The sequence below is a fragment of the Idiomarina sp. H2 genome (assembly GCF_004364275.1).
Lineage (GTDB): Bacteria > Pseudomonadota > Gammaproteobacteria > Enterobacterales > Alteromonadaceae > Idiomarina > Idiomarina loihiensis.
Map to the genome: position 1 here is coordinate 1 of NZ_SNZY01000002.1, position 114,091 is coordinate 114,091.

A 114,091-nucleotide genomic window follows, 5' to 3' on the forward strand; every position below is an offset into this window, starting at 1 on the left:
TCTGAATCGGGTTGCCCGCTTAATGGCCGTCAATGGCGTTCAGGGCTGGCCTCGTAAGAAAGGACGAGGCCGAAAGCGACAGGCCGCCAGGCCCGCTGGCCTTAAAAATCATCTGGCACGTGACTTCACAGCGGCAGAGCCTGAAACTAAATGGGTCACCGATATTACCGAAGTGACAACCACCGAAGGCAAGTTGTTTCTGTGCGTTGTGCTCGACTTGTACAGCAAGCTGATAGTGGGCTGGTCCATGCATCACCGTCAGGATCGGTACATGGTCATTCGCGCAGCGGAAATGGCCGTCTGGCAACGAACAGGCAATCAGCCCGTGATTTTACATTCAGATCGCGGGTCTCAATTTACCAGTGGTGATTATCAGCGTGCTCTCAAATTTAATAACCTGATCAGCAGTATGAGCGCAGTCGGTCATTGCAGCGACAACGCTGCCTGTGAAGGATTTTTTGGAATACTGAAGCGTGAAAGAGTGAATTACCGCCGCTATCGAACAAGAGATGAAGCACGTTCAGACATCTTTGATTATATTGAACGGTTTCATAATCCAAGAATGCGTCGTAGACTGGCAAAACAAGATCAGCAGTTTAGTGCGATTTTAAACCGTCCGTGATAAAGGGGTAGAACCCTACGCTCCAAAAGCTACCAGAATTTACCAACGGAATTCTGCTAGATAGTCAGTTTGCAGTTTACTGCACTACCCTGGCCCCAAAGAGCTAAGGGGATGTCACGAACTATCACTACTTTTAAACCCAAGTTCAAAGCTTGGCTTTTGTATTTAGAGAGCCATCCTACTGGCCTAGCCGTTTAGGGAGGGAGGTAGAAATGGATAACATGCTTGAGCAATTTCTCTCGGGGCTAATCCCAGTTGCGATTCTTACTGCTTTTGTTATATATGCCATTTATGTGTTTAAGACAAAAGTGCAGTCAGACAGTGAAAAAAATCAGAATAAGAGCAGGTCAGAAAATGGACAAAAAAACTAAGAGTGCAAAGCTCAAAACAGCAGGCCAAACCACAAAACTAAACAAAGAAGCCTGGGAAAGGTTGAACAAAATCATCAATGAACCGCCACAGCCAACAGAAGCCCTTAAAGACTTGATGAAGAGCAGCTAATTATTGCTTTGACCGGTAGCGTAGGTACTGCGGACGGTTTATGTTTACGAAACCGAAGTCAAAAACTAAAAAGCCCCCGTTCGGAGGCTAAGTCATTGCATCTTGGTCACCGTCGCATTGACTTGAAGTGAATAACGACAGATCTAAATCCCAAGTGCCTACCGCGGTAATCTTATTGAAAGCAATTAGAATTAGCAACCATAAAGTTTAAACATACCCGCTTGGTCAAGCGGGCTTTCTCAAATGCCGGGTTCTAACCCGTCATCACGGACAGGTTCAATCACAACACAACGACCTTCTACTTTTACGTCAACGGTATCGTTAACATCTAGATTTACCGCATCGGAAAAAATCAGGAATAACTATAAATCGGTGTGGATTCAAAGCTAAGAAGTTCAAATACCGCCCAAGGTATCAGAGTTCTCTGATTGATATTTTACTTTGAGATAAATTTCCTTCACTATCTCGCCAACGGACAGAGTATCTAAATCAGAATCAAGCTTAAAGATCATAGACACTGCACTATCAAACCCACAATCACTTTTAAATTCAAAGTCTACGTTATTTAGAGACTTTACTTCATCATGTGTCTGCGACTCTTCAAACAAATTACTCAAAGCTGAAAAGAAGTACCTTCCTTTAACCAAGTTAGAAACCCCTGGTTTTCTAATAAAATATCGACACTTTCCGGCAGCAAGACATGATAGCTGAGTAGCTCTTTCAATCGACAAACGCTGAGCTAGCCGCTTCATCATTAAATCAGAGCCGGCTAAGTAATTCACAGGAATATTATATTCGACACCAACTGACTTAACCATCTCCAGTAATGTTTTAGCTCTAGCATCAATTAACATACACTCTAATTCGGTTAATGTTTCTATACTAAACGCACACTCCTGAATTAGCATTTGGCAATGCTCGATACACACGTTTACGACTTCCGAGCCCATGAAATCCTTTACCGGATTTATCCGGTATCCCTCACTAATTTCTCTTATGCCCATTTTACTTAAAGACAGCGCACAATTTACTCCTAGCGTGTTGGGTTTCTTACCTTCCGGGTAGTAATTCCTTAAGAATTCCATAGACTGAATAATATCAACTGGGAAAGGAACTTTTTCATCCAGATGAAAAATATAACCTTTTCTAACTAGTTCCGGTAACAAGCTTTGGCTATATTGACGAAGAGCCTTATTTTCTTCATAGTCCTCATCCATATTAATACTGCAGGTAGTCGGTCCTACCTCTAGGTAAATTGCCAGCATTTTCAGTAAGTCTAGGAATGAGGCATCAAATAGACTCCATTTCGGCTGCTCAAGGTACTCTTCTTCATCAAAAAAGAAGACATTGCTTGAGTGTTCTAGTATTTGCTGTTCTAAGCACGCCTGATGCTCTTGTGACTTACAAAAGTTCACTTTGGAAAGTTTACTTTCTAATAGCTTTACCAAGCTGTTTCTAGAGGAAAACACTATGGGTTTGTCGCATATAGGACAAGTTAGATCTTCAGAGTTGCATGATACAAAATGCTTTTTTGTTATTTCCTTAACCGCATGCTCTCCCCACTTATCAACCACTTCTCGAACCGAGTATTTAAATCGAGGAGGCGATACACTGGTCATTTCCCAGTAGTCTTTCAGAGCTTGCTGATAAAAATAGGTTCTATTAACATTCCCCCCACTTGAGGTATCAAAACGAAAGTTAATAAAGCCGTTAACCATAGGTGCCCTCAAATTTTGTCGTCATAACCTAAACTTTCTAGATAGATCTCCGATGATTATGACCGACTTCTCTATGCTTAGGAAAGTAGAAGTAAAATGCATTTATTTTTGTGTGAATTCTAAAAGCATTTTATCTATTATCTCGAGCTGCTCATCACTCAGAGCATATAATCTCAAAGCTCTTTCAGCCTCTTCATCGGAGTCGCAAAAAAAATAGTAGGCCGGCACCTTCAGCTCATCCGCGAGCAGCTTAATGATTGAAAAATCAGGGGTATGTCTTCCTTTCTCATAATGATTCATACGGCTACTGGATGAACCTGGCTCCAGCCCAATTCTTATACCTAGCTCTTTTTGGCTTATTTTTCGCATTTTGCGAAGAGTGTGTAAGCGATACGGAAACGGGTGTTTATATGCCAACTTTTAATCATCATTATTAACTATAGATAATTAGATTGTGTAAGGATTCACAACTCACATATACTTAGGATTACTAAGCACCGTGTTGCGCCAAGCTGGCTCTATAACGGGAGTCTTGAAATTCCATAAAATTGCAATGCATGAAGAACCTTAACGGAAGGGGGCTATAAACGGTGGAGCTTAATAAACTAAATGAGCAAAAAATGAGAATAGTCGAGATTGTAACTAGTCCACCTAGTGTATCTTTTTCCAACACCGCATTCGAAGACGGAGGAGAATTATATAAAATTGAGGGCGGTATGATTTGGGTGAAGCAGATGCCACTCCTACGCTCACCTTTCGGTAAGTTCGAGGCCAAGTGGAAGTCAGTGGTTTCAGAGGAGGAGGCTGACAAAATCTTGATAAAAACTTACTACGGTAATGAAATATTGTCCGAATATTCGCTTAAAGTAAATACATCAGTGATGAACAGGCGACAGTACTGAATCTCAGAAATGAGCAAAGACACAAAGCCTCGTAAAAAGGCAGCCAAAAAAGCAATAAAAATCGCCCAAAAGTATGGGAAAAATTAAATAGAATTATTGATAAATCAACTCACCCAACTCTTGCTTTGAGGGCGTTAATGAAGAAGAATTAGTAGCTCGGTTCAATGTGACTCCCCCGAGCAAGAGCTATTAGCTAACTATTAATTCATCTAAGTTTTGTCATAACAGATATGAACTATTTTCCATTTATTTTCACTCTTTGGCCCTTTAACCGTTACCTCATCTCCTACACATTTTCCCAATAACGCCCTAGCCATAGGTGAGTTAATAGAGATAACTGAGGTTGTATCATAAATTTCATCGGGTCCAACTATCCGAAATTCCCTTTTTTCTAGAGTCAAGCTTTCGACCACCACCCACGCACCAAAATAGACTTTTCCTTCTTGTTGTGGGGAGTAATCAACAATTCTTACAGTATCTAACCTTTTGCGGAGGTGGCGAATTTTTGAGTCTATTTGCCGCAGTAGACTCTTATTTTCTTTATAATCTGCATTATCAGACCTATCCCCCAAACTTGCTGCCCACGCAACTTTCTCTGTAATCTTAGGGCGGTAATCCTTCCATAAATAGTCTAATTCTTTTTCCAACTGTTCGTAGCCGAGACGAGTGATTAAATTAGCTTTCATTAAAATCCCTTCGAGCTAGAGTTCGATTGAGCTGAGTTCTAAACTTTATTCAATATCTACAACGAACGTAAAGCCTTTCTTATCGCATCTAAAGTTCCCGACCTAAAAATCACTCCACCCTTTTCATCAACATATTCGCCAAACTCATTCTCCGTAAATCCCCATTTCTTCTTAAAAGTAAAAGATGTTACATACTCAAGAGCTTTCCTCTCAACTTGAGTTAATACCTCTCTCTCGTCTATGGGTGCCCCGGCATTGTCATAGATATAAATTTCAGAGGATGGAGTCTTTAATTCTTCAATAGTCTTTTTTGCTTCTTTCAGTTCAGCCTCCATTTGTCTTGTCAGTAGCTTCTGAGATGGATTATTAATCTGCTCAATCCAGTCATCGGCCGATCGTTTGCTGCTTTTCTCTTGAACTGTTTCAGCAAATGCATCTATTAAAACGCGATATAATTCACCAGATTTGTTATGGAGTGATTGCTTAGATGGAACCCCAAGTCCTTGGCCAACCTTAGCAATATGTGCATACGAGAAATTAGTTGCTCCAGCCTCAATTTGAGATTTACAGACCTCATAAATCGCGTCCAATGTCTTCTGGGTTCGTGTTGTGGTTTTCGACTTAAGCTTATCTAACATCATTTCAGGAGACATTTTTCAATCAACCTCTTTGAGTCTTGGCATTTCAGTGCCTTGCATAACAAGCTCCAGCTCAGATGAAATTAGTTTCCCCGAATCCTTAAAAATATCCCGAAATGATATTTCACGTTTAACAAGTCTATCCACGTTTTCCATACCCCCCAGTCGACTCTTTAATAAGTTAACAACCTGCGTTCCTAAGTTTAGCTGCTCGTCAATACTATATTGATAGAGCTTTAATTGAAGTCCATTAAAGTCCGCCATTTTATCTAATAATTGACTTCTAGGGGCTACCGCACCCTCAGCGGAGGACGATTCAAAAATCTGAGCATTTTCACATACTTCATGTAGTTGTAAAAAAGCTGAAACCTCTTCCAATTCAATTTTGAGTTCAGCATCGGGTTGCTTAATGAGTTTAAGAGAATCCTTCTCAAAATCGCCTTCTGACACACATGCTAGGGATTGTTTGATGAGCTTGTAGGCTGACTGCAGATCAGTAAGGTACATATCAAGCTTCATAGCTGAACGCTCAACCTCCGACTCTAGTTTACGTAACCTTCTTTCAACCTTATATATTTCTGTTCTATTAAAGTCCTTGCCAGTTTTCGAGGCAATATAAGACTCTCTATCGAGCTCGACCTGCTTTGCTTCTTGATCAGCGAGTTCTCCTTGAAGCTTTTTATAATGATTAGACTGCTCATTTGCATGAAAAGAAACTTCGTTTGACAACGCCTGAAGCCCTGCAATAAACGCGGGACCAGTAATAAAGTGTCGACACCTTAAGCAATTCTGAAAACCTAGATAGCCGTTCGGAACAGGGCTTCTCGCTTGAGTCCGGCCTATTAGCTGTCCCCCGTCTTCGCAGCGGGACGCTGCGAATGGGCAAATGCCATAGTCTCTAAAAATAAAGTTGCCTCTCGGAGTATTTGACATAATAGAGGCAAGAACTTCAGGGCTTGAGGCTATTAGTTGATTATCCAATGACTCTAACTTACCTTCCTCAACCTGCCGTTGGAGAGCATCAGCCTTTTCTTTCAAAGCTCGTTTATCAACCTCCTCAAGCTTTTCCCTTATATCTTCACCTTTGATTTTTACATAATAGATCGACATCAATATGCTCGAGTGACCGACGATCTTCATAACCATTTCTATCGGCATTCCAAAGTCCACCACATAAGCGGTGATTAAGCTTACTCGAAGGGAATGTGGAGTAAATCTAGATTTGTAATTGACTAATGTTTCTTTCGGACCTAAGAGCTCTGCTAAAGGCAATTCTTCGGGTTGTATATTATATAAGCCTGCAGCCACTCGGTGAACTAAAGCTGTTGATACTTCGGCAGGCTCTTCACCCCCAAACTCTCTAAAAAGAAAGCAATTTTTCCCCAGGTGCTTTCGTTGGGCTATATTATAGTTCGTACGTTTACAATCAACCCATAGCGTTGGGCTATCAATCGGATTATATTTTTGCTGCCACTTTCTTAACCTTACCAACCACTTCCCTAAGTCTTCAGGTAACCAAGGGATAGTGTACCCTCCCTGATTTGTTTTTGTTTTATTAGTAGTTGTATATAAACCAAGTTTCTCATCAGGAAGTTTTGTAATAAACCCCTGTCTTTTAGTAGTACCTCGAAGGGGCCCCTTATTCTTCTTCCAAGCAAGCTGGCCACAGCAATCAATATCGGCTATGTAATCATCGCCTTCACCACTATCATTATAAGCGAGCTGACGCCCCCTTAAAGGAACTTTCGTTAAAGCGTATGTATGGATCCAACTGATCGGTGACCAGAGAAAGTACTTACCATCAATAGTTTTAAATACGCAATCTGGATCTCTTATATCAATCTTCGACTTGTCTACTTCAAACCAGTCGGCACTGTATTGTTGAAGATGCCTCAGATCACTGAAGTCTTTTGCTTTGGGAGGAATGATCCAATCTTGAAGTTTTCGCACAAAATGGTATTGCAAACACGCTTTTGTGGACTCACTAGCCATGTTGCTCTGAGAAAGGTCATTAAACTTCAAATAATCAAGGGGGTTTTTGGCTTCTAATATACTCAGAGACTCGTTACCAGAGCCATCATCCTCTAATGTCAGATACTCATCAATAATATAGTCAAAAAACTCTCGAGTAACTCTCAAAAGTTTTCTCTGGTGTTGCTCACTAAGACTTTCCAGCTCCTGTCGTAGAGCCTGTAAGTTATGTCTGTTGACTTGCACAAACTCTATCGGACATTTTATTTTTTCGTGCTTTTCAATGTAAAGTCTCACGAACCTACATAAGTGAGGTTTCTTGCTTACTCCTCCCTTAGTTAACTCCAAAAACTCGATAATAGCAGCTCGCCACTTTATGTACTCATCATCAATATTTTCCGGGGTTAATGGTCTCACCTTGCCAAGAAAGACATACCAACTTACCCAAGAGTCTTTGTATACTTCATCAGGTGAGTATGGCAATTGCTTATCTTGTGATTCAATTATGAACTTTTTATATTCCGTGGCTGACCTAAGTTTTTTAGGGCGAATTATCTCAAGAGCCTCGTTGTAGCTATAGAATGAAAGAGAGTCAAAGAAATGTCTATATGATATCCACTGATCCTTAAAAACTCTCTCCGGATGCGCTGGGAGCCCGTTAATCTTTTTGTATCGCGCTCGATATTCGGTACTGTTGGTTATTCCATATTCTTTGCAAATTAACTTTACGTCTTCCAATGTCCTCGCTTCAGTCACTTTCATTCCCCAGTTCTACTTTAGTAAGTTCAGCTCTCAATTCATCTACAGTAGGCTGTATGTAGACCAAACATGAGTTCGGGCTTCTATGATGCATGGCCTTTTGCACCTCTACCTGACTTAGACCCGCTTTGCGACAGCGATAGCCATAAGCGTGCCTGTGGCCGTGCTCAGTAGTCCCTTGTGACTTATGAGCTGTTAGTCCTATTCTTTCGACTGCTTGTTTATGTATAAGTTGAAACCTAGAAATAGTCTCAGGATTTCCTTTCGAGTTAGTAAAAGCAAATGGATGAAAGTTTTTCGAACTCGGGTCAACCCGCTGATATTTAAGGTATAGAGCCCAGACTTTTAGAAACTCTTGTGCCATATGAGGAGGGTTAAAAATCACTTCAAAGAATCCCCTCCTGTCAGTTAAGAGGGCACCTTTCCAACCGCTACGTAACTTTTCACTAGGTAAATATCGATTACGAGGCTTATAAGAGGAAGTTGCCAATAAGTATTCTGCTCTATTCCTGTAATTTGAGTCGGGGGAACCTCCAAATTCAGGATGATAAACACGGACTAACGGTTCGCCTGGCCTATTTGGGTGCAGGGTGATATCTGATGTATACAAGTGAAAAACCTCACTTTTTCTCAATCCTCCCGCATTAAGAAGCATCGTTATGGCAATGCTTTTATAGTCCAGCTCACCACTTTTTAACTTAAAACCACGTTTGTACAATTCACTTAAGTACTTCTCTGGGAACCTAGGCACATCATTTTGTTGTACCAAAAGATCCTTTCGTAATGTTACCTCTCGCACAAACTGAGGCTTTTCATACGGACGGCTGTATGGGCTTAAATGGTTTAGAAATAAACTTTTCTTTTTATTAAGATATGCACACCAATTCAGTCGCTCTTCGTAACTTGAAGCTCGCCGAAATGGATTAATATTAGATACTTCGTAACCATCTTGGCGTGCGATAAAATCTGTATACAAGTTAATATGGTTCAATATGTTGTTCGCATCACTAATCGCTCTAGGCGACCAAAATAGTCCTTTCGGATCATCCATTGATTTATAGTCGATAGTTCCAACCAAAACAGCTTCTGAAAAATCTCTAAACATCTTTCTTGCGTTCCTGGGAGGTCCGTAGGCATGCATATATTTGACTAATAACTTTAACGCAAAAGTAGAGCGCTCCTTCCAAGCTGAACTCCTCATATCATTTTCAGCTAAATAGCGTAAATGCGAGATCAACAAACCATGGTCGGTGAGCAAAGCCGGCAACTTCTTTACAAACCTGGACTGCTGACTTTTATAATTAACTAGAATTTTTAAAACATAAGCCACAAATGGAAGTTCTCAAGGCGGTGCATTAACATAGGAATACCAAGTACTTGCTCTCCTGTAAATAGTAGTTTTAGGTGAGGGTTATTATACAAATACAATAAGCAGAAACTGCGTAAAATTGATGGCCGCATTCGTTACTTAACCAAGCGTCTGGAGCAGGTGAAGGTGGTGTATTATTCGCCACAACAGGACGGTAAGGTGTTTTTTGGTGCCTGGGTGGAAATTGAGGACGAGGAAGAGAACGTTCGCGCCTTCCAAATTGTGGGACCGGATGAAATTTATGATCGCAAAGACGCGGTGTCTATTGATTCGCCCATGGCGCGTGCCCTGCTGAAAAAGCAGGTAGACGACGAGGCTGAAGTAACGACACAGCAGGGTACTAGGACCTGGTTTATTAATAAGATAAGTTACCAACAGCCCGCGTAGCCAATTCGTGATAGTATTCGTCCCCATTATTTGTCGTAAAGTTTCAAAACTAAGAGATGTACTATGAGCCAGATACCGCAATTACTTGCTAATGAACTGAAGGTTGATGAACGCCAGATTTCGTCTGTTATCCAGTTGCTGGATGAAGGCTCAACGGTGCCCTTTATTGCGCGCTACCGTAAGGAAGTGACTGGCGGCTTAGATGACACGCAATTGCGTCAGCTGCATCAGCGCCTGAACTACCTGCGCGAGCTGGATGACCGCCGCCAGGTGATACTCAAGTCCATTGACGAGCAAGGCAAACTGACCGACGAACTGACTCAGAGCATTAAAACAGCTGACTCGAAAACCGAGCTGGAAGATTTATACCTGCCTTACAAACCGAAGCGCCGCACCAAAGGCCAAATTGCCATTGAAGCTGGGCTTGAACCGCTGGCGGACTTGCTGTGGAAAGAACCAACGCAGGACCCGGAGCAGGCCGCGGCAGAATACATTGACGCGGACAAAGGCTTTGCCGATGCGAAAGCGGTACTCGACGGTGCCCGCGCTATTTTAATGGAGCGCTTTGCCGAGCAGGCCGAGTTACTAAAACGTTTGCGCTCGCACTTATGGCAGAACGCGCACCTAACCAGCACAGTTGCGGCGGGTAAAGAGAAAGAAGGCGCTAAGTTCCGCGACTACTTTGAGTTTTCTGAGCTGTTTAAAACCATCCCCTCGCACCGCACGCTGGCCTTACTGCGTGGCCGTAACGAAGGCTTTTTACAGCTTTCTATGGACGCTGACCCGGGCAGTGAAGATAAAACCGCCGGCTCACATTGCGAAGTGATTATTGCCGACTTCCTGAACTTTGAGCATAAAGGCCGCGCTGCCGACGACTGGTTGCGTCAGGTTATTCAATGGACCTGGCGGGTGAAATTGTCACTGCACATGGAAACCGAGCTAATGGCGCGAGTGCGTGAACGCGCTGAAGAAGCAGCCATTCAGGTATTTGCCAGCAACTTAAAAGACTTGTTGATGGCGGCACCTGCCGGCGCTAAAACCACTATGGGCTTAGACCCGGGTGTTCGCACCGGCGTTAAGGTTGCCGTGGTAGACGAAACCGGTAAAGCGGTTGCCACTAACACGGTATTCCCGTTCCAGCCGCAGAACCAAATGGATAAGGCCATGCGCACGCTGGCTACCTTGTGCAAGCAGTACAAAGTTGAGCTTATCAGCATTGGCAACGGCACCCACTCGCGCGAAACCGACAAAATGGTCGGCGATATGCTGAAACAACACAGCGAAATTAAAGCCACCAAAGTAATAGTAAGTGAAGCAGGCGCCTCGGTTTACTCAGCATCGGAACTTGCCGCGCAAGAATTTCCTGATATGGACGTGTCGCTACGTGGTGCAGTCTCTATTGCCCGCCGCTTGCAGGATCCACTAGCCGAGCTGGTGAAGATTGAACCTAAGTCTATTGGTGTCGGGCAGTACCAGCACGACGTGAGCCAGTCACAACTGGCGCAGAGTCTGGATGCAGTGGTTGAAGACTGCGTAAACGCAGTGGGTGTGGATGCCAATATGGCTTCTGCCGCGTTGCTGCAGCGCGTATCCGGCTTATCGAAAACTTTGGCGAAGAACTTAGTTGAGCACCGCGATGCTCACGGTGCGTTCCGTAACCGTAAGCAATTGCTGGATGTTGCGCGCATGGGACCAAAAGCCTTTGAACAGGCAGCCGGCTTCTTACGCATTAGTAACGGCGAGCAGCCACTGGATGCGTCTTCAGTGCACCCCGAGGCTTATACCGTGGTTGAACGCATTGCTAAAGAGAACTCACTACCGGTACAGGAACTTATTGGTAATCAGCAATTGATTAAAACCTTGAACGCTAAAGACTACACCGATGAGCGCTTTGGTCTGCCAACGGTTACCGACATTTTGTCCGAACTGGAAAAACCCGGCCGCGACCCGCGTCCTGAATTCAAAATGGCAGAGTTTAAAGAAGGCGTTGAGAAAGTCAGTGATCTGAAGCCCGGCATGTTGCTGGAAGGTGTGGTAACTAACGTGGCGAACTTTGGTGCCTTTATTGATGTTGGCGTGCATCAGGACGGTCTGGTGCACATTTCAGCACTGGCGGACAAGTTCGTCAGCGATCCGCGCGAAGTGGTTAAAGCCGGCGACATTGTGAAGGTAAAAGTGCTGGAAGTGGACATTGAGCGTAAACGTATTGGCTTAACCATGCGCCTGAGCGATGAAGCCCCAGCCAATACCGCAGGCAGCGACAAGCCTAAAGCGAAAACCGGAAGCGGACCTAAGAAAAAACCTTCAGGCAATGGTGGTCGTGCGCCACAGCCACAAAACTCAGCAATGGGCAGTGCATTAGCAGACGCCTTTGCAAAAGCGAAGAAAGATTAAACAGGAATAGTTAAGCGGTAGCGCTGAATGAGTCCACGGAAGGACGAACGCGCTTATCGTAAAATGAAGAAATCATTTCGCCACGTTCGGACGATGAAAGCGTTTTTCTACCTTCTTCGGCAGGTGTTACAGCACTTGATGACGCAGATTGACTATCGCCATCACCTTTGTTTTCACCTTCCAGACTTTTATTAAACGGCGCGTTAATACTGATATCGGGGTTTTGCTTCTCGCCTTCCTCACCGCTTTCGCTTGCCTCAACTTGCATTTGAGCTAATTCCGCCCGAGCCTGCGTGGCTTTATTAGCCGCTTCGGCAGCAATTGAACGGTCGGCAGCAGAAGGTTGTGCCGGCGCTAATGCCGCGCGACGTACCAACTGCATTTTTTGAATGGTCGCTTGCGGATCACCGTTAACCGGGCTGACATCTATTTGAACTTCGCCGCCCACAGCATAAGACTTACCGTCAGGCCCGCGTTCGTATTCATAGGAAGGCGAGCCAGCATGCTGGCCGCCAACTGCCGCGTGGGCTTGTTCGTGTACACGAACTTCCTGATCACGGCTTTTTAGCTCATCGACTTTTTCAACTTCTTCTTCACTGAGCTTCTGCTGATTCTTTTCAGCATTGTCAGTAACTTCTTTGCTAGCTTTGTCGGTGGCTTTTTTGCTGTCAGGCTTTCCATCCGCTTTCGCGTCGGGTTTTCTGTCAGCCTGGGTATCGGCTTTATTACTGGATTGATCAGATTTGGCAGGTTCGTTCACCAACGGCCGCTGCAAATTATCCCTGTTCATCGACTCCGCAGGTGGTGCCGACGTTACAGGAATAGGCGGTAACGCTGGTGAGATATTCATGTTAGAACATTAAGCGCTGGTATCAATCATTGTGCCCAACATCTCGTCGGCAGTTTCTACCGTACGGGTGTTTGACTCAAAGTTGGTCTGCCCTTGGTTTAATGAAACCAAAGAATCAGTTGTGTTGGCAGCCGTAACGCTTTGGCTGGTTTCTGACGCAGTTTCAGTTGCGGCCTGGGCACCATTTGCAACGGCATTACTTTGCTGCTGAACATCATTACGACCCGATGTTGAAGCAGACGCAATTTCCTGACTCGCTTGTGATACCTGCTGGTTTGCACGTTGCATACCCTGCAGGCCTGAGTTCATTGCTGCACCAATTTCCATCGTTTCCTCCCACACACTAGGGCGTGTTACTACGAATGTATTTGTCAGTATCGTTTATATTTTAAACATTTTCAAGTACTGACAAATGCCATTCGTCGCAATTTCAACCAATAATTACGCGTGCTGCTGAATTTGATTTAATAGCGCTTTCCAGGAGCGTTTTTGCATTTCCAGCGAAGCCTTCATTTCATCAACCTGACGCTTCAACGCATCAATATCGTGATGCACATGTTCTTTCAAGGCTTTAGCTTTAGTATCCAGAAGCTTTTTACGAGCCTGATAATATGCCTTCAACTGCTGGCCCATCTGGTCATAATGTTCCTGAGCCCTTTCAAACAAAGATTCCGGCGCTGCCTGAGCTTTCAGCTGAGCTCGTTTTAACTGCATTTGCAGTTTCGCCCGCTCGACCTGATACGGCGAGCTGCGCTTTAAGTTTTTCGCCAGACCCAGCCATTTACTGGCTACGATCAGCCATTTAGTTGGGTCGAACTGCCACCAGCGAATACCGTTACGATAATCCGCGGCAAAAATGTGGTGGTAATTATGGTAACCCTCGCCAAACGTCAGAAACGCCAGCACGCCATTGTCGCGCGCAGTGTTTTTGTCGGTATAAGGCTGTTTACCCCAAATATGCGCCAGCGAGTTAATAAAGAAAGTGGTGTGGTGGTTTAGCACCAGGCGCAACACGCCAATAACCAACAATCCTGCCCACACGTCTCCCAGCATGAAACCGGCGGCAATTGGCCAGCCAAAGTTCACAAACAGAGTTAGCGGCAAGTAATACTTGTGCTGCCACATAACAATTGGGTCTTTCTGCAGGTCTTTAACGTTATCGTAGTCAGTATAACGGCTCGCCTGATATTCACGGATCATCCAGCCAATATGCGAGTACCAGAAGCCTCGCTTAGCTGAATACGGGTCTTTGTCGTTGTCATCAACGTGCTTGTGGTGCTCACGGTGGTCAGAAGACCAGTGAAGCGCACTGTTCTGCAGCGCAACCGCACCGCCAATGGCAAAAATAAAACGAATTACGGGGTTTGCATCGTATGTACGATGCGCCCACAGGCGATGATAGCCCGCAGTAATAGATAAGCCGGCGAAACACGCCGTGCCCAACATAACCCACCAAAACGCGGCACCAATGCCAACGCTGTATGCGTATAAAGGTACACCAACAATGGCGACAATAAAGGTAATAGAGAACACCAGGGTGTTTAACCAGATAATGGGGGGCTTTTCAGAAATCTTTTGCATGCATATAACCTAAAACATTCAAATAAAGGCAGGCGTCTAATAGCGTACACCTGTACGCTGAATGTACGTGTTTCGTGTTCAAATTACAAGCGGTAAAAGTGTAAAAAGCTGTGTTATCATTCTTAATATACACGCAAAGATGACTATACGACTATGGCCGGAATTCGCGCAAAGCAGAAAGAGAAAACCCGACAGGCGTTAATTAACGCGGCAATGAACCAATTAAGCGCTGAAAACGGTTTCTCCAGTTTGAGCCTGCGTGAGGTTGCCCGTGAAGCCGGAATTGCCCCCACGTCATTCTACAGACACTTTCGTGACATGGATGAGTTAGGACTCACTTTGGTCGACGAATGCGGCCTGGCTTTACGCCAACTATTACGCCAGGCGCGTCAGCGCATTGAATCCGGCGGCTCAATTATTCGGGTATCTATAGAAACTTTTATGCAGTTTGTCGCAGACAACACCGCTACCTTCAGGTTGTTGTTGCAGGAGCGTTCAGGCCGCTCACGCAGTTTTCGTTTGGCGGTAGTGCGCGAAATAGATCACTTCAAGGCCGAACTGGAAGACTATTTAGTTAACGAACAGTCGTTTAGCCGCGAGTTGGCCGAGTTACAGTCGGACACTATTGCCAAAATTGTATTCAGCGCCGGTGCCGACTGCTTTGACGTAGACGAAGAAGAGCGCGAAATTATTACCGAAAAAACGATTCTGCAAGTTCGCTTAGTTGCCCGGGGCGCCGAAGCGACTCGCCGATTACTAAAACGAGAGTCATAAAAAACAATCTTAATCAGAACAAGAAACTGGAGAACATTATGCTTTTACGTGCTGTAGGCGGTATGGCATTAGCAGTCTTGGCGGCCGATATTGATGCCCGCGAGATGACGCTAATGGAAACCGTAACCACCAAAGCCATTCGTTCGGCTCAACTGTCGCCGGATGGTCAGTTCACTGCGGTTATCCGCTCAACACCCCGTACTCCGTACGAAGATGACGACGGCTCCAGCTACAGTGAGTTAGTGCTTATTAACGCTGAAGGCGAAGAAACGTCTTACCTGAGTAAAGACAAAAAGTTCGGCCGGGTCAGCTTTGGTCCGCAAAGCGAATACCTGTACTTTACTGCCAAAGAAGAAGGCGATGAGTATCAGGAGCTTTACCGCATGCCTGTGCACGGCGGCGGTATTCAGTCGGTGTTTGAATTTGACGGCAATATTGGCAGCTACGCGTTGAGTGATGACAGCGAGCAACTGGTCTTTTTGTCTTCAGGTGCGAAAGACAGCGATGAAGAAAAACTTGAAAAGAAAGGCTTTAAAGCCGAAGTCTACGAAGAAGACTTAACCTATACTCAGGTTTACCATGTTTCATTGGGGGAGGAAGACGCTGAGGCCAAAGCGGTTACCGCCGACGACCAGCACGCGCTTTCGGTTAGCTTCCACCCGAATAACGAACAGCTACTGGTTCGTACCGCACCAACTTCGCTTATCGATGACAATTACATGAGCAGCCAATATCAGCTTATTAGTCTGGACGGCGAAGTAGTCACTTCGTTTGAAAGTGAAGGCAAGCTTGGTCGTGCAGAATTTTCACCGGACGGTCGTTATTTGGCCATGATCCGCGCTGCTGACTACAACGATCCTTCTGCTGGTTCTTTATTTGTTTACGACACTCGCGAGCAAGAACACCGCAACGTGTTGCCTGACTACAAAGGCGCAGTAAAAGACTTTACCTGGCGTACCGATGAAGAAATTATCTGGCTGGGTCATCGTGGCACCGAAACCGAAGTTCAGGCATTAACGCTTAAGTTTTTAGAAAGCCGCAGCCTGCTAGACTTGGGGGAAGCTATTTTCACCAGCCTGGACGGCGAAGCCGGCAAATCTGAATTTGTTCTGACCGGTCACCGTCCTAGCCACCCGAGCGAAGCATTCAAATACAGCAATGGTCGTCTGGAGCGTTTAACCAACTCTAACCCCTGGCTGGCCGAGATCGATATGCCGCGTCAGGAAACCATGACTTATGAAGCACGCGACGGGCTTAAGCTGGAAGGTATTGTGGTTTACCCAACCAACTACGAAGAAGGCAAGACCTACCCGACCATGATGGTGATTCACGGTGGTCCTGAGTCGCATTACAGCAACGGCTGGTTAGATCGCTATGCGTCGCCAGTTAAACATGCTGCAGCCAAAGGTTATGCCCTGTTCTTCCCGAATTACCGTGGCAGTACCGGTCGTGGTGTTGAGTTCTCTAAGCTGGGTCAGAACGACTACGCCGGTAAAGAGTTTGACGACATTGTCGATGCCAAGAAACACTTGGTCGAAATCGGATTAGCCGATGAGTCGAGCGTGGGTATTACCGGCGGATCTTACGGTGGTTACGCGTCGGCCTGGGGCGCAACAGCACAGACCGAGCATTTCGCTGCCAGCGTTATGTTTGTAGGTATCAGCGACAACTTATCTAAGTTTGGTACCACCGACATTGCCAAAGAAATGCACGCTGTGCATGCCCGTAGCTATCCGTGGGACAAGTGGGAATGGTACTTAGAGCGCAGCCCAATTTATCACGCAGAAAAAGCGCGCACGCCAATTCTTATTATGCATGGTAAAGAAGACACCCGCGTTCATCCATCACAGTCCATGGAATTGTACCGTTATCTGAAAACTCACGGCAAGGTGCCGGTTCGCTTAGTGTTGTACCCCGGCGAAGGCCACGGCAACCGCAAAGTAGCGGCACAGCTGGACTACAGCATGCGTTTTATGCGTTGGATGGATACCTTCCTGGTAGAAAAAGCTGAGGAAAAACCGTCGTTTGAGCTGCCACACGCTGAGCAGCTTAAATAAAGCCAGTTCCTAATAAAAAGCCGGGACACTTCATTTTGAAGCTCCCGGCTTTTTTGTCTCTGAAACTTTGTTATTTACCAGAAACGGCCTGCCAAATTTCCTTCCAGCCCGGTTCTTTTCCGTAATACTGAATACCCATAGCGAACAAGCGCCCCGCTACATTTCGCATCCAGTATACAAAGGCCGCCAGTAATACCAGGCTCAGCAACCATTCCCATACCGCGACATCAGTTTGCAACAAACGCGCCGGCATCATGGCAAAGGAGCTAATCGGCAGAATGCTCATTACGGTAGCTAAGGTCGAGTCAGGTGTACTTACCACACTAAAGCTCAGAAATATTGGCAACATCGGTACCAGCATCACCGTGCTTCGGGATGAGTGGTTAGGGTCATCGATGGTTGCGGAAAAACCCGCTAGTAAGGCGTTAATTAAGACTGTCCCCAATAAAACAAAGATAAGACTCAACAGACCTGTGCCAATGCCCCAGTCCAGACCTGAACCGCTCTTATCGGACAGTGCCGCAACGACCAGGCTTACGCCCAAAATCATTAAGCCGATAAAGAGCATTGATTTAAGGCTGTGCAAGGTAATACCAATAATTTTGCCATCCATCCACTGAGTCGGTGTCACGATAGTCAGCAACTGCTCGGTTACTCGCTGTTGTTTCTCGGCGGTTATGGACATCATCATCAAACCGAAACCAGTAAAAACCCCAACCATTATGATCACCAGTAGCGTACTGGCTGAACCGTCGTTAGCATCATCAATAGAAGCTTCTTCGCTTTCTTCAATAGAAAACGCAATTTCCGGCTTTTCATCAATAATCGCTTTTTCTTCCGGTGCCAGTGGTAACTGCTGAATGCGCAGATCCTGCAGTTGATCCTGTAATTCGCTGCGCAATTCCTGTTGCCAGGTCTGAGACTTCTTAACCCAGACTTTTGCGGTTAATTCCGGTGTTATGACAATTAATGTATCCAGGTCTTCCGGTAATTGTGCTTTCCACTTTTCTACTTCCATAGTGCCAGCACTGCGAAGGTTTAAGTCTTTTGGGGCCTCAAACTCCCAAGACTGGGGTTTGCCTTCTTCATAGAAAATAGCTCCGTGATATTCATCTGACAAAAGTTGGGCTATTGCGCCCCAGCCAGTGCTCACGGCAAAAATGCCGACCAAAATGACAATAGACAGAAGTTCCTGCTTCCACTTAAAGAAGCGCTTAAACTCCCACCATGAAATGGCTTTCAACTGCTTAAAATAACCCGGATTCGTCTGTTTCATGACTGCGCCTCCTCGCTGCTTCTCTCATCACTCGCTTGCCGACGAATCGTATCCAGATATAAATCATGTAACCCGGGCTGAATCGGCGCAAAGGCTTTAATCGATACCTGCTGTGCCAATTGTGGCCACAACTCGTCTATACCGGCATCGGTGCGAAAAGTTATCTCCACTTGTTCTTCACTCACCTTGCGAATGGACTCTATTTGCTCAACGCCCTGCCAGCTATCCAACGCAAGCTGAGCATTGGTTGTTACCCGGTAAACCGGCTTAGGCAGCAAGGTATTGCGAATTTCCTGCAAGCTGCCCTGAGCTACCGCCCGTCCTTTATTCATGAGCAACATGGTGTCGGCTAAGCGTTCAACCAGCTCCATTTGGTGTGCACTTAGTACCACAGTCTTGCCCCGTTCACGCAGTTCGTTCAATACCGTCAGCACGTGCTCCTGGTTTACCGGGTCCAATCCCGAAAAGGGTTCATCCAGAATAACCAGTTGAGGGTCGTGCAGGAGCGTGGCAATAAGTTGTACTTTTTGCTGGTTTCCCTTAGACATCTGACGCAAGGGCTCATCTTTGCGATCAGTCAGTTCGAACCGCTCCAGCCAATTATCAATATCGCTGCGTATATCGCTCAGCTTCAACCCGCGCAAACTGGCAATATAATTCAGGTTATCCAGTATGGTACGATCCTGATACAAACCGCGGTCTTCAGGCAGATAAGCGAAGTCGTGATAGGTCAGCTCTATACTCTCGCCGTTATTCTCAACGAGGATCTCACCTTCGTCGGGTTGGGTCAGGCCGACCAGCATACGAACCAGGGACGACTTACCGGCGCCGTTAGGACCGAGTAACGCCTGAATCTTGCCGGGCTGAATATCGAGGGAGATAGCGTCTACCGCCGTTACGGTGCGGTAACGCTTAGTGACATTATTAACTGAAAGGCGCATGTTATTTTTCTGTTATTTGCTTAAGAAGCGCCTATCTTAGAAAGACAAAGGGCCCGTAACAAGTGTTACGAGCCCTTTAATTTGTTTCAAACTATGAATTTACAGCTGAGGGCCTGCGGCAACCAGCGCTTTACCGTTATCGGTATCAGTAAATTTCTCAAAGTTTGCGACAAAACGTTCGGCTAAGTCTTTGGCGCGAACGTCCCACTCACCGTCATCTTCGTATGTTTTACGTGGGTCCAGAATGCTACTGTCTTCAACGCCGGCCAGCTCAGTTGGCATAGCCAGGTTAAAGTGAGGCAACTGCACAAATTCAGCATCTTCAATTGAACCATCTAAAATGGCGTCAATAATAGCGCGAGTCGCTTTAATAGAAATGCGCTTGCCGGTACCGTTCCAGCCAGTGTTAACCAGGTAGGCTTCTGCGCCAGCCGCTTCCATACGCTTCACTAATACTTCCGCGTACTGCGTTGGGTGCAGACTTAAGAACGCCGCGCCAAAACAGCTGGAGAAAGTAGGTGTAGGTTCGGTTACACCACGCTCAGTACCGGCTAATTTAGCAGTAAAGCCGGACAAGAAATGATACTGCGCCTGTTCTTTAGTCAGCTTAGAAACCGGAGGCAATACGCCAAAGGCATCGGCTGTCAGGAAAATAACTTTCTTTGCGTGCCCCGCTTTAGACACCGGCTTCACAATGTTTTCAATGTGATAAATGGGGTAAGACACGCGAGTGTTTTCAGTTTTCGAGTTGTCGTCAAAATCAACGATTCCGTTGTCATCGACAGCAACGTTTTCTAATAGTGCGTCACGGCGAATCGCGTTGTATATGTCAGGTTCCGCTTCTTTCGACAAGTTGATGGTTTTTGCGTAGCAGCCACCTTCAAAGTTGAATACGCCGTCGTCATCCCAACCGTGTTCGTCGTCACCAATGAGTGCGCGTTTCGGGTCAGTCGACAGGGTGGTTTTACCTGTGCCTGACAAGCCGAAGAAAACAGCCACGTCGCCTTCTTTACCAACGTTGGCAGAGCAATGCATAGAAGCAATGCCTTTTAGCGGCAGGAAGTAGTTCATCATTGAGAACATACCTTTTTTCATTTCGCCGCCGTACCAGGTGCCGCCAATTAGCTGAATTTTTTCAGTTAAGTTAAACGCAACAAAGTTTTCTGAATTCAGTTCCTGTTCCTGCCACTTAGGATTAATGCACTTGGCACCATTCATAACAACGAAGTCTGGCTCAAAGTTTTCCAGCTCTGCTTCGCTTGGGCGAATGAACATGTTTTTTACGAAATGCGCCTGCCATGCCACTTCGGTAATGAAGCGAACAGCAAGACGAGTGTCTTCGTTAGCACCGCAATAGGTATCCACTACAAACAAACGTTTGTGCGACAACTGCTCAGTGACCAAACCTTTCAGTTCATTCCAGGTTTCGGTCGACAGTGGTTTGTTGTCGTTTTTGCCTTGGTCAGCCCACCAGACGGTATCGCGAGTTGTGTCATCGCGGACAATGTATTTGTCTTTAGGGGAACGTCCGGTGAAAATTCCGGTATCGACAGCAACCGCACCCAGGTCCGTTACCGTTCCTTTTTCATAACCTTGCAGGTCGTCGCGAGTTTCCTCTTCGAATAGCAGGTCGTAGGACGGATTATGGACAATTTCTTCGACATCTGTGATGCCGTAGCGGCTCAGATCCAGATTAGGCATGACGTAAGGCTCCTGAGATTACGGTCGTTCGTTAACGTTAACAGCAGCAACACAGCGTAAAAAATCCTGTTTTACAGTTTGGTTACTGGCTCATTTTCAGGGCGCGAATATTAACCTGATTGTGTAAAAAAAGATAGAGCAAAATTTTGCCAGTTCGTTAGAATGCCCGCCTGACTTTTGTATGCAGCAGTGGGTTTCTGATCATTTATGCGTGACTCCTTTCACAGCCGAATTGGCTTTATATTAGCAGCCGCGGGCTCTGCCGTTGGCCTGGGAAATATTTGGGGCTTCCCTACTCAGGTTGCGAACCACGGCGGCGGCGCCTTCCTGCTGGTGTATCTTTGCGTAATCTTTATACTTGCCATACCCGCTTTATACAGCGAAATGCTGATAGGCCATAGTGCGCAGGCGAACCCGGTTCGCTCCTTAACGCAGCTGTCCGAAGGACGCGCCCGCCCTATTGGCCGCTTAATGGGTTACCTTAATGTGCTGGGCTCCTGCTTAATGCTCAGCTTTTATCATGTGGTGGCCGGCTGGATGCTAGTTCACGCTTTAGGCTTTCTGGCTCGTGGCTTTGGTATTGAAGTTGCTGCCGAATTTTTGCTGAACAGCTCACTAACCCGCGACTTAATTTTCACCGCTGTATTTTTACTCGCCACCGCTTACGTAGTGTTTCAGGGCGTGGAAAAGGGTATAGAGCGCTGGTCAAAGCGTCTGATGCCTACCTTAGTCGTTTTACTGGTAGCGCTTATTGCCTACATGCTGACCTTACCCGGCGCCGACGAAGGCCTGAAAAAATACCTTGTCCCCGACTTCAGCCTCATGACTGACACCAGCATTTTAGTGGCGGCTATGGGCCAGGCGTTCTTCTCGCTTTCCATTGGTTTGGGCGGCATGATGATATACGGTTCCTATCTGAAGCCCGGTGCTAACTTAGGTCGTTTAAGCTTGTCAGTGGCTGCACTGGATACTTTTATCGCTTTTCTGGCAGGGCTGTTAATTATTCCTGCTCTGTATGCGGGCATTCACCTGGGCGTTAATGTCGGCGAAGGCTCTAAACTCATTGGCGAAGGCCAGCTCATTTTTGCAGTACTGCCAGAGCTATTTAATAGCATGGGCGTTGCCGGACCTTTTGTGGCTTTTGCATTTTTTATGTTGCTGAGTATTGCCGCTCTAACCTCGACCATTGCTCAGGCCGAAGTACCGGTGTCTTACTGCATAGAAGAGCGCAAACTGAAACGGCCAGTAGCAACCGCCCTGTCACTAAGCGTTATTGCGGTGTTTTCGCTGCTACTAATACTGTTCTTTGAACCGCTGTTTGGCTGGGTTGTTACTGCGGTAACACAGTTCCAGCTGCCGCTGTCAGGGTTATTCTACTTGCTGGTGGTAGGCTGGTTATGGCACCGCAGCAATCACCTGAAAGCTATTGCTGCGGGTAGTGTCGGCTTAACCTTGTTACGCTGGCATATCCGTTATTTATGTCCGGTACTGATGAGCATCGTGTTTTATCACGTAGCCTTTGGTTAAGCTGGGTTAACTTTTACCCGGACGCTTACCGGAAAACTTCTGTTCCAGTGCTGACGCCACTCGCGCGTCAGTAAAACCGGATACGTCGCCGCCATGCAGCGCCACCTCTTTTACCAAAGAAGAAGAAATAAACGAGTTTTCCTCGGCCGGCGTCAAAAACACGCTTTCCAGATTCGGCGCCAAACGTCGGTTCATATTGGCTAGCTGAAATTCGTATTCAAAATCAGACACCGCGCGTAACCCGCGAATAAGCACTGTTGCTTCGTACTCTTTGGCAAAGTTCACTAACAGCCCGGAAAAGCCAACGACAGTGACATTATCGAGGTTTTCAGTCACTTGCTGCGCCAGCAAAACCCGCTCTTCCAGACTAAACAGCGGCTTTTTACTGGGGCTTTCTGCAATACCCACAACAATTTCACTGAACAAGTTGGCGGCCCGTTCAATTAAGTCGGCATGGCCATTTGTAATAGGATCAAAGGTTCCCGGATAAATTGCTCGGCGGTGCATAGAGTCTCCTAAACCGTTATTTGTGCAAGCACTTTATTTGCACGCTTTTCATTTGGCCTAAAGAGTACACGCAAGTGCACACTAAACAAAAGCCCGATATTCAAATTAAGGATGCGAGTTGCGACTAACATCAGTAAACTAGAGGGTAACTTACGTTTTCAAATAGTGGAGTAAAAAATGAGCTCAGCCTTTTATCAGCAACTGGCCGACCAACTGGCCGAAACCAAAGCCGAAGGCTTGTACAAGAAAGAACGTATTATCAGTTCGGACCAAAGCTCTGAAATTACGGTGAATAACCGCAAGGTACTCAACTTCTGCGCTAACAACTATCTGGGTCTGGCCAACCACCCAGACTTAATTAAAGCCGCTAAACAAGGCCTGGACGAACACGGTTTTGGTACGGCTTCAGTGCGTTTTATTTGTGGTACTCAGGATATTCACAAAACGCTGGAACAAAAACTGAGCGAGTTTTTAGGAACAGAAGACACCATTTTGTATTCGTCATGTTTTGACGCCAACGGCGGTTTGTTCGAAACCCTAATGGGCCCCGAAGACGCTATTATTAGTGACGAGCTCAACCACGCCAGCATTATTGACGGTATTCGTTTGAGCAAAGCGAAACGCTTCCGCTACAAAAACAACAATCTGGAAGACTTAGAGGCTCAGCTTAAGCAAGCTGACGCAGACGGTGCGCGCCATAAATTAATTGCTACCGACGGTGTTTTCTCAATGGACGGCGTTATTGCCAACTTAAAAGGTATTTGCGACCTGGCCGACAAATACGACGCACTGGTCATGATGGATGACTGTCACGCAACTGGTTTTCTGGGCGAAAACGGTAAAGGCACACATGAATACTGCGACGTTATTGGCCGTGTTGATATTATCACCGGTACCTTAGGTAAAGCGCTGGGTGGTGCTTCTGGTGGTTACACTTCAGGCAAGAAAGAAGTCATTGACTGGTTACGCCAGCGTTCACGCCCTTACCTGTTCTCTAACTCAGTAGCACCTGCCATTGTGCAGGCATCTATTCGTGTACTGGATATGCTTGCAGAAGGCGGCAAGTTGCGCAGCCAACTGTGGGAAAACGCCAGCTACTTCCGTGAGCAAATGACGAACGCAGGCTTTACTTTGAGCGGCGCAGACCACGCCATTATTCCTGTTATGGTCGGCGACGCCAAACTGGCCTCTGAAATGTCAGACCGCCTGTTGGAAGAAGATATTTATGTGATCGGCTTTTCCTTCCCTGTCGTTCCTAAAGGCAAAGCTCGTATCCGCACGCAGATGTCTGCGGCACACACACGTGAACAACTGGATCGCACCATTGAAGCCTTTACCCGTATTGGTAAAGAGCTGGGTGTGATTTAAGGAGTAAAGAATGAAAGCTTTATCAAAACTGCACGCAAAACCCGGCATTTGGATGACGGACGTTGAAAAGCCGGAATGCGGTTACAACGATTTGCTGATTAAAATTAAGAAAACCGCCATTTGCGGTACCGATGTTCACATTTATAAATGGGACGACTGGTCGCAGAAAACCATTCCGGTGCCTATGGTGGTCGGCCACGAGTACGTGGGTGAAGTTGCCGCTATGGGCGACGGTGTTCGTGGCTTTGAAATTGGCGACCGCGTTTCCGGAGAAGGTCACATTACCTGTGGTCACTGTCGTAACTGTCGCGCCGGCCGTCGTCACTTATGCCGCAATACCTATGGTGTGGGTGTGAATCGTCCGGGTGCTTTTGCAGAATACCTGGCACTGCCAGCTGAAAACGCTTTTAAACTTCCAGATGACGTTACTGATGAAATGGCAGCTGTATTTGACCCATTTGGTAATGCGGTTCACACCGCCCTGGCTTTTGACCTGGTGGGTGAAGACGTGCTGATTACCGGTGCGGGTCCTATTGGTATTATGGCAGCAGCCGTTGCCCGTCACGTTGGCGCACGCCACGTGGTTATTACCGACGTCAACGAATACCGCCTGGACTTAGCTCGTAAAATGGGCGTTACCCGCGCAGTGGACGTTAGCAAAGAGAAGCTGTCCGACGTAATGACTGAACTAGGCATGAAAGAAGGTTTTGATGTGGGTCTGGAAATGTCAGGTGTGCCATCAGCTTTCTCACAAATGCTGGAAACCATGAACCATGGCGGCAAAATTGCCATGCTGGGCATTCCGCCTGAAAATATCGCTATAGACTGGAACCAGGTTATTTTTAAAGGTCTGGTTATTAAAGGCATTTATGGCCGCGAGATGTTTGAAACCTGGTACAAAATGGCCAGCTTGCTGCAGTCCGGGCTGGATATTTCGCCTATTTTAACGCACGAAATGCCTATTGATGACTTTGAGAAAGGCTTTGAAACCATGATTTCAGGCCAGTCCGGCAAAGTCATACTGAACTGGGATTAATGCGTAAATGAGCAATTATCAGCTAATGGAATTACCCATCGCCGTCGAGCATTGGCAAAATGGCGATGCGGTTTTTGTTGATATCCGTGACCCGCAGTCCTTTGCTGCGGGCCACATTCCGGGCTCTCAACACCTGGATAACAGCAACCTGCCGCAGTTCCTGAGTTCGGTTGATAAAAACCAAAAAGTGATTGTGGTTTGCTACCATGGCATTAGCAGTCAGGGTGCTGCTGATTACATAGCAGGTAACGGCTTCACTGATGTACACAGCATGGATGGCGGTTACACGGCCTGGTCCATGTCTTTTCCTGAACATACTTCTCATAAAGAAACCGAAAGGGACTAAACCATGCGACGATTGCTCAGCAGCCGCGACTCAGACTGGATGCACAAGCTGTATCAGTATTTACGTCAGCAAGGCATGCCAGTCAGCGTTACTGAACGCGGTGAGCAATTGGAATTATGGTTACATCAGAGCAGTTATGAAGCTGCCGCTAAAACACTGATTCAACAGTTTAAAGATAACCCAGAGCTAGCCGCTGCGCCCGTTCAAGCAAAGCGAACTTCGGAACGAGGTTCATCATCACTGTCTTTTAGTTTGCTGCAGCAAAGCGGTTGGCTGACCCGAATTGTCGCGGTTCTGGCGTTGCTGGTGTTTGGGATGGTGCAAATGTACCCCGAAACCGTACTGGAGACACTGAGGATCAGCCAATATTTTTCGGCGCTTCCCTACGATCAGCCCTGGCGCTTTATTACGCCCGTACTGATGCACTTTACGCTGCTTCATCTGGTATTTAATATTTTCTGGTGGTGGTATCTGGGCGGTCGTATTGAACGTTCTCTGGGTATATCCTGGTTACTGGCTCTGCTGTTATTCTGCGGTATTACTGCAAACGTTATTCAGTACCTTTTCAATGGCCCTAACTTTGGTGGGCTGTCCGGTGTGGTCTATGGCTTGCTTGGTTTCTGCTGGATATACAGCTTCAATCGCCCAACGCCGCTGTATCTGCCACCGGGGCTGATTATCTTCATGCTGCTGTGGTTAGTAATTGGCTACACCGACATGCTATGGATAAATGTTGCTAACGAGGCTCATCTGGCCGGGCTGCTTTCCGGCTGTTTTGCAGGTTTTGTAGTGCGTTGGTTAAACCCTAAAATGCGGCCGCTTCACTGATAAATGTACTTGGTAAAAAGAACATCGCGGATAACTGGATTACCGGTTTCCTGCTGCATCAGTTCTTTTGCTCTTTCTATACATTTTAAACGAAGTTGATCGCGTCCCGTCATGGTTCGCACCTGACGTTCGGTCGCGGTACTTAAAATTGACACAAAGGCATTACGCAATAAAGGCGCGTGGTGTTCTACCACACTAACGTAACTGGGGTCCGGCACCATCACTTCAATAGCAACCCGAATGAAACCCAACCGGTAATCGTTTCCCTCTTTCAGGTAATTGGTGGTGATATCAGGCTCAAAGCCGTAGTACGAAACGTCGTCTGCCGACGCCACCGTTACACTGCTGAACCAAAGAAAAATACTGGCAAATACTGTTATCAGAAGTTTCATAGCCCTACCCGGCCCGATTGCTGTTCAATTAAGTTCTATCTGCTATCATAGCGACAGAGCTTAATAACGCCAACACAAATGACAACAGAGTTTTATGCTACCCCGGTTTTTCCAGTTAGCAAAGCACTGCAATGGATGCCGCCCGAACAACTTGAATTAACCTCCACACAAGCCGACTGGCTGCTTTACGAAGGTTCGCTTACAGAACGTCTGAAGCAGGTAGGCCAGCAGTTCTCCGTTAAGTTACTGGGCCAGCAATTGCTTGCCCCTAACACTGAAGAAAAGCAAAGGTTAAAAGGTAAAGACCAAGTCGTTATTCGGGAAGTTCTACTATACTGTAATGAAAAGCCTTGGGTTTTTGCGCGCAGTCTATTTTCACCCAGCGCCGAAAACGCCAATACACTGAATTTACAACAACTGGGGAATCAGTCATTGGGTGAGTCTCTATTTGCCCGTAGCGATTTATACTGCGGAGACATAGAAGTGGCAGAAGTTGCTCTGGAACACCCGGTTGCTCAGCTTAATCAGCAGTGGTTTGGGATAAACCAGAGGCTGCTCGGCAGACGCCGAATATTTTCAACGGGCGGTGAGCAACTGTTAGTCAGTGAAGTATTTCTGCAGCCCTCGCCACTTTACTCTTCGCCGAATAACAGGAGTTAGTATGCAAAAGTTAGTCGCTTTTTGGCAGTTAATGCGTGCGGACAGACCCATTGGTACCTATTTACTTGCCTGGCCGACCATCTGGGCACTCATGATAGCCGGAGCTGGCGAGCCGCCCCTGCGTATCGTCGTCATATTTTTGCTCGGTACTTTTGTCATGCGCTCTGCCGGTTGTGTTATTAACGACTTTGCCGACCGTAATTATGACGGTCACGTACGCCGCACGCGCCAGCGTCCTATTCCGGCGGGAAGAATATCGGCAACCGAAGCGATGATAGGTTTCATCGCCCTGTTAGCCATTGCCTTCGGGTTGGTTATGCAACTGAACACTGAAACGGTCATGCTCAGCTTTTTCGCCGCCGGCGTAGCGGCACTTTACCCGTTTTGTAAACGCTGGACGCATTTGCCACAAATAGTGCTGGGCATCGCCTTTAGCTTCGGCATTCTCATGGCCTTTACCGCACTGGAATCTGACCAATGGTTTATTGCTGGCTTACTATTTCTTGCCAATATTCTCTGGACGGTCGCCTACGATACCGAATATGCCATGGCAGACCGCGAAGACGACTTAAAAATAGGCCTGCAGAGCACGGCAATTTTGTTTGGTCGCTTCGACCGTCTGGCTATTGGCTTGATGCAACTCGCGACTCTGGCCTTATTGGGCTGGGTATTGCACTTAATTACCGTTGAACTTTGGGTGTGGCTAGCATTAGCGGCTATTTTTCTGTTGTTTGCTTACCAGCACTGGCTAATACGACACAGAGAGCCCGGAAAGTGCTTCCAGGCTTTTCTGCATAACCATTATATTGGCATGGTATTCGCTATTGGCTTAGCCGTGCATTACTGGTTCTGATTACTCTCAGTCGGCTTTTGCTCTTCTTTGGGTGCTTCTTTTTGTTCATGTTCGGCCTGCTCTTTCAACTGCTGAACGAACTGCTCAACCGACTGACGAATGGTTTGTAGCACAGGACCGTCAATGAGCTCATCGACCTGATCGCTGAGCTCGCCCACCGGCTCGGCAGCAATTTGCTGGCCGTCGTCATTAATTTCTACCAGACCTTGCTGTTTTAAACTGGCAATGAGCGTCGACATGACTTTCTTATCGTAAAATTCCGGCGCATCGATGCCGTGAATGGAACTTAAACGTTCGGCCAGGGTAATAGACTGCTTTTCGAGATCCGCGCGCATGATGGGCTGCGCCTGTTGCAGCAACTCAAGTACAATACAATAACGCTGCAAGGTTTCACTGGCACTGTTGGCCAATAACCGCAACCGATACCACTGCGCACTTTCCCGTTGCGCAATGGTGCAAATGCCATCTTCCAATGTAATTAACTGCTGGCGTGCCAACTCTTCGGCAAGAGCCTCTGTCCAGAGCGGTAGGTCTTCAACATTATGACTCAAATAAAGTTCAGCTTTTAACGACGGATAAATTGCCTGTGTCCGCGCCGCAATTTCAGCCACGCTCACTTTTTTCTTCGCCATGATAATTGACGCAACAATGCCGGGAACCACCATCAAGTGAAGAATATTATTCCGATAGTAAGTCATGGCTATGGCTGTCATGTGCTCCAGCGAGACGACTTCACCCATAGTATCGCTATTGACCGTAAATTTGTCAGTACGCAAAGCTTGCTGCCAAAGCTCTTCCGGTGTCTCGTCCGGCACGCTCATCATATTGCTGTAAGGTACTTCGCGCAGCACACCCAAATAAACGTCCAGCTGAGCAAGCAGCTCTTCTTTCATCAACGCATGGTGCTCTGAACTTAGCAAAGCTAATGCGGTAAGGTTAACGCTGTTAGCCGCCGCGGAATCGTTAATGCCCTGCATAACTTGCTCGGCTAAGCCACTCACCACCGGGTTCAACCAGCCTGGACGTTCCGGTTCCTGCGCCCCACGGGTGACCGACTCATGCCAGTTCGGCGCCACTTTGTCCAAATGGTGTTTTAAATTAATAGGCTGACCGAAAGTCACAAAACCCTGACCAAAGTTGCGCAGCTTGGCAACGGTTTTCAGAATTTGAAAAACCGACTCTTTTTCTTTGTCCTTACCTTTAAGCTCTTTCAGGTAAGTCGCTACTTCCATAATATGCTCGTAACCAAGGTAAACCGGCACCAGCGACACCGGCCGTTGCTGGTCACGCAACATGCCCTGCACGGTCATTGCCAGCATACCGGTTTTAGGCGGTAATAAGCGGCCAGTTCTGGAGCGGCCGCCTTCACTGAAGTATTCCACCGGGTAACCCTTTTGGAACAACCAGCACAAATATTCGCGAAAAACCGCTGAATACAGTTTATTGCCACGAAAACTGCGGCGAATAAAGAACGCACCACCACGGCGGAAAATACCGCCAACAGGGAAAAAGTTAAGATTCACGCCAGCCGCGATATGCGGCGGTACAAGGCCTTCTTTATAAATAACGTAGCTGAGCAGCAAGTAGTCCATATGACTGCGGTGACAAGGCACATAGATAACTTCGTGCCCTTGTTGCGCCAGTCGTCTAATCGTATCCCCGCCTTTTACATGGATGCCGTTGTAAATCCGGTTCCACATCCAGGTCATAAAACGATCTAACACCCGGATAAGTGTTGAATTATAGTTGGCGGCTATTTCATCGATATAAGATAAAGCGCGCTTGCGGGCGGCTTCTTCACTAATCTTTTTGCCTCTGACTTCATCCGATACAGCCTTTTTTAACGCCGGCGTATTAATGAGTGCTGACATCAGCTCTTTGCGCTGACTCAGTTTAGGGCCGGCAACGGCATGGCGCATACGTACGAAATGAACACGCGCTACCCGCGCTAATTTGTGCGCAATACGCATATCAGTGCCGTGGTCACGCGCCATAGTGCCCAGACTCACCGAACGAGAGAAACGCAGCAACACTTGTCGACCAGAAAAAATTACCAGCCAGAATTTACGCCAATGGCCCGGGTTATCTAAGTCACCGGTCATGGTGTTACCGGCATGCGCCTCTTCTCCTGCCTGGCGGCCCCAGAATACGCCCGCAGGTATCAGTTGCACATCCAGCTCCGGCTGGTCTTTATGCAGGGTTAATAACTGGTGAAATTCGGATACCGTTTGATCAGATACCTCGTTCGCCAGCTCTTCCAGGTACATGATTCGGTTATAGGTTTTACCATTAACCTCAAGAGGGTCGACAGGGTCTGGCAAACCGCGCTTCTGCGCCGCCCGCTGCAAAATGGATAGATCCGCTTTAGAGGTTGAACGCATTACATAGACAATTGGCTTGCCAACAGTTGCTGAATGCTCTTCTTCAGTACCATCCCAAATTTCCTGAAAGCGCGTTAACCAGCGTAACGGGTATTTAAAAATTGGGAAAAAGCGGCTTATTCCTTTCATATAGAGACCTCTGTTTTAAACAGAAATACAGGATACCAACTTCGTGTAAAAATGTCGTTCAAGAAATTACTTGCGAAATCAATTTACCTGTATATACTCACAGTATCACTGTACAAATAAACAGGTACATTATGCGCCCGTTAACACCAAGACAATCTGAAATTCTTGAGCTTATTAAGGATAATCTGCACGCAACCGGTATGCCGCCGACTCGTGCCGAAATTGCTCATAAGCTGGGTTTTCGCTCTGCCAACTCCGCAGAGGAGCACCTGAAAGCGCTGGCCCGTAAAGGCGTTATTGAAATACTACCCGGCATGTCTCGCGGCATTCGCCTTGTCGGCGATGACTACGATATCGCCGATGGTCTGCCGTTAATAGGCCAGGTTGCAGCGGGCGAACCTTTATTGGCTGAACAACATGTTGAAGGTCATTACAAAATTGACGAATCACTGTTTCATCCTGCCGCCAGTTTCTTACTAAAAGTAAACGGTATGAGCATGAGAGACATTGGAATTTTAGACGGTGACTTACTGGCTGTACATAAAACCGAACAAGCACGTAACGGACAAATAGTCGTTGCACGAGTTGAAGACGAAGTCACTGTAAAGCGTTTTGAACAGCGCGGAAAAACTATTTTGCTTCACCCCGAAAATAACGATTTCTCGACCATTACTGTCAATCTTGCAGAGCAAGTTTTTGCCATTGAAGGGCTTGCGGTGGGTGTGATCAGAAACGGAGCGACCTTATGAAAACTCAATATCAGCAAAAATTACATCATCCGGGTCTGTGGACTGCTGAAACGTCAGTATCACCCTTCCCTATGGATGCGAAAAGTAATCCGGATTCATTTGATGTTGATACCCTTTCTCCAGTTATACAGCGGGCTTTACAGCAAAAACCCAGCCAGTGGATAACGGTTATTGGCGGCGACAAAAACGTCATTCAACAGCTTATCGCTTGTGGCGTTGCTGAGTCTCAAATTCGCTGGTTACGGAGTCACTCGGTTGAGCGCTGTGAATGGGCGCTGGAGCAAGCTCTACTCGCTGGTACCAGCAGTATGGTTATCGGTTATCTTGATTCTGTTTCCAGTCGCACCTGGCAGCGTGCGAAAATGGCCAGTAAATTAAGCGAAACACAGTATTTTCTGTTTGATAAAAACACACTGACATCCCACCTGCACTAACCCCACCTTTGTTAGTGTGTTTTCTTCCCCAAGGCTGCTTTTGCAGCCTTTTTTTAACAGATCCGCTTATTTTTTGTTCGTTCGTGTGATTTGATCTGGATCTTTCGTTGTAAATTCGTTAATAAATGCAGTACCCGAATATAAAAATAATATAACAACGATAACTACAACAAAGAGTCAGTAGAGAAAGCGATTTCTGGGGAGAAGCTGTACCTTTTTCTGCTTACCTCTTTGTTCTTCTAATTCAGGCTAGCAAAACTTGCTTTGCTGTCTCATTGAAGAATAAGAGGAGAAGCCACGTGAAAATGAAGCCTTTGTGGGCACTATTGGCGCTAACGAGTCTACCGGCTGCTGCTCAGTCGCGTCTCAATATGACCCAAGGTGTCACTGAAGTGAGTAACCGGGTTTACGATCTCCACATGACGATTTTCTACATCTGCTGTGTGATTGGCGTGATTGTATTTGGTCTCATGTTTATTTCGATGATCCGACACCGGAAGTCGAAGAACCCAACCCCCTCCAATTTCCATGAAAACGTCAAAGTAGAAATAGCCTGGACTATAGTGCCGCTGCTGATACTTGCAGGTATGGCAGTGCCGGCGACCACGACACTAATTGCCATGGAAGACACTTCAGATGCAGATGTAACGGTGCAAGTCACCGGATCGCAATGGAAATGGCACTACAAATACTTTGAAAATGAGGTCGAATACTTCAGCCGTTTAGCCACTCAGCAAGAACAAATTGATAATCAGTTTGAGAAAGGCGAAAACTACCTGCTGGAAGTGGACCGTCCGTTAGTTATTCCAACCAATAAGAAAGTGCGTTTTCTGGTTACCTCAGATGATGTTATTCACAGCTGGTGGGTTCCTGACTTCGCCATTAAAAAAGACGCGAACCCCGGTTTTATTAATGAAACCTGGACTAGGGTAGATGAGCCCGGAATTTATCGTGGTCAATGTGCCGAGTTGTGTGGCAAAGACCATGGCTTCATGCCCATCGTTGTTATAGCGAAGGAGCCCGCCGAGTACGAAAAATGGATTACCGAGAAAGAAGAAGAGCAACGTAAAGCACGCGAACGTGAACAAGAGTTGCTTGCTATGGAAATGTCAGAAGACGAACTCATGGACCTCGGTGAGAAAGTATACAACAGTACTTGTGCAGCTTGTCACCAGGCTAACGGTCAAGGCGTAAACGGCGTGTTCCCGGCACTTGCTGGTTCAGGCGTTGCGGTAGATCCTGAAGCCATAGACAAACACATCGACACCGTTGTTAACGGCGTTACCGGCACGGCTATGCAAGCCTTTGGAAGTCAGCTTTCCATGCGCGAGTTAGCCGCAGTTATCACCTACGAGCGTAATGCCTGGGGTAACGATACCGGAGACCTGATTCAGGCCGCCGATATTAACGAAGTCATGAATCAATAAGGAGACGGTGATGAGCACTGTAGTGGAAGAGACACATCACGATACACACCACGATCATAAGCCGTCTGGTATTGGTCGCTGGCTATTTACAACGAACCATAAAGATATTGGTTCGATGTATTTATGGTTTAGCTTCACCATGTTCCTGGTGGGCGGCGCTATGGCAATGATCATTCGCGCGGAACTGTTCCAACCCGGATTACAACTTGTTGAACCCCAGTTTTTTAACCAAATGACCACGGTGCATGGTCTGGTTATGATTTTTGGTGCCGTTATGCCTGCTTTTACGGGCTTGGCTAACTGGATGATCCCCATGATGATTGGCGCACCAGATATGGCGCTGCCCCGGATGAATAACTGGAGCTTCTGGATTTTACCTTTTGCTTTCATGATTTTGCTGGGTTCTTTGTTTATGGAAGGTGGCGGCCCGGCATTTGGCTGGACAGCTTACGCACCGCTTTCCACAACTTACAGCTCGGATTCAACGGCATTGTTCGTATTTTCAGTACACATTATGGGTATTTCATCCATTATGGGCGCTATTAACGTCATCGTTACTATTATGAACATGCGCGCACCGGGCATGAATTACATGAAAATGCCATTGTTCGTCTGGACCTGGTTTATTACGGCTTTTCTGCTTATTGCCGTAATGCCAGTACTGGCGGGTGCCGTTACCATGTTGCTTACCGACAAATACTTCGGTACGAGTTTCTTTGACGCCGCTGGCGGTGGTGACCCAGTGATGTACCAGCATATATTCTGGTTCTTTGGGCATCCGGAAGTTTACATCATGATTTTACCGTCCTTCGGTATCATTTCAGCAATTATCCCGGCCTTTGCCCGCAAACGATTGTTCGGCTACTCCTCCATGGTATATGCCACGGCGGCCATTGCCTTACTGTCCTTCCTGGTCTGGGCTCACCATATGTTCACCACCGGTATGCCAGTGTTTGCTGAGCTGTTCTTTATGTACTGCACCATGCTCATTGCGGTTCCCACCGGGGTGAAGATCTTTAACTGGGTAGCCACTATGTGGCGCGGCTCCATGACCTTTGAAACACCCATGCTGTTTGCGCTGGCGTTTGTGATCCTGTTTACCATAGGTGGTTTCTCCGGCTTAATGCTGGCTATAACTCCCGCTGACTTCCAGTATCACGACACGTACTTCGTCGTCGCCCACTTCCACTATGTTTTGGTCACAGGTGCCATTTTCTCTATTATGGCAGCGGCTTATTACTGGCTACCTAAGTGGACCGGGCATATGTACGACAGTACGCTGGCGAAAACTCACTTCTGGACATCGCTTATTTCCGTAAACGTGCTGTTCTTCCCTATGCACTTTGCAGGACTTGCCGGTATGCCAAGACGTATTCCGGATTACGCCACGCAGTTTGCTGATATTAACCAGATAGCAAGTATCGGTGGTTTTGCCTTTGGGCTATCACAGCTTATTTTCCTTTGGGTGGCTATTAAGTGCGTTAAAGGCGGCGAAAAAGCAGCGGCTAAACCCTGGGAAGGCGCGGAAGGACTGGAGTGGACAGTTCCGTCACCAGCGCCTTATCACACCTTTGAAAAACCGCCCAAAGTGGAGTGATAAATCATGTCTGAACAGCGTCCCGACAACAGCATTCTGGTTAAGCGACTGTTACTGACAGTCGCTGGAATGTTCGCATTCGGCTTCGCCCTGGTACCACTTTACGACGTATTTTGTGAAGTGACCGGCTTTAACGGTCGTACCAGTAACGAAGCAGCGGTTTATCAACAGGTTGAAGTGGATGAATCACGCACGGTCACGGTGCAATTCCTGACACGTAATGCCAAAGGTATTCCGTGGAAGTTTGAGCCATCGATCAAGCAAGTCAAGATTCATCCAGGTGAAGTTAAAGTAGTTAATTTTTTAGCAGGAAACCCGACTTCCTCAAACATGATCGCTCAGGCTATTCCATCTGTAGCGCCTGCGGAAGCCTCTCTTTACCTGAACAAAGTAGAATGCTTTTGCTTTAACCAGCAACCGCTGGCCGCTGGCGCTGAAACAGAAATGCCAATGCAGTTTTATCTGGACCCGGACATTCCCGATCATATTACGACCTTTACCCTGTCATACACGCTGTACGATATGACAGCCAATACGTCGGCTGAAGCAATTGCTCAGCTGTTAAAAACAGAATAAGGAAACGACGTTATGGCAGAACAACAAAGTTATTATGTTCCTGCTTCCAGTCCCTGGCCAATTGTTGGTGCAGTTGGGCTAGGCTTAATTGCCTGGGGCGCTGGACACACTGTTATTGATATGAGCAAAGAGCAGGATGGTTATGGCAGTACTGTATTGACCATTGGCTTAGTCGTTATAGCCGTCATGCTCTTTGGTTGGTTTCGTGACCAAATCAACGAATCCATGAGCGGTAAATACAGTAACCAACTCGGCGACTCCTACAAACAAGGTATGAGCTGGTTTATTTTCTCCGAAGTCATGTTCTTTGCTGCTTTTTTTGGTGCCCTTTTCTACGCTCGCGTTATTGCCGTTCAGTGGCTGGGAGGAGACAGTAACAATGCTATGACCAATGAGGTTCTGTGGCCAGAGTTTGTTGCGCAATGGCCGTTGGTAAAAACACCAGGCGGCACTGAAACCCAGGCTATGGGTTGGTATGGTCTGCCGGCTATCAACACGCTTATTTTGTTGGCCAGTTCAGTGACCTGTCACTTTGCTCACACAGGCCTGGAACAAAATAAACGTAAACAGCTAACCGCAATGCTGGGCGTTACCATTATTCTGGGTTGCATTTTCCTCTATCTGCAAGGCGCTGAGTATGTGCATGCCTACCAAGATTTAAATCTAACGCTTGATTCCGGTGTTTATGGCAACACCTTTTATATGCTCACCGGGTTCCACGGTATGCACGTAACCTTAGGAACCGTGATGCTTATCATCATGTTCCTGAGGGTTTTGAAGGGGCATTTTACACCAGATAACCACTTCGCTTTTCAGGCGACCAGCTGGTACTGGCACTTTGTTGATGTCGTTTGGTTATGCCTGTTCGTCGTGGTTTACATACTCTAAAAAAACGCCCCGTCTAATAGGGGCGCGGGTTTAAAGGTAAAAAGCCACTAACCGTCGCCGCTATCAGTATCACAAGGATAACGGCGGCCACTCCCACCCGTTTCCCCAGATAATGGGACATGGGTGGTTTATTCGGGTCGTTGCGCAGCATACTGAATAATGCGCGGAACAGATTCACCACCATATAACCAAGCAGCAGTACAATAATGATTTTAAAAAAGACCAACATACGTTTTCCTCTTATCGCTACGTTAGTTACTCTGCTGGCAATTGCGGTGTTGGTCAAGCTAGGTTTTTGGCAACTAGAGCGCGCAGAAGAAAAACGTAAGCTATTTTCCGATTACGAACAGCAACAATCGAAAGGGGATGCAACGGCACTGTCTCAGCTAGGAACAATATCTTCTGAGTCTGATCGCTTTCTTTTTGCCAAAATGGAAGGCGAATTTGTTAAACAACCGGTCTTTTTTCTCGATAATAAAATGACCGATGGCATTGTCGGCTATCAGGTTATTGCCTTGTTTCGCCCTGACGCCAAACCCAATAATTACATTCCTGTTAATATGGGCTGGGTACCTGCTCCTGCATCCCGGCAAGAACTGCCCGAAATAAATGTTCCCGAGAGTAGACAGAATCTTACGGGCTACCTGTACTTTCCCTCGAACAACAAATTTGTCAGTAATACTTATGAAACCGAGTTAGCTGATGACCGAATACGAGTACAAGAGTTTCAGCCTAACGCCATTAGTAAAGAACTCGACATTCCATTAACCGACTACACCTTTTTATTGAAATCACCAGACACCCTGGGTTGGCAACGTAACTGGAAACCCCAGGTAATGTCGCCGCAAAAACATCAGGGTTACGCTGTTCAGTGGTTTTCGCTGGCCATTGCGTGCTTGGTGATTTTTGTATTTGCTGTTATAAAACTGAATAAACAACCAAAAAAAGAGGAGACCCGATGAGCTCCCTGAATCGCTCTCGCCGTTCCATGATTATTGTTTTCCTTGCTTTTATAGTCCCCGTTTTGGCCGCGTGGCTTTTTTTGTCTCAAAACTGGTATGAGGCGGGAACCAATAAAGGCATTTTATTGCAACCCACCATTACCTTAGAACAACAAGCCGAACAGCTACCAGAAGGTTGGCAAGTGGGATATATCGCCCCGCAGAACTGTGCAATCACCTGCGAAAATGCTTTATACGTTATGAACCAAATCGATGTCGCTATTGGCAAAGACACCGATAGGCTAACCCCTGTAGTGTTGCACCAAAGCGAAAGCCTTCAGGCTGGCTTTAATCATAGTGCCCCGCATATTACCCAGCTGGTAACGCCTGAACTGATCGAACAACTTTCAGCTCTGCCCGAAAACACCTTGTTTATTATCGACCCGATGCATAACGTCATGCTGTATTACCCCACCCATGAGGACAAAGAGCAAATGATAACGGAAGGTAAAAACGTGTTGGCGGATCTTCGTAAACTGCTTAAATTGTCCAGAATTGGGTAGGGAAATGACATGCGTTTACTGGTAAAAATTAGTGTTTTTTTTGCTTTTATCGTTATTGTTCTTGGCGCCTTTACCCGGCTCACTGAAGCAGGCCTGGGTTGTCCTGACTGGCCCGGCTGCTACGGTTTTTTGAAGGTACCGTCGCAGGAGGAGCACGTTCAGCAGGCGGAACTTAGGTTCCCGGATGCACCTGTGGAGCACGCCAAAGCCTGGAACGAAATGGTGCACCGCTACTTTGCTGGCACCCTGGGGTTATTAATATTGACCATTGCCATTATTTCCTGGGTTAAAAGCCGTCGCTACAGTCATTACCCGACTCCGGTTAAATTGCCCACTTTGCTTCTCGGGCTAGTAATATTTCAGGCGGCTCTGGGTATGTGGACAGTTACCATGAACCTGCAACCGCTCATAGTCATGGGGCATTTGCTGGGCGGCTTTTCGGTTATATCGCTGCTATATCTGCTCTCGCTGCGGCTGTCGTCATTTCGGCTGGCCGGTGGTGACCCGGAACTCAGGCGCTATCGAGGGCTGGCATTTTTTACGCTACTGGTGGTTATTGGTCAAATAGCCTTAGGTGGTTGGGTTGCTGCAAACTATGCCGCCGTAGCCTGCACTGAGCTACCTTTTTGCGAAGGTAACTGGACGGCGCAGCTGGACTTTGCCGGAGCCTTCAGCATACCCGAGGCTGACACCTATCAATACGGTGCTCATGACTACAACGACCGTATGACTATGCACGTAATGCACAGAGTGGGCGCTATTATTACTTTTTTAGTGATTTGTACTCTACTCTTTAAATGCTGGCGAAAAGCGAAGTCGCACTTTTTCCGGCGCTCATTAATTGTTATTGGCTTGTTATTATCTTTGCAAATTCTGCTGGGTATTAGTAACGTAGTCTTTCAATTACCGCTTTGGAATGCAGTGGCACATAATGCCGTAGGGGCTTTATTGTTGCTGTCGCTGGTCGCGTTGAACTACAACTTGTCCAGAAAAGCGTAGAGGAGTTGAAACTATGCAATCCGTTGCCACAAATAATATAACAAAAACGCGCAACGCTCATTGGCGGGACTACCTTGAACTGACCAAGCCCCGTGTCGTCGCCTTGCTGTTACTCACCGCCGTGGTTGGTATGTGTCTGGCCACTGAAGAACTGGTGTCGCTGAAAGTGCTAGTGCCGGCGCTGACCGGTATTGGACTCATGTCTGCCGCAGCAGCAGCCATTAACCACTTGGTTGACCGCCATATTGACGCGAAAATGGCGCGTACACTTCGCCGCCCGCTACCGCAGGGGAATTTGTCACCGACAAAAGTCACCGTTTTTGCCGCATCTATTGGTGCTATTGGTTTTGTCACCCTGTATGCCTGGGTTAATCCATTAACTGCCTGGTTAACCTTTGCCAGCATGGTGGGTTACGCTGTGGTTTATACCATGTTCTTAAAACGCGCTACGCCGCAGAACATTGTTATTGGTGGGTTAGCCGGTGCTGCACCACCATTACTGGGCTGGACTTCGGTGACCAACGAAATTAATGCGCCGGCGGTGCTGTTGGTGATGATTATTTTCACCTGGACTCCGCCCCACTTCTGGGCACTTGCGGTACACCGCGCTAAAGATTATGCCCGTGCCAAGGTGCCTATGCTGCCGGTAACCCACGGTATTGAATTCACCAAAACCTGTATTTTTCTGTATACCGTTTTGTTAACCGTGGTCTGCCTTATGCCGTTTTTAATTGGCATGACAGGCATGATTTATCTGATCGGCGTCAGTGTACTTAACGCTATTTTTCTGGCTTATGCCTGGAAGTTGAAATACGCGCCCAGCAAGAAAACAGCCTTTAACATGTTTGCCTTCTCTATCTGGCACCTCATGCTGCTGTTTGTGATTTTACTGGTCGATCACTACGTATAACTGGAGTAAGAAATGAGTCGTATCGTTACGCTGCTGGCGGCGCTTATCGCCCTTGCAGCCGGGTTCGCGGTTTACAACTTTTGGCCGGAAGAAAAGCCGGAAGCTTTAATATACGAGCCCCCTCGTGCCTTAAAATCGTTTAAGTTAAACAGCACAGCCGACGGCGCTATTGAAAACGATGCACTGAAAGGGCAGTGGACCTTGCTCTTTACCGGTTATACCTTCTGTCCCGATATCTGTCCAACCACCATGTCGGACTTAAAAGGTGTGCTTCCGGCGTTACAGGAAGAAACCTCCGATCCGGTTAAAGTCTGGATGATTTCGGTTGACCCTAAACGCGATGATATTGAACGTTTAACTCAATACGTTAACTATTTTGGTGATGACTTTGTTGGTGTACGCGCCGAACACAAAGAACTGTTCCCTTTCGTACGTGATTTAGGCTTAATGTACTCCATTCCCGATGAAGGTGAAGAAAATTATCTGGTGAACCACAGCGCCGCTATTATTCTGGTTAACCCCAACGGTCACCGTAAAGCCATTTTTAATGCCGACCACCAGCGCGGAGAAGTACCGGTAGTCGACATGGAACAACTGGCAAAAGATTTTGCCATTATCGCCGATTAGTCAGGCCAACTGCCTGACTCGTCCGGACGAATAAGGGCTACTGAGTACCAATAATAGCGCGACTCTGAGGCACTGGGCGCAGTACAGTTAATACGTGAACGCCCAATGTTAACGTCCTTTTCAAGCGTCACACTAAACTGAGTATCGCTTTCCCACTCAGGTTTTAAAACCGAACTACCGGCAAAGCATTGCAGTGCATCGGTACGCATATCATCTAGTGTATCGCCCGCTTCCAATGTCACACTAATAGTTGGGCGCTTATTTTCATGTGCGACTAAAGGCTCTTCCGGTTGATAACCACTTACCGGCATGGCTTTAGAATTCAACTTGGCTTTCAGCGTATTTAAGTTCGCATAGATACCCGAGGCCGGAAAGCGAGTAATAACCGTATCTTCGCTCCATTTGGACCATGGGCCTGAATGCTGAGCAAAAGCCAGAAAGCCCCATTCATCCAGTAAAGCCCGCAATTCGTTGTTATACTCACCGTAAGGGTAGGCAAAGTACTTCTGCTGTGCGCCTAAGTTCTCATCAATGGCTTCTTGTGCCGTAATAACGTCGTAACGCATACGCTCCTGCCACTCTTCATCGCTTTCGCCTTCCTGCTTGCGAATAAGGTGTGCGTGAGTCTGTCCATGATTAGCAATGGTAGCGCCGTTCTGCTGAATTTCTTTAAGCTCTTCCCAGCCCATGTAATGGCCGCTGTGCTTACGCATGAGTTCAGGGTTAACGAACACCGTATAAGGCATCTCAAACTCTTCCAGAACCTCTACAGCGTTCTCATAGACGTTTTGGTAGCCGTCGTCGAAGGTAATAACAACGGCTTTTTCAGGAAGTTCTTCGCCTTTTTCAATGGCATCGCGCGCGACGGTAATATCAATAACATTAAAGTTGTTATCCTGCAGGTATTGGAGATGCTCGCGAAACGTCTCCGGGTCAATTGACGTTACGGCTGGAGTTGAGTCACTGACGTGGTGGTACTGCAGCACCACCACGCTATCGGCGCTGCCGGCCTGAGCCAATGGTGAGCACCCCAGCAATAAGCCCGATGCGGCACTCAACGTCATTTTGTTCAACATCTTCATACTGACTCCTGATAAAGTATAAAAGCCGTTATTAACCGAGTTTACTTAAGGATAGTTATGCACAAGCTGTTTGGATTTTCATTGTCTGATCACAGCCGCGTTTTTGCGATTGCCCTGCCAATGATCATTTCCAATATTGCTGCGCCGCTTCTCGGTCTGGTCGATACTGCCATCATAGGTCATTTACCCGATGCTATCTACTTATCCGCCGTTGCCGTTGGTGCCATGGTGGTCAGTTTTATCTATCTGCTGGCGGTGTTCCTGCGCATGGCCACAACAGGTTACATAGCTCAATCGTACGGAGCCGATGACATACATGCTCAGCGCCAGCACTTTAATAACGGCATAATTATTGCGCTGGGTTTAGGTGTTTTAATAGCGGTTGCTAGTCCCTTAATTAACGATTTAGCCATGTGGGTTATCGCCCCTTCTGCCGAGCTCGAAGGCTACGCCCGCGATTACATTGAAATTCGCTTATGGTCGGCACCCGCTTCGTTGATTACGCTCGTCGCTCTGGGGGTATTATTAGGCCGACAAAATAGCCGCAAAGCCATGCTTCTGGTGATAATTACCAACGCCGTTAATGTGGTTATGGACGTCATACTGATACTGGGCTTTGGACTGAATGTAAAAGGCGCCGCCTGGGCGTCGCTTAGTGCTGAGTGGGTGACCGCTATTGTCGGCTTCTACTGGACCGCCCGCGCGCTGGGCTGGCACTTACGCCACTGGCAGCTGAAGTTTCAGCAGCTGCGTCAGTTTTTAGGCGTTAACGGTAATATTTTTATACGCAGTCTGATACTGCAGCTCTGTATGGCAACCATGACCGGCTACGCCACTCGCTACGGCAGTACCATGGTGGCGGTTAACGCCGTACTAATGCAATTTCTTATGTTGATATCGCTGGGCTTAGACGGCATTGCTTATTCTGTGGAAGCTTTAGCTGGCGAAGCTAAAGGTCAGAAGCGCTACGATAAAATCCGTTACTGGTGCAAAATTACTTTGCTCTGGTCATCACTCTTTGCTGTGGTTTATACGTTGGTTTTTGCCCTGGTCGGCAGTGCAATTATTCGCCTTATTACCGATATTCCTGAAATCATCCGGGTTGCCGAAAACTACCTGCCATGGATAGTGGTGTTGCCACTCATTGCTCACTGGAGCTATTGGTTTGACGGTGTTTTCATTGGTTTATCGTTCAGCCGTGGTATGCGTAATACGATGATATTAAGCGCTTTAATTGGCTTTCTGCCTTTATGGTGGGCGGGATTGCCGCTGGAGAACCACGGGTTGTGGTTAGCTCTCAGCGGCTTTTTATTCATGCGTGGTATTACCCAGGCAATTTGGCTTAAATACTTTAGTTCGCCAGGTCATCCATCAGGATAAGCTGCGGAGGTAAGCCGCCACTGGTTGCATCAACGGCAACTGCCGTGTAGATACCACCGCCTTCTAATGTCAGTAAAGGCGTCTGAATAGCAATGTCCTGCGTACCTGTTGCGGTTACAGTAACCACGTAGTCACCTGGTGTTAAAGCAACATTACCTGTGCTCACCAGACCTTCTGCGTCAAACGGAACATCGGTAAAGGCAGCGTCTGCGCCACTAATGTCGTCTGTTGCCGTTACGTAGATATCAACATTACCGGCACTGGGTGCAGCATGAACCAACTGTATTTTAGCTTCAGTCGCCACGCTGCGACGTTCTTCAGTCAACACTTGCAGACCAATAGTACTCAGTTCACCGACAGCATAAACTGAATAACTCATTGCGTTTTCTACTTCCAGAGGCAGGTCCTCAAGCACTACGGGAGAACCTCCGGCGGCAGCAACATCAACACTGTATTCAGCGGCTTCCAGGTTTAAGTAATCTGTCGCACTTAAAAATGCCAGATCTGCAATTTGAGGATCGGCGGCATCGTTTAATGTCACATCAACATTCGGTGCATCAGCTACGGCGTGCACGACGCGAACATCCGCACCAGCGTCTGCATCATTGATTAAGGTGGTTGTTTCACCGTCGCTCACTTGCAGAGTAACGGGTGAATTCGCAGAATTAGCAGCAACATTATTGGTTGCGGCAATAATATAATCACCACCGTCAGCCAGGCTCACGGTTCCTGAGTCGTAAATTACTGCATCGTCACCCGCACCGGTTAAACGAATGCGGTAGTCACCGGTTTCCACATCAACCTGACCACTGTCTTCGCCGTAAGCAAGCGTTAAAGTAGCTGAGGCACTGCTTAACTCAGCGTCCGGAGTTGTCAAATACACATCGACAGTCGGCGCACCATACGCAACATGTACCACCTGAATACGGCTTTCACCTGCCGCAACATCCGATACAGGGTTAGAAAGAACCAATGGCTCTAAAGACTCGTCACCCAGCTGACCGGCAGCAAAAACTTCGTAGCGAGTATCAGCAGCAAAAGTTAAGGACGCCGGACCAATAGCATCAACAGTACTTTCATCGGGTAAAATACCCTGAACCGTAATGTCATAGTCACCGGCATCAACTTCCAGAACGCCGGAAGATGTATGGTAAGGCACATTTTCTAATAATGCGGTTTCACCTGCTAAAACATTAACGTTGGGTGAATCGGCAGAGGTGTGGTGTACCCGTACAAAGCTTGATTCAGCTTCAGGAGGTGGTGTGTTAGTATCGTCATTGTCACTGTCGAACCAGTCACAACCTGTGATGAGAAAAAGCGATGTCGCTATGACACCCAGTTTTTTGATCCCTTGCATAATTTAAATCCTCGTATTGATTAGGCAAATATCGTTACGAGCATTATTTGTGCAAGGGATCACATTTTTATAACATTAAAAAATCGAAAGATACTAAGTTGTATAATCGAAAGGTCTAGTAGTAGGAGTGTTCTCCGGGCTCATGATCAGTGATATCACGCACGCCTTTCACTTCTTCCGGGAAACGCTCAAGCAACTCTTTTTCAATGCCGTTTTTCAGCGTTACGTCAATCATACTGCAACCATTACAGCCACCGCCGAATTGCAGAATAGCAACGCCGTCATCAGTAATTTCCGAAATCATTACCTGACCGCCATGGCTAGCCAATTGCGGGTTAATTTCAGCTTGTATAACGTACTCTACCCGCTCAATTAATGGGGCGTCATCGGCAACTTTACGCGCTTTGGCGTTAGGTGCTTTAAGGGTTAACTGAGAGCCCATTTCCTGCTCTTCAAAATCAATAGCGGCGTCTTCTAAAAAAGGCGCACTGCCTGAATCCACTACGGCGTCAAAACCATTAAACGGCAGACGCTCGTCGTCCGGCTCGACCGAATCTGGCGGGCAATAAGAAACACCACACTCTGCGTTTGCCATACCGGGGTTAACCACAAATACACGAATACACGTGCCATCGGGCTGATCGGCTAATAGCTTCTTAAAGTGGGACTGCGCTGCTTCTGAAATACGAATCATAAATACTGACCTCACGGCTTATACCTGAGTAAATTACTAGGGTATAGTGTAACCGAAACGCCCTGCAGTTTCTAGTCGTGCTGGTTATAGACAACCGCCCACGCATCCACCGCTCTAGCCCCTTTTTTGTAGAGCGCATCGGCTGCTGCCATCATAGTGGCGCCGGTACTCAGCACGTCGTCCACAACCGCTACCGTACAGCCACTAAAATCCTGTAAAGCGAGTTGGCTGCCCCGACTGTTCTCCCAGCGTAATGCCTTTGATGCCATATGCTGCATGGGCACGGCCCGTATTTTACGTAACCCGCCCGCAATGTAAGGTAACTCAAGAGCCACTGACACATGCCGCGCCAGTAACGCAGTCTGGTGGAAGCCTCTTTTACGCCAGGCTTGTTGCGTCATAGGCACCGCAACAACGCAGTCTGGCAGTGGCTGTTCGCGATAGCAAAGGCGTAAATGAGCCGCTAACTGGTTTGCCAGTAAAGGCGCCAGCTCGGCTTTATAGCGAAATTTAAACTGTGTAATAAGCTGTTGTACCTGCGGCTCCCAGCGCAATGCACCGTACCAGTAGCGGCACGGCTTCTGCTCCGCCACTAAATGCTGTTCAATATCGGACAAATGCTGACAACAACGCGGATACCAACGCGGCAGTGCTTCTTCGCAATAAGGGCAAAGGCTTGCAGCGGCCACCTTAGAATAACCGCAACTCCAGCATGTGCCCAACTCAAAAGCATTGGCGAAACGCTGTAAAAACGCTAGCATACCACCCCTTAATTAATAACTCGGACAGGTAGTATAGTGAGCCTTTCGGTAACGTGCTGTGGTACAGGAACCCCTATTGTTGTACTCCATGGCTGGGGAATGAATTCGAACATCTGGCAACCCGTGGTACCGGCATTAAGCGAGCACTTTCAGTTGTATTGCGTCGACCTGCCCGGTTTTGGCGACTCTGTCTGGTCATCAGAGAATGAGGTGTCACTGGAAAGTTTTATTGAACAAATTATGCCAGCCCTGCCGCCACGCTTTCACTTGCTGGGGTGGTCTTTAGGCGGGTTAATTGCGACACAAATTGCGCTGACGCATTCTGACCGGGTTATGTCCCTAACCACCGTTGCATCGTCACCGCACTTTGTGGAAAGCAACGACTGGGCTGGAATCAAACCTGACATTCTTGAGCAGTTTCAACAGCAACTGGACAGCAACTTTAAAAAGACCATTGAGCGTTTTTTAGCGATTCAGGCCATGGGCAGCGAGGACGCACGCGAACAGGTTAAGCAGGTAAAACAGCTGATATTTACCAAGCCTATGCCAGACCAGGGTGTGCTGAAACAGTCCTTAACCATTTTGCAAACCGCAGATTTACGCCAGCAACTACCCGGCATTGAAGTTCCCTTTCACCGTTTTTACGGACGCCTGGACAGCCTGGTTCCGGAGCGCGCTATCAACGATATTTCCGCACTGGCGCCGGAGTCAAAAGCTGTGGTATTCACCAAAAGCGCACACGCCCCATTTATTTCGGAACCGGAGCGCTTTGTCAGTGAATTGCTGAAGGTTGTTGAGAACTAAGAGTTAAAAACCAAACTAGCGCTGGCACTGGGTGCAGTACACGGTGCTGCGCTGACCCAGACGAATTTCTTTCAACCGGTTACTGCACACCATGCAAAGCTTACCGCCACGCCCGTAAACCTGAAGTTTTTGAGCGAAATAGCCCGGGTTACCGTCCACTTGAGTGAAATCTTTTAAGGTAGTGCCGCCCAGCTCTATAGCGCTTGCCAGGGTTTCTTTTATTATCGGCACCAGTTTCTGGTAGCGCACTTTACTGATTTTCCCGGCCGCTCGCTTTGGGTTTATACCCGCCTTAAACAAAGCTTCGTTCGCGTAAATATTACCGACACCCACCACAACTTTGTTATCCATAATAAAGGTTTTCACCGACTGCGAACGCCCGCGTGAGCGCTCAAATAAATAGTCGATATTAAACGCGTCGGTTAACGGTTCCGGACCAAGCTGGCTTAGCAGTTCATGCCCGCTCACATCACCGTCACTGTAAAGCAAAGCGCCAAAACGCCGTGGATCATTCAAACGCAGGGTTTGGCCGTTATCGAACTCAATATCAATATGGTCATGTTTGTAGTGAGTTGTTTCGGCTGGAACCACGCGCAGCTTACCCGACATACCCAGGTGCAATATCAGACAGCCGTTATCAGTCTGTAAGAGCAAATATTTTGAACGGCGGCTAACCGAACGCAGCACGTGTCCTTCGACCTGATGCACAGTTTCAGGGACCGGCCAGCGCAGGCGCTTATCGTGAACCTTAACCGACTTAATTGTGCGGTCTTCAATGTGTGGAGAAATGCCTAAACGGCTGACTTCAACTTCGGGTAACTCTGGCATAAACCTAAAACTTCCTTAATGACCCAGTAACTGACTGGCAGTAAATTCTATAACACGATAATTCTGTTGCTGATTTGGCAAACGGATCATCAACTCGGGCTCTGAATAAAGCTCAACACGTGCTTCTTCGCCCCCGACAAAACCAAAATAAATTTCCGTTATTAAATTTTCAGCTGGCTGTTCGGTTGGCGTCATGGTTAATGCCAACCAATTTTCAGCGACGCTGGCGGCCGCTTTTTCCGATAAACGACATGGAGCCTGACACTGCCATTGCCCGTCATTTAGCGCTAACTTCAGTTGGTCAATTTGTATTGTTCTCAAGTTTCCATCATTCGGTATTAAGCCTATGACTTCGCCCGATTCAGCCTCTTGCGCAATACCGTCATCAGCTTCCTCTTTAACCGGCGGAGCGACATACCAGAACACCACCATGATAATTAATATCACGTAAACCAAAACGTTGTTCCATGCCCTTCGGGTCATGGTCAGTCCAAATATTTTTCGCTTCTCATTCACTTTCATCGGCTTGCGCTCTTTGTGCTAAGGTTCGAATAATTCTCTTGTTGCCGTACTCCTTGTTACTGGAGACAGAATACCCTATATTCTCGCGCGACAACAAAGTACGGAGCTTTATTGCATTATGGTGCTATCTGATATTATCGACAAAGTTGCCGACCACGGCTACTGCATTATCGATGATTTTCTGCAGCCGCGGCGTTCGCAGGCTCTGTATCAATATGCTCTGCAATTACCCGCGCAATACTGGAACCTGGCAGGTATAGGCCGCCAGCAAAACCAGACCATTAATACCATGGTTCGTAACGACCGCATTTACTGGCTAACGTCCGAAGAGCCGCGTCATAAAGACTACCTAAGCATTATGGATGAGTTACGCCACGAATTTAACCGCGAGCTCTTTCTTGGCCTGTTCGATTACGAATGCCACCTGGCGCATTACCCTAAAGGCGCGTTTTATAAAAAACATCTGGATGCGTTTAAAGGCAGAAGCAACCGAGTGCTCACAACGGTATTTTATCTGAACCCCGAATGGCAGGAAACCGACGGTGGGCAATTGGTTATTTATGGCGACAAGGGACAGGTGCTGGAAACCGTACTGCCTAAACAAGGGCGTTTAGTGGTATTTTTAAGCGACCGCTTTGTGCATGAAGTACAGCGCTCGGAACGTGACCGCTTCAGCATTACCGGCTGGTTCCGAATTAATGCCAGCATCTCGGGCATTATTGACCCGCCACGATAAACTCAAACGCCACCCAATAAAAAACCCAGCCGAAGCTGGGTTTTTTGTAAGCCTTAAACCAATTACTTGATTTTAGCTTCTTTGAAGATCACGTGCTTACGAACCACTGGATCGAATTTTTTGATCTCCATTTTTTCTGGCATGGTGCGTTTGTTTTTGTCTGTGGTATAGAAGTAACCTGTACCAGCAGATGACACTAAACGAATCTTATCGCGCATAATTTAGTTCCTTAAACCTTAACACCACGGCCGCGGAGATCCGCTAATACCGTATCGATACCGTTTTTATCAATGATACGCATACCTTTAGTAGAAATGCGTAACTTAACCCAACGCTTCTCGCTTTCTACCCAAAAGCGGTGCGATTGAAGGTTCGGCAGGAAGCGACGTCTAGTCGCATTGCGTGCGTGCGAGCGGTTGTTACCGACTACCGGACGCTTACCTGTAACTTGGCATACTTGTGACATGTCTTTACTCCAAAATTGCTGCAAGCTCGCCTGTCGCCCAACGTGACCTTGCCTATAAATCCGAGGGCGCATTTTATACAGCAAACTGCCCTTCTAATCAAGCTTATACGACGGAAATTTGATCGTCATCGATCGTTCGGTGCGGATTTTACGTGATTTTTAACCAAACCGCCAGTACAAAACTACAACAATCCGCGCTCTGCAAAAGAAATTGGATCGCCGGCGCCCACGACGAAATGATCCAACAACGCTACATCAATTAAAGTCAGGGCTTTTTTAACTCGTTCGGTGACTCGCTGGTCAGCCTGGCTGGGTTCTGCAACGCCCGATGGATGATTATGTGCCAGAATAACCGCCGCCGCATTATACTGCATAACCAGCTTTATTACCTCACGTGGATACACTGGCGCGGCATTAATGGTGCCCTGAAACAGCTCTTCGTAACGTAACAGCCGGTGCTGGCTGTCCAGCAGTAAAATAGCAAAGACTTCGCGGCCCTGATGACGCAACTGTGAGGTTAAATAGTCTTTGACCATGGTAGGTTCGGTAAAGCCGTCTGAACGCTCCAGCTGCCATTTCAGGTAGCGTCGTGACAATTCCAGCACAACCCGCAACTGATTCACACGGGCCGGGCCTATGCCGTTGCAAGCCAATAGCTGCTCAGGAGTGGCTGTTAACAAAGCGCCTACACCGCCGAAGTCACTTAGTAAACGACGCGCAAAACTGACAACGTCCTGCCCGCCACTGCCGCTACCAAGTAAAATAGCTAATAATTCTGCGTCACTCAGGTATTCTGCCCCCTGGGTCTGCAGTTTTTCTCTCGGTCGTTCCGAAACGGGCCATTCCTTGACGCTCATTCTTTTCTCCTTAATTCTTACCTTAATTCTTAAGAGAGAAGTATAACGACCATCTACCCAGTCACGGGGTCTCATGTTATCTTTACACGACTTAACACTAAGGGGTTCGCATGGCACAGCTGCAGAACAAACACATACTTTTAGGTATTACCGGTGGCATTGCCGCCTATAAGGCACCTGACCTGGTGCGCCGTTTGCGTGAGCAGGGCGCAGAAGTTCGTGTGGTGCTGACTGCCGGTGCCAAAGCCTTCGTAACCCCACTTAGCTTACAAGCGGTGTCCGGCTTTACGGTCAGCGACGACCTGCTGGATCCCACAGCAGAAGCCGCTATGGGCCATATTGAACTGGCTCGCTGGGCGGATCTTATTCTTATTGCTCCGGCCACGGCTAACACCATTGCCCGTATTGCTCACGGCTTTGCCGATGACCTGTTGAGTACCCTGGTTTTAGCCAGTAAAGCGCCGCTCGCCATTGCTCCGGCAATGAATCAGCAAATGTGGGCGGCTACTGCGGTGCAGGAAAACATTGAAACGCTACTCAGCCGTGGTGTGCAAATGATAGGCCCGGAAAGTGGCGAACAGGCCTGTGGCGATGTCGGTTACGGCCGCATGAGTGACCCTACAGAGATTGTGCAGGCGTTAATAAAAAAAGCCCCTGAAGCCAAGCAAGACTGGCAGGGTAAAACCTTTGTGATTACCGCAGGCCCGACCCGTGAAGCCATCGACCCAGTGCGCTACATCAGTAATCACAGTTCCGGAAAAATGGGGTATGCCCTGGCTGAAGCTGCTGCACATGCAGGGGCTGAAGTCATTTTAGTATCCGGGCCAACGCAACTGCCCACGCCCGCCGGCGTTCAACGCGTTGACGTAGAAACCACAGAACAAATGCTAAACGCGGTACAGCAGCAACTGCCAAACTGCGATGTGTTTATTGGTTGTGCCGCTGTGTCAGACTATCGGGTTGCTGAGGTTGCCTCGCAGAAAATAAAAAAAGAACAGAACAACCAGCCGCCACAACTAAAGCTGGTGCAAAACCCGGACATTCTGCAGCAGGTCGCCAGCTCTGAAAAACCACCTTTTACCGTTGGGTTTGCGGCCGAAACTGAAAACCTAAAAGCCAACGCGCTGCGCAAGCTGGAGCGAAAGCAGCTACAGATGATTGTCGCTAACGACGTTAGTCAGGTTGGGCTGGGTTTTAACAGCGACAGCAATAACGCCATTATTTTGAGTAAGGACAGTGAGCAGTCACTTCCAACAATGAGCAAGCATGATATGGCTATTGCAATTATCGACGCGATAGCCAAACGTTATTTTAATACCACTGCCAATTAATAAGAAAGTGAGAACTCCATGACGCAAGTCGAAGTAAAAATTTTAGATGACCGCATTGGCCAGTCTATCCCGCTTCCTGAATACGCCACACAGGGCTCTGCCGGAATGGATCTGCGTGCCTGCCTGGACCAGCCATTAACCATTGAGCCAGGACAAACTCAGTTAATAGGCACCGGTATTGCCATGTACATTGGCGACCCGAATTATGCGGCCACTATTTTACCGCGTTCAGGGCTGGGCCATAAGCACGGCCTGGTGCTGGGTAACCTGGTCGGCCTTATCGACTCGGACTACCAGGGCGAGCTTAAAGTGTCCTGCTGGAACCGCAGTAATCAGGCTTACACCATTGAGCCTGGAGACCGTATTGCGCAGCTAGTCATTTTACCGGTTGTGCAGGCGCAAATGTCGATTGTTGAAGAGTTCCACGAGACGGATCGTGGTGAAGGTGGTTTTGGTCATTCTGGTCGTTCGTAGTTACAGCAACTAATCATTCTGGCCTCTCAAATAAGGAAAGTTACTGTCATGGCAGAACAAAAACGTAACCGTCGTGAAGAAATTTTACAGGCTTTAGCGGCAATGCTGGAAACCAGTCCGGGTCAGCGCATTACTACAGCAAAACTGGCGGCTAATTTAGGCGTTTCAGAGGCGGCTTTATATCGTCACTTTCCGTCGAAAGCGCGGATGTTTGAAGGGCTTATCGAGTTTGTTGAAGACACCCTGCTAACCCGTATTAACATGATTATGGACGAGGAGAAAAACACCCTCTCCCGCTGTCACGCAATATTGCAGCTATTGCTGACGTTTGCCGAGCGCAACCCCGGTATTACCCGTGTTATGACAGGTGATGCATTAATGGGTGAACATGACCGTTTGCGTGGTCGTATGGAAGATTTGTTCAACCGTATAGAGAGTTCAATTAAGCAAATACTGCGCGAGAAAGCGATGCGCGAACAGCAGCGCTTTATTGTGGACGAAGCGGTATTAGCGAACTTATTACTGAGCTATGCCGATGGCAAAATCAGTCAGTTTGTACGGTCTAACTTTAAGCGTTTACCGACCGAACATTTCTCGGCTCAGTGGCAGGTAATGGAGCAACAGCTAATCAGTGCGTAAATAAAGGCGTAAAACAGGTCACTGTAAACAGATCACTCCGTTTTACGCTCACGGCTTAATAAATCGATAGCGGCCTGTTGCGGTTCTTTGCCTTCGTAAAGGACCGCATATATCTGCTCACAGATGGGCATTTCCACTTCGTTGCGCGCTGCTAAAGCAACCACTTCACGGGTATTACGGTAGCCTTCAACCGACTGCCCGATACTCTTCAGCGCTTCATCAACTCCTTTACCCTGACCTAAAGCCATGCCAAAACGGCGATTACGCGACTGATTGTCGGTACAGGTAAGAATTAAATCGCCCAAACCTGCCATACCAGTAAAGGTTTCGCTTTTTGCGCCTAACTTCAGACCTAACCGGGTAAGTTCAGCCAAACCGCGGGTAATAAGCGCCGTGCGGGCGTTAGCACCAAAGCCAATACCGTCGGCCATACCAGCACCAATAGCTATGACATTTTTAACCACGCCACCTAGCTGCACACCAATAAAGTCGTTATTGGTGTAAACCCGGAAAGAACGGTCACAATGCAGAAGCCCGGAAAGCTCTTCGACAAAGGCCTGATCGGTTGACGACATAGAAATGGCAGTAGGTAAGCCTTTAGCCATTTCAATAGCGAAAGTAGGACCGGATAACACAGCTAGCGGATGCTCGTCGCCCAGAGTTTCTTCTGCGACTTCGTACAAAAGACGCCCACTGTCCGGCTCTAATCCTTTAGTTGCCCAGGCAACGCGGGCATGTTCCGCTAACAAAGGTTTTGCCTGCTTCAGCATAGACGAAAACGAATGACTGGGAACCACGACCACCACGTTTTTCACGTCTTTAAGGGCTTCGCCTAAGTCGGCAGTAACCTTTAATGATTCGGGAAACGGGCACGCCGGCAGGTACTCTTCGTTTTCATGAGCCGTTTGCATAACGGCAACTTTATCGGCATCCCGCCCCCACAAGGTAGTAGGAATACCTTTGCGGGCAAAACAAATAGCAAGGGCGGTCCCGTAAGAGCCCGCCCCTAATACTGTCACCTGAGGTGTCTGCATTATTGTATCTGCTTACGCGTCTGCAGTTTGCTGACCCTGAGCCTGTTCAGCTTGCTGCTGCATATGACGCTGGAAAATCGCATCAAAGTTAACAGGAGCCAGGTTCAACTGTGGGAAAGTCGCACGGTTAACAAGGTTTGAAACGCACTCACGAGCGTAAGGGAACAAAATGTTCGGGCAGAAAGAACCCAGCATGTGTGCCAGCTGGCCGTCCTGAACTTCTTCACCAATAGTGAAAATACCCGCCTGATGTACTTCACAAAGGAAAGCAACGTCGTCTTCAACTTTGTTAGTTGCCGTCAGAGTCAGTACTACTTCGTAAACACCGTCTTCAATTTTTTCGTGTTTAACGTTCAGGTCTAATTTAAGGTCAGGCTTCCATTCTTTACGGAAAATAGCCGGAGAGCTTGGAGTTTCGAAAGAGATGTCTTTAGCGTAGATACGCTGAATAGCGAATTGTACTTGCTGCTGTTGGTTTTCAGCTGCTGCGCCGTTTGCTTGCTGTTCTTCAGCCATGATTTTACTTCCTATTCTTTTTTAAGTATTAGACGAATTTTATTATTTTTTCTGCGAAACCGGCAATTTGGCGCTGCGCCATGTGTTCATACCACCTTGCAGCACAGCAACTTGAGTAAAGCCTTCAGCCGTTAGCTGGCTAACTGCCGATTTTGCCGTCATTCCTGTTGCACAGACTATCACAATGGGGGCTTCTTTGAACTTTTCAATAGAGGAAAGTTCTTTTTGTTTAATTTTTTCCATCGGTAATGACACCGATCCATGAATGTGTCCTTTCTTAAATTCATCCGGACTACGAATATCAACAAAAACGCCATCACCGCGGTTTACCCATACCGTGGCCTCTTGCGGTTCTAAGTTTTTTGTCGGTGACATAGCCGAGCGAATCGAGGTCACAATCAGTGCGACTAGCAGCACGACCCAGATACCACTCATCATCGGGTTGCTTTTGACAAATTCCATAATTTCTTGCATAAGACCTACCAGTATTCGTCGGTAACAGAAAAGAGTTGCGGGTCAAGAGTATACCTGTACAAATCGCAGTTTCCAGAAAAATCTTGGGTGGATGCGTAAGCTCTGGAAATCGAGTAGAATGTTGGCTAATTTCATCTGTGAAAACACCGAGCAATGAGGCCCATTATGACTCCTACGATAAAACCTTTGGTATTGTTGATTCTGGACGGCTGGGGTTACCGTGAAGATGCACCCGACAACGCAATAGCCAAAGCAAATACTCCGGTTATGGATCGTCTATGGGAAAAATACCCGCATTGTCTGGTCGATGGCTCCGGTGGCGCAGTTGGTTTACCTGACGGCCAAATGGGTAATTCCGAAGTGGGTCACGTTAATTTAGGCGCTGGCCGCATTGTTTATCAGGACTTTACCCGCATTAGCAAAGCCATTTCTGACCGCAGTTTTTTCAGTAACACGATACTTTGCGACGCCCTGAAAAAAGCCAAAGCTGCTAAGGGTGCAGTCCATATTATGGGGTTACTCTCCGCCGGTGGTGTTCACAGCCACGAAGACCACCTGGTCGCAATGATAGAAATGGCGGTTGAGCAAGGCGCAGAAGACGTTTACCTGCATGCTTTCTTAGATGGTCGTGATACACCACCGAAATCGGCACTGCCTTCCATTGAACGTTTTGAAGCCTTATTCGCACGTTTAGGCAAGGGTCGTTTCGCCACCTTAAGTGGCCGCTTCTTCGCCATGGACAGAGACAAGCGCTGGGAGCGCATTGAACAGTCTTACAAAGCGGTTTATCACGGTCTTTCAGGGGTAACATCTGCCAACGCAACAGACGCAGTAGAAAACGCTTACGAGCGCGGCGAAACCGATGAATTTGTCACGCCAGTTATTATTGGGCAACCAGCACCAGTTGCCGACGGTGATTCCGTATTTTTTATGAACTTCCGTGCTGACCGTGCCCGTGAAATGACTCAAGCCTTTGTCGACAAAGACTTCGACGGTTTTGACCGTGGCTCGCGCGCTGACATTAGCGAATTCGTTATGCTGACCCAATATGCCGATACCTTAAAAGCGCCCAGCGCCTTCCCACCCGAGCCTTTGAATAATGTACTGGGTGAATGGCTTGCTAAGCATGATAAAACTCAGCTGCGCATTTCCGAGACAGAAAAATACGCACACGTTACTTTCTTTTTTAGCGGCGGACGCGAGCAGGAATTTGAAGGCGAGAAACGTGTTCTTATTCCTTCACCTAAAGTTAAAACCTACGATTTACAGCCTGAGATGAGTTCAGAACAGCTTACCGACGAGTTGGTTGCAGCCATTGAGTCTCAGGCCTTTGATGTTGTGATTTGCAACTACCCGAACGGTGACATGGTTGGACATACTGGTAATTTTGATGCCGCCGTTAAAGCTTGTGAAGCCGTTGATCATAGTGTCGGACGAGTGGTTTCGGCATTAGAAGCTGTTGGTGGTGAATGTCTGATAACGGCAGACCATGGCAACGCAGAGCAAATGAGTGACGCCACTACCGGGCAGGCACATACCGCTCATACGAACGAACTTGTGCCTTTTATTTATGTGGGTCGACCGGCTAAAGCCCGAAATGGACGCCTGTCAGACGTTGCACCAACCATACTGCATTTAATTGGCATGGAGCAGCCGGACGAAATGACCGGTACGTCGCTAATGACGTTAGAACAGGATTAACTTATGCCAATTAGGCTGTTTTGGGCAGTGGCGCTGGGGCTGGTTGTTATCAGCCCCGGTTTAGCGCAGGACTATAGCGAGGATGATAAAGCCTCGACTCAAGCCGAAATTGCAGCGGTTAAAGAGGAACTGGCTAAGCGTTTGCAGGCTATAGAAGAGCGAAGCAGTGCACTAAACTCAACTGAACGACAACTGCGTGATCTGGAAATAAAAACCTCAGAAATAGCCGGCTCTTTGCGCCAGACCGACACTGAACTTCAAGAAATTACTGCAGAAATAGCTGACTCAGAACAACGCCGCGAAGAGCTTAAGCAAAAACAAAAGCAGCAGATGACACAACTGGAAGATCAGCTGGTTTCCGCTTATATGAACGGTAAACACGACTTTCTGAAAATGCTGTTAAACCAGCAAGACCCTGGCCAGTTTGAAAGAATGTTGAGCTATTACCAATACATGAATGCCGCCAGAGTTGAAGAGATTGAAGTTATTCGGCGCACTCAGGAAGAAATTGCCACGCTGACAGAACAACTTAAGCAGCAACAAAACCAGTTAGCGAGCTTACAGGCCGAACAACAAGAACAACGCGCGCAACTGGAGCAGCAGCAACACCGGCAGGAAGAGAAGTTAGCAGAGCTGCAACAGCAGCAACGTAAAGACCGGTCCCGGGTGACTCAGCTGGAGCAAAGCCGGGAGCAATTAGAGCAGGTATTAAGTGCCATTGAAACCGCGCTGGCTCAGCAAAAAGACGTTCGTCTGGTTGGCCTGCAGGCAGTCAAGAATCAACTTCGCTGGCCAAGTGACGGAGACGTGAAACGCTTGTTTGGACAACGCCGCGAAGGTCCGCTTGAATGGAAAGGTGTGCTCATTGAAGGACAAAACGGCCAACCGGTTCGCTCTATTGCTAACGGCCGCGTGGTATATGCAGACTGGCTGCGAGGCTTTGGTTTAGTCATCGTTATTGACCACGGTGAGAGTTATATGAGCTTATATGGCCACAACCAGACATTAACAAAAGCGATTGGCGATAAAGTCCGTAAGGACGAAGAAATTGCACTGATGGGTCAGTCTGGTTCACGTAATAGTGCGGCACTTTACTTTGAAATTCGCCATCAGGGGCGTCCACAAAATCCAAGTAACTGGATACGCTAATGTTAAGGTTTGTGCTAGCTTTGGGGTTATTGCTGTGTCTGTCGGTTCCAGTCTACTCCTCTAAAATCGCCATTGTTATCGACGATATAGGCAATAATAAAAACGATTTAAAAGCAGCTCTGTTACCCGGTAATATCAGTTTCGCAGTGCTGCCCTATACCCCTTATGCCCGCGCTTTTGCTTTACGTGCCCATCATCAGAAAAAACAAATACTACTGCATATGCCAATGGAAGCCGTTGAAAATAACCGACCGGGTCCCGGCGTGGTTACGGCGGATATGAACAATGCGCAGATCAAACTGCAACTGGTTGATGCGCTGGACTCAATACCTTACGTTACTGGCGTGAATAATCATATGGGCAGCAAGTTAACTCAGCTGCACATGCCAATGCAGGCAGTGATGGAAACACTGGCGGCGCGCAAACTCTTTTTTATTGATAGCCGGACATCTGAGTTCAGCGTTGCAGAAAAAATGGCGGGAGAATTTGGTGTACGAACATCACATAGGCATGTGTTTCTTGATAACCAAGTTGATGAACCCTATTTACGGCAGCAATTTGAACAACTGCTGAGTATAGCCAAACATCAGGGACAGGCCATAGCTATTGGACATCCTTACCCAGAAACACTTAGCTTTTTGCAAAAGCAACTACCATTATTAAAAGAGCAGGGTATTGAATTGGTATTCGTATCTGAGTTAACCACAGTAGTTAACCGCAATGAGTATCTTCTTCCAGTGACGTCAGCAAAATAAGCGCCTGCTCGCGAGTTTCGCCGCAGACATAGTCATCGGCAGAAAACTCACCACACACTTTCGGCCGTTCTGGCTTCCCAAATAAACGACACAAATTATCGTCATCGAGTTGAACACAACGCACACCCGCCGGTTTGCCGTTAGGCATACCGGGGATGGGAGAACTAATTGAGGGGGCTATGCAGCAAGCGCCGCAACCAATGCGGCACTTCATTTAGCTCATTGCGAGACGAAGTTTCTTCATCGCGTTTTGTTCAAGTTGGCGAACACGCTCTGCCGAGACTTCGTATTTTTCTGCCAGGTCATGCAGCGTCGTTTTGTCTTCCGATAACCAGCGAGACTGGACGATATCCTGACTACGCTCATCTAAGTGACTCATTGCACCCAGCAGTTTCTGCTGTGTATGGCTTTCGTAGTCTTCCGCTTCAATTTCTGCGGCTAAGTCGGAACGCTTGTCTTCCAGATACATAGCCGGAGAATAGGCACTGCCCTCTTTCGAGTCATCGTCGTCTGAACTCAGTTCAAACGCCTGATCGTGAGCGCTCATGCGAGTTTCCATTTCCAGCACTTCTTTAGTACTGACACCCAGCTCATTAGCTACCGTTTCAACTTCTTTCTGGCTAAACCAACCTAAACGCTTTTTCATTTTACGCAGGTTAAAGAACAACTTACGCTGTGCTTTAGTGGTTGCCACTTTAACAACGCGCCAGTTACGCAGCACGTATTCATGAATTTCTGCTTTTATCCAGTGAACAGCAAAAGACACCAGACGCACACCAACTGATGGGTCAAAGCGTTTCACGGCCTTCATTAGGCCAATATTGCCTTCCTGAATTAAATCGGCTTGCGGCAGACCATAACCCGAATAACTACGAGCTACGTGTACCACAAAACGGAGATGCGACATGATGAGTTCTTTCGCTGCATCAAGGTCACTGTTCTCGTATAATCTTGTTGCCAACGCCTTTTCTTTTTCGGCGGTGAGCATAGGAATACGGTTGACTGACTGAATATAGCCGTCGAGTCCTGCCCCTTGGGGAACCGATAATGCCATAGTGTTTAATTCAGTGCTCATTTAACAACCTCTACTTAAAATACCGACTTAATTACTGCTTTTTCAGTCAGCTTTTAAGACCCTTTTTGAGTCTAAAAGTTCCATTATGATCATTGCAGATCAGGTAATTCAGTATAACTAAGCCTATGGCTTTCGCAACCCCATTTTATTCAGGTTCTATGCTTTGTATATGACGTCTTACAGCTAAGTAAGAACCTGCTAAACCTAATCCTACAGCGACCAACCATATAATCAACAGCTCGCCTAACGTCAGACCATTTAATTGGAAAGGCGTTTCGTAAAGTTCAGTTAAATCTACTACGGCGCTCTCGACCCACCAGATCAGTAACGCGGTAGCTAACCAGGCAACCAGTCCGCCAATAATTCCGTACCAGACTCCGGTGTATAAAAAAGGACGCTGAATAAACGCGTTAGTCGCGCCGACCAGTTTCATCACCATAATTTCATCACGCTTGGACAGTATATTTAACCGAATCGTATTCCCTACAATAAGCACCACCGACAAACACAGCACCACAGCCAGCGCTCCAAGAATATCTTCAATTAAATTGAGAATTCCCTGTAGTCGGTTAAGCCATTCCAGGTCCATTTTCGCGTAAGCGACTTCGCGCTGTTTTTCCAGCCGGTTGAGCAATTCCTCGGCTCGCTGCGGTGAGCGATGCGAGTCAGCCGGAATAACCACCAACACGTCCGGCAGCGGGTTTGATGACAGGTAATCCAGTGTTTCACCAAAGCCCGACTCTTTCTTAAACTCTTCCAACCCCTGCTCTTTTGGAATAAGGCGCACTGACTCAACACCTTCGGAGAGTTCCGTTTGCGTTTTTAATGTATCGACTTCAGATTGCTGCAGATCCTTCCTTAAAAACAAGGTAACTTCAGAGGCTTCCTGCCAATTATCAGCAATACTGGTAGTATTTTTGACTAACACGTAAAGTGACGACGGCAGCGTCAGACTCAGCCCCAGTACCGCCATTGTCATAAGAGAAGCAAAAGGATTACGCCACAACTCGCCTAAACTCGCAATGGCCTGCTGGGCATGATGCACAGGAACCATAACGAGTCTGCGCCACCAGGGCAATCGGCCGCGATTACTGGCACCTTTTTCAATGCTGCGGTTGCGGAACAATAAACTCATAGTTCACTGTCCTCCAGACCATCGTTAATCATACGTCCGTCTTTTAAAGTTAGCGTGCGGTAGCGTAAGCGTGCAATGAGGCCTAAATCGTGGGTGGCAATGAGGACAGCAACACCGACTTTATTAAATTCTTCAAACAACCGGATAATTTCCATCGACAACTTAGGATCGAGGTTACCGGTGGGCTCATCGGCCAGTAGCAAAGGTGGCTTAGTCACAATAGCGCGGGCAATACCCACTCGTTGCTGCTCACCACCGGATAACATTTTCGGATAGTGTTTTACTTTGTCGGCTATACCCACTTTCTCCAGCGCAGCCACGACACGCTTGCGCGCCTCCTGAACACTGTAGCCTTCGATAATCAGCGGCAACGCAACGTTATCAAATACCGTTTTATCCATGAGCAGGCGGTGATCCTGAAAAATCATGCCAATATCACGACGCACATAAGGCACTTGCGAGGGCTTAATCTTTCGCAAATCGTGCCCGTTAATCAGCACCCGGCCTGCGGTTGGTCTTTCCATTAAACTGATGAGTTTAAGCAAGGTACTTTTACCCGCACCGGAATGGCCCGTTAAAAAGGCCATTTCACCGGGCTCTACGTGGAAGTCGACATGGCTTAGCGCCTGATGGCCTCCACGATAGGTTTTACTGACTTGCTCAAAGCGGATCATGATTAACTCGCTGTTGTCTGTTCTGATTCATCTACGTTACGGTCAAATAGCGCCGCGATAAAGTCTTTTGCCACAAAAGGCCGTAAATCTTCTAAGCTTTCGCCCACACCAATATAGCGAATAGGAATAGCGAACTGGTCTGCGACCGCGAAAATCACCCCGCCTTTTGCGGTGCCGTCAAGCTTGGTCATCACAATACCCGAAACGCCCACAGCCTCGGTAAAGAGTTTTGCCTGACTAATAGCATTCTGTCCGGTACCAGCGTCAAGCGTCAGCATCACTTCGTGCGGTGCTTCCGGATCCAGCTTTTTCATTACCCGAACCAGCTTTTTCAGCTCTTCCATCAGGTTGGCTTTATTTTGCAGGCGTCCGGCAGTGTCCGCAATAAGCACATCAACGTCGCGTGCTTTAGCGGCCTGCAGCGCGTCATAAAGAACTGAGGCACTGTCGGCTCCAGTATGCTGAGCAATAACCGGAATGTCGTTACGCTCGCCCCAAACCTGCAGCTGTTCTACCGCCGCCGCACGGAAAGTATCTCCTGCAGCCAGCATTACCGACTTACCTTCAGCTTTAAATTGCTTAGCCAGCTTACCAATTGTGGTGGTTTTACCCACACCGTTTACGCCGGTCATTAGAATCACATAAGGCGACTCAGATTCCGGTATTTCCAGGCGTTTATCGACTGGCTTTAAAATCTCAGCTAATTGCTCTTGTAACAACTCATACAAAGCTTCCGCGTCTTTTAACTGCTTACGGTCGGCCTGTTTTGTCAGGTTGTCGATAATTTTGGTGGTGGTCGCGACGCCTAAATCCGCCATTAATAACTGAGTTTCAAGCTCTTCAAACAGATCGTCATCAATTTTCTTACCGCGGAATACGCCAATAAGACCGGAACCGATAGAACCGGAAGTTCTGCGTAAACCTTGAGTCAGGCGAGCCCAGAAACCTTTCTTCTCACCCTTCTCTTTTGGTGCGGCTTCAGTTGTTTCTGGCTTAGCTTCGGATTTAGTTTCTGATTCTGGCTCTGGTTCAACTGTGGGCTCAGGCTCGGTAACCACTTCAGGCTGAGCTGCTTCTTTCGCTTCCGGAGCAGTTTTTGCCGCATGTGATTCAGCGGTAACTTGCGCGCAATCTTCCGCGGCACTGGGCAACTCTTCACGCGTTTCAGTTCGTTCAGGTTCTGGTTCTGGCTCAGGCTTTGGTTCCGCCGTTGGTTCAGACTCTGGTTTAGTTTCCGGTTTCGTTTCGGGCTCTGATTCTGCTCCGGACTCAGGCTCTTGCTGCTCCTGTTCTTCTACTACTGCATCTTCTTTTTTCTCTTCGGCCTCGGGTGCTTTCTTATTACGCTTTTTCTTAAACAGCGAAAACATCGACATATTGGTTTCCTTGGAACTGACACGCAGGAATCGTTAAACTATAGGCTTTAGTTTACCATGCTGTTAACAAACTGACGACGGTCTGAATAAAGGAAGCCACAGAGTGAGACAAAAACGCCAGACAAGCGCCAGCGGCGACTATCGGATTATTGGCGGAAAATGGCGCGGTCGTCGCCTTCCCGTTGCCGACAGCCCGGGTTTACGTCCCACCACGGACCGCGTACGCGAAACTCTGTTTAACTGGCTGCAGTGGGACATTACTGACGCCCGGGTGCTGGACTTATTTGCCGGCAGTGGCAGCTTAGGTTTCGAGGCTGCGTCGCGTGGAGCGGCTCAAGTGACCCTGATAGAGGCCGTAAAAACGGTAAGCCTGCAGTTACAGAATAATGTCACCTTGTTAAGCAGCGAAAACATTGATGTTATTACTCATAACGCACTCGACTGGCTGCAAACTGAATCCGCTGAAGCCTACGACATGGTTTTTATTGACCCGCCGTTTCGCGAAGGTCTGGCTGATAAAACATTAAAACTACTGGATGAAAGCAACTGGCTGGCAGCCGACAATCAGGTGTATCTGGAAACAGAAAAAGAGTGGCCTTTGAAATTACCGGCAAACTGGCGTGTGTTCAAAGAGAAAACTCACGGACAAGTTTGCTTTCGCTTACTGACGAAGGACATAGCATGAAAGTTATTATTATTGCGGGCAAAGTGGTTTTTGCCGTTATCTGGCTGGGTCTTTTTGCTCTGCTTGCAGGAGCTAACGGCGAGCTCAGCACTCAGTCCATTGGTTTGCTGAGCTTATTATTAGCCATTATGGTTATTACTCACTTGCTGCTGCTTGGTATTTTTGTTGCCACTATGAAAGAAGCCTTTCCCTGGCGCAAAGGCGACAGCTGGCAAATTCTGGCCTTTGGCATTTTCGCCTGGCTGTCTATTCTTCAGCGTCCAAAGCCAGACCAAGGTTCGACACCCCCTCGTCGTTAAGCATCATTTTTAACTGGCTTACCAAAGCTCTGTTTACCGCAGGCTGTTGTTCAAGAAAGTTGATCATAGCCTGCTGAATCGCAACTTCATATTCCATTAATTCATGGTTCTGAACGTGTTCTTTTAACTGCTCGGTACCCACTTCTTCGGCGTCATTTAATTCAATAAATTTCGCCACACTGGCTTGTGATATTTTTGCCACATCCAGAAAGTTAGATCCGTTATCGTCCAGCAGCCCCTGCAACAACGTACTCAACGCCGTGCAGGCATCCATTGCCGGGTAGACACCCAGCATATCGTGCCCGTATTCACTGGGCGTTTGCTCGTCGACTTTTTCCTGCCAGCGGGCAAAGTTAACCTTCGTTTTCTTCGGGTTCGCGACCCAGTCCCAGCAGGCATTTAGCGTGCCGTGCAAAGGTTTACTGTCGCCAAAGCCGGTTAACTGATGGAAGAAGTCGTAATTAGGAACCATGCGTTCGCACAAATATAACGCCATAACAATTTGCTGTTCACGCGGCAGTTCGCGTATGCGCTGAAAGGTATCGAGTTGACTCACGTTCCGGCTCCAGACAGTGTATGCTTATCACTGTGTCGTTTTATTCGTTAAGGGCTCGTATTATGCCGAAGTTATCGCTCCCCTGCCATGCCGATGTCGTACAAGCGCAGCAAAGAATTAATAGCTATACCGTCAAGACCCCTGTACTGACAAACCCTGCGTTAAATCAGCAATTGGGCTGCGAATTATTTTTCAAATGCGAGAATTTGCAACGTACCGGGGCCTTTAAATTCCGTGGTGCCACTAACGCGCTACTTAAACTTAGCCCGGAACAGCGCCAGCAAGGGGTTATCACCGTGTCTTCCGGCAATCATGGTGCGGCATTAGCCCATGCAGGTAAAGCTTTGGGTGTAAAAGTAAAAGTGGGTGTACCCACTAATGCTCCCGCAATAAAACGGCAAAATATTGAAGCCGGAGGTGCGGAAACTACCGACATAGAACCCGGTATGGCAGCGCGTGAAGCCATTGTGGCCAAGTGGCAAAAGGAAGGTAAAAGTCACTTTATACCGCCTTATGATCATGCCGACATTATTGCCGGTCAGGGCACAGCAACACTTGAGTTACTGGAGCAAACTGACGCACTGGATGCTGTAATCACGCCACTGGGTGGTGGGGGCTTGCTTTCAGGTGCCTGTCTTGCCTGCGACGGTACCGAAATACAAGTGTTCGGTGCGGAGCCGGAATTAGCAAATGATGCTTTCTTGTCATTAAAAGCCGGAGAGCGGCAACCGGCGTTACCCGCAAAAAGCCTGTGCGATGGTTTACTGACTCAAATCGGTGAATTGCCGTTTGCCATTATTCAGCAACGTATCAGCGGTATCTTAGTCTTGAAGGATGAAGACACCCTAAGCGCCATGAAGCTGATTTGGCATCATCTGAAAATTATTGTGGAACCGTCGTCTGCTATCGCTTTAGCTGCAGTTATACAAAATAAGTCGCTATTTGAAGGTAAACGAGTGGGGTTGGTGCTGAGCGGTGGTAATGTTGCAGCGCAGCCGGAAGATATAAAGCTGCGCCAGTAGTCGAGCCTATATCAAAACTTAGGTTGCGAAGATTTGACTGTCGTCGTTGAAGGTCTTGAATTCTAGCGCATTACCGCAGTAATCGTAGAAAAACATGGTGCCCTGCTCGCCTGGCTTACCTTTAAAGCGAATGTAGGGTTCTATGACAAACTCAATATCCGCAGCTTTCACACGTTCTGCCAACGCTTCCCAGTCGTCACGTAATAAGACAACGCCAAAATGTGGAACAGGAACCGAATGACCATCAACGCCGCTGTGATTTTTTAAACCGGCAACATTGGGTGCTACATGAGTCACAAACTGGTGACCAAAGAAGTTCCAGTCTATCCATTCGTCACTGCTGCGTCCCTGTGACAGCCCAAGCACATCGCCATAAAACGCACGGGCATTATCGAGTGAGCTGACAGGAATGGCTAAATGAAAGGGTCGTACATTAGTTGTGTCTGACATACTGCTAAATTGCCTTGCTCTTTAGCCACTTAATGGCTGAGCTTTGCCGTTATGTTTTGTGGTGTACTGGTTTGCGGCGAACGACGCCACATTCTGACACCAATAGCGAACACAAGAAGCGCCCAGTTTACCGGTGGAATGAAACCGGCGGTTAATACCGCTAACAAATTCCATAGTGGTTTTTTCTGATGCTGGCCCACTAAAGTATAAAACAATAGAGCGGCTACGAGTCCTTGGAGTACCATGAGGCTCAATAGCATAAGTCTTTCCTTTTCGTTATTTAAAAAACGTCTTTGCGTTTCTGTTTTTTGTTCTAAATCAGCTTTTACTCGCAAGTAATTACTGATAGATAAAGACTACTCAATTATGACTAAACTGTAAAACTTTGTATAAGTCTATGAAATTAAAAGTAAAAAACCGACCAAAAGGCCGGTTTTACATATTAAATATTGAATTTTTAATCGTTAATAGCGATTAAAATGCATTAAGCGCGTTGTCTAAGTCGGCTTTAAGATCATCCAGATCTTCAATACCAACAGACACTCGCACGAAGTTATCCAGAATGCCTAACTTCTCACGATTCTCTTTTGGAACCGATGCGTGAGTCATAATAGCCGGGTGCTCAATCAGCGATTCAACGCCGCCCAGGCTTTCCGCCAGAGCAAACACTTCTACCGACTCCAGGAATTTGCGCGCCGCTTCTAAATCACCTTTCAGTAAAATAGAAATCATGCCGCCAAAGCCCTGCATCTGCTTTTTAGCCAACTCGTGCTGAGGATGGCTTTCAAGTCCCGGGTAAATGACTTTTTCCACTTTCGGGTGTTGCTCAAGCCACTTAGCTAATTCCATTGCCGCTTCATTGTGATGACGCATACGCAATGCCAACGTCTTCACGCCGCGCAGTGCCAGGTATGAGTCAAACGGACCGGCAATAGCACCTGCTGAGTTCTGTAAGAACAGCATACGCTCAACCAGGTCGTCATTGTCGCCCACAACAGCAATACCGCCGACCATATCAGAGTGACCATTGAGGTATTTGGTTGCCGAATGCATAACCATGTCTGCGCCCATCTCCAGCGGACGCTGGTTAAACGGCGTAGCGAAGGTGTTGTCCACCACCACAATAATGTCCGGGTTCTTTTTCTTCGCCAGTTTAACGATGGCTTCAATGTCGACCAGTTTCAGCATCGGGTTGCTTGGCGTCTCGACCCAAATCATGCGGGTGTTGTCCTGAATGCTGGCTTCCACTGCGCTTAAGTCAGCTAAGTCGACATAAGAGAATTTCAGGCCAGCAGAGCGTCCGCGCACTTTATCGAATAAGCGGAAGCTACCGCCGTATAAATCGTCCATAGCAACGATGTGGTCGCCGCTGTCCAGCAGTTCCAGAATGGTCGAGGTTGCTGCCATACCAGACGCAAAAGCCAGCCCTTGCTTGCCACCTTCCAGCGATGCAACCGAACGTTCCCAGGCAAAACGCGTGGGGTTGTGTGAGCGTGAATACTCAAAACCTTTGTGTTGGCCCGGGCTTTCCTGAGCATAGGTAGAGCTGGTAAAAATAGGAGGCATTACCGCACCGGTAACAGGCTCCGGAGACTGCCCGCCGTGAATGGCGCGCGTCGCGAATTTCATTGTCTTTTCATTTGCCATGATTCGGTTCCTTAATTTACAACAAGTATTACAGCAGGTTTTGCTCACGCATCCAGTCGTCGTTGAACAGCTTGGACAAGTAACGGTTACCCGTATCACAAGCTAGCGTCACAACGCGTTTTGGCTCGGTTTGTTGTTGGCAATAACGCAGCGCCGCTGCAATTAAAGTTCCGCTTGATGAACCCACCATAACGCCTTCTTTTTCCAGTACTTTACGCGCGGTTTGCATGCCTTCTTTATCAGAAATAGCAAATGCAGTATTGGCTAATTTAATATCACAAATGGTCGGGATAAAATCTTCACCAATGCCTTCGGCCAACCAGCTGCCAGCTTCCACTTCTTCGTTACGGTTAACCAGTGGTTCTAAAATAGAACCTGCCGGATCAGCCAACACTAAGTCGATATCGCTTTTTTGTTCGCGTAAATAACGGCCAACACCGGTTAAGGTTCCGCCAGAGCCAACACCACAAACGAACGCATCCAGTTTACCTTCCATTTGTTCCCAAATTTCCGGACCAGTGGTTTTGTAGTGAGCATCGACGTTTGCCGGGTTTTCAAATTGGTTTACATAGTAGTAACCGTTTTCTTCCGCCATGCGCGCCGCCATGTCCTGATAATATTCAGGGTGGCCTTTTTGCACATCGGAACGCGTCTGTACCACTTCGGCACCCATAGCACGCAGGTTGTTTACTTTTTCCTGGCTCATTTTGTCCGGCATAACAATTTTCAGCGGATAGCCTTTACTCGCCGCCACTAACGCCAGACCCAGTCCGGTATTACCGGCCGTCGCTTCAATAATGGTATCGCCCGGCTTTAATTTGCCTTGCTTTTCAGCCTGTTCAACCATTTCCACCGCAATACGGTCTTTAATAGAGCCGCCCGGGTTCTGCAGCTCGAGTTTTAAATACAGCTCGCACGGGCCGGTGTCCATATTGGTAACGCGCACCATTGGCGTGTTGCCGACCATTTCCATTACATTATTAAAAACTTTCATATTGGCTCGCTTTGTTGTCGAGTGTCTGGTTCAATATTAGGCCATTATCCCTTGACTGAGCTCGCTAAACAACCTTGCGCTTAGAACCGGATGATAGTTGTTATAACTAACCCCAAAATGAGGCTGTTATGCTGGATTTACGCAGTGATACCGTAACCCTTCCCAGCGCTGCTATGCGCACCACCATTGCCGAAGCGACCGTCGGTGATGATGTTTATGGTGAAGACCCGTCAATTAACGCGCTGGAAAAGCGGGTGGCTGAATTGCTGGGTAAAGAAGATGCTTTGCTGTGCAGCTCGGGTACCCAAAGTAACTTACTGGGGTTAATGAGCCACTGCCGTAATGGCGAAGAATACATTGTGGGCCAGGAATATCACACTTACCGGTACGAAGCCGGCGGCGCTGCAGTTTTAGGCAGTATAGTGCCACAGACGGTAGAAGTAGAAGCCGATGGCACCTTGTCGCTTGAAACTATTGAAAAGCGTATAAAACCCAACGATCCGCACTTTCCTATCACCCGCTTGCTGGCCTTTGAGAATACCCACGGCGGGCAGTTAATAGACCAGGCCTATTTTGATAAAGCCCGTATTCTGGCCGACCAGAATGGTTTGTCCATGCATTTAGACGGCGCGCGCCTGCCCAACGCCGCTATTGCCAGCGGCCGCAGCATGGCGGAACTTGCCGCGCCTTTCGACAGCGTGTCTCTATGTTGTTCAAAAGGTCTTGGTGCGCCTATTGGTTCACTGCTGGCAGGCTCAAAAGAATTAATTGCCCGCGCTCGACGTTGGCGCAAAATGGTCGGCGGCGGTATGCGTCAGGCCGGGTTTGTTGCCGTAGCCATTGATTACGCGTTAACGCATCAGTTTGAGCGTATACAGCAGGACCACGACAACGCGAAATGGTTGTTTGAACAACTTTCTGAGTTGCTGGCAGGTACCGAAGCCAAAGTCGGCTATTCCGGTACCAACATGACCTTTGTCGATTTGTCCGATGCTATACCAGCAGATAGCCTACGGGAACTGATGGCAGAACACGACATTAAACTGCCCGGCGGCCAAAAGCTGCGGTTGGTATGCCATTTGGATGTCAGCCGTGAACAGTTGGAGCGTTTCGTTGAATTGTTCAAACAGTGGCTTAGTAGCGAGCGCTGAGGTTGCTGGCTTCGTAGCCTGACGTTCACGTCAGGTGGGGTGTCAAGCTAACCACCAATGATAATTCTTACCTCTTGGTATAAACGGGCAGATCGCACCTGATGCAATAGCATCAGGCTACCCTTCTTCGGCTTCTTTATCTTCTGGGCCTTTGATTTCCATGACCTGAGCTCTTTGCTTCAGGACTTTCTTTTCCGATGCCACAAATCGCTTCAGGAGTTGCCTAATTAGCGGTTGGTATCCCAAGTTATAATGCTCTGCGATGGTCTTCAAATCGTCGATGAGCTCTTCCTCCATACGAATAGATATAGGCCGCAGTCGCGCAGACTGATTGATTGCATCTTCAATTGCCTGGTCAAATCCCACACGTTCTACATAAGCTTCTTCTTGACCTAATTCACCACTATCCCATTTTTCATCTTGCTCAACCGCTTCTCTGATATCTTCTCTTTTCATACGACTCTCCAATTCATGCAGGGATACTGCTAGCTTCCATACTTTTCATAGATTCTTTGCTCTAACGAGTTAGCTTCATAAGCAGTCTTTATATAGATAGCTCCGTTAGAATGAATGAAGCAAACTTTTAGCTTTACCCCGTTATCTGTCTCGGATACAAACCGTTGAGTAGGTGGAATGGTGCCATGCTTCTCTCTTTGATCTTTCAAGAAGCCACCTTGTCTATTTGCAAAAGCCTCTCTGATCATGCTTTCTGAGACGTTATGCTTGTTCTTTAGTTTTTCCCTAACTTTATCGCTAATTTCCAGCACAACTCCTCCATTGAATTGTAGCGTAATACATCTGTATATACAAAAGGCTCATAAATAAATTGGGACCGAACCTGATGCGGCAGCATCATAAGCTCTGCACCTGCTCGATAAGCCGATCCAACGCACGATAATTCAATGCCTCTGCCAGATGCTGTTGTTCTATTTTTTTGCTGTCGGCTAAATCGGCAATGGTTCGGGCTAAACGAAGTGTTCGGTGATAGGCCCGATGCGACAATTTCATTTTCTCGGCCGCTTTTGCCAAAAAAGCTTCGCTTTGTTCAGACAAAAAACATATCTGCTTTAACACTTTTGGTTTTAACTCGCTGTTTAAGCAACCTTGTCGCATTAGTTGGCGATGCCGAGCTTTCTCGACTAAGCTTTTTGCTTGTAATGAGGTCATGGGCTGAGTCTTGTGCTTAGTTGCCCCCTTTAAACTCATAGACTCGCTCTCTCGGGGCACCATCACCTGTATATCAATACGATCTAACAGCGGTCCTGAGAGTTTACTTAAGTATTTTAAGATTTGATCCGGGGTAGAACGGCAGTTAGCTAAAGAGCCATCGAATTGACCGCAGGGCGAAGGGTTCAGCGCGCAAACCAGCTGAAAATTAGCCGGGAATTTGACGTTGTATCCTGCACGACTAATGGTAATTTCACCACTTCCGAGTGGTTCACGTAAGCAGTCCAATACATGTCGACTGAACTCGGGCATCTCATCTAAAAATAATAACCCATTGTTTGCTAAGGATATTTCTCCCGGACGAACAGAATTACCCGCGCCCCCTCCGACCAACGCCGCAGCAGTACAAGTATGATGAGGAGATCTCAGTTCTCGCCGGGTCAGAGCGTCCGCATGATGGTAATCAAAAGACACCGACTTAACCGCCGCAATTTCCATGGCTTCCTGCTCGGTCAGTGGAGGTAATATGCCATTAAGCCGTTGCGCCAGCATGGTTTTTCCCGTACCTGGTGGCCCGACGAACAACAAGTGGTGCTTACCGGCCGCCGACAACAACAAAGCTCGTTTTGCCTGCTCCTGCCCAACCACGTCGGCTAAGTCGCCATCATGGTTCGATGATTCCTTTGCCCAATTTATCGGCTTTGATTCCCTCAGTGGCTGGTGATCGTGCAAATGTTCATAAACACTGACCAAATCGGCCGACAACCAGCTCTTTTGTTCACGTACTAACCCGGCTTCCTGCTCGTTAGCAATAGGCACAAACGCCTGCCGCTTTTTATTACGACACGCCAATAAGGCTGGGATTAAACCATTCACAGCCCGCAACTCGCCGGTTAACGCCAGCTCACCATAGAATTCTGCTTGCTCTAAAATACTGTCCGGTATTTGTCCCGAAGCCGCCAATATCCCCACCGCTATGGCCAAATCATAACGCGCCCCGGTTTTGGGGATATCCGCTGGCGCCAAATTCACTGTAACACGCGTGGCTGGCGGGTATTCAAATCCCGCGTTCATCAAGGCGGTTTTGACCCGATCACGAGCCTCCTTAACCGTGGTTGCCGGCATGCCGACCATAGTAAAGCCTGGCATTCCCCTTGCCAGATCCACTTCAACCCGAATTTCCGGCGCATGAATACCTATCAATGCCCGGGTATAAACTCGCGCTAACGCCATCTGTCTCTCCGTGACTAAACAACGGCGTAACTATAAGCCTTGGGAAAATTCCTGTCTGTAAGCTAAACACTTCAAGCAACGACCGATATCATTCCTTCTCTCACTTGCTTTTATACCCACTTCTGTCATCATCTTGCCTTAATTAAGAGTAAACCGAATAACCAAGGGTCACCAAAAGCCATGTTCCACCAACTGAATCAACAGTGTCGAAAAGGTCGGTATATAGCACCATTGCTATTCCTGGTTTTTATGCTGTGTTGGGGACAAAACTTTGGTTGGCTGGAAGGCTGTCCTAAGCATCAGGCTGCACCCGCGGCTGAACAGCTTGTAGGAAGCCATGCGGACCTGGAAGCAAAACACGAAGGCGCCGAAGCCGACTGCGACAAGACAACGCACTTATTGCAACAATTCAAGTCAGACATAACCTACGCGGCACTGTCTTTCTTTGTTCTTCTGACTTTGGCGCTGAAAGCCACTGTGAACAAGCAATTAGCGCCTCCCCTCTTTTTCTTTTCCTGTAAAAGGCGACCCCACGCCGTATTTTGTTGCTTTCTGGAGTAAGGCTTCCAACAGGTTTTTACCTTTGGAATACTAACTTCAGGAGTAATGTATGAATAAAATTTTACCGTTATGGCTCGTATCGCTTATTGCTGCGCTGCTGATTTACAGCGCGCAAAGCCTAGCAGAAACGCCGTCTACCGGTTGGCTGAGTCATGAAGATCATCCACCGGTGTCGGTGAAGCTAGAACTGACCGGCCACTATGAAGCTGAGCGCAACCTACTACCCGCCCTGCTGCATGTTGAGCTGGATGAAGGCTGGAAAACCTACTGGCGTTCACCCGGCGAAGGCGGCATACCGCCAACCTTTGACTGGGCTAAATCAGCCAATATTAACGATATTGAGTGGCACTGGCCGGTGCCCTCGCGCTACAGCATTCAGGGTATTGATACCGTTGGGTATCAGGGATCGTTGACCTTTCCGTTAATGGTACAACTAAGCCCCGATGCCCGGCAGGCAAACATTAGCGGTACACTGACTATGTCGTCCTGTACCACCGTTTGTGTGTTAACGGACTACCCAATTGACGTGCACGTTGATCTGGACACCCTGACCGTCGACAGTGATCGCGCGTTTGCCTTTAATCAGGCCACGGGCAAGGTGCCTCGCGAATACGACAGCAATAACGTGAAGCAGGCTATTTGGTCCGACGCCAACCAGCGCGTTCAATTGACCATAGAGCGTGACAGTGGCTGGCAAAACCCACAGCTGTTTATACACAGCAACGACGAGACTTTGGCCGACGCAGAGTTTTCATCACCAGATATTCAGGTGGAAAGCAATTCGCTCACGGCGAATGTTGACGTTAGTCACTGGCTGGATCTGCCGGACCTAAACGGCGCTGAACTTATAGCGACAGTCAGTGATGAAAAGTTTGCCGCTGAATATAAGATTCAGCTAACCGCAGGCACTATTGCTAATAACGCACCGCCGCTGTGGGCCATTTTACTTATGGCATTAGCTGGTGGGCTTATTTTGAACATTATGCCTTGCGTGTTGCCGGTACTGGGTTTGAAAGTTCAGAGCCTGATGCTGTCAGGAGTACAAGAACCGAAGGTCGTGCGTAAGCAGTTTTTCGCGTCGTCATTAGGTATTATCAGCTCGTTTCTGGTCATTGCCCTGGGGCTTATGGCGCTTCGCTGGTCAGGCGGTTCTGTCGGCTGGGGTATTCAATTTCAGAACCCTTACTTTATTGCCGCACTAGTGGCTATTACCTGGCTGTTCGCACTGAACTTAATGGGCGCCTTTGAGTTTAAATTGCCGTCTTCTTTGAGTACCAGTGCCGCAACCGCCGGCGATGACAGCTACAAAGGGCACTTCCTGCAAGGCATGCTGGCCACCTTTTTGGCAACACCTTGTACAGCGCCTTTTTTAGGCACCGCAGTGGCCTTTGCATTAGCTGCTGAGTCATCGGTTATTCTGCTGATTTTTGCCGCGCTTGGGGTTGGTATGGCGCTACCCTGGTTACTTATAGCCGTGTTCCCGAGAACCGCAAAATTACTGCCCAAACCCGGTCGCTGGATGCAGTGGGTAAAACCCATTTTCGCCACTATGATGCTGGCAACCACGGTCTGGCTGACAACCTTGCTGAAAAACTTTATCAGCAACGAAGTATTCCTGGCACTAACCGTCGGTTTGTCGGTTCTGACATTGGTGATTATTGGTAAAGTGCATGGCCGCAAAGCGCTGATTTTATCCATTGGTGGCTTTTTAGTATTAGCTGCCATTGTCGGTACGACGTTAATTCTTACCGCGGATCGTTGGGTCAACAAACTACCACAGGACCACCACTGGCAGCCACTAACCCAGCAGCGTATTGATGAAGCCGTTGCCAGTGGCCAAACCGTGTTTGTGGATGTGACCGCAGACTGGTGTGTGACCTGCCAGGCCAATAAAGTCGGCGTATTACTGCAAGACCCGGTATTTACAGCCTTAGGTCAGGAACATGTCACCCGCCTGCGCGGCGACTGGACCAAAGCCAACGAGCGCATCACGCAATACTTAAAGGCCAACAATACCTTTGGTGTGCCCTTTAACAAAGTCTACGGACCCGGCGCTCCGGACGGTATAACGCTGCCCGTAGTGCTCAGTAAAGACAAAGTCATGGACGCGCTGGAGGATGCTCGTGAGCAATAACAAAGCCAAAACGTCGTGGACAAAGCGGCTACGAACCGCAGCGCTTTATATTGTCCTGTTCTCGGTCGTCGCTTTCGTAGTCGATGCCTTTCGTAATAGTGACGTGCCGGAGTCTGTGCCGGCTGAGCTGTCGTCACTAACGGACATAAACGGCGAGCAATACAACTTACGCGAGATGAGCAAGGACAGCCCGGTTGTGCTGTATTTCTGGGCAACCTGGTGCCCTGTTTGCCCGGCGGTCTCGCCTACAGTTGATTACGTTGGCAACCACTACCCGACCATTAGCGTGGCACTGCGCTCTGGCAACAATGACAAATTGAAGCATTACGCGCAGGCGAAAGGGTATGAGTTTCCTATTGTTAACGACAACCTCAACCGCGTATCAAACGGCTGGCAGGTATCTGCCACGCCAACCATCATCATTATTGAAAACGGTGACATTGTTTCGGCGACAGCCGGAGTCACAACACCTCCCGGTTTGTTTATTCGTCTTTGGTTTCACCAGTTTTTTTGAAGTAACTCATTTTTAAGTAGGAAAGTTGTATGAATTTTATCTATAAAACGTTTTTCATCGTTGCTTTTATCTTTAGCAGCAACGTATTTGCGCAAGATTTAAACCCACAACAAGAAGAAGGTTTGGAGAAAGTCGAACAGCTATTGCGTGAAAACCCGCAGCTAATCTCAAACATTCACAGAGGCTTGCAGCGCTTTTTAGAACAGCAAAGTGAGCAGAAAAATGCCTTTGCTAACCACCAGGAATGGCTGTATCAGTCGGCGGCACATCCAATTTTAGGTGACCAAGATGCGCCGCATAAAATCATTGTGTTTACCGACTACAACTGTCCGTTTTGCAAGAAGTTAGAGCCTGGCCTTCATAAACTGATTGAGGAATACCCGTCTATTCAGGTTGTGAACATTTTTGTGCCATTGCGCCAACAGCAGGTTGATGGGCTCAAAACCAACTCAGCTCTTTATGGGCTAAACCTTTGGCGCAATGACCCTAAGGCATTCTTTGAAGCTCACAACTTAATGATGAAAAAGTCGGGCATGCACACCGCTGATTCACTGCAAAGTGTTGCGCAAGTCACGAGTACCGAGGCCTTTTTGTCACCGTCCGGCGAGAGCGAGGCGGTTATCCGCAAAAATATGTCGGCGTTTCGCGATTTAGGCTTTCGCGGCACACCGACTATTATCATTGGTCAGCAGGTAATGCCTGGTTACATCCCTTATGACAAGCTGGAAGAAATAGCGACAACACAGTTCAATCTGAATTAATCAGTGTTCATCACCAGCCTGATATGAAGCCTCAAGGATAAAGGGTTAACCATCTGAAGTTAACTCTGCTATAATCCATGCGCATAGTTGATGCGCATGGATTACGAATTTTTAATAACAGGTGATAAAATGGCTGCTTACACAACTGCTTCTCCTGCAAAGAAGCCGACAAATGTCAGTATTAACGCTGAACTTCTGGCAAAAGCAAAATCGCTTGATATCAATTTATCGGCGACACTTGAGTCTGCATTGAAGGAACAAATTCGTTTAAAAGAACAAGCGCATTGGCTGAAGGAAAACTCTGACGCAATGGAAGCGTATAATCAATTTGTAGAGCGCAACGGAACATTCAGCGACAGCGTGCGAAAATTCTAATGAGTCAATTCGCCGTCTACGCCAATAACAATACAGCGACACGCACAACCTACCCCTATCTTATTGATGTGCAGAGTGACCTGCTGTCAGCCTTAGCGACAACCTTAGTGATACCTTTGATACCCGCTCCGCTGGCTGAATCCTTCCAACTCACCAAGCTGAACCCGGATGTTACCGTTGAGGGAAAGACATTCGCATTGATGACACAAGATATGGCCAGTATTTCAAGAACTCAGCTTACTCACGTGGTCGACGACTTATCCCACGACAGAGATAGAATCACCGCAGCTATCGACCTGCTATTTTTTGGAATATAACGATAGTGACAAGTTTCCAGGTTTGACGAATAAATTGAGAGCTATAATTTGATAATACTTCCAAAGCACACTAGCATTTATGCCTGCACTTTTATAAGAGAACCATCATGGGAACAAAAATTCAGTTTCGTATTGATGAACAAACAAAGCGCTTAGCGCCGCAGAAGGCAGTAGAGCGTCGAAAACAGCTATCGCAGGAAAACTGGCTTACAGAACAAGTCAATCAGGCATTCCAGAAATTAGAGTCTGGCCAGTTCGCATTCACTGATAACGAGCAGGCAAAAAGCCGATTGGAGAAATTTAAAGCCCAATTTCGTAGGAGCTAGCCTTAAGGCGTTGCTAAATCAGGCTATAGAGATAATGAAGAAAGTGAACTAGTGGCGATTAAGTTTGCCGCCCCAAACACCTTGAAAACGTTTCAAATATAACCATTACCAGTAGTTTTCAGACGTAACATTACCAGGCTTACGCCGAGTGTTTTTAGCAAGCCCCAATTCAGCTAGCGCGGCGCGTGACTCTTTTATCATGTCGGGGTTACCACAAAGCATCACCTGCGCGCTGGTATTCAGCGGTGTGTCGAGTGCATCACTTAATTGACCAGAGCTGATCAGTTCAGGAATACGTGCAGAGAAAGCACCCGGAATGTTTTCACGAGTAATCACCGGCTGGTAGCCCAGTTGCCCGGGGTATTCTTGTTGCCACTGCTCTATTTGGCTCTGATACACTAAGTCTTCTGCCACGCGTACACCGTGCACCAGATTAATCCGTTTAAATCGTTCCCACGGCTTTTCGGTTCTTAGCATAGAAATGAACGGCCCAATGCCGGTTCCGGTAGAGAGCATCCACAAGCTGTCGCCGTCCGGCACTTCGTCCAGCGTGAAAAAGCCACCTGCGGGCTGAGTTATGTCCACGCTGTCACCCGGCTGTAACTGAGCTAACTTGGTACTGACCTCGCCGTCTTCCACTTCGGCAATCACAAAGTCCAGTATGGCTTCGCCCGGAGCGCTGGCTAGTGAATAGGCGCGCAACAACTGTTCACCGCCAATATTCAAACCCAAACGCACAAACTGCCCGGCCTTAAAATCAAACGGCTCAGCCACAACTCTTAAACTGAAAACGCCAGAACTCCAACGGTAATTCTCGACAACTTTCCCACTAATCCATTGGATCATACGTCTGACTTAGTCCTTGTTCTGGTTCTTGGTCGCTTCCAGCTCTTTTTCCAACAACTCCACGCGCTCGCGCAGGCGCAGTAACATTTGCTGCTGCACATCCAGCTCTTCGCGGGTGACTAAGTCCAGCTTAGATAGCTGTGACTGCAGGGTTTGTTTAACGCGCTGTTCCATATTGCCGGCCAGTTCTTTGACGCCTGCAGGCATGCTGTCGTTAATTTGGCGAGCAATATTCTCTATTGTTTTGTTGTCCATAAGTCTCTCTTTGTGTAAATCGTTGCTTATGCGTTTAGCTTAGCAGGAGATTCAGGTAAAATCCGAGCTTCTTATCAGCTTTTTCACGAATCAGGAACTCCGCGGCGCCCATGCTGAACGATCGCCAGAACCAGGCTGTACATTACATCCAGGGCCCTTTATTGGTGCTTGCCGGCGCCGGTAGTGGCAAAACCCGGGTAATAACGGAGAAAATTGCGTACCTGATCCGCCAGCAAATTTACACCGCCCGGCAAATTGGTGCAGTGACTTTTACCAATAAAGCCGCCAAAGAAATGAAAGAGCGTATAGCGCAAACCTTGCCGAAAGCTCAACTGCGCGGTTTAACCGTGTGCACCTTTCATACTCTGGGGCTGAATATTATTCGTCGGGAACTCAGCACTCTGGGGTTTAAGCCCGGCTTTTCATTATTTGACGACCAGGACACCTACGCCCTGCTTAACGCCCTGACTGAAGAGGTATTTGAGGGCGACAAAGCGCTGATTCAAGCCTGTCAGCACCAGATAGGCCACTGGAAAAACGCCATGCTGTCGCCGGAGCTGGCTCTACAAAAAGCCGGAAACGATCGGGAAAAAGCCTTTGCTCAGGTCTACCAGCAATACCAAAACAACCTGAGTGCCTGTAATGCCGTGGACTTTGATGACTTGATCCGCCTGCCGACGCAGTTACTGGCGACCAACGAGAACGCCCGCGCACGCTGGCAGAAAAAGTTTCAGTATTTATTGGTGGACGAATATCAGGACACCAACACCAGCCAGTACCAACTGGTCAAGTTACTGGTGGGCGAACGCGCTCGCTTTACCGTGGTGGGCGACGACGATCAGTCCATTTATTCATGGCGTGGTGCGCAGCCTAAAAACCTGGCCTTGTTGAAGCAGGACTTCCCACAGCTGGACGTGGTTAAGCTGGAGCAGAATTACAGGTCGCACGGGCGTATTCTGAAAGCCGCCAATATTCTCATTGAGAACAACCCACACGTATTTGAGAAAAAGCTGTTCTCAGAAATGCAGTACGGCGAGCCGATAAGCGTTATTTTTGGTCGTAACGAAGAGCATGAAGCAGAGCGTGTGGTTGCCGAAATTGTAAAACAACGGTTCCTTCGCAAAACGCCGTATCATCACTTTGCTATTTTATACCGGGGTAATCACCAGTCGCGCTTGTTTGAAAAAGCGCTGATGAACAACCGCATCCCTTATAAAATTACCGGTGGTCAGTCGTTCTTTGCCCGCGCGGAAGTCAAAGACATTATGGCGTATCTGCGGTTGCTGGTGAACCCTACCGACGACACCGCCTTTCTGCGCATTATTAATACCCCGCGGCGCGGCATTGGCCCGCAGACCGTTGAGCGTATTGGCCGCTTGTCGCAGGAGTTAGGTTGCAGCTTATTTGAAGCCTGTCAGTCGCCCCATTTAAAAACGCAGCTTAGCACCGGTGTGTTTCAGCATGTGGACGTGTTCCGCAACATGATAGATACCCTGGCCCGCCGAGCCGATCATCAGGAAGACGCCAGTGACGCAGTAAAACAACTGCTAAGCGAAATTGGCTACGAAGACTGGTTGTTTGAGCAAAGCCCCAGCGCGAAAGCCGCCGAAATGCGGATTAAAAACGTGTACGAACTGCACCGCTGGGTATCGGACATGCTAAAAGGCGACGCCGAACATGAACCCATGGAATTGAATCAGGTGGTCAGCCGCTTGTCACTGCGCGATATGATGTCCCGTAACGAAGACGACGAGCAGTTTGAACAGGTGCAGCTAATGACCTTGCATGCTTCCAAAGGTCTGGAGTTTCCACAAGTGTTTTTAGTGGGTATGGAAGAAGGCCTGCTTCCTCACCAAAGCAGTATTGATGAAAATAACATTGAAGAGGAACGCCGCCTGGCTTACGTCGGCATTACCCGCGCCCAACATAAGTTAGTCTTTACTATGGCTAAAGAGCGCCGTCAGTTTGGCGAAAAAACGGAGCCACAACCCAGCCGCTTTTTGCTGGAGTTACCGCAGGACGATTTAGAATGGGAACACCGCAAGCAAAAGTCCGACGAGGAACGTGAAGAGCAACGAAGTCAGGGTTTGGAAATGTTGAAAAACGCACTGAAAAAGTAGTGCCAAGCTAAGCGGATACGAAAGAGGTGTCGTCGTCTTTGGCTACAGTGCCTTCATAGTTTTCGTCAATGAAGCTGCCCTGCCCCATCATAACACCTTGCTTTTCCACATCATTTTTTTGCGTTTCAGTTTCCAGTCCATCGGCATAAACAGCAATATCGAGCTCATGACACAAGGTCACAATGTGCTTTAACATGGCCTGCGCCCTGTTATTGCTGCTCAAACGAGCAATATAATGGTGATCCAGCTTAAGTATGGTAAACGGAAAGTTATACAAGAATTGAAGCGGCCCGGAGCCACTGCCAAAGTTGTCTATAACGAGCTTAAAGCCAAATTCGGAAAGCCGTCTTAAACTGGCCAGTACCCGGCGGCCGTCTCTGACCAGGTCGGTTTCATCAAATTCCAGTGCGATGTTCTCTGGTTTAACACCGCTTTCAGTCACAATATTCACCAGCTCATTCAGGTGACTGGTTTTCAATAAATGCCGCACAGATAAATTCAGGTGCAGCATAGTTTCAGCACTGACACTATTTTCAACAAGCCACTGGCTGGCTGCCCGTAAAGCAAAGCGGTCAAGCTTCACAATAAGGCCGGTGCGCTCGGCCAGAGGTAACAGCTCTTCACTGTTAAAGCTGTAGCGTGGGTCTTCCCACTCCAACTTAGCTTCTATGGCCTTGACCTCGCCTGTTGTTAAATTCACTATTGGCTGAAAACTGACAGCGAAATCTTTCTCAACTTTCGCATGGCGCAGCGCCGTTTCTTTACGAACACTGTCCACTAAGTTTTCATGCATGCTGTCATCAAATAATACGTAGCGCCCGCGCCCCATACCTTTAGCCTGGTACATGGCGGCATCTGCGTCGCGTAACAGCCGTTCAGCCGAATCGGTCTCTTCCAGACACTCGGCAATACCGATACTGGCGCCGGAGTAATGCTCTTGTCCGTTCAGATGGAAAGGTTCACTCATTTGCTGGATCATGCGCTTGGCAACGTCTTTAGCGTCATCAATACTGGTAATGGTATCCAGCAGAATAACGAATTCATCACCACCTAAGCGCGCCACCATGTCGTTGTCACGTACGCAGTCACCAATACGCTTGCTCACTTCCAGCAAGAACTCATCGCCGGCAGAGTGCCCAAGCGTGTCGTTTATATTTTTAAAGCGGTCCAGGTCAACAAATAGCACCGCAAAATGGTGCTCAGGGTGCCGTCGTTTATGTGCCACGGCCTGCTGCAAACGTTCATTGAACAATATGCGGTTAGGTAAGCCGGTCAGGTTATCGTGGTGCGCTGCGTGGAATAAGCTGGATTCGGTTTTTTTCCGTCGTTCTATTTCGGACACCAGCTCTTCGGTACGCTCCGCCACTTTCTTTTCAAGGAACTGGTTTACTCGCTGAATTTCTTCCGCTGAGCGTTTTCTGTCAATGGCCACGGCAACGTGCTGCGAAACAAAGTTCAGTAGTTCTAAATCATCACTATGGTATAAGAAGTCACCGTCGTAGGTCTGGACCGCAATAACCCCAAACACCTGCCCGTTCATCATTAAGGGGCTACCGAGCCATTGCTTAGCCAGTTTCATGCCACCGTAGCCCAGCTCAATCTCGTTTTTCTTCAGCAGTTTTTGACGTACAGGGGCGTCGATAAAGGCCGGTTCACGCATCTTAATAACGTATTCGGTTAAACCTTTACCGACTCGTCGGCGTTCGGCTTTAGCGCCTGTTTCATCAACATGGTAGGGAAAATGTATAAACTTTTTATCGTCTGATAAAAGCGCGACAAAGAAGTTGTCGGCATGAATCAATTTACCGATTTGCCTGTGCAACTGACGATAAAAGGCGTTCATATCGTCAGAGGTATTGGTCAGCTCGGAAATAGCAAAGAGCACCGAGGTTTGCTGCTCAGCCCTTTCACGAATGGTAATCTCGCTCATTAAGCTTTCATTCGCATGGCGTAGTTCAGCTGTCTGGTGCTCTATTTCGCTTTGCATTAAGTCGCGCTGCTTTAAACGCTCTAAGGCATTCACCACGTGTTGCGATACAAAGGTAAGCAAATCTTCATCTGAGGCGTCATAACGAACGTCAGCGCTGTAGCTCTGCACCACCATAACACCTATGGTCACGTCACCACGTTTTAACGGAACACCTAACCAGTCCTGATGTTCTGCCCCTAAGCCTTCTATTTCGGCGTTATCAATTAAGCGTTGGTACACTTCCGGCGGGCAAAGCAAAGACTGGCCTTTTCGCAAAACATAACCCGTTAAGCCTTTCTTCAATTGCTCTATAGGAATGCGTTCAAATAAGGTGTCCTGATCAATTTCATCGACAAAATAAACAAAATCGACCAGCTCTTCCTGAGGTTCGTAAAGGCAAATATAAAAATTACGGGCGTACATCAGCTCGCCGATAATTTCGTGCAGAGACTGATAAAAGTTGTCCATTTCGCGCGCAGAAGCCGCCAGTTCCGATATTCGGAACAGCGCTTTTTGTACGACTTCAGCAGACCGATATTTTTGGGTCAACCCCTTTAGGCGGGCGATGACTTTGTGCAAGCGTTCATTTTCAGTTTTTATATTCTGAAGCTGTTCCTCGCTATGCGTACGGTCTGTCATTCAGGTTCAACCTTAGACACTGACACTCCTTGCCGCGAAATACATTTTGTTAACACTTGTTGCGTTTAGTAACAGTCGTACAGTATAGACCTGTGTCAAAAAATAGAAAAGATCTGGTTAAAAATTAATTAGCGAAGGAAGTTAAGAGAGCGAATTAACGTCGATTGACACAAAAAAGACCACCGGGTGGTGGCCTTTTGTTACTGAAGATGCAAATAAAACTAAATTTCTTCAGTCATGTAATTTATTGCAGCTTGAATTTCTTCTTCTGAGCAGTCGCTACAGGTTCCTTTAGGCGGCATGGCATTAAAACCTTCAACTGCGTGCTTCAATACCGTTTCCATGCCCTGGTCTAAACGTGGTTGCCAGTCGGCAGCGTTGTTTCTTTTTGGAGCTCCCATAACACCACTGGTATGGCAGGCTGTGCAGTACTTATCATAAACTTGCTGGCCTGAACGCGGTCCACTGCTTTCTTCAGCAGCACTGCTTTCACCAGCCACATAATGTTTTCCCAAAGGCTTAATACGCTCTGCAATCGCTTCACGTGACATATCATCCTGCACTGATGCCGCACTAATACTCAGCGCAAACAGCATTGAAATAGTGCCTAAAACGCTCTTAACGAAAAATGAATTCATAGCTTTCACTGGTTTCTCCTACAAATGGCTGGTGTTCTTGCACGCCCAGTTAGTGGATGCGATTATAACCACAAATGTGCAAAGGATAAACACTTGGCTGAAATTGCTCGCAAAATAGCTTTGCTGGATTTGGATGCGTTCTTTGCTTCGGCTGAAGAATTACGCGATCCAAGCCTGAAAACACGCCCTTTTGCTGTCGGTGGCGGTGGTGCACGAGGGGTCGTTGCAACGGCAAATTATCTGGCTCGTCAGTTTGGCGTTAAAAGCGCGATGCCGGGTAGTCATGCCCGCCGTTTGTGCCCGCAATTAACCTTTATACGACCCGACGGCAACTACTACCGAGAACTGTCCGACAAAGTGCTGGATATTTTGCATGAACTCACACCTCGCATTGAACCTGCTTCTATTGACGAGTTTTATCTGGACTTAACTCATTTGGAAGGCTTTAAAGGCAGCGCAACTTTGGCCATGGACTTTGTTCGTGACCAAATTAAGACGCTGGGAATAACCGGCTCTGCCGGCATTTCAAACCAGAAAATGGTAGCCAAAATTGCCAGCGAAGAGCGCAAACCCGATGGTCAGTTTGTGGTTCGCCCGGCAGAAGTTCTCGACTACATTGCGGCATTAAACCTCAAGCAAATTCCGGGTGTTGGACCTAAAAGTCAGCAAGTGCTCACTAACTATGGACTCACCACAGGAAAAGACATTCAGAATATAGAACTGCAGCAATTACAGGCCATTCTTGGTGATAAAGCCGGGTATGTACTATTTGAGCGCTGCCATGGGCGGGATCGCCGCGAAGTTGTTACAGAGCGCATTCGCAAAAGTGTCGGGGTTGAACAAACTCTAGCAACGGATATGCGACTGGAATCGACAGCTCAGGCTTATGTTCAGGACAATTTGCTACCGAAACTGCGTCAACGAATGAAAATTACTCACTGGCGCGAGCAGCCCATCCGTAGCCAAACACTAAAGCTGAAATTCTCTGACTTCACACAAACAACGGTCTCCCGTAGTGCCCAGTTTATTTCACCCAGCCTGTTTTATCAGTTATTAGATGAAGCCTGGCAGCGTGGAAAAGGGAAAGGGGTAAGGCTGTTGGGGATCAGTGCAACATTGCCTGACCCCAACGAGCAATTACAACTCGAACTCGAGCTGGATTAGTCTTATTTCACTGTAATAGTGATTTTTTCTGAAACCACGGCCGGGTTATGCGGTACGTGGTTCTTATCGCCTAAGATAATTTGTAGCGTATGTTCACCCGGCTCTAAAGTCACGGTAGTTTCCGTCTGGCCACCACCAAAATGAGTCACATCACCGCCCATAGGCTTGTCCATGGCTGGTAGTTCGTCTTTATCAACCAGCAAATGGTGATGTCCGGTATTCTTCACATCGACACCTGCCGGCGCTACGCCCATACCGCTTAAGCCAAACTTCACTTTAAAGGTTTTACCAACCACTTCCCCGTTTTGCGGAGAAATAATATAAGCCTGGGCTTGCTCTGATGCTTCTGTACGTTCTACTGCCTGCGCCGTTGTTGCCAGAACAGGTCCGCCAAGTAGTGCTATGGCGCCAATCATCCATGCTTTGTTCATAGGTTTGCTCCAATAGTTGATTTCGATCAATTCAGTTTAAACTGTGTCACCAATTGTTCCAAGCGTTCAAATGCCGTATTCAGTTCACGGCAAGCCCGCTTAGTATTATTTAGATTGTCGACACTCTGATCGTTCATACTGCTAATATCCATAATGTCACGATCAAGCGTTTGGATCACTGACGTCTGCTGTTCGGTTGCTGACGCGACTGAATGATTCACGTCATCAATAGTTACAATGATAGCGTTAATTTCGGACATATGCTCAGCAGACTCTTCCGCGCTTAACACGCAGGCACTGCTTATTTCCTGACTTTCCTGAATAACCTGAACAACGCTGCGCGTTCCGGCTCTGACCCGTTCTATCATGGTTTCAATTTCACCCGCTGATGACGAAGTCCGCTGAGCCAGACTGCGCACTTCATCCGCAACCACCGCAAAACCGCGACCGGCTTCCCCTGCTCGTGCCGCTTCAATAGCCGCATTTAGAGCCAGCAAGTTGGTCTGCTCAGTAATGCCTTTAATAACCTCAATGATCTTACCAATGTTCTGGGTGTCTTCATCCAGAGTATGAATTGCCTGGCTGGAGGCATCCATACGTTCCGACAAGTGCTGAATTTGTTGGCGGTTATGTTGCAAAGAGTCTCGGGCAGATGACGCTTTTTCGGTACCGAAGCTTGCCTGTTCAGAGGCTTTTGCGGCATTTTCGGCAATTTCATTAGCACTGGCGCCCAGTTCATTCACCGCCGTTGCAACAGAGCTAGCTTTTCCGGCCTGTTCACTGCCTATATCCATTGAATCGTCACTTGCCTTAACCATGCTGCGAATGTTGCCTTCCACTTGTTGTGCGGCTGCATTCACTTCCAGCAAGGCTTGCTGGATTTTCTCAATAAACTCGTTCATACGGCGTGAAACAAGGCCAAACTCATCGTCGGATTCAACCGGCAGCCGCTGCGTTAAATCGCCCTCGCCGCGGGCCATATCGGTTACGGCCTCATTTAAACGACGCAAAGGTTTCAGTAATAAGCGCAATAACCAGGTTAATGACACCACTACTGCCACAATGCCAATAATCAGGTAAACAATAGCGGTCCAGGCAAAGGATGACACGTTGCTGTAGGCCTGTTCGCGGTCAATAACCACTCCCAGATACCATTCAACTCCCTGAATACCTTTTATTTTATGGAATGACACGAGGCGGTCCGCTCCATCAATACGGTATTCGGAAAAATCAGAACTAAAAGCAACTGACTGACCAGCGTAATCGTTCACAGATTTTTCAATCCAGTCTTCATCTGGGTGTGCCAGAATATTACGGTCACCACTTACCAGGAAAGCATAACCCAGACCCATAAAATCGATGTCGTTAACAATCTCAGAAATCTCATCCAGCATCATATCGCCACCGGCAACACCCACCAGACGGCCATCACGACGCATGGGCACCACCGCGGTAATGGTCAACTCATTGGTGGTAACGTCAATATAAGGCGCAGTATAGGTTGGCTGCCCCTCATCAACCGCCAGCTGATACCAGGGACGGCTGCGGGCATCGTAATCGTCCGGCAGGTCGATGCTGGGATCATCGAGCAGAAAAGTACCGTCGAGCAAACCGTAATACACATTTTTAAACTTACCAGCGGCTTTGGACTGCTGAACCCGCTCTAAAGCACGGTCTGTGGAATCATCAACACGGTAAGCATCGGCGGTTGCCTGAACAATGCTCATGCGGTCATTAAACCATTGGGAAATATTGTTCGATACTGAGTCAGACAAAGCCTGCATTTGATGCTGCAAATTACTGCGGGTTTGATTCGACATCTGCAAAAAGTTGGTCAGCGTGAAGACTCCCAGCACGAGTACCAGTATCAACGACGCAACAATAATGACTTTTTGCGTGAACTTTAATTTATTCAGCATCTTCGGAGCTTCTCTTGTTATTGTTTTTTATGAGCAGTCTCTTAAAATTACTCTGTATTTAGCAAACTACCCCACCTGTACTTCAGTTTTCGGGTAGCGGACTCTTTTTCGGTGTGGAGTTGTTAAAAAGTACACTAAAGTCAGCGGCCCTACCCGTCCGGCAAACATCAGAATAATGACTAAAATCTGGCTTACTTCAGTTAACTCGCCCGTTATTCCTCGTGACAGTCCTACCGTCGCCAATGCCGATAAAACCTCAAAGCTTACATCTATAAACGGCAGCGGATTCAAAATCATTAGAAAAAAGATACCGAGAAACGCCATTAGCAGCGTAATCATTGAGACAGCCAGAGCTTTCATCACCATTTGCTGTTCAATACTACGCTGCATTAATGTCACGTGCTGTCTGCGTCGCAGAAACGCGTATGTCGCCATCATCAAAACAATGAAAGTACCTAACTTAATACCGCCGCCAGTACTCATTGAGCCGCCACCAATAAACATCAACAACATAATGTACATGGATGTCGGTTCGCGCAGTTGTCCAATATCAACCGTATTGAAGCCCGCTGTTCGTGGCGTTGTCGCCTGAAACCAGGAGGCTAAAGTCTGCTGTAATGTTGATAAAGACCCCAGGGTGTCAGGGTTACTATGCTCCAATAACCAAAAGATAAAGGCAGAAAGAATATTAATTAAAAGAGTGGCTATGAGAATACTGCGTGTATATACCGAGAATTGATGCCAACGCCGCTTCTCGAATATATTCATCAATACTGAAAAACCTAAGCCGCCGACAATAAACATGAACGTAACAACTAAGTTCACGGGAATACTGCCAACGTAGTCACTTAAGCTGTTTGCAGAGAGGGCGAACCCCGCGTTATTAAAAGCTGATATTGAATAAAAAGCAGCCTCGCCTAACGCTCCCCAGAAACCAAACTCCCCCCACCAGGTCAGCGTCAAAACTACGGTTCCCAGAAGCTCGACAATTAATGCCAGATAGAAAACGGTTCTGGCAGTCTTAGCAATATTTTTTAAGCTGGTCTGCTGCATCGCCTCCCTTGCAACGAGCTGATAGCTAATACCAATGTTTCCGCCCATAGACATAACCGCCAGAATGGCAAATGTCATAAAGCCAATGCCGCCAGTCTGAATCAAAATTGCAATAACGGTGAGTCCGAAAGGGGTGTACGCCTGACCGGTATCGACTACCACCAGTCCGGTTACTGTGACTGCCGATGCCGCAGTAAACAGACTTTCTAGCCAGGTAATAGGTTCAACAGTCGCAAAAGGAAGTTTTAGTAATAAGGCACCCAGCAAAATTAAGACGAAAAAGCCGCCAGCAAGAACAACCGGCGGGCCTACTTTAAGCTTTTTATGCTGGCTCCGTCTGGCTCTGGTGTACGCCATAAAAAAAGAGGGTAACCATTGCTTCATGACTCTTCGACCAACTTCGGTGCGATTGACTTCAGCGCTTTTAAGCTACCCGCCATAACCAGAGTTTCATGGCCTTCTATGGTTGTTTCCGGGCTCGGTGTAGCCGTTACTTCGTCCCGTTTTTTTAATAACAGCAAATGAAAGTTATCGGTATTATCGGGCAAAATGTCGTTTAGTGTTTTACCTTCAAGGTTTTCACCTAATGCGATTTCGACACAAAACCAGTTATGTCCAAGCGACATGTACTCATTAACCATGGGGTAATTCAGAGCCTGAGCAACTCTTATGCCCATTTCTTCTTCCGGGTGAATAATGCGACTTACCCCAAGTTTTGACAAAATTTGGTGATGCGACTTAGACGTAGCTTTTGCCCATATGGTCTCAACACCAATAGTTTTTAAGTGCAGTACACACAACAAACTGGCCTGCAAATCCTCGCCAATAGCAACCAGAACCACGTCGCAATTCGATAAGTCGAGCTCCTTCAGTGCTTTCTCGTCGGTAACATCACAGATTGCCGAGTGCGTGAGCTGATCGGCAAGTTCTTCAACCAGCTTCTCGTCCGCATCAACGCCAATAACCTCATGGCCTAGCTCTAATAATTCCAGTGATGTCCGGGCGCCGAAGCGGCCCAGACCAATAACTCCAAACTGTGCCATGTAAGACTCCTATTGTGCTTTTGCCGGTGCCAGGAACAAGGCGTTCATCAGCAAGGTATTTAAGCCGTCCATATAGGCACGGTACGTGGGTTCCTGAGTAAAGCTGATAATCATGCCTTTACCGCTTGGCTGCCACATTAACAGCGGTTTGTAAGGTAATTGCTGAGCTATATCGTCCCACAAAAAGCCACTGGCTAACAGGCTATCCGCGCCAGCAAACCACGCAATGTTGCGACCGTGATCAATATCAATGGGGGTAAATACGTCGTTACCGTTATAAATACTCACAACCTGCGGTTTAACACCGGCGCTTAACCAGTGGTCTGTATCTACTTCGGTATTTAGCAAAGCACCCGGCACCCAGTCGGGGTCAGCGCCGTGCGGTTTTATTTCCGTTAAGAACTGCTCGCGGCTTTCAATCACTTTGCCGTCTACTTTAATTTCTTCATCAGGCTCAGTAACGCCTTCTTCCGGCACTTTGCGTTCCAGCTGGGTATTAAGCAGACCGGTTTCAACCGCCCAGGCAGAAGCGCTGCCTAAGGTCAGCAACACACCGCCGTCTGACACCCACTGTTGAATCTTCTCCACAGTTTTGTCGTTAAGCACGCTAGAGTATGCACCTTCCGGTAGTATCAGAACATCCAGCCCATTAAAGTCACTTTGCAACAGTTGCATGGTGCGAATGGCCGTTACCGGGTACCCCATCTGACGTTCAATCACAAAGCGGGTATGCCCTGCACTGTAAGGGCTAACCGGCTCATCCCAGGCAATAGCAATATTCGGTGCTTCCAGTTTGCTTACGTTGTGCGAACCAAAGTTAGGCCCTTCTGTCATCCAGCTTGTATCAACACCTTCAACGGTTGCGCCTGACGCCTCAGCGAGTTTTTGTAATTTAGTCTGCAAGTCATCAGAGTTGTCAGCGCGGGTTAAAATCAATGAGCCACTGGGGAATTCACCCGCACTTTCGTGGGTGAAGGCTAATTCGCTTTGGCGAACCTCCAGACCTTCGCGCAACGCAGCAGTGAGAAAACGTCCTGCATTCATATCCCCCCAACGAACCAAAAAGGCCACTTTGGCGTCCGGGTTAGTCACTTTGCCAGGCTCAATACGACCTTCTTCTACAAAGGCTGTGGCGACGTCAGGTAAGTCATCGCAAGTGTGGCTGTCGACATTGAACATCAACGGCAGTGACCAACCGGTTACGTCGTAAATTTGGTCCGGCAGGTTATTGTTACGGCGCTGCTCCTGCTCTGCCAGGAAGTCATCCGCCATATCCACTTGCTTATCCATTAAGGTGCGTATCATGCGGTGTGCAGGTTGTGCCATATCAATGATATAAGCACCAGCTTCATAATCAGTACCGCACACATCAAACGCCTTTTTCGCCTGCTTCACTTCTGCGCCCTGTTCAACCAGTAAAGAGGCTAATTTACGAGCGGCAGCCGGGTCGCCCTTGGCGGGCAGAATAATAGAGCGGACATCACCGTCTTCACCTGCTTCGACCGCTGACTTGCGGTATTCCCAGAACTTCTGCAATAAGGCTTCGCGGCGTTGGGAAACTGTCTGAATAGTCGAGATAGACGCTATAAAATGCTGCTGAACACCGTCGGCGTAGGTCAGTACGTCACCGTCTGTACGGTCAAACAAATGCCCGCGCGCTGAAGCCATCTCATAGGTCATTGCAACTGAGCCCTGATACAGCGGCCAACTGGCACCGTAGCCCGGGTAAAACGCGTCGAAAATTTCGCGGGTAAAATAATCAAAGCCCTTTTCGTCGAACCATTGGCCGTTATTTTTACCAATCCAGTTCAGCGTTTCACGTTGTGACTCGGTAATCAGTGGATTATAAGGCCTAGCCTCTGGGGTGAAGTAATAAGTGGAATCGCCACCCATCTCATGCAGATCAACAAACACCAGCGGATAGTATTTTAATAAGGCATCTATTTGCCCGCTAATTTCAGGCTGAGTCAGCGCTATCCAGTCACGATTCATATCAAACAGGTAGTGGTTAGTGCGCCCGTTAGGCCAGGGTTCGTTGTGCTCCGCACTGCGGCGGTCACCCGAGTGCTCCAGCCCAACACTCATGTAGTAACGATCGACAAAGCGGGCACGTCCGTCCGGGTTTTGCAGTGGGTCAATGAATACCATGGTGTTATCTAACCAGCGTTGGGTCTGCTCACGCTGGTCATGCAGCAGATGATAGGCGGTTACCATAGCGGCTTCCGGTGACGAAATTTCATTGCCGTGAACGCCATAGGACAGCCAGATACTACCGGGCAATTCGTCAATTAACTGCTCAGCCTTATCGCTGTCGGTTTTGCGCGGGTCGGCTAAGGCCTGCATGCCCTTCATAAAACCGTCAAAGTCAGCCATATTGTCTTCACTGGAAATAACCGCGTAATAAAGCGTACGCCCTTCCCAGCTTTTGCCGTACTCTAGCAATTTTACTTGTTTGGGGTAAGCCTGCTGCAGAGCTTCAAAATAACGGCTCATGTCGGCCGGGCTGGTAATTTTAGTGCCAAGCGGATAACCCAGGACCTGCTCAACAGTCACTTCTGAATTACTGTAGTTCGCTTCGGGAAGTAATGACTTTTCGCCAGCCAACTGCTGTGCGTAGGAGGGGTTAACAAACCACGAGACGGCGGCTATCAGCGCCGCAAATTTGAGACTGCGCATCTTCATTCCTGTTGTTTTATGCACTTTTAAACTGTGCTTGGGGTTTCTTTTTATGTCTCTCTAATGTAAAAGCTTGAACAAGGGAAGTGAAGCTCAATTTAGGCGCTATGAATAAAAAGACTCAATTAACCACTCTGCTGGCGGCTATAGCCACAACGCTAATTTTGGCAGGATGCCAAATAACACCTAATAACGTAAAACGCGTGGTCAATTCCGGCGTGCTTAGCGGTAACGACCCAAGTGCAGTGGTGGAATCTATGGCGCGTGAGCGTTTGCACAGCTACCGCAGCAACCCGCAACAGCTTATTAGCGACATTGAGGACTTACGCAAGGCTTTGCGCGATCTGCGTGCCGTTGCTGAGGCCATATGGGGTGACGAGGAAAACACGGTTCCCAGCGCGAAAAAGTACGTTAAATACAGTGATAACTTTCATGCCAAAGCCGTTGTCGATTTTGAGCAGGGCCTGCTGACCGTTGCGACATTGCATGACAGCAATGATCCAGCCAAAACCCGGGAACAACTCAAAGCCGCTATTGTGCGTACGCTGTTAACGCCAGCCGACCTCACTGCCGTTGATATTTTTACCGATAAAGAGCCTGAACGGACGGGAAAACCATTTTTGCGCGGGCAAGTTGTTGACCAGGACAATGTGATCGTCGAGTACGAATGGCGGGCGAATCGCTTTGCCGAGTATTTGGTGAAAAACCAGTTGCGCACCCGGCGCGCTAAAAACAACAAGGTGTATGAGGTTCAAATTGCTTTGGTCGATGAACACCAGGAGCTACGCAAACACCAGTATGCCGACTACGTGATAGCCGCAGCGCGACGCTATAACCTGGAGCCTGAGCTTATTTATGCCATTATTGAAACCGAAAGCAGTTTTAACCCTTATGCGGTGAGCCACGCTAACGCTTACGGCTTAATGCAGGTAGTGGCATCGACCGCCGGACGTGACGTGTTTGAGCGCGTTCGTAAAATTCCCGGGCAGCCCACGTCTCAACAATTGTTTGACCCGGCTCAGAACATCGATATTGGCAGTGCCTATTTGCACATTTTGAACACCCAGTACTTAAAAGGTGTGCAACATCCGCGCAGTCGCGAATACGCTATTGTTTCAGCATACAATGGTGGCGCCGGTAACGTGCTGAAAACCTTTTCTTCCAACCGCAGCAACGCGGTTCAAATTATAAACCGAAGTCAGCCCGGCATTGTTTACCGGGACTTAACTTCTAAGCATCCGTTGGCGGAGAGCCGTCGGTATTTAGAAAAGGTGATGTACTTTAAGCAGGGTTACTGACACGAACCGCAACAAAAATCTTTACCGTGCTCAGGTGCCGATGCTTTCTTTTCAACAAAAAGCAGGTTGTTTTCCAGGTGAATATGCTCGTGCAAATCATCCTGCAGCTCTTTTAAGCCTTTATAAAGAGCTGTCCAGGTACCACAGGCGCCTTCCGGTAGCGTTAAGTTATTGGTCAGTTCGTCAATTCTATTAAGTTCACCTTCATGCTGAACGTGTTCGCTTTCCATTACTGAAATTGGCCCGCCGGGATAAACACCACGAGACAGCAAAGGAAAAAGAATTTGTTCTTCTTTTGTCATGTGGCTTTCCAGCTCCTGCATCAGGTTATCCAGGTGTTCAGTCAGACCAACCGGGGCTTCGGGGTGATCACCATGAACAGCTTCAACGCGCATGGCCAATTGCTTTAACTCAGGAAGTTGTTCGCGATGGCGCTGATGAAAACGCAGATAAATATGCTCTATCAAATGCTTGGGTGAAGCGTCCTGCCATTGTTGCTCGGCAGTCTGTAAACGGTCATCGAAAGTACTCATGGGTCACTCCTGTTTGCTAAATAAAGTTTCTTACTCCGGTCAGGATTGCAACAAACAGGCCATCTCCTACCCCGTTAGGATTATTGACTCTCCGGGGTGTCACGGTACTATCAACCCAACCAATAAGGGTATTTTTAACCTGGGCAGTCAATTTAACCATGTTGCAAGAAAGTCTATTAGCAGACCTGCTTACCGAGCAGCCTGCAGCGGTTCGTTTACAAAATTTAGTCAACACCTTACGCAGTCACTTCAACTGTGGCGCAGTGGTTTTATTAAAGCTGGATAATGAAGTGCTGCAACCGGTTGCTATTCAGGGACTGGTACGCGAAGCGCTGGGTCGTCGGTTTGTTGTAGCACAGCACCCCAGGTTAGCGGCATTGCTGGCATCTCGTAACCCCGTGCGGTTTGAGCACGATTCGTCATTACCGGACCCCTACGACGGACTGCTCGCTGAGCAGCCAGGTAATGCGCTGCCCGTTCACGACTGCATGGGTATTAGTTTGTATCTGGAGAATAAGTGTTGGGGTGTACTGACCTTAGACGCACTGCAACCCGGTACATTTACCGACAACTCAATGATTGAACTGCAAAAGTTTAGCTTGTTCGTTGAGACCGCCGTTCGCATTGGCCAGCTGGAGCAAAACGTCAGGGCTCTGCGACAAGGCCAGCAGCGCACCATGCCAAAATCCGGAACCACAGAAAGAAACGAGTCGGAAATTATCGGGCACAGCAAAGCTATTGAAAGTGTGCTGAAAGAACTACGAGTGGTTGCCAGTGCCGATTTGCCCGTACTGCTACTGGGCGAGACTGGTGTCGGTAAAGAGCTGTTTGCCCGTGAACTGCACATACTCTCACAGCGCAGCGACAAACCCCTTATTTATGTAAATTGCGCGGCTCTACCCGAATCACTTGCAGAAAGCGAGCTTTTTGGTCATGTAAAAGGGGCGTTTTCCGGCGCAACCAGCGACCGTTCAGGACGCTTTGAAGTCGCTCACGGCGGTACGCTGTTTCTGGATGAAGTTGGCGAGCTGCCACTATCCATACAGGCTAAATTATTGCGAGTACTGCAAAATGGTGAAATTCAGCGTTTGGGCTCTGACAAATACCGAAAAGTAGATGTTCGCCTTATAGCCGCCACCAACCGCAACCTGCGCCAGCAAGTCAGTAATGAAACTTTCCGTGCTGATTTATACCACCGCCTTTCGGTTTATCCTTTGCCCATTCCGCCATTACGTGAGCGCGGTGACGATGTGTCTATTCTGGCCGGGCATTTTCTCGAGCTAAACCGGGCTCGTCTGGGGTTGCGGGCTTTGCGCTTATCGCCGGAGGCTGAGCTTGCCATACAACAGTATCAGTGGCCGGGTAATGTGCGTGAACTGGAACATGTTATCAGCCGGGCCGCTATTAAGCTGCTTAGCCACGGTGTGGAAAAAACCGATATTGCCACCATTGAACCCGACATGCTGGATCTTGATGTGCAACTGCCTTTGTCAGCCACCACCGACTCTGGGAAAAATTCTGCTGGAACCGGCTTACCTCAGGCTAACGTGTCGATGAAAGAAGCGGTAAATTATACTCAGCGTAAGATGATAGAAGCGGCTTTAGGCCGCCATAACAACAGTTGGAGTCAGGCCGCTAAAGACCTGCAGCTGGATGCCAGTAACCTGCACAAAATGGCCAGTCGATTAGGAATGAAGTCGTGACGCGGGAGCTGTTAATTCGATTATTGTGGCGCGCTCTGGCGCTATTTTTTGTATTACTTGGACTTATCGGCATTGCCCTGCCGGTAATGCCCACAGTACCTTTTCTCATTGCTGCATTGTGGGCTGCTAGTAAAGGCTGGCCCCGGCTTGAAACCTGGTTGCTTAACCACCCCAAATACGGCCCGGACATACGAGCCTGGCGCGAGCACCGAGTGGTTAAACGCCGCTCTAAAATCATAGCCTTAGTTATGATGGCAACCGGGTACCTGGTGCTATGGTTATTTGTTCCGCAAGTTCCGGTGTGGCTAAAAGCAATTGTCGGTGTTGTGCTGGTTGTGGTCGGGTGCTGGCTGGCTACGCGCCCCGACCACTCTCCGGAAAAGACTTAACCCGGGTTACCGTCGGCGCGGGGTGTTGTCAGCACCTTAAAATAAACCACAACATAAATGCCATAAGCCAGAGTCCAGGCTAAAGCACTACACATTAACCAGTGGCTGGCTAAATCAGGAACCAGCCACATTAAAAAGACCCGGGTTAATGCAGCTATTAATACCAATAAAAATGCGCCGGTCATTATCAGTTTTGGTTGCAACGGACGCCCACTATGACCCAACGAGACGCGCGCTATCATGCTAAGAATCATATTCCCCATAGCTCCTGCGGTTAAGGCGTGCAGCGCCAGACTCTGCGTCAGGTCGAAACCCGCGTAACGCAATGCAAATAACGCCAGACCAACGGGAATAAACCAATAAGCTAAATGCAGTGACCAAAGCAGCGGTACTCTCCAGGTTATCCAGATTTTCCAGCGCGCAACTCTTATGCCGGTTGCCACCGCTGAAACGCCAAATAAAACGACCATTATCTGGTTAGGTAACAGCGTGTGCAGATTCAGAAAGTGCACAGCGAAGATAAGCCACAAGCTGCCTAAAGCTATACGATCAAGCCAGACTATTGGCGTTACTTTAGGTGTTTGAGTCCCGTTGGCAGTAAACATTGGCAACACTCGTCCGCCAATAATGGCCATTAACAAAGTCACCAGAAATACCGCGTTGTAAGCGCCAAGCACCTGAATATGATAGTGACCAAAGTGTAAGCCGTAATGCATAAGCAAGTTGCACACCGTCAGCAACAGCAAAATGGGCACAAAGAATAAATTCCGGGTCTGATTTACTTTTAACACCATACGCCCGAACAGCAACGCGGCGACAGGTAACAGACTGACATCCACGCCTGCAACCAACCACCACGGCAGTTCACCGCCCAACAGCAACATTAACCTGGCGGCTGCCCATAAAACGGTCAGACTAAGCAGAGTCTTGCCATGTGGTGCTCTAAGTCCGGTCCAGTTCTGCACCGCAGTTAATAAAAACCCCAGGACTATGGCAATAACGAAGCCAAATATCATTTCATGGCTGTGCCAGAACATGATGTTGCCGTATACAGGCAAACTGAGCTTTCCGCTAAGTGCTACCCCCCACAGCAGCATCGCTATGGCGCTAAACCCTGCCCCCAAAAGGAACAGAGGCCGAAACGCCTGCCGCAGAATAGGAGTTAACTGCTCTTCTTTTTGTCTGTCTGTGATTTGCATCACTGTCACCGCTTATTAATAAAAGATACATTTTTAATATACCTTTTATTTTGACTAAGATCGACGCTCTACCACTAAAAGTCAGTTAATACCTATTTAGAGATTCTAGCCTGTCGCTAGCCCCGCCAGTTGCAACCAATAGCCATTGTTCTCTTTGCTCGTCAGGGTCACGGGGTGTTCCCCATTGATATTACTGCGGAAGCGTTGTAGCCAGTCGAAAGTTCCCTCGGGTTGCGGACTAATACGCACAATATCGACCAGGTCATTCATACCCGGTAGCTGGTTTATCAGGTTATAGCGTGTACCCGATTGCGTCTGAATACCATTAAGTACAAACACCTGCTGACCTTCCTGGCTTTTCACTTCCCGGCCTTCCGGGTATTTTATGCAACACAGCTCGCACTGATCTTTCGGCCGGTTCTCTGAGCGAGCGGTAAAGCAGCGACCAGACCAGGCCAAAGGTATATGACCAAAGGAGAAAACTTCCACGTCAAAGCAGTCCCTCACAGTGTCAATAAGGTTGTGCTGTAACACGTCCTGCAGCCAGTCGCGGGAAAGTTCAAATGGAACCACCCAACGGGTCATACCCATATCAATTAAACGGCGCAGGCTCTGGTGATTATAAATATTAATGGCCGGCCCGGCGGTAAAGTTCAGTCCCTGCTCCTGCAGCACCCCAATAGCACTGACATCATTGGCTTCAACATAAAACTCGCCATTATCGCAATATTTACCCAGCTCCCGGAGCTCCGCAGGAGCTTCCAACAAGGTCATTGTCGACAGCGTTACTTTTTTCCCGGCTTCTCTCAGCATATGCGCTATCGCCAGATAGTCATCCAGCTTTAACTCACGACGCTTGCTACAGACGGTTTCACCAAGATACACGTGTTCAACATCCGACTCGGCAGCTCGCTGATAAAAATCAAAAACCTGCTGTTTCGGCCAAAAATACAGAATAGGTCCTAGAGAAAACTTCATATTGGTTACTTCCATTTCCGGTGGTACGCGCCCAGCGTCGTTTGACTGCCTTCAGAAAGTGAGGCCAGAACCGAATTCCAGTTATCTTCCACTTCAAAGGCGTCCGGGTCGGTCATAACGGCATCGATAGCCTGACGCCAGACTCTGGTAATTTGCGACACATAAGCCGGGCTGCGCTGCCGCCCTTCAATTTTTAACGAGGCAATGCCTTCTTTATACAGTTGCGGCAACAAACTTAAGGTATTCAGGCTGGTCGGTTCTTCCAGTACGTTGTAAGTTTCGTCGTCAACCGAAAAACGCCCTTTGCATAGAGTGGGATAACCCGCTTTTTCGTTTTCATCAAAACGGTCGATAAGCACGCCGTTAAGCCGTGACTCCAGTTTATTGTCCTGTTCGTCCCACTCCACAAAAGCCGCAGGTGAGCAGGCTCCAGCGGTATTAGGAGACTCGCCGGTTAAATAAGAGCTAAGATAACAACGCCCCTCCGCCATAATGCAGAGGCTACCGAAAGCAAAGACTTCCAGCTCGACGTCAGTTGTGCGCGCCAGGGCTCTGACTTGCTGCATAGACAGCACTCGGGGCAAGACCACCCGCGACACGCCAAACTGCTGATAAAAGCGGATGGCTCCGGCGTTGGTTGCAGATGCCTGCACCGACAAGTGCCTTTCAACTTTGGGGTACCTTTCAGCCGCGTAAGCCAAAACCGCGAGGTCTGCAATAATCAGTACATCAGCACCGGCCAGAACAGCATCATCAACTGCCCGACGCCATTTCTCCCAACTGTTGGCATGCGCAAAGGTATTAATGGCAACGTGCAGTTTACGACCATGTTTATGCACATAGTCCGCTGCTTCTGCCAGCTTCATCTGATTTAAATTCAGACCAGCGAAATGACGTGCATTGGTTTCATCCTTTAACCCCACATAGACCGCATCGGCACCATTTTCTATTGCCGCTTTTAATGCAGGGATACTTCCGGCCGGACAAAGCAGTTCCATTTAAAACCTCTATTTAATATTTTGTAGCACCATAATTATTAATTCATTATAGTGCTCACAACTTTTATTTTGTTGTTGTAAACGGAGCAAAATATGAATACCACCAACTGGGTATCTTCTATACCTAATATAATTCGACCAATAAACAAATTAATTCCATCGAAATTTATTAACTTCGGGTCTGAAAAGTTATTAAATATTTTATTTAAGGAAGAAATCTCATCAGGGGAGCTTAATTTTATTTCTGGAAACATAATAGAGATAAAGGTTAAAGACATTGATTTATCTCTATTTTTGACGTTAAAAGGAAACCAACTAAAATCCCTCAAGAGCCCATTTGAACCCGACGTACAGCTCTCAGCAGACGGTGACGCACTGCTTTTACTGATTTACGGAAAGGTTGACCCCGACACTTTATTCTTTAATCGGAAACTAATGGTAAAAGGCAATACCGAATTAGGGTTACATTTAAAAAACTTCTTAGACACCATTGAGGTAAATCAAAAGCTACCAAGGACCTTATATTTAATAGGAGACCGGTTTAGTGATTTTATTTATAAAGAAAAAGGTGAAACAATACAGACAAGTTAATTAAATAGTTTTTGACTGGGGTCAAGAGGTGGTTATGAGTACAGTTACCTGGGATAAAGAGTTAATAGAAAAATACAACATTAATGGACCTCGTTATACGTCTTATCCCACAGCGTTAATGCTTTCCGAACAATTTTCAGAAAGCCGCATAGAAACCGCGCTGAAAAATGCAAATGACGGACTGTGTCTTTATTTGCACTTACCTTTCTGCCACAAGCTTTGTTATTACTGTGGTTGCAATAAAGTGATTACCCGCCACCAGCATAAAGCAGATAAATATCTGGATTACCTCGCCCGCGAAATGGCGATGTACCAGCCTATGGTAAGAGACAAGAAGATCCGTCAGATTCATTTAGGCGGTGGCACCCCAACCTTTTTGACTGAGCAGCAACTGACCCGCCTAATGGAACTGGTTCATCAGCATTTTACCTTCGCGGACAACCCTGAAGTCAGCATAGAGATTGACCCACGCAGCTGCAGCGACGAAAAACTTCGCCATTTACGTAAACTGGGTTTTAACCGTGTCAGCTACGGGGTGCAGGACTTTGACAAGAAAGTGCAAATTGCGATCAATCGCGTGCAGGATATTGAGCTTATTGCGCATCAGCTAAAGCTCAGTAAAGAGATAGGCTTTGAGTCAATCAACTTAGACCTTATTTACGGCCTGCCTTACCAGCGTCCGGAAACCTTTAAGAAGTCTATTGAGCAAGTCATTGAAATGGATCCTGACCGCATCTCGGTATTTAGCTATGCGCATTTACCTCAACGTTTTGCCGGGCAGAAGAAAATACCGGAAGAATCCATTCCGCAGCCATCGGTTAAGTTGAGTTTGCTGGAACAAGCCATTACACAACTGAACGACGCCGGTTACCAATTTATCGGCATGGACCATTTTGCAAAAAAAGACGATGGACTTGCCATAGCTCAGCGCGAAGGCCGCTTGCAGCGTAACTTCCAGGGCTACACCACCGACGGTCAGGACGCACTGCTGGGCTTAGGTGTTTCATCCATTAGCCAGGTAAACGGTGTACTGTGGCAACACGAAAAAGAGCTTCCTGCCTACTACAAAATGATAGATAACGGACAAAAACCCATTATAAAAAGCATGGCGTTAAACGACGAAGATAAGCTGCGTGCCGCATTAATTTCTCAGGTTATTTGCCATTTCGAGCTTGATATAGAAGCCTTTAAAGCACAATGGGATCTCGACGATTTCTGGGCTCATTTCGCCGAAGCCATACCGCTACTAAAACCATTCATTGAAGACGGCTTAGTCGACGTTTCCGACAAAAAGCTCCGCGTCACCGACTTAGGTCGCCTCTGGGTTCGCAGCATCTGCGCCTGTTTCGACGAATACCTGGACCACGGCCAAAACCGCTACTCCAAAGTCGTTTAGCTGGCTGGGGGCGGTAACCCGGCCTCGGTTACGCTTGGAGAGCTGGTAAGAAAGACGCCGTAAACCCATCCCTGGGGGCTTGGGTGGCGCCATCCTTGGCGCCACACACTTTCTTACCAGCTCTCCGGCGCGTGCCGCGACCGGGTTACCTCTATCAGCTGACTTCGGAAAACAAACCTTAATAGCCGGCTGAACGACAGTATCCGAAAAGCAAGAGCGCCGAAGAAGCCTCGGCAAAGCATAGGTTAGGGAAAGGACGTCGAGTGGTTGAGGTTTCCGGCTCAGAGAGTGTGTGGCGCCAAGGATGGCGCCACCCAAGCCTTACAGGGACGTACTTGCAGGCGTCTCTCTGAGCCGGGAACCTTAATCGCAAGAGAGTCCTTTCCCCTTCCCCGCTAGCTGAGGAAGGTGGCTTGGTTTAGCCATAGGTGTAGCAGGATGCTGGCTGCGTAGCCTATGGCTATTACCGGTGTCCATTTCAGGTGCGACATAAAGGTGTAGTAACCTCTGGCTTGTCCCATTAAGGCGACGCCTGATGCGGAACCGATAGAGAGCAGGCTGCCGCCGGTACAACAGGCCAGGGTTATTAGCAGCCAGTGTCCGGTGGACATTTCAGGGTCCATGGACAGTACTGCGAACATCACAGGGATGTTATCCACAAGAGCGGAGACCACGCCTAGAATACTGTTTGCTATGGTTGGGTCTAAACCACCGTAAAGAGACTCGGACAGTAAACCTAAATAACCCATAAAGCCTAAACCGCCAACGCACAGCACAATGCCGTAGAAAAACAGCAAGGTGTCCCATTCGGCACGGGAAACCCGGCTGAATACGTCGAATGGCACGACACCACCAAGTTGTTGCAGGCGTTTTTGGTCGCCTTCGCGTTCTGCCATTGCTCGCTTGCGCGCCAGCGATCCCGGCAGGGTCATACGCAGGAAGTAACCGAAGAACTGTAAGTAGCCCAGCCCCATCATCATGCCGAGCACCGGCGGTAAATGCAGCCAAATGTGGCATGCAACGGCGGTTGCGACTGTTAACAAGAATAAGAACGTAATGCGCAGGGCTCCGCGCTTAAGCTCGACTTCGGTATGCAATGTTGTCGGACTTTTGTTCTCAATAAAGAAGCTCATGATAACTGCGGGTATTAAGTAGTTCACTAACGCGGGTACAAACAGCTGTAAGAACTCGGTAAATTCTACCTTGCCGGACTGCCACACCATAAGCGTGGTTATGTCCCCAAACGGGCTGAAGGCACCGGCGGCATTAACCGCTATAACAATACTGGAACAGCAAAGCGCGACGAACTTTTTATTGCCCTCGGCAACTTTCATGACCACAGCCGACATTAACAAAGCGGTAGTCAGGTTGTCCGCAATAGGCGAAATGAAAAACGCTAAAAAGCCGGTTATCCAGAAGAGCTTTCTATAGGTAAAGCCCTTTTTCATCAACCAGGCGCTGAGCGCATCGAACAAACGCCGCTCTTCCAGAGCATTAATGTAGGTCATTGCCACCAGCAAAAACAACATCAGCTCTGCGAATTTTAATAAGTTTTCCCGGAACGCCTCTTCCGCCAGAACGGCATTGTCGCCACTATAAACAAACCCTATGAGGATCCAGATAACCCCTGCCGCAACCAGCACAGGCTTGGATTTTCTCATGTGCAGTTTCTCTTCACCCATCACCAAAATATACGCAAGAATAAAAATGACGATGGCAGCGTAACCAACGGTCGATGAGGTGAGATCGATACGGTCAGCAGATGGTTCTGCAGCCAGCACTGATACCGAAAACAGCAGCGAAATGACGGTAAACAGTAGTTTTTTCATAGCGTTTTTTCAGTGCAGTTCAGAACCAAAATATAAACTGCACCAACTCTCCTTGTTGGTTGGTGGTTAAGAATGAAAGTGTTTGATTATTCCGGCAGGAATTTTCGCGCGGAGATTACCACAAAACTCGAATTCTGAGAGCTACAGAAAGAGGGAAAACTCATCCCTCTCTGTAATCATTTTGTGCCAGTTTAGCTTGCTCGGCGCAATACCCTATTCGATTGTGCCGCACCCACAGCAACCTCTGCAGGCTGCTTGCGATGATAATGACGCAAATGGTGCTCTTTTCGACGGCCTGCACTAAAAGCAGACACTCGTTTTAAGTAACCAATAACCCGGGTTCCGTAGTCAATGTCCTCAGAGCCACAGCTGGAACATTCGCTTAAGGTGCGTTTATCAATCTGCTCGCAGGCGTTACAAATGGTAATTTTGACGTTAATGCAGAAGTAATTACAGCCCGTTTTCGCGGCAATATTGAGTAACGACAAATAGCCTGAGGTGTTGAGCTTTTCATCAAGGTTCAAATGCAATGCCGAACCGCCATCCAGGTATTCAATCAATTCTTTTCCGTGAAGAACCAGTTTATCCAGCGCATTGGCCTCTTCGTCTTCCACCGCATAAAAATAAGAGTTGTAGCAGTCACGGGTCACTTTATAGCCGTCAGCTCTGTCCCACTTAGCGTTTTTCACACCCAGGTTTTCTGCTGGCACAAACTCAGTGTTGAACATATAACCGTATTCTTTTTTCGCCGCTTTATTGGCGTCGTAAATCACTTTTAAATGGCTTTGTACAAAGTCTTTATAGGCCTCGTTGTTTCCCGCAGTAATGCCCTGAGATTCAGCCGCTTCAACCATGCCGTTAATACCAATAGTCAAAAACTGCTTGTCCAGGGTAATAAAACCCGCGTCGTACACGGTTAACAGGCCCGCTTCTTTGTACTCTTCCATCAGCTTTCTGTAAGCCACTTGATATTTATGAATTTTGCTGACTTCTTCCTCTAAATCTCTGCCATCCTGCACCAAACGGTTCATGTTCATGGTTATGACATTAATAGAGCCTGTCGCGACACCACCTGCACCCAGAGTATAAGAAAAGGTATTATCGCTAATTTCACTACGTAGCCGGCAACAGGACGCTAACGAGTCGGCATTGTCGGACAAGTAGACAAAGAAGGAATTTCCGCCTGCCATTTCTCCAGCAATTTTTTCGGCAAATGCCTGATCTTTGCATTGTCCCTTGTCGGTTAACATGGCCACCGTCACCACAGGGAAGGTCAAAATGGTCTTTTCCCGTTCCTTGTTAAACCAGTCCAGGAAGAAATCCTGTAGTGCGCTAACCGAGCTCCACTCTGGCTTAGTGAAGTCCGCAGGGAAAACAAACTCACCAAACATACTGTCAAAGTAATGCTGGTCGTAAATTGAGATGTTCCAGAACACACTCTGGTAGCCGCGTGCTGCCGCAGGCTGATTCAGCGCATACACCACGTGCTGCAGATGGTTTTCAATCTGGTGACGATGGGTATTTAAATAATCGTCGCCGTAGTCTTTACGGGCAAAGTAATCAAAGTAAGTTAAGAACTCGACCGTGGCAACGGCTCCGGCAAACTGCGAACTCACGGCAAAAACGAAGTTAACAAAGGTACCGCAAAACGATTCCAGGTGCCTGGGTGCCTGAGATTCGCCACCCAGCTTAGTTAAGCCGTCACGTAAAAACGGATACATAGTGACTGAAACACAGTAAGGTTTGAGGCTGGTTTCGTCATGTACGTATATTTCATGATCTTCAATTTGTCGAACGTACTCTTTTGCCAGCTCGTTACCAAAAAGCTCACTGATTTTATTGCTGACTTGCTTGCGGTTAACCTGCACAAAAAAGTCTTTCATTAACTCAGCTTCAAGCGTTGCTATATTCTTTTGTGTGACGTTGGCGTTTGCATCCATTTTCGAGCCATCAGCCGCGTTTTGAGCATGCAGATACTCGTGAATGAAATCGACTTTGCCAGTGACTTGTTCCTCGTTTAAGCGCAACATAATTATTCTCCTGTTTGAAACTTGCAGTTCAATAACTGCTGGGTCCGTAAATCATAAAAGCGTTGGTTGGTGGTTGGGCTTTCCAGCCCGCCCCGGGCAGCAATCCACGGCCCGGTTTTTAAGTAAGTCAGTTGTTCGCGAAGGGCCAGAGTGACGTTTTCATAGCCGGTATACAGGCAGGTTTCCAGCCCTTCGTTTCGTACTTGCTTTAATAGTTTCAGTAGTGCTGTGGGCTGCCATTCGCCGCCCAGAAAGAGAACGCAGCTAATTAACCCACGGTATTTTTGCAGCTGCTGTGCCAGATGTTCCTGCGTTAAAGGCGACCCGCTTCCCACCGGCCAGCTATCCACACTGTGGCAGCCTTTACAGCCAACCGGGCAGCCGGTAATGGTGTAAGCCAAGGCCACTTCTCCGGGAACCTCCTGCCAGACAATTTGCTCCGCGCTGTAATGTAGCCTTGTAGGGTAAATCGCCATAAAACACCATATATTGTTATTAATATAAAAATAATCACTACATATTGTGCTTCAGCATAGTTAAGTCTGTTTCGGGCGCATTGATCACGCTCAAGATTTAAGCAAGAAGGAAAAAATGACCGGAGCCACAAAGAGATACCCATTAAAGGGTAGAAATAACCTTTCGGGTACTTTTAACCATAAAAGTAAAAACAACCTAATAAACTTAAGTCATAAATACCCTTTTAGAATTAAATCCCTTATTTATCAGTTGATTAAACTATGGCCTTAATATTGCACTTAGGTGAATGCATAGCGAATTAATAAAAATTCTCTGCTCATAAACCTATGGAGTAACAATATGAAGCTGTTCAGCATCAAGGAGGTCAATTATGGCCGGTTATCGTAAGCTTTGGTGGACGCTAATTGCAGTTCTCGCAATTACTTTTGGACTTTTAGGGTACTTCGGAACGGAAGTTTACCGGGAAGCTCCGCCTATTCCGGATAAGTTCATGAGTACCAATGGCAAAGTCATTGCAACCGAAGAGTCTGTTTTAGACGGGCAAACCGCCTGGCAGTCTGTTGGTGGCATGCAGCTGGGTTCCATTTGGGGGCACGGTGCTTATCAGGCGCCCGACTGGACAGCTGACTGGCTACACCGCGAACTTCTGGCCTGGCTGGACATTCGCGCCAACGAAGTCTTTGGTAAACCCTACGAACAGCTTGAGGGTTCACAGCAAAATCAACTTGAATACGAGCTAAAAGAAGAGTATCGGACCAATACTTACGATAAAGCTTCAGATACCGTTATTCTAAGTTCACGACGCATTAAGGCCATTGAGCAAACCGGCGAGTATTACTCAAAACTGTTCAGCGATGACCCGGAGCTGCGCCCTACCCGCGTTAACTACGCCATGAAAGAAAATACGCTTCCTTCAGAAGCACGTCGTGCGGTAATGAACGACTTTTTCTTCTGGACAGCATGGGCCGCGTCGACAGAACGTTTTGACTCAGATATTACTTATACCAACAACTGGCCACATGAGACTCTGATAGACAATGTGCCGAGCGCGGAAAATATTATCTGGTCTATTGTCAGCGTTATTCTCTTAATTGCCGGTGTTGGCTTCTTAATCTGGGCATGGGCGTTTTTACGTCAACACGACGAAGAAGACCCTGTTGCTCCAGAACATGATCCGATAGCCAAAATTAAGCTCACGCCCTCACAAAAAGCCTTAGGTAAATACCTTTTTATTGTGGTCGCGCTGTTCTCGCTACAAGTTTTACTGGGTGGCTTAACCGCACACTACACAGTCGAAGGACAGGAGTTCTACGGCATTAATATTTCCGAGTGGTTCCCCTACTCACTAACCCGTACCTGGCACATTCAGGCTGCCATGTTCTGGATAGCAACCGGGTTCCTGGCTGCTGGCCTCTTCCTGGCGCCGATTATTAATGGCGGTAAAGATCCTAAGTATCAGAAACTGGGTGTCGATATCCTGTTCTGGGCACTGGTTCTGGTTGTCGCAGGTACCTTTATCGGTAACTGGTTAGCCATTGCGCAAATCATGCCGGAGCACCTGAACTTCTGGTTAGGCCATCAGGGCTACGAATACGTCGACTTAGGTCGCCTATGGCAAATTGGTAAGTTCCTCGGTATCGTTTTCTGGCTGGTACTGATGATGCGTTGTGTTGTCGGCGCATTCAAAGTCAAAGGCGATAAGAACTTACTGGCATTATTTACCGCTTCAGTTGTTGCCATTGGCCTATTCTATGGCGCTGGCTTCTTCTACGGCGAACGTACTCACATTTCTATCATGGAATACTGGCGCTGGTGGATTGTTCACCTGTGGGTAGAAGGTTTCTTCGAAGTATTCGCAACGGCGTCACTGGCCTTCATTTTCCACAGCATGGGCTTAGTTTCCCGCCGCATGGCAACCGTGGCTGCGTTAGCTTCCGCGTCGCTGTTTATGCTCGGAGGTGTACCAGGTACGTTCCACCACTTGTACTTTGCCGGTACAACCACTCCGGTCATGGCCGTGGGTGCAACGTTCTCAGCATTAGAAGTGGTGCCACTGATTGTTCTGGGCTATGAAGCCTGGGAGAACTACAGCCTGCAAAAACGCGCAACCTGGATGCAACGCATTAAGTGGCCACTATTGTGCTTCGTTGCAGTTGCTTTCTGGAACATGCTGGGCGCAGGTGTACTCGGCTTTATGATCAACCCACCTATTTCGCTGTACTATGTGCAAGGCTTGAACACTACGCCAACTCACGCACATGCAGCTTTATTTGGTGTGTACGGATTCCTGGCGCTTGGTTTCGTGCTGTTGATTCTGCGCTACATTCGCCCGAACCTGCAGTTCGATGAAAAACTGATGAAAATGGCGTTCTGGACCATGAACATTGGCTTAGCACTAATGCTCTTCACCAGCTTGTTGCCTGTCGGCTTTATCCAGTTCTACGCCGCTGCCAGCGAAGGCTTGTGGTATGCGCGCAGTGAAGCCTTTATGCAGCAACCGCTATTACAGAACCTACGCTGGTTCCGTACGGTTGGCGACATGGTCTTCATCGTGGGTGCGTTAGGCATCAGCTGGCAAGTTGTAAAAGGCCTAAAACACAAATCTGATTAACCCTTAATAAACCAGGCTTCTGCAATCGTTGCAGAAGCCTGGCTTTTCTTTTGTGAGGCGTTTACTGGAGGATGTATGAGCCGCAAACCCGATACCAAAACCGCGATGTATCAATTACTCGATGTCATTCGTAAGCATATTCCTTTTGGCTTAAAAGAAGCCGATATGTGCCAGGGTATTTGTCGTGGCTGCTCTAAAAAAATGATGGAAATGCTGGATGCTGAAGTCAGCCAATGGCGGGCCGACCTGGACAACGAACTGGCAGAGCCAACCTTAGCGGACTTAGTTTTTATGGAGAAGTTAGCGCGCCGAACCGAGAAAGTTCTTCACCGCAATAACCTGATGAATTAATCCGCACTTATTTGTTCCACTCTTTCGAAATGCTATATCATGTACCGGAACTTTCGCTCAGGACGTCGCCCGGAATGATACGCAACGCTTCTATAATTAATGTCTTCAGAGTATCACTTGCGCTTATCGTAATTGTTGCCAGCGCCTCTTCTCTATCTGCATTCTGGCTTTTGGAAAAATCGGAGCAGGACGCGGAGCTGATTAACGTTGCGGGCTCACACCGGATGAAAGCCTATAAGTTTGCGCTGCAGCTATCTAGCGGCAAGAAAGTTCCAGCCAGCGAAACGGCGCAGGAAATAGACACTCTCTGGGAACAACCTTTACTTCATCGTCACTTCGTAAAAGCTGGCGGTAGCATTCAACAGCTGGCCAAAGACGCCAGAACCGAATGGCAGCGGGTACACTCAGAAATAGCAGAGCAGGATTTTGCTCGCTTTTCTCAGCAACAAAGTAACGCCATAGACAACTATGTGAATCAGCTGGACACTCTGGTTGGCCAGCTACAAGAGCATTCAGAAAGACGAATGGAGACGGTTCGTAGCTCGCTGGCTTTAGCCTCATTTTTTATCGTTGCCATATTTTTCTTTTTACTTACCGTGCTAAAACGGAAAATCAACCAACCGCTTCGACACCTGCTGGCGGTTTCCAAACGTTTGGGTCAGGGCGACTTTACCGCTAAGTCAAAAATCGATAACGAAGATGAAATAGGCCAGCTGTCCCGCACAATGAACAAAATGTCGGAAACCGTCAGCTACTTTTATGGTGGTCTTGAACGCCGGGTAGAGCAACAAACTCAGGAACTGTCGCGCAAAAACAAGGTGTTGTCCTTTCTGTACGATACCGCCCGCTCCATTATCGTGCACAGTTATGACTACAATAATTACCAGCAAGTTATCGAAAAGCTGTACGAAATTGGAGAAGTGGATGACATTGAGTTATGTCTGTTAACGGAAGAAGGCAATCGCCCGTTTTTGCAACTGCAACCGCGTCCCAATTCACACGAACCCTGTGAGGCCGGTGACTGCGCTACCTGCCTTAAAGCAGGCCCTGGTGCTTCGGTAATAGAAGACAAACTGGTTTATCGCTTTGTGCTAAAACGGGAAGATCAAAACTACGGTGTATTAATTGTTCGCTGCGAACAGGGACAGCCTCTGGCTACCTGGCAACAGCAATTGATGAGCTCTACAGCTGACCAGCTTGCCTTATCGCAAAGCCTGAAATCTGAGGAAGAGCAAGTGCGCCGGCTGGCACTAATGCACGAGCGTACCGTTATAGCCCGCGAGCTGCACGACTCACTGGCACAGGCTTTGTCCTACTTAAAAATTCAGGTTACGCGGCTACACAAAGGCATTGAAAAGAACGATCGCGCCACGATAGATGATGTCAGTAGCGAACTGAGAGAAGGCCTAAACTCAGCCTACCGACAGTTGCGGGAGTTGCTAACGACCTTCCGCTTAAAAGTGGATGGTTCAGGCCTTTACAGCGCATTGCAGACGACGGTTAAACAGTTAACCGAACAAAGTAATATGGTTGTCCATCTGGATTACCGTCTTAACAACATTCCGCTGGTACCTCATGAAGAAATCCATTTACTGCAAATTATTCGTGAAGCCAGTCAGAATGCGGTCAACCATAGTCAGGGGAGCGAAGTACACATTAGCCTATCGCAGCCCAGTGGACAGGACGTGGAACTTAAAATTACTGACGATGGCATCGGTTTACCTGAGAATGCGGAGAAGGTTAATCATTACGGGTTAGCCATTATGCAGGAACGCAGTCGTAATCTTGGTGGTGAAATAAAAATCTCAAGACTGGAAAGCGGCGGCACGGAAGTTTGCTTCACCTTTACACCGGACTATTTGCTGCAATAGTGAAAGACACCGTCCACACTCTTAAGGGTTATAGAACTGGCCGCGTCGGCGCAAATAGACAAAACCGTTTAACAAGAGCCCGATAACATAGAAAACAATGAAGTCGATATAAACGGTGTCCATGTTTTGCGACTGCAAAGCCCAGGCAAAGCGCAAGGGCAAATAAACCGCACCCAGCATAGCGATAGTGCCCGCCCAAATTAACACTCTGTGAGTATAAGTTCTGGGAAAGACTTTGGTCATACTGACAACGACTGAACCGTTCCCCAAGGCGCTGGTAAAAATCAGTCCCAGCATGCTGATGAAGAAAGGCTCAAAGTAGAGTTCAGTGGCACCATGTTGAGCAAAATACATGTAGCGGCCAGCCAAAGCCCCGAATATCATCATCAACAACAGACTCACTTGCGTTATCAGAGCGCCACCAAAAATAGTCGCCAGCCAACGTCCGAAAGGCCTGGCTAACAGAGCAATAAAAGGCCCCATCCAAACCAGAATTAAGGTGCTGTAACCAAACACAAATTCCAGCATCAGTGGCAATGCCATAGTAAAGCCAATAAAGCTACCAAACGTCATGTTGTACAGAATACTGCAATACCAAACGTGCCCATTGTGAGCCAGCAGCTTTCTTAAAGTGACTTTGGGTAATGACTGTTTGTGGTTTGACAATAAAGCAGCCGCGGCGCTCAAAATGGCTGTCAGGCCAAAAAGAATCGCCCAGACAAAACTGAAATTGTTTAGCAAAATAGTCTGGCCAGCCTCGATGCGAGCGAAAAAATGACCACTGCTGCGCTCGAGTATGAGAGCGGAATCTACCGCAGCTAACTGCCAGGTAGCCAGCAGAGGCACAACCAGCTGAGCTAAAAACAGAGAGAATATCATCATGCCGATAACCAGGCTCATGGACAACGGCAAGGGGATCATGACCTTTGACTGGCGGGTTAAGTCGAATGCAGGCGCAAACATCATGCAGCCCATGCCTGACCCCGCAGCTAAAGCAACCAATATAGGATAGCTCAGCTGCACAGCTGAAAATTGCACAAAACTGATAATACTCATTAGCAGCATAAGCGTGGCAATAACTGTAGGCATCCATCGTCCGAGGATATTGACTAGCAAAGTTCCTAACAACTTGGACACAGCACCGCTTGCCCCAGCAATAGCGACTAATGACAGCAACTGAACCGGGCTTAAGTTAAGGTTTGATTTTGCCAGTAATACAACGATAACGCTCCAGCTTGCCCAAAATGTGACACCAAGCAATAACACACTCAGCGTTAACCCACGGGAAAGCGCGCGAGAACCGAGGTAATCACGAACATCGCTCATTGTATTCGCTTGCGAAACTTTACCCATAACATTGCAATTCGTTGTCATATTCACAGAGTAAGGACTTTGCAACTATGAGGGTTTGGATACAACTCACATCAAGAGTTAGTTTTAGGTTTATTATGGAGTAAGCAGCTACCTCTTTCGGAGTAGAATTTTATTCAGAAGTGTAAGTAATGCTTGTCTGCGGTGAATTTGTGCACAAGCTATGTCAAACTAACCAGGTTAAATTTATAAGGGAGAACACTATGACAACCGAAGCGGCCAGCATTATGCTCGTGGATGATCATCCACTACTGCGTAAAGGATTAAAGCAGTTGATTGCGATGGAAGATGACATGACCGTTGTCGCAGAGGCCAGTAATGGCCCGGACGCCTTGCTGCTAGCAGTAGAGCACGACCCTGACTTAATCGTTCTGGATTTGAACATGCAGGGTATGGATGGCATAGAAACTCTGAAGAGACTCCGCGACTCAGGAGTCACCTCGCGGATCATCATGTTAACAGTGAGTGATGCTGATGATGATGTGGTTGCGGCAATTACCAATGGTGCTGACGGTTACCTGCTAAAAGACATGGAACCCGAACTGCTGTTGGAACAGATTCATCGCGCCGTTACCGGCAAAATGGTTTTAAGCGAAGCCATTACCGAAATACTGGCGACCGCACTGCGCCAACCAACGCAGTCAACCACTTCTCAATTGAGTAACTTAACCAATCGCGAGCACGAGATTTTAAGCTTAATTGCCAAAGGCATGAGTAATAAAGTCATTGCCCGCGAACTGGATATTTCAGATGGCACAGTTAAAGTGCACGTAAAACACTTATTAAAGAAACTGGGGCTACGCTCCCGGGTTGAGGCCGCCGTATGGATGGTCAACCTACAGGGTAATAAAGCGCCTCAATAAGGACCGATAATAATCGCCCGTAATCGCGAGGGTAATCTGCCAACACCTACCCTCGCTACCTCTCCTTGATTTGCGTCAAGCTGCCAATTCCCCGATTCTGCTATTCTTCACCGTTAATTTGGTGATACAGGTGTTTTATGTCAGCCGCAGATTTCCGTCCTGAGTTACTTTGTCCCGCCGGTAGCCCTGAAGCTATGCGTATGGCTTTTGCTTACGGTGCAGATGCCGTTTATGCTGGCGAACCTCGCTATAGCCTGCGGGTACGCAATAACAGCTTTACCCTGGAAAACTTAGGCGAATGCATTAACGAAGCTCATAAGCAGGGAAAGCGTTTTTATGTTGTAGTCAATATTGCGCCGCACAACGCCAAGCTGGCCCGTTTTGTTGAACACATTTGCACCATTGTCGACATGAAGCCAGATGCCTTAATTGTGTCTGACCCCGGCGTGGTTATGTTGCTTCAACAGTACTTTCCCGACCAACCTCTACACTTATCGGTCCAGGCCAACACGGTCAACTGGGCTGCACTTCAGTTCTGGCAACAACAAGGCATTGAGCGAGTTATTTTGTCGCGCGAACTGGGACTCAAAGAAATTGCTGAAATGCGCAAGCAAGTTCCTGACATGGAAGTTGAAGTATTTGTACACGGCGCACTCTGCATGGCCTACTCCGGGCGCTGCCTGCTATCTGGTTATATGAACAAGCGCGACCCAAACCAAGGCGCCTGCACCAATGCCTGTCGCTGGGGGTATGAGGTGCATGAAGCAAAGGAAAACGCTGTGGGTCAATATGAACCGGTACTGCTTGGTGACCCGAAGCGTCCACAGGATTTAATGTTGCTGGATGAGGACATACACGGCTCCTACATCATGAACTCGAAGGATTTACGCGCGGTTGAATATGTAAAGGACTTAGTTGAGATGGGTGTGCATTCTTTAAAAATTGAAGGCCGCACTAAGTCAGACTATTACATTGCCAGAACAGCTCAGGTTTATCGGCGCGCAATTGACGACGCCGTGGCCGGTAAGCCTTTTAATAACGAGCTGCTTAGCGAACTGGAAAGTATGGCAAACCGTGGGTTTACCGCAGGTTTCTTACAACGCCATACGCCACAAGACTTGCAGAATTATGAACGCTCGCACAGCGAAGGCGAGCATATTCTGGTCGGGCAACTGGCAGCAGCAACCGCCGACAAAACCTTATATGAGGTTGAGGTGAAAAATGGCTTTTCTATTGGTGATGAACTGCTGCTGATGACACCCAAAGGTAATTATCCGTTTCAATTGGCACGCATGGAGTCGCTTAAAGACGAGGCCATGATCCGCGCGCCCGGTTCCGGTTATCAAGTGAAACTGCAGACACCGGTTAGCATCGAGAAGAACGATATTCCCTTTTGTTTTCTGATAAAAGAAGCAACCGTGAGGAAAGTAGCATGATTGTCATTAACGATGGCTGTATTAACTGCGATGTTTGCGAACCCGAATGCCCAACCGAAGCGATTTCAATGGGCGACAGCATTTACGAGATAAATCAGGATAAGTGCGTAGAGTGTGAAGGCTATTACGATACACCGAACTGCTACGCGGTATGTCCGGTAGAGGCTGTCGATATTCTACAAGATAAGGGGTAACTCTCATCTCTCTTTAGAGGTAGATAAATTTGCTGGAGGGTTTTGTATAGTGAACCAGATCAATAATTCAGCAGATGAGATGACTATGCGTACCCCAATTCAATGTAGCCAATGCAGCATGCAATCAATTTGCGTTCCCGCCGGTTTAGTGCCAACCGATGTCGAAATTCTTGATAAATGCAGCCGCGAACCGCACCTTTTTAACAAGCGTAATGTTGTTTTTAGTGAAGGGCAAAAACTCAATTCAGTTTTCGCAATAAAAAGCGGCTCGGTGAAGTGCTACACCATTGACAGCAATGGTAAGCAGCAAATTACCAGCTTTCATATGGTTGGCGACATTGTC

114 protein-coding genes and 2 pseudogenes (1 of these 116 cut by a window edge) are annotated in these 114,091 nt (G+C 47.8%); 58 read left to right on the forward strand and 58 right to left on the reverse strand.

Features of this window, described 5'->3' with window-relative positions:
- Both DET62_RS02185 and DET62_RS14425 read left to right on the forward strand, forming a co-directional pair.
- Positions 1–633 (forward strand): annotated as a pseudogene (locus DET62_RS02185) (IS3-like element ISIlo12 family transposase); the annotation flags it as partial.
- A gap of 343 nt (positions 634–976) precedes the next feature.
- Positions 977–1,123: a DUF1778 domain-containing protein gene (locus tag DET62_RS14425; protein WP_166635850.1), complete on the forward strand. Its 147-nt coding sequence runs from the start codon at positions 977–979 to the stop codon at positions 1,121–1,123.
- Between the two features lie 395 nt (positions 1,124–1,518).
- Here DET62_RS14425 and DET62_RS02195 read toward each other — a convergent pair whose 3' ends face one another.
- The 6 genes from DET62_RS02195 to gmtY form a co-directional block, all read right to left on the reverse strand.
- The gene (locus DET62_RS02195; protein ID WP_110013063.1) at positions 1,519–2,841 is read right to left on the reverse strand and encodes a hypothetical protein; all 1,323 of its coding nucleotides are present in this window, start codon (positions 2,839–2,841) and stop codon (positions 1,519–1,521) included.
- A 102-nt stretch (positions 2,842–2,943) separates the two neighbouring features.
- A complete protein-coding gene (locus DET62_RS02200) occupies positions 2,944–3,258 on the reverse strand; it encodes a helix-turn-helix transcriptional regulator (RefSeq protein ID WP_110013062.1) in 315 nt (104 codons plus the stop codon).
- A gap of 694 nt (positions 3,259–3,952) precedes the next feature.
- On the reverse strand, positions 3,953–4,429 hold the full coding sequence (greB, locus tag DET62_RS02205; protein ID WP_110013060.1) for a transcription elongation factor GreB: 477 nt from the start codon (positions 4,427–4,429) through the stop codon (positions 3,953–3,955).
- A 56-nt stretch (positions 4,430–4,485) separates the two neighbouring features.
- Positions 4,486–5,082 (reverse strand): gamma-mobile-trio protein GmtX, encoded by a 597-nt coding sequence (gene gmtX, locus DET62_RS02210; protein ID WP_110013059.1) that lies wholly within the window; start codon positions 5,080–5,082, stop codon positions 4,486–4,488.
- 3 nt (positions 5,083–5,085) lie between these two features.
- Positions 5,086–7,800, reverse strand: a complete 2,715-nt coding sequence (locus DET62_RS02215) for a VPA1269 family protein (RefSeq protein WP_110013058.1) — start codon at positions 7,798–7,800, stop codon at positions 5,086–5,088.
- Complete coding sequence (gene gmtY, locus DET62_RS02220; RefSeq protein WP_110013057.1) at positions 7,787–9,127, reverse strand: gamma-mobile-trio recombinase GmtY; 1,341 nt, start codon at positions 9,125–9,127, stop codon at positions 7,787–7,789. Before gmtY ends, DET62_RS02215 begins: the two co-directional genes overlap by 14 nt.
- A gap of 87 nt (positions 9,128–9,214) precedes the next feature.
- Here gmtY and DET62_RS02225 point away from each other — a divergent pair.
- Together DET62_RS02225 and DET62_RS02230 are read left to right on the forward strand one after the other, a co-directional pair.
- Positions 9,215–9,553: pseudogene (locus DET62_RS02225) on the forward strand (GreA/GreB family elongation factor); the annotation flags it as partial.
- Between the two features lie 63 nt (positions 9,554–9,616).
- Entirely contained in the window at positions 9,617–11,947 is a 2,331-nt protein-coding gene (locus DET62_RS02230; RefSeq protein ID WP_110013056.1) for a Tex family protein, read from the forward strand.
- 10 nt (positions 11,948–11,957) lie between these two features.
- Here the strand turns inward: DET62_RS02230 and DET62_RS02235 are convergent, their stop codons facing one another.
- The 3 genes from DET62_RS02235 to DET62_RS02245 all read right to left on the reverse strand — a co-directional run bounded on the left by DET62_RS02235 (position 11,958) and on the right by DET62_RS02245 (position 14,378).
- Positions 11,958–12,737: a putative metalloprotease CJM1_0395 family protein gene (locus DET62_RS02235; protein WP_110013055.1), complete on the reverse strand. Its 780-nt coding sequence runs from the start codon at positions 12,735–12,737 to the stop codon at positions 11,958–11,960.
- Between the two features lie 69 nt (positions 12,738–12,806).
- Positions 12,807–13,124, reverse strand: a complete 318-nt coding sequence (locus DET62_RS02240) for a hypothetical protein (protein ID WP_011233541.1) — start codon at positions 13,122–13,124, stop codon at positions 12,807–12,809.
- 114 nt (positions 13,125–13,238) lie between these two features.
- Entirely contained in the window at positions 13,239–14,378 is a 1,140-nt protein-coding gene (locus tag DET62_RS02245) for a fatty acid desaturase (protein WP_011233540.1), read from the reverse strand.
- Between the two features lie 153 nt (positions 14,379–14,531).
- Here DET62_RS02245 and fabR point away from each other — a divergent pair, with 153 nt between their 5' ends.
- Together fabR and DET62_RS02255 are read left to right on the forward strand one after the other, a co-directional pair.
- A complete protein-coding gene (gene fabR / locus DET62_RS02250; protein ID WP_110013054.1) occupies positions 14,532–15,152 on the forward strand; it encodes an HTH-type transcriptional repressor FabR in 621 nt (206 codons plus the stop codon).
- Positions 15,153–15,190: 38 nt separating this feature from the next.
- Positions 15,191–17,209, forward strand: a complete 2,019-nt coding sequence (locus tag DET62_RS02255; protein WP_110013053.1) for a S9 family peptidase — start codon at positions 15,191–15,193, stop codon at positions 17,207–17,209.
- A gap of 70 nt (positions 17,210–17,279) precedes the next feature.
- Here the strand turns inward: DET62_RS02255 and DET62_RS02260 are convergent, their stop codons facing one another.
- The 3 genes from DET62_RS02260 to pckA all read right to left on the reverse strand — a co-directional run bounded on the left by DET62_RS02260 (position 17,280) and on the right by pckA (position 21,127).
- Positions 17,280–18,485: an ABC transporter permease gene (locus DET62_RS02260; RefSeq protein WP_110013052.1), complete on the reverse strand. Its 1,206-nt coding sequence runs from the start codon at positions 18,483–18,485 to the stop codon at positions 17,280–17,282.
- Positions 18,482–19,426: an ATP-binding cassette domain-containing protein gene (locus DET62_RS02265; RefSeq protein WP_110013051.1), complete on the reverse strand. Its 945-nt coding sequence runs from the start codon at positions 19,424–19,426 to the stop codon at positions 18,482–18,484. Before DET62_RS02265 ends, DET62_RS02260 begins: the two co-directional genes overlap by 4 nt.
- A gap of 99 nt (positions 19,427–19,525) precedes the next feature.
- The gene (pckA, locus tag DET62_RS02270; RefSeq protein ID WP_110013050.1) at positions 19,526–21,127 is read right to left on the reverse strand and encodes a phosphoenolpyruvate carboxykinase (ATP); all 1,602 of its coding nucleotides are present in this window, start codon (positions 21,125–21,127) and stop codon (positions 19,526–19,528) included.
- A gap of 207 nt (positions 21,128–21,334) precedes the next feature.
- Here pckA and DET62_RS02275 point away from each other — a divergent pair, with 207 nt between their 5' ends.
- A complete protein-coding gene (locus tag DET62_RS02275; RefSeq protein WP_110013049.1) occupies positions 21,335–22,654 on the forward strand; it encodes a sodium-dependent transporter in 1,320 nt (439 codons plus the stop codon).
- A gap of 6 nt (positions 22,655–22,660) precedes the next feature.
- On the opposite strand, the gene coaD is transcribed toward DET62_RS02275, so the two are convergent.
- Positions 22,661–23,161, reverse strand: coding sequence for a pantetheine-phosphate adenylyltransferase (gene coaD, locus DET62_RS02280; protein ID WP_011233533.1), 501 nt, complete (start codon positions 23,159–23,161; stop codon positions 22,661–22,663).
- A 177-nt stretch (positions 23,162–23,338) separates the two neighbouring features.
- Here coaD and DET62_RS02285 point away from each other — a divergent pair, with 177 nt between their 5' ends.
- The 4 genes from DET62_RS02285 to DET62_RS02300 are packed head-to-tail and all read left to right on the forward strand — an operon-like array spanning position 23,339 to position 26,739.
- A complete protein-coding gene (locus tag DET62_RS02285; protein ID WP_011233532.1) occupies positions 23,339–24,529 on the forward strand; it encodes a glycine C-acetyltransferase in 1,191 nt (396 codons plus the stop codon).
- 10 nt (positions 24,530–24,539) lie between these two features.
- Positions 24,540–25,565, forward strand: coding sequence for an L-threonine 3-dehydrogenase (gene tdh / locus DET62_RS02290; protein WP_011233531.1), 1,026 nt, complete (start codon positions 24,540–24,542; stop codon positions 25,563–25,565).
- Between the two features lie 7 nt (positions 25,566–25,572).
- The gene (gene glpE / locus DET62_RS02295; protein WP_110013048.1) at positions 25,573–25,911 is read left to right on the forward strand and encodes a thiosulfate sulfurtransferase GlpE; all 339 of its coding nucleotides are present in this window, start codon (positions 25,573–25,575) and stop codon (positions 25,909–25,911) included.
- A gap of 3 nt (positions 25,912–25,914) precedes the next feature.
- Complete coding sequence (locus DET62_RS02300) at positions 25,915–26,739, forward strand: rhomboid family intramembrane serine protease (RefSeq protein ID WP_110013047.1); 825 nt, start codon at positions 25,915–25,917, stop codon at positions 26,737–26,739.
- Here the strand turns inward: DET62_RS02300 and DET62_RS02305 are convergent.
- Complete coding sequence (locus DET62_RS02305; protein WP_110013046.1) at positions 26,733–27,131, reverse strand: flagellar basal body-associated protein FliL; 399 nt, start codon at positions 27,129–27,131, stop codon at positions 26,733–26,735. The two genes, DET62_RS02300 and DET62_RS02305, sit on opposite strands and share 7 nt — an antisense overlap.
- A 78-nt stretch (positions 27,132–27,209) precedes the next feature.
- Here DET62_RS02305 and DET62_RS02310 point away from each other — a divergent pair, with 78 nt between their 5' ends.
- Together DET62_RS02310 and ubiA are read left to right on the forward strand one after the other, a co-directional pair.
- Positions 27,210–27,791: a chorismate lyase gene (locus DET62_RS02310; protein ID WP_110013045.1), complete on the forward strand. Its 582-nt coding sequence runs from the start codon at positions 27,210–27,212 to the stop codon at positions 27,789–27,791.
- A 1-nt stretch (position 27,792) separates the two neighbouring features.
- The gene (gene ubiA, locus DET62_RS02315; protein ID WP_110013044.1) at positions 27,793–28,644 is read left to right on the forward strand and encodes a 4-hydroxybenzoate octaprenyltransferase; all 852 of its coding nucleotides are present in this window, start codon (positions 27,793–27,795) and stop codon (positions 28,642–28,644) included.
- Here the strand turns inward: ubiA and plsB are convergent.
- On the reverse strand, positions 28,632–31,154 hold the full coding sequence (gene plsB / locus DET62_RS02320; RefSeq protein WP_110013043.1) for a glycerol-3-phosphate 1-O-acyltransferase PlsB: 2,523 nt from the start codon (positions 31,152–31,154) through the stop codon (positions 28,632–28,634). The two genes, ubiA and plsB, sit on opposite strands and share 13 nt — an antisense overlap.
- Before the next feature lie 131 nt (positions 31,155–31,285).
- Between plsB and lexA the strand changes: the two genes are divergently transcribed.
- The 6 genes from lexA (at position 31,286) to DET62_RS02350 (ending at position 36,825) form a co-directional block, all read left to right on the forward strand.
- The gene (lexA, locus tag DET62_RS02325) at positions 31,286–31,903 is read left to right on the forward strand and encodes a transcriptional repressor LexA (protein ID WP_110013042.1); all 618 of its coding nucleotides are present in this window, start codon (positions 31,286–31,288) and stop codon (positions 31,901–31,903) included.
- Positions 31,900–32,337, forward strand: coding sequence for an SOS-response cell division inhibitor (locus tag DET62_RS02330; RefSeq protein ID WP_110013041.1), 438 nt, complete (start codon positions 31,900–31,902; stop codon positions 32,335–32,337). Before lexA ends, DET62_RS02330 begins: the two co-directional genes overlap by 4 nt.
- A 305-nt stretch (positions 32,338–32,642) precedes the next feature.
- Positions 32,643–33,764, forward strand: a complete 1,122-nt coding sequence (coxB, locus tag DET62_RS02335; protein WP_110013073.1) for a cytochrome c oxidase subunit II — start codon at positions 32,643–32,645, stop codon at positions 33,762–33,764.
- Positions 33,765–33,774: 10 nt separating this feature from the next.
- Positions 33,775–35,361 (forward strand): cytochrome c oxidase subunit I, encoded by a 1,587-nt coding sequence (gene ctaD / locus DET62_RS02340; protein WP_110013040.1) that lies wholly within the window; start codon positions 33,775–33,777, stop codon positions 35,359–35,361.
- A 6-nt stretch (positions 35,362–35,367) separates the two neighbouring features.
- Complete coding sequence (locus DET62_RS02345) at positions 35,368–35,937, forward strand: cytochrome c oxidase assembly protein (protein ID WP_011233520.1); 570 nt, start codon at positions 35,368–35,370, stop codon at positions 35,935–35,937.
- A gap of 12 nt (positions 35,938–35,949) precedes the next feature.
- Entirely contained in the window at positions 35,950–36,825 is an 876-nt protein-coding gene (locus DET62_RS02350; protein WP_011233519.1) for a cytochrome c oxidase subunit 3, read from the forward strand.
- A gap of 13 nt (positions 36,826–36,838) precedes the next feature.
- Here the strand turns inward: DET62_RS02350 and DET62_RS02355 are convergent, their stop codons facing one another.
- Positions 36,839–37,054 carry a DUF2909 domain-containing protein gene (locus DET62_RS02355; RefSeq protein ID WP_016341259.1) on the reverse strand — a complete coding sequence of 72 codons (216 nt, stop codon included), beginning with the start codon at positions 37,052–37,054 and terminating at the stop codon, positions 36,839–36,841.
- Between DET62_RS02355 and DET62_RS02360 the strand changes: the two genes are divergently transcribed.
- Genes DET62_RS02360 through DET62_RS02380 form a run of 5 tightly spaced genes read left to right on the forward strand, consistent with a single transcriptional unit; the run spans position 37,032 to position 40,865 of the window.
- Positions 37,032–37,787, forward strand: coding sequence for an SURF1 family protein (locus DET62_RS02360; RefSeq protein WP_110013039.1), 756 nt, complete (start codon positions 37,032–37,034; stop codon positions 37,785–37,787). The two genes, DET62_RS02355 and DET62_RS02360, sit on opposite strands and share 23 nt — an antisense overlap.
- Positions 37,784–38,329, forward strand: coding sequence for a hypothetical protein (locus tag DET62_RS02365; RefSeq protein ID WP_011233517.1), 546 nt, complete (start codon positions 37,784–37,786; stop codon positions 38,327–38,329). Before DET62_RS02360 ends, DET62_RS02365 begins: the two co-directional genes overlap by 4 nt.
- 9 nt (positions 38,330–38,338) lie before the next feature.
- On the forward strand, positions 38,339–39,328 hold the full coding sequence (locus DET62_RS02370; protein ID WP_110013038.1) for a COX15/CtaA family protein: 990 nt from the start codon (positions 38,339–38,341) through the stop codon (positions 39,326–39,328).
- A gap of 13 nt (positions 39,329–39,341) precedes the next feature.
- The gene (gene cyoE / locus DET62_RS02375) at positions 39,342–40,238 is read left to right on the forward strand and encodes a heme o synthase (protein ID WP_110013037.1); all 897 of its coding nucleotides are present in this window, start codon (positions 39,342–39,344) and stop codon (positions 40,236–40,238) included.
- Between the two features lie 12 nt (positions 40,239–40,250).
- The gene (locus DET62_RS02380; protein WP_110013036.1) at positions 40,251–40,865 is read left to right on the forward strand and encodes an SCO family protein; all 615 of its coding nucleotides are present in this window, start codon (positions 40,251–40,253) and stop codon (positions 40,863–40,865) included.
- Here the strand turns inward: DET62_RS02380 and DET62_RS02385 are convergent.
- Positions 40,862–41,947 carry a polysaccharide deacetylase family protein gene (locus tag DET62_RS02385; RefSeq protein ID WP_110013035.1) on the reverse strand — a complete coding sequence of 362 codons (1,086 nt, stop codon included), beginning with the start codon at positions 41,945–41,947 and terminating at the stop codon, positions 40,862–40,864. The genes DET62_RS02380 and DET62_RS02385 overlap by 4 nt on opposite strands.
- 57 nt (positions 41,948–42,004) lie before the next feature.
- Between DET62_RS02385 and DET62_RS02390 the strand changes: the two genes are divergently transcribed.
- Complete coding sequence (locus DET62_RS02390; protein ID WP_110013034.1) at positions 42,005–43,327, forward strand: MATE family efflux transporter; 1,323 nt, start codon at positions 42,005–42,007, stop codon at positions 43,325–43,327.
- Here DET62_RS02390 and DET62_RS02395 read toward each other — a convergent pair.
- The 3 genes from DET62_RS02395 to DET62_RS02405 form a co-directional block, all read right to left on the reverse strand.
- Entirely contained in the window at positions 43,299–44,684 is a 1,386-nt protein-coding gene (locus DET62_RS02395) for a DUF4397 domain-containing protein (RefSeq protein WP_110013033.1), read from the reverse strand. The two genes, DET62_RS02390 and DET62_RS02395, sit on opposite strands and share 29 nt — an antisense overlap.
- A 115-nt stretch (positions 44,685–44,799) precedes the next feature.
- Positions 44,800–45,378, reverse strand: a complete 579-nt coding sequence (gene nfuA, locus DET62_RS02400) for a Fe-S biogenesis protein NfuA (RefSeq protein ID WP_011233510.1) — start codon at positions 45,376–45,378, stop codon at positions 44,800–44,802.
- Positions 45,379–45,449: 71 nt separating this feature from the next.
- Positions 45,450–46,139, reverse strand: coding sequence for a phosphoribosyltransferase family protein (locus tag DET62_RS02405; protein WP_110013032.1), 690 nt, complete (start codon positions 46,137–46,139; stop codon positions 45,450–45,452).
- A gap of 36 nt (positions 46,140–46,175) precedes the next feature.
- Between DET62_RS02405 and bioH the strand changes: the two genes are divergently transcribed.
- The gene (gene bioH, locus DET62_RS02410; protein WP_110013031.1) at positions 46,176–46,943 is read left to right on the forward strand and encodes a pimeloyl-ACP methyl ester esterase BioH; all 768 of its coding nucleotides are present in this window, start codon (positions 46,176–46,178) and stop codon (positions 46,941–46,943) included.
- Between the two features lie 15 nt (positions 46,944–46,958).
- On the opposite strand, the gene mutM is transcribed toward bioH, so the two are convergent.
- Together mutM and DET62_RS02420 are read right to left on the reverse strand one after the other, a co-directional pair.
- Entirely contained in the window at positions 46,959–47,771 is an 813-nt protein-coding gene (gene mutM, locus DET62_RS02415; protein ID WP_110013030.1) for a bifunctional DNA-formamidopyrimidine glycosylase/DNA-(apurinic or apyrimidinic site) lyase, read from the reverse strand.
- Between the two features lie 15 nt (positions 47,772–47,786).
- Complete coding sequence (locus DET62_RS02420; protein ID WP_110013029.1) at positions 47,787–48,293, reverse strand: hypothetical protein; 507 nt, start codon at positions 48,291–48,293, stop codon at positions 47,787–47,789.
- Between the two features lie 118 nt (positions 48,294–48,411).
- Between DET62_RS02420 and DET62_RS02425 the strand changes: the two genes are divergently transcribed.
- The gene (locus DET62_RS02425; RefSeq protein WP_110013028.1) at positions 48,412–49,029 is read left to right on the forward strand and encodes a 2OG-Fe(II) oxygenase; all 618 of its coding nucleotides are present in this window, start codon (positions 48,412–48,414) and stop codon (positions 49,027–49,029) included.
- A gap of 62 nt (positions 49,030–49,091) precedes the next feature.
- Here DET62_RS02425 and rpmG read toward each other — a convergent pair whose 3' ends face one another.
- The 3 genes from rpmG to radC form a co-directional block, all read right to left on the reverse strand.
- Positions 49,092–49,247, reverse strand: a complete 156-nt coding sequence (gene rpmG, locus DET62_RS02430) for a 50S ribosomal protein L33 (RefSeq protein WP_006953863.1) — start codon at positions 49,245–49,247, stop codon at positions 49,092–49,094.
- Positions 49,248–49,258: 11 nt separating this feature from the next.
- Positions 49,259–49,495: a 50S ribosomal protein L28 gene (gene rpmB / locus DET62_RS02435; RefSeq protein WP_011233504.1), complete on the reverse strand. Its 237-nt coding sequence runs from the start codon at positions 49,493–49,495 to the stop codon at positions 49,259–49,261.
- Positions 49,496–49,677: 182 nt separating this feature from the next.
- Entirely contained in the window at positions 49,678–50,352 is a 675-nt protein-coding gene (gene radC, locus DET62_RS02440) for a DNA repair protein RadC (protein WP_011233503.1), read from the reverse strand.
- Between the two features lie 110 nt (positions 50,353–50,462).
- On the opposite strand from radC, the gene coaBC reads away from it, so the two are divergent.
- From coaBC to slmA, 3 genes are read left to right on the forward strand one after another with little or no spacing between them, the layout of a single operon-like run.
- The gene (gene coaBC, locus DET62_RS02445) at positions 50,463–51,683 is read left to right on the forward strand and encodes a bifunctional phosphopantothenoylcysteine decarboxylase/phosphopantothenate--cysteine ligase CoaBC (RefSeq protein ID WP_034818934.1); all 1,221 of its coding nucleotides are present in this window, start codon (positions 50,463–50,465) and stop codon (positions 51,681–51,683) included.
- An 18-nt stretch (positions 51,684–51,701) separates the two neighbouring features.
- Positions 51,702–52,157 carry a dUTP diphosphatase gene (gene dut / locus DET62_RS02450; RefSeq protein ID WP_011233501.1) on the forward strand — a complete coding sequence of 152 codons (456 nt, stop codon included), beginning with the start codon at positions 51,702–51,704 and terminating at the stop codon, positions 52,155–52,157.
- A gap of 48 nt (positions 52,158–52,205) precedes the next feature.
- Complete coding sequence (slmA, locus tag DET62_RS02455) at positions 52,206–52,796, forward strand: nucleoid occlusion factor SlmA (RefSeq protein WP_011233500.1); 591 nt, start codon at positions 52,206–52,208, stop codon at positions 52,794–52,796.
- A gap of 32 nt (positions 52,797–52,828) precedes the next feature.
- On the opposite strand, the gene gpsA is transcribed toward slmA, so the two are convergent.
- Genes gpsA through DET62_RS02470 form a run of 3 tightly spaced genes read right to left on the reverse strand, consistent with a single transcriptional unit; the run spans position 52,829 to position 54,820 of the window.
- The gene (gene gpsA / locus DET62_RS02460; protein ID WP_034818938.1) at positions 52,829–53,830 is read right to left on the reverse strand and encodes an NAD(P)H-dependent glycerol-3-phosphate dehydrogenase; all 1,002 of its coding nucleotides are present in this window, start codon (positions 53,828–53,830) and stop codon (positions 52,829–52,831) included.
- 12 nt (positions 53,831–53,842) lie between these two features.
- On the reverse strand, positions 53,843–54,346 hold the full coding sequence (gene secB, locus DET62_RS02465; RefSeq protein ID WP_011233498.1) for a protein-export chaperone SecB: 504 nt from the start codon (positions 54,344–54,346) through the stop codon (positions 53,843–53,845).
- Positions 54,347–54,388: 42 nt separating this feature from the next.
- Positions 54,389–54,820, reverse strand: coding sequence for a rhodanese-like domain-containing protein (locus tag DET62_RS02470; RefSeq protein WP_110013027.1), 432 nt, complete (start codon positions 54,818–54,820; stop codon positions 54,389–54,391).
- A gap of 165 nt (positions 54,821–54,985) precedes the next feature.
- Here DET62_RS02470 and gpmI point away from each other — a divergent pair, with 165 nt between their 5' ends.
- From gpmI to DET62_RS02485, 3 genes are read left to right on the forward strand one after another with little or no spacing between them, the layout of a single operon-like run.
- Positions 54,986–56,521, forward strand: a complete 1,536-nt coding sequence (gene gpmI / locus DET62_RS02475) for a 2,3-bisphosphoglycerate-independent phosphoglycerate mutase (RefSeq protein ID WP_034818940.1) — start codon at positions 54,986–54,988, stop codon at positions 56,519–56,521.
- Between the two features lie 3 nt (positions 56,522–56,524).
- Entirely contained in the window at positions 56,525–57,670 is a 1,146-nt protein-coding gene (locus tag DET62_RS02480) for a peptidoglycan DD-metalloendopeptidase family protein (RefSeq protein WP_110013026.1), read from the forward strand.
- On the forward strand, positions 57,670–58,425 hold the full coding sequence (locus DET62_RS02485; protein WP_110013025.1) for a divergent polysaccharide deacetylase family protein: 756 nt from the start codon (positions 57,670–57,672) through the stop codon (positions 58,423–58,425). Before DET62_RS02480 ends, DET62_RS02485 begins: the two co-directional genes overlap by 1 nt.
- Here the strand turns inward: DET62_RS02485 and DET62_RS02490 are convergent.
- From DET62_RS02490 to ftsY, 5 genes are all read right to left on the reverse strand, one after another.
- Positions 58,382–58,639 carry a YkgJ family cysteine cluster protein gene (locus DET62_RS02490; protein ID WP_082815434.1) on the reverse strand — a complete coding sequence of 86 codons (258 nt, stop codon included), beginning with the start codon at positions 58,637–58,639 and terminating at the stop codon, positions 58,382–58,384. The two genes, DET62_RS02485 and DET62_RS02490, sit on opposite strands and share 44 nt — an antisense overlap.
- Positions 58,640–59,500 (reverse strand): RNA polymerase sigma factor RpoH, encoded by an 861-nt coding sequence (gene rpoH / locus DET62_RS02495; RefSeq protein WP_110013024.1) that lies wholly within the window; start codon positions 59,498–59,500, stop codon positions 58,640–58,642.
- 145 nt (positions 59,501–59,645) lie between these two features.
- Entirely contained in the window at positions 59,646–60,635 is a 990-nt protein-coding gene (gene ftsX, locus DET62_RS02500) for a permease-like cell division protein FtsX (RefSeq protein ID WP_110013023.1), read from the reverse strand.
- Positions 60,632–61,309, reverse strand: a complete 678-nt coding sequence (gene ftsE / locus DET62_RS02505; RefSeq protein WP_011233490.1) for a cell division ATP-binding protein FtsE — start codon at positions 61,307–61,309, stop codon at positions 60,632–60,634. The genes ftsX and ftsE overlap by 4 nt, the downstream gene beginning before the upstream one ends.
- Positions 61,310–61,311: 2 nt before the next feature.
- Positions 61,312–62,685, reverse strand: coding sequence for a signal recognition particle-docking protein FtsY (gene ftsY, locus DET62_RS02510; protein WP_110013022.1), 1,374 nt, complete (start codon positions 62,683–62,685; stop codon positions 61,312–61,314).
- Positions 62,686–62,788: 103 nt separating this feature from the next.
- Here ftsY and rsmD point away from each other — a divergent pair, with 103 nt between their 5' ends.
- Entirely contained in the window at positions 62,789–63,370 is a 582-nt protein-coding gene (rsmD, locus tag DET62_RS02515) for a 16S rRNA (guanine(966)-N(2))-methyltransferase RsmD (protein WP_011233488.1), read from the forward strand.
- Positions 63,367–63,669, forward strand: coding sequence for a membrane protein (locus DET62_RS02520; RefSeq protein WP_011233487.1), 303 nt, complete (start codon positions 63,367–63,369; stop codon positions 63,667–63,669). The genes rsmD and DET62_RS02520 overlap by 4 nt, the downstream gene beginning before the upstream one ends.
- On the opposite strand, the gene DET62_RS02525 is transcribed toward DET62_RS02520, so the two are convergent.
- The gene (locus DET62_RS02525; RefSeq protein ID WP_110013021.1) at positions 63,617–64,225 is read right to left on the reverse strand and encodes a YjaG family protein; all 609 of its coding nucleotides are present in this window, start codon (positions 64,223–64,225) and stop codon (positions 63,617–63,619) included. The two genes, DET62_RS02520 and DET62_RS02525, sit on opposite strands and share 53 nt — an antisense overlap.
- Positions 64,226–64,287: 62 nt before the next feature.
- Between DET62_RS02525 and DET62_RS02530 the strand changes: the two genes are divergently transcribed.
- A complete protein-coding gene (locus DET62_RS02530) occupies positions 64,288–65,247 on the forward strand; it encodes a threonine/serine dehydratase (protein ID WP_110013020.1) in 960 nt (319 codons plus the stop codon).
- Positions 65,248–65,265: 18 nt separating this feature from the next.
- On the opposite strand, the gene DET62_RS02535 is transcribed toward DET62_RS02530, so the two are convergent.
- The 4 genes from DET62_RS02535 to DET62_RS02550 form a co-directional block, all read right to left on the reverse strand.
- Positions 65,266–65,697 carry a VOC family protein gene (locus DET62_RS02535; protein ID WP_011233484.1) on the reverse strand — a complete coding sequence of 144 codons (432 nt, stop codon included), beginning with the start codon at positions 65,695–65,697 and terminating at the stop codon, positions 65,266–65,268.
- A gap of 29 nt (positions 65,698–65,726) precedes the next feature.
- Positions 65,727–65,957: a hypothetical protein gene (locus DET62_RS02540; protein WP_050731324.1), complete on the reverse strand. Its 231-nt coding sequence runs from the start codon at positions 65,955–65,957 to the stop codon at positions 65,727–65,729.
- Between the two features lie 214 nt (positions 65,958–66,171).
- A complete protein-coding gene (locus tag DET62_RS02545) occupies positions 66,172–67,344 on the reverse strand; it encodes a cystathionine gamma-synthase (protein WP_011233482.1) in 1,173 nt (390 codons plus the stop codon).
- A gap of 28 nt (positions 67,345–67,372) precedes the next feature.
- Entirely contained in the window at positions 67,373–68,338 is a 966-nt protein-coding gene (locus DET62_RS02550) for a cysteine synthase family protein (protein ID WP_011233481.1), read from the reverse strand.
- A gap of 128 nt (positions 68,339–68,466) precedes the next feature.
- Between DET62_RS02550 and ltaE the strand changes: the two genes are divergently transcribed.
- A complete protein-coding gene (ltaE, locus tag DET62_RS02555; RefSeq protein ID WP_110013019.1) occupies positions 68,467–69,489 on the forward strand; it encodes a low-specificity L-threonine aldolase in 1,023 nt (340 codons plus the stop codon).
- A gap of 117 nt (positions 69,490–69,606) precedes the next feature.
- Here ltaE and DET62_RS02560 read toward each other — a convergent pair whose 3' ends face one another.
- From DET62_RS02560 to DET62_RS02570, 3 genes are all read right to left on the reverse strand, one after another.
- Positions 69,607–69,945 carry a hypothetical protein gene (locus DET62_RS02560; RefSeq protein WP_110013018.1) on the reverse strand — a complete coding sequence of 113 codons (339 nt, stop codon included), beginning with the start codon at positions 69,943–69,945 and terminating at the stop codon, positions 69,607–69,609.
- A gap of 29 nt (positions 69,946–69,974) precedes the next feature.
- Complete coding sequence (locus DET62_RS02565) at positions 69,975–70,256, reverse strand: ADP-ribosyl-(dinitrogen reductase) hydrolase (RefSeq protein WP_110013017.1); 282 nt, start codon at positions 70,254–70,256, stop codon at positions 69,975–69,977.
- 85 nt (positions 70,257–70,341) lie between these two features.
- Complete coding sequence (locus DET62_RS02570; protein ID WP_110013016.1) at positions 70,342–71,889, reverse strand: YifB family Mg chelatase-like AAA ATPase; 1,548 nt, start codon at positions 71,887–71,889, stop codon at positions 70,342–70,344.
- Positions 71,890–72,069: 180 nt separating this feature from the next.
- On the opposite strand from DET62_RS02570, the gene DET62_RS02575 reads away from it, so the two are divergent.
- The 7 genes from DET62_RS02575 (at position 72,070) to DET62_RS02605 (ending at position 76,877) form a co-directional block, all read left to right on the forward strand.
- Entirely contained in the window at positions 72,070–72,450 is a 381-nt protein-coding gene (locus DET62_RS02575; RefSeq protein WP_011233477.1) for a hypothetical protein, read from the forward strand.
- A 49-nt stretch (positions 72,451–72,499) separates the two neighbouring features.
- Entirely contained in the window at positions 72,500–74,584 is a 2,085-nt protein-coding gene (locus DET62_RS02580; RefSeq protein ID WP_110013015.1) for a protein-disulfide reductase DsbD domain-containing protein, read from the forward strand.
- Complete coding sequence (locus DET62_RS02585) at positions 74,568–75,098, forward strand: protein disulfide oxidoreductase (protein ID WP_243833594.1); 531 nt, start codon at positions 74,568–74,570, stop codon at positions 75,096–75,098. Before DET62_RS02580 ends, DET62_RS02585 begins: the two co-directional genes overlap by 17 nt.
- A gap of 29 nt (positions 75,099–75,127) precedes the next feature.
- Positions 75,128–75,859 (forward strand): DsbA family protein, encoded by a 732-nt coding sequence (locus tag DET62_RS02590; protein WP_110013013.1) that lies wholly within the window; start codon positions 75,128–75,130, stop codon positions 75,857–75,859.
- Between the two features lie 129 nt (positions 75,860–75,988).
- On the forward strand, positions 75,989–76,234 hold the full coding sequence (locus DET62_RS02595; protein WP_034819139.1) for a type II toxin-antitoxin system CcdA family antitoxin: 246 nt from the start codon (positions 75,989–75,991) through the stop codon (positions 76,232–76,234).
- Positions 76,234–76,551, forward strand: a complete 318-nt coding sequence (locus DET62_RS02600) for a CcdB family protein (RefSeq protein ID WP_034818972.1) — start codon at positions 76,234–76,236, stop codon at positions 76,549–76,551. Before DET62_RS02595 ends, DET62_RS02600 begins: the two co-directional genes overlap by 1 nt.
- A gap of 107 nt (positions 76,552–76,658) precedes the next feature.
- Positions 76,659–76,877: a hypothetical protein gene (locus DET62_RS02605; RefSeq protein WP_034818974.1), complete on the forward strand. Its 219-nt coding sequence runs from the start codon at positions 76,659–76,661 to the stop codon at positions 76,875–76,877.
- A 105-nt stretch (positions 76,878–76,982) separates the two neighbouring features.
- On the opposite strand, the gene DET62_RS02610 is transcribed toward DET62_RS02605, so the two are convergent.
- Complete coding sequence (locus DET62_RS02610; RefSeq protein ID WP_110013012.1) at positions 76,983–77,723, reverse strand: ferredoxin--NADP reductase; 741 nt, start codon at positions 77,721–77,723, stop codon at positions 76,983–76,985.
- A gap of 9 nt (positions 77,724–77,732) precedes the next feature.
- Entirely contained in the window at positions 77,733–77,978 is a 246-nt protein-coding gene (locus DET62_RS02615) for an accessory factor UbiK family protein (RefSeq protein WP_011233471.1), read from the reverse strand.
- Positions 77,979–78,088: 110 nt separating this feature from the next.
- On the opposite strand from DET62_RS02615, the gene rep reads away from it, so the two are divergent.
- Complete coding sequence (gene rep, locus DET62_RS02620; RefSeq protein ID WP_110013011.1) at positions 78,089–80,098, forward strand: DNA helicase Rep; 2,010 nt, start codon at positions 78,089–78,091, stop codon at positions 80,096–80,098.
- A 7-nt stretch (positions 80,099–80,105) separates the two neighbouring features.
- Here rep and DET62_RS02625 read toward each other — a convergent pair whose 3' ends face one another.
- Positions 80,106–82,706 (reverse strand): diguanylate cyclase, encoded by a 2,601-nt coding sequence (locus tag DET62_RS02625; RefSeq protein WP_110013010.1) that lies wholly within the window; start codon positions 82,704–82,706, stop codon positions 80,106–80,108.
- Between the two features lie 221 nt (positions 82,707–82,927).
- On the reverse strand, positions 82,928–83,353 hold the full coding sequence (locus DET62_RS02630; RefSeq protein ID WP_011233468.1) for a cytochrome c5 family protein: 426 nt from the start codon (positions 83,351–83,353) through the stop codon (positions 82,928–82,930).
- 84 nt (positions 83,354–83,437) lie between these two features.
- Between DET62_RS02630 and dinB the strand changes: the two genes are divergently transcribed.
- Positions 83,438–84,508: a DNA polymerase IV gene (dinB, locus tag DET62_RS02635; RefSeq protein ID WP_110013009.1), complete on the forward strand. Its 1,071-nt coding sequence runs from the start codon at positions 83,438–83,440 to the stop codon at positions 84,506–84,508.
- Between the two features lie 2 nt (positions 84,509–84,510).
- On the opposite strand, the gene DET62_RS02640 is transcribed toward dinB, so the two are convergent.
- The 5 genes from DET62_RS02640 to DET62_RS02660 all read right to left on the reverse strand — a co-directional run bounded on the left by DET62_RS02640 (position 84,511) and on the right by DET62_RS02660 (position 91,630).
- Positions 84,511–84,939 carry a DUF4399 domain-containing protein gene (locus DET62_RS02640; RefSeq protein WP_110013008.1) on the reverse strand — a complete coding sequence of 143 codons (429 nt, stop codon included), beginning with the start codon at positions 84,937–84,939 and terminating at the stop codon, positions 84,511–84,513.
- A gap of 26 nt (positions 84,940–84,965) precedes the next feature.
- Entirely contained in the window at positions 84,966–86,858 is a 1,893-nt protein-coding gene (locus DET62_RS02645; protein WP_110013007.1) for a methyl-accepting chemotaxis protein, read from the reverse strand.
- A 66-nt stretch (positions 86,859–86,924) separates the two neighbouring features.
- On the reverse strand, positions 86,925–88,295 hold the full coding sequence (locus DET62_RS02650) for a potassium transporter TrkG (RefSeq protein WP_110013006.1): 1,371 nt from the start codon (positions 88,293–88,295) through the stop codon (positions 86,925–86,927).
- Positions 88,292–88,954, reverse strand: coding sequence for a TrkA family potassium uptake protein (locus DET62_RS02655; RefSeq protein ID WP_110013005.1), 663 nt, complete (start codon positions 88,952–88,954; stop codon positions 88,292–88,294). The genes DET62_RS02650 and DET62_RS02655 overlap by 4 nt, the downstream gene beginning before the upstream one ends.
- A 9-nt stretch (positions 88,955–88,963) precedes the next feature.
- The gene (locus tag DET62_RS02660; RefSeq protein ID WP_110013004.1) at positions 88,964–91,630 is read right to left on the reverse strand and encodes a M14 family zinc carboxypeptidase; all 2,667 of its coding nucleotides are present in this window, start codon (positions 91,628–91,630) and stop codon (positions 88,964–88,966) included.
- A 107-nt stretch (positions 91,631–91,737) separates the two neighbouring features.
- Here DET62_RS02660 and DET62_RS02665 point away from each other — a divergent pair, with 107 nt between their 5' ends.
- Positions 91,738–92,928, forward strand: coding sequence for a murein transglycosylase domain-containing protein (locus DET62_RS02665; RefSeq protein WP_110013003.1), 1,191 nt, complete (start codon positions 91,738–91,740; stop codon positions 92,926–92,928).
- Here DET62_RS02665 and DET62_RS02670 read toward each other — a convergent pair.
- Positions 92,922–93,461 (reverse strand): hemerythrin domain-containing protein, encoded by a 540-nt coding sequence (locus tag DET62_RS02670; protein ID WP_110013002.1) that lies wholly within the window; start codon positions 93,459–93,461, stop codon positions 92,922–92,924. The two genes, DET62_RS02665 and DET62_RS02670, sit on opposite strands and share 7 nt — an antisense overlap.
- A 158-nt stretch (positions 93,462–93,619) precedes the next feature.
- Here DET62_RS02670 and norR point away from each other — a divergent pair, with 158 nt between their 5' ends.
- Positions 93,620–95,164: a nitric oxide reductase transcriptional regulator NorR gene (gene norR / locus DET62_RS02675; RefSeq protein WP_110013001.1), complete on the forward strand. Its 1,545-nt coding sequence runs from the start codon at positions 93,620–93,622 to the stop codon at positions 95,162–95,164.
- Complete coding sequence (locus DET62_RS02680; RefSeq protein ID WP_110013000.1) at positions 95,161–95,553, forward strand: YbaN family protein; 393 nt, start codon at positions 95,161–95,163, stop codon at positions 95,551–95,553. The genes norR and DET62_RS02680 overlap by 4 nt, the downstream gene beginning before the upstream one ends.
- On the opposite strand, the gene DET62_RS02685 is transcribed toward DET62_RS02680, so the two are convergent.
- The 3 genes from DET62_RS02685 to DET62_RS02695 form a co-directional block, all read right to left on the reverse strand.
- Positions 95,550–96,752, reverse strand: a complete 1,203-nt coding sequence (locus tag DET62_RS02685; protein ID WP_110012999.1) for an NnrS family protein — start codon at positions 96,750–96,752, stop codon at positions 95,550–95,552. The genes DET62_RS02680 and DET62_RS02685 overlap by 4 nt on opposite strands.
- 105 nt (positions 96,753–96,857) lie before the next feature.
- Complete coding sequence (locus tag DET62_RS02690; RefSeq protein WP_110013072.1) at positions 96,858–97,730, reverse strand: U32 family peptidase; 873 nt, start codon at positions 97,728–97,730, stop codon at positions 96,858–96,860.
- A gap of 5 nt (positions 97,731–97,735) precedes the next feature.
- Positions 97,736–98,728 carry a peptidase U32 family protein gene (locus tag DET62_RS02695; protein ID WP_110012998.1) on the reverse strand — a complete coding sequence of 331 codons (993 nt, stop codon included), beginning with the start codon at positions 98,726–98,728 and terminating at the stop codon, positions 97,736–97,738.
- Positions 98,729–98,821: 93 nt separating this feature from the next.
- Between DET62_RS02695 and DET62_RS02700 the strand changes: the two genes are divergently transcribed.
- Positions 98,822–99,319, forward strand: coding sequence for an SCP2 sterol-binding domain-containing protein (locus DET62_RS02700; protein WP_110012997.1), 498 nt, complete (start codon positions 98,822–98,824; stop codon positions 99,317–99,319).
- Between the two features lie 34 nt (positions 99,320–99,353).
- The gene (gene hemN / locus DET62_RS02705; RefSeq protein ID WP_110012996.1) at positions 99,354–100,715 is read left to right on the forward strand and encodes an oxygen-independent coproporphyrinogen III oxidase; all 1,362 of its coding nucleotides are present in this window, start codon (positions 99,354–99,356) and stop codon (positions 100,713–100,715) included.
- A gap of 395 nt (positions 100,716–101,110) precedes the next feature.
- Here hemN and nhaD read toward each other — a convergent pair whose 3' ends face one another.
- From nhaD to nrdG, 3 genes are all read right to left on the reverse strand, one after another.
- A complete protein-coding gene (gene nhaD / locus DET62_RS02710; RefSeq protein ID WP_110012995.1) occupies positions 101,111–102,544 on the reverse strand; it encodes a sodium:proton antiporter NhaD in 1,434 nt (477 codons plus the stop codon).
- A gap of 191 nt (positions 102,545–102,735) precedes the next feature.
- Positions 102,736–104,574: an anaerobic ribonucleoside-triphosphate reductase gene (nrdD, locus tag DET62_RS02715; RefSeq protein ID WP_110012994.1), complete on the reverse strand. Its 1,839-nt coding sequence runs from the start codon at positions 104,572–104,574 to the stop codon at positions 102,736–102,738.
- Between the two features lie 2 nt (positions 104,575–104,576).
- Positions 104,577–105,050: an anaerobic ribonucleoside-triphosphate reductase activating protein gene (gene nrdG / locus DET62_RS02720; RefSeq protein ID WP_110012993.1), complete on the reverse strand. Its 474-nt coding sequence runs from the start codon at positions 105,048–105,050 to the stop codon at positions 104,577–104,579.
- 371 nt (positions 105,051–105,421) lie between these two features.
- On the opposite strand from nrdG, the gene DET62_RS02725 reads away from it, so the two are divergent.
- The 3 genes from DET62_RS02725 (at position 105,422) to DET62_RS02735 (ending at position 109,884) form a co-directional block, all read left to right on the forward strand.
- A complete protein-coding gene (locus tag DET62_RS02725) occupies positions 105,422–107,662 on the forward strand; it encodes a nitric-oxide reductase large subunit (protein ID WP_110012992.1) in 2,241 nt (746 codons plus the stop codon).
- 75 nt (positions 107,663–107,737) lie between these two features.
- On the forward strand, positions 107,738–108,013 hold the full coding sequence (locus DET62_RS02730; RefSeq protein ID WP_110012991.1) for a hypothetical protein: 276 nt from the start codon (positions 107,738–107,740) through the stop codon (positions 108,011–108,013).
- 74 nt (positions 108,014–108,087) lie between these two features.
- Positions 108,088–109,884, forward strand: a complete 1,797-nt coding sequence (locus DET62_RS02735) for an ATP-binding protein (RefSeq protein WP_110012990.1) — start codon at positions 108,088–108,090, stop codon at positions 109,882–109,884.
- Positions 109,885–109,905: 21 nt separating this feature from the next.
- On the opposite strand, the gene DET62_RS02740 is transcribed toward DET62_RS02735, so the two are convergent.
- Entirely contained in the window at positions 109,906–111,210 is a 1,305-nt protein-coding gene (locus DET62_RS02740) for a nitrate/nitrite transporter (RefSeq protein ID WP_227016371.1), read from the reverse strand.
- A 248-nt stretch (positions 111,211–111,458) separates the two neighbouring features.
- On the opposite strand from DET62_RS02740, the gene narL reads away from it, so the two are divergent.
- The 4 genes from narL to DET62_RS02760 all read left to right on the forward strand — a co-directional run.
- The gene (narL, locus tag DET62_RS02745; RefSeq protein WP_011233445.1) at positions 111,459–112,118 is read left to right on the forward strand and encodes a two-component system response regulator NarL; all 660 of its coding nucleotides are present in this window, start codon (positions 111,459–111,461) and stop codon (positions 112,116–112,118) included.
- 137 nt (positions 112,119–112,255) lie between these two features.
- The gene (gene yegQ, locus DET62_RS02750) at positions 112,256–113,554 is read left to right on the forward strand and encodes a tRNA 5-hydroxyuridine modification protein YegQ (RefSeq protein WP_110012988.1); all 1,299 of its coding nucleotides are present in this window, start codon (positions 112,256–112,258) and stop codon (positions 113,552–113,554) included.
- A complete protein-coding gene (locus DET62_RS02755) occupies positions 113,551–113,748 on the forward strand; it encodes a YfhL family 4Fe-4S dicluster ferredoxin (RefSeq protein ID WP_011233443.1) in 198 nt (65 codons plus the stop codon). The genes yegQ and DET62_RS02755 overlap by 4 nt, the downstream gene beginning before the upstream one ends.
- Before the next feature lie 118 nt (positions 113,749–113,866).
- Positions 113,867–114,091 carry the 5' portion of a helix-turn-helix domain-containing protein gene (locus DET62_RS02760; RefSeq protein ID WP_016341254.1) on the forward strand. The gene runs 432 nt beyond the window's last position, so only the first 225 of its 657 coding nucleotides appear in the window; it begins with the start codon at positions 113,867–113,869; the stop codon falls past the right edge of the window.

Bases quoted from the DNA above. Each gene is read 5' to 3' on its own strand.
- DET62_RS02365 (WP_011233517.1), top strand. From the start codon at position 37,784: ATGAGCTCCCTGAATCGCTCTCGCCGTTCCATGATTATTGTTTTCCTT.
- DET62_RS02660 (WP_110013004.1), bottom strand. From the start codon at position 91,630: ATGCGCAGTCTCAAATTTGCGGCGCTGATAGCCGCCGTCTCGTGGTTT.
- gmtX (WP_110013059.1), bottom strand. From the start codon at position 5,082: ATGTCTCCTGAAATGATGTTAGATAAGCTTAAGTCGAAAACCACAACA.
- DET62_RS02255 (WP_110013053.1), top strand. From the start codon at position 15,191: ATGCTTTTACGTGCTGTAGGCGGTATGGCATTAGCAGTCTTGGCGGCC.
- DET62_RS02350 (WP_011233519.1), top strand. From the start codon at position 35,950: ATGGCAGAACAACAAAGTTATTATGTTCCTGCTTCCAGTCCCTGGCCA.
- coxB (WP_110013073.1), top strand. From the start codon at position 32,643: ATGAAGCCTTTGTGGGCACTATTGGCGCTAACGAGTCTACCGGCTGCT.
- DET62_RS02670 (WP_110013002.1), bottom strand. From the start codon at position 93,461: ATGAGTACTTTCGATGACCGTTTACAGACTGCCGAGCAACAATGGCAG.
- DET62_RS02580 (WP_110013015.1), top strand. From the start codon at position 72,500: ATGAATAAAATTTTACCGTTATGGCTCGTATCGCTTATTGCTGCGCTG.
- DET62_RS02470 (WP_110013027.1), bottom strand. From the start codon at position 54,820: ATGCAAGAAATTATGGAATTTGTCAAAAGCAACCCGATGATGAGTGGT.
- DET62_RS02615 (WP_011233471.1), bottom strand. From the start codon at position 77,978: ATGGACAACAAAACAATAGAGAATATTGCTCGCCAAATTAACGACAGC.
- ftsX (WP_110013023.1), bottom strand. From the start codon at position 60,635: ATGAGTTTATTGTTCCGCAACCGCAGCATTGAAAAAGGTGCCAGTAAT.
- slmA (WP_011233500.1), top strand. From the start codon at position 52,206: ATGGCAGAACAAAAACGTAACCGTCGTGAAGAAATTTTACAGGCTTTA.
- ubiA (WP_110013044.1), top strand. From the start codon at position 27,793: ATGCAAAAGTTAGTCGCTTTTTGGCAGTTAATGCGTGCGGACAGACCC.
- DET62_RS02650 (WP_110013006.1), bottom strand. From the start codon at position 88,295: ATGAAGCAATGGTTACCCTCTTTTTTTATGGCGTACACCAGAGCCAGA.
- DET62_RS02690 (WP_110013072.1), bottom strand. From the start codon at position 97,730: ATGAAGTTTTCTCTAGGACCTATTCTGTATTTTTGGCCGAAACAGCAG.
- lexA (WP_110013042.1), top strand. From the start codon at position 31,286: ATGCGCCCGTTAACACCAAGACAATCTGAAATTCTTGAGCTTATTAAG.
- DET62_RS02655 (WP_110013005.1), bottom strand. From the start codon at position 88,954: ATGGCACAGTTTGGAGTTATTGGTCTGGGCCGCTTCGGCGCCCGGACA.
- DET62_RS14425 (WP_166635850.1), top strand. From the start codon at position 977: ATGGACAAAAAAACTAAGAGTGCAAAGCTCAAAACAGCAGGCCAAACC.
- DET62_RS02305 (WP_110013046.1), bottom strand. From the start codon at position 27,131: ATGAAACTTCTGATAACAGTATTTGCCAGTATTTTTCTTTGGTTCAGC.
- DET62_RS02215 (WP_110013058.1), bottom strand. From the start codon at position 7,800: ATGAAAGTGACTGAAGCGAGGACATTGGAAGACGTAAAGTTAATTTGC.
- coaBC (WP_034818934.1), top strand. From the start codon at position 50,463: ATGGCACAGCTGCAGAACAAACACATACTTTTAGGTATTACCGGTGGC.
- DET62_RS02610 (WP_110013012.1), bottom strand. From the start codon at position 77,723: ATGATCCAATGGATTAGTGGGAAAGTTGTCGAGAATTACCGTTGGAGT.
- DET62_RS02535 (WP_011233484.1), bottom strand. From the start codon at position 65,697: ATGTCAGACACAACTAATGTACGACCCTTTCATTTAGCCATTCCTGTC.
- gpmI (WP_034818940.1), top strand. From the start codon at position 54,986: ATGACTCCTACGATAAAACCTTTGGTATTGTTGATTCTGGACGGCTGG.
- DET62_RS02395 (WP_110013033.1), bottom strand. From the start codon at position 44,684: ATGCAAGGGATCAAAAAACTGGGTGTCATAGCGACATCGCTTTTTCTC.
- DET62_RS02550 (WP_011233481.1), bottom strand. From the start codon at position 68,338: ATGAAAGTTTTTAATAATGTAATGGAAATGGTCGGCAACACGCCAATG.
- mutM (WP_110013030.1), bottom strand. From the start codon at position 47,771: ATGCCAGAGTTACCCGAAGTTGAAGTCAGCCGTTTAGGCATTTCTCCA.
- DET62_RS02265 (WP_110013051.1), bottom strand. From the start codon at position 19,426: ATGCGCCTTTCAGTTAATAATGTCACTAAGCGTTACCGCACCGTAACG.
- gpsA (WP_034818938.1), bottom strand. From the start codon at position 53,830: ATGCAGACACCTCAGGTGACAGTATTAGGGGCGGGCTCTTACGGGACC.
- DET62_RS02240 (WP_011233541.1), bottom strand. From the start codon at position 13,124: ATGGAAATTGGTGCAGCAATGAACTCAGGCCTGCAGGGTATGCAACGT.
- DET62_RS02260 (WP_110013052.1), bottom strand. From the start codon at position 18,485: ATGAAACAGACGAATCCGGGTTATTTTAAGCAGTTGAAAGCCATTTCA.
- DET62_RS02485 (WP_110013025.1), top strand. From the start codon at position 57,670: ATGTTAAGGTTTGTGCTAGCTTTGGGGTTATTGCTGTGTCTGTCGGTT.
- DET62_RS02330 (WP_110013041.1), top strand. From the start codon at position 31,900: ATGAAAACTCAATATCAGCAAAAATTACATCATCCGGGTCTGTGGACT.
- DET62_RS02520 (WP_011233487.1), top strand. From the start codon at position 63,367: ATGAAAGTTATTATTATTGCGGGCAAAGTGGTTTTTGCCGTTATCTGG.
- nhaD (WP_110012995.1), bottom strand. From the start codon at position 102,544: ATGAAAAAACTACTGTTTACCGTCATTTCGCTGCTGTTTTCGGTATCA.
- DET62_RS02740 (WP_227016371.1), bottom strand. From the start codon at position 111,210: ATGAGCGATGTTCGTGATTACCTCGGTTCTCGCGCGCTTTCCCGTGGG.
- DET62_RS02345 (WP_011233520.1), top strand. From the start codon at position 35,368: ATGTCTGAACAGCGTCCCGACAACAGCATTCTGGTTAAGCGACTGTTA.
- DET62_RS02425 (WP_110013028.1), top strand. From the start codon at position 48,412: ATGGTGCTATCTGATATTATCGACAAAGTTGCCGACCACGGCTACTGC.
- narL (WP_011233445.1), top strand. From the start codon at position 111,459: ATGACAACCGAAGCGGCCAGCATTATGCTCGTGGATGATCATCCACTA.
- DET62_RS02570 (WP_110013016.1), bottom strand. From the start codon at position 71,889: ATGGCGTTAGCGCGAGTTTATACCCGGGCATTGATAGGTATTCATGCG.
- tdh (WP_011233531.1), top strand. From the start codon at position 24,540: ATGAAAGCTTTATCAAAACTGCACGCAAAACCCGGCATTTGGATGACG.
- DET62_RS02575 (WP_011233477.1), top strand. From the start codon at position 72,070: ATGTTCCACCAACTGAATCAACAGTGTCGAAAAGGTCGGTATATAGCA.
- nrdD (WP_110012994.1), bottom strand. From the start codon at position 104,574: ATGTTGCGCTTAAACGAGGAACAAGTCACTGGCAAAGTCGATTTCATT.
- glpE (WP_110013048.1), top strand. From the start codon at position 25,573: ATGAGCAATTATCAGCTAATGGAATTACCCATCGCCGTCGAGCATTGG.
- dut (WP_011233501.1), top strand. From the start codon at position 51,702: ATGACGCAAGTCGAAGTAAAAATTTTAGATGACCGCATTGGCCAGTCT.
- radC (WP_011233503.1), bottom strand. From the start codon at position 50,352: ATGAGCGTCAAGGAATGGCCCGTTTCGGAACGACCGAGAGAAAAACTG.
- DET62_RS02605 (WP_034818974.1), top strand. From the start codon at position 76,659: ATGGGAACAAAAATTCAGTTTCGTATTGATGAACAAACAAAGCGCTTA.
- DET62_RS02310 (WP_110013045.1), top strand. From the start codon at position 27,210: ATGACAACAGAGTTTTATGCTACCCCGGTTTTTCCAGTTAGCAAAGCA.
- cyoE (WP_110013037.1), top strand. From the start codon at position 39,342: ATGCAATCCGTTGCCACAAATAATATAACAAAAACGCGCAACGCTCAT.
- DET62_RS02230 (WP_110013056.1), top strand. From the start codon at position 9,617: ATGAGCCAGATACCGCAATTACTTGCTAATGAACTGAAGGTTGATGAA.
- DET62_RS02560 (WP_110013018.1), bottom strand. From the start codon at position 69,945: ATGAAAAGAGAAGATATCAGAGAAGCGGTTGAGCAAGATGAAAAATGG.
- DET62_RS02245 (WP_011233540.1), bottom strand. From the start codon at position 14,378: ATGCAAAAGATTTCTGAAAAGCCCCCCATTATCTGGTTAAACACCCTG.
- DET62_RS02585 (WP_243833594.1), top strand. From the start codon at position 74,568: ATGCTCGTGAGCAATAACAAAGCCAAAACGTCGTGGACAAAGCGGCTA.
- DET62_RS02355 (WP_016341259.1), bottom strand. From the start codon at position 37,054: ATGTTGGTCTTTTTTAAAATCATTATTGTACTGCTGCTTGGTTATATG.
- DET62_RS02735 (WP_110012990.1), top strand. From the start codon at position 108,088: ATGATACGCAACGCTTCTATAATTAATGTCTTCAGAGTATCACTTGCG.
- DET62_RS02540 (WP_050731324.1), bottom strand. From the start codon at position 65,957: ATGCTATTGAGCCTCATGGTACTCCAAGGACTCGTAGCCGCTCTATTG.
- pckA (WP_110013050.1), bottom strand. From the start codon at position 21,127: ATGCCTAATCTGGATCTGAGCCGCTACGGCATCACAGATGTCGAAGAA.
- DET62_RS02590 (WP_110013013.1), top strand. From the start codon at position 75,128: ATGAATTTTATCTATAAAACGTTTTTCATCGTTGCTTTTATCTTTAGC.
- DET62_RS02480 (WP_110013026.1), top strand. From the start codon at position 56,525: ATGCCAATTAGGCTGTTTTGGGCAGTGGCGCTGGGGCTGGTTGTTATC.
- rpoH (WP_110013024.1), bottom strand. From the start codon at position 59,500: ATGAGCACTGAATTAAACACTATGGCATTATCGGTTCCCCAAGGGGCA.
- DET62_RS02390 (WP_110013034.1), top strand. From the start codon at position 42,005: ATGCACAAGCTGTTTGGATTTTCATTGTCTGATCACAGCCGCGTTTTT.
- norR (WP_110013001.1), top strand. From the start codon at position 93,620: ATGTTGCAAGAAAGTCTATTAGCAGACCTGCTTACCGAGCAGCCTGCA.
- hemN (WP_110012996.1), top strand. From the start codon at position 99,354: ATGAGTACAGTTACCTGGGATAAAGAGTTAATAGAAAAATACAACATT.
- DET62_RS02695 (WP_110012998.1), bottom strand. From the start codon at position 98,728: ATGGAACTGCTTTGTCCGGCCGGAAGTATCCCTGCATTAAAAGCGGCA.
- nfuA (WP_011233510.1), bottom strand. From the start codon at position 45,378: ATGATTCGTATTTCAGAAGCAGCGCAGTCCCACTTTAAGAAGCTATTA.
- DET62_RS02195 (WP_110013063.1), bottom strand. From the start codon at position 2,841: ATGGTTAACGGCTTTATTAACTTTCGTTTTGATACCTCAAGTGGGGGG.
- DET62_RS02370 (WP_110013038.1), top strand. From the start codon at position 38,339: ATGCGTTTACTGGTAAAAATTAGTGTTTTTTTTGCTTTTATCGTTATT.
- DET62_RS02700 (WP_110012997.1), top strand. From the start codon at position 98,822: ATGAATACCACCAACTGGGTATCTTCTATACCTAATATAATTCGACCA.
- rpmB (WP_011233504.1), bottom strand. From the start codon at position 49,495: ATGTCACAAGTATGCCAAGTTACAGGTAAGCGTCCGGTAGTCGGTAAC.
- DET62_RS02685 (WP_110012999.1), bottom strand. From the start codon at position 96,752: ATGCAAATCACAGACAGACAAAAAGAAGAGCAGTTAACTCCTATTCTG.
- DET62_RS02545 (WP_011233482.1), bottom strand. From the start codon at position 67,344: ATGGCAAATGAAAAGACAATGAAATTCGCGACGCGCGCCATTCACGGC.
- rpmG (WP_006953863.1), bottom strand. From the start codon at position 49,247: ATGCGCGATAAGATTCGTTTAGTGTCATCTGCTGGTACAGGTTACTTC.
- yegQ (WP_110012988.1), top strand. From the start codon at position 112,256: ATGTCAGCCGCAGATTTCCGTCCTGAGTTACTTTGTCCCGCCGGTAGC.
- ltaE (WP_110013019.1), top strand. From the start codon at position 68,467: ATGCTGGATTTACGCAGTGATACCGTAACCCTTCCCAGCGCTGCTATG.
- DET62_RS02725 (WP_110012992.1), top strand. From the start codon at position 105,422: ATGGCCGGTTATCGTAAGCTTTGGTGGACGCTAATTGCAGTTCTCGCA.
- coaD (WP_011233533.1), bottom strand. From the start codon at position 23,161: ATGCACCGCCGAGCAATTTATCCGGGAACCTTTGATCCTATTACAAAT.
- plsB (WP_110013043.1), bottom strand. From the start codon at position 31,154: ATGAAAGGAATAAGCCGCTTTTTCCCAATTTTTAAATACCCGTTACGC.
- ftsY (WP_110013022.1), bottom strand. From the start codon at position 62,685: ATGTCGATGTTTTCGCTGTTTAAGAAAAAGCGTAATAAGAAAGCACCC.
- ctaD (WP_110013040.1), top strand. From the start codon at position 33,775: ATGAGCACTGTAGTGGAAGAGACACATCACGATACACACCACGATCAT.
- DET62_RS02530 (WP_110013020.1), top strand. From the start codon at position 64,288: ATGCCGAAGTTATCGCTCCCCTGCCATGCCGATGTCGTACAAGCGCAG.
- DET62_RS02300 (WP_110013047.1), top strand. From the start codon at position 25,915: ATGCGACGATTGCTCAGCAGCCGCGACTCAGACTGGATGCACAAGCTG.
- DET62_RS02595 (WP_034819139.1), top strand. From the start codon at position 75,989: ATGGCTGCTTACACAACTGCTTCTCCTGCAAAGAAGCCGACAAATGTC.
- greB (WP_110013060.1), bottom strand. From the start codon at position 4,429: ATGAAAGCTAATTTAATCACTCGTCTCGGCTACGAACAGTTGGAAAAA.
- DET62_RS02380 (WP_110013036.1), top strand. From the start codon at position 40,251: ATGAGTCGTATCGTTACGCTGCTGGCGGCGCTTATCGCCCTTGCAGCC.
- DET62_RS02665 (WP_110013003.1), top strand. From the start codon at position 91,738: ATGAATAAAAAGACTCAATTAACCACTCTGCTGGCGGCTATAGCCACA.
- DET62_RS02640 (WP_110013008.1), bottom strand. From the start codon at position 84,939: ATGAACAAAGCATGGATGATTGGCGCCATAGCACTACTTGGCGGACCT.
- DET62_RS02625 (WP_110013010.1), bottom strand. From the start codon at position 82,706: ATGACAGACCGTACGCATAGCGAGGAACAGCTTCAGAATATAAAAACT.
- nrdG (WP_110012993.1), bottom strand. From the start codon at position 105,050: ATGGCGATTTACCCTACAAGGCTACATTACAGCGCGGAGCAAATTGTC.
- DET62_RS02235 (WP_110013055.1), bottom strand. From the start codon at position 12,737: ATGAACAGGGATAATTTGCAGCGGCCGTTGGTGAACGAACCTGCCAAA.
- DET62_RS02275 (WP_110013049.1), top strand. From the start codon at position 21,335: ATGCGTGACTCCTTTCACAGCCGAATTGGCTTTATATTAGCAGCCGCG.
- DET62_RS02405 (WP_110013032.1), bottom strand. From the start codon at position 46,139: ATGCTAGCGTTTTTACAGCGTTTCGCCAATGCTTTTGAGTTGGGCACA.
- DET62_RS02645 (WP_110013007.1), bottom strand. From the start codon at position 86,858: ATGCTGAATAAATTAAAGTTCACGCAAAAAGTCATTATTGTTGCGTCG.
- DET62_RS02420 (WP_110013029.1), bottom strand. From the start codon at position 48,293: ATGAAAGTGAATGAGAAGCGAAAAATATTTGGACTGACCATGACCCGA.
- DET62_RS02385 (WP_110013035.1), bottom strand. From the start codon at position 41,947: ATGAAGATGTTGAACAAAATGACGTTGAGTGCCGCATCGGGCTTATTG.
- rep (WP_110013011.1), top strand. From the start codon at position 78,089: ATGCTGAACGATCGCCAGAACCAGGCTGTACATTACATCCAGGGCCCT.
- DET62_RS02360 (WP_110013039.1), top strand. From the start codon at position 37,032: ATGATTTTAAAAAAGACCAACATACGTTTTCCTCTTATCGCTACGTTA.
- DET62_RS02490 (WP_082815434.1), bottom strand. From the start codon at position 58,639: ATGAAGTGCCGCATTGGTTGCGGCGCTTGCTGCATAGCCCCCTCAATT.
- fabR (WP_110013054.1), top strand. From the start codon at position 14,532: ATGGCCGGAATTCGCGCAAAGCAGAAAGAGAAAACCCGACAGGCGTTA.
- DET62_RS02730 (WP_110012991.1), top strand. From the start codon at position 107,738: ATGAGCCGCAAACCCGATACCAAAACCGCGATGTATCAATTACTCGAT.
- DET62_RS02600 (WP_034818972.1), top strand. From the start codon at position 76,234: ATGAGTCAATTCGCCGTCTACGCCAATAACAATACAGCGACACGCACA.
- ftsE (WP_011233490.1), bottom strand. From the start codon at position 61,309: ATGATCCGCTTTGAGCAAGTCAGTAAAACCTATCGTGGAGGCCATCAG.
- secB (WP_011233498.1), bottom strand. From the start codon at position 54,346: ATGGCTGAAGAACAGCAAGCAAACGGCGCAGCAGCTGAAAACCAACAG.
- DET62_RS02755 (WP_011233443.1), top strand. From the start codon at position 113,551: ATGATTGTCATTAACGATGGCTGTATTAACTGCGATGTTTGCGAACCC.
- DET62_RS02285 (WP_011233532.1), top strand. From the start codon at position 23,339: ATGAGCTCAGCCTTTTATCAGCAACTGGCCGACCAACTGGCCGAAACC.